Annotated in this window: 109 protein-coding genes, 6 pseudogenes and 1 riboswitch (2 of these 116 running past the window's edge); of the genes and pseudogenes, 50 read left to right on the plus strand and 65 right to left on the minus strand. The window is 46.9% G+C overall.

Annotated features, from left to right (window positions below; all coding sequences use genetic code 11):
- Both AYR61_RS03810 and AYR61_RS03815 read left to right on the plus strand, forming a co-directional pair.
- Window positions 1-1,105, plus strand: the 3' portion of a protein-coding gene (locus AYR61_RS03810; RefSeq protein WP_083215473.1) for an MDR family MFS transporter. The gene continues 359 nt to the left of window position 1, outside the view; 1,105 of the gene's 1,464 nt are visible here — the last part of the coding sequence; the start codon falls outside the window, past its left edge; it ends in the stop codon at window positions 1,103-1,105.
- A 53-nt stretch (window positions 1,106-1,158) separates the two neighbouring features.
- Entirely contained in the window at window positions 1,159-2,118 is a 960-nt protein-coding gene (locus tag AYR61_RS03815) for an alpha/beta hydrolase (protein WP_156770457.1), read from the plus strand.
- Between the two features lie 504 nt (window positions 2,119-2,622).
- Here the strand turns inward: AYR61_RS03815 and AYR61_RS03820 are convergent.
- Window positions 2,623-3,432 (minus strand): oxidoreductase, encoded by an 810-nt coding sequence (locus tag AYR61_RS03820; RefSeq protein ID WP_065901759.1) that lies wholly within the window; start codon window positions 3,430-3,432, stop codon window positions 2,623-2,625.
- 147 nt (window positions 3,433-3,579) lie between these two features.
- Between AYR61_RS03820 and AYR61_RS03825 the strand changes: the two genes are divergently transcribed.
- The 3 genes from AYR61_RS03825 (at window position 3,580) to AYR61_RS03835 (ending at window position 5,112) form a co-directional block, all read left to right on the plus strand.
- The gene (locus AYR61_RS03825) at window positions 3,580-4,158 is read left to right on the plus strand and encodes a TetR/AcrR family transcriptional regulator (RefSeq protein ID WP_083215472.1); all 579 of its coding nucleotides are present in this window, start codon (window positions 3,580-3,582) and stop codon (window positions 4,156-4,158) included.
- Between the two features lie 71 nt (window positions 4,159-4,229).
- Window positions 4,230-4,841: a TMEM175 family protein gene (locus tag AYR61_RS03830; protein WP_225353107.1), complete on the plus strand. Its 612-nt coding sequence runs from the start codon at window positions 4,230-4,232 to the stop codon at window positions 4,839-4,841.
- 76 nt (window positions 4,842-4,917) lie between these two features.
- A complete protein-coding gene (locus AYR61_RS03835; RefSeq protein ID WP_054708212.1) occupies window positions 4,918-5,112 on the plus strand; it encodes a hypothetical protein in 195 nt (64 codons plus the stop codon).
- A 55-nt stretch (window positions 5,113-5,167) separates the two neighbouring features.
- On the opposite strand, the gene AYR61_RS03840 is transcribed toward AYR61_RS03835, so the two are convergent.
- Window positions 5,168-5,560, minus strand: coding sequence for a tautomerase family protein (locus AYR61_RS03840; protein WP_054708215.1), 393 nt, complete (start codon window positions 5,558-5,560; stop codon window positions 5,168-5,170).
- A gap of 107 nt (window positions 5,561-5,667) precedes the next feature.
- Entirely contained in the window at window positions 5,668-5,826 is a 159-nt protein-coding gene (locus tag AYR61_RS15120; protein ID WP_156319240.1) for a hypothetical protein, read from the minus strand.
- Window positions 5,827-6,016: 190 nt separating this feature from the next.
- On the opposite strand from AYR61_RS15120, the gene AYR61_RS03845 reads away from it, so the two are divergent.
- Window positions 6,017-7,192 (plus strand): DNA/RNA non-specific endonuclease, encoded by a 1,176-nt coding sequence (locus AYR61_RS03845; protein WP_065901763.1) that lies wholly within the window; start codon window positions 6,017-6,019, stop codon window positions 7,190-7,192.
- Between the two features lie 58 nt (window positions 7,193-7,250).
- On the opposite strand, the gene AYR61_RS03850 is transcribed toward AYR61_RS03845, so the two are convergent.
- Window positions 7,251-7,850 carry a TetR/AcrR family transcriptional regulator gene (locus AYR61_RS03850; protein WP_054708218.1) on the minus strand — a complete coding sequence of 200 codons (600 nt, stop codon included), beginning with the start codon at window positions 7,848-7,850 and terminating at the stop codon, window positions 7,251-7,253.
- Between the two features lie 162 nt (window positions 7,851-8,012).
- Here AYR61_RS03850 and AYR61_RS03855 point away from each other — a divergent pair, with 162 nt between their 5' ends.
- Window positions 8,013-8,753: a DUF3658 domain-containing protein gene (locus tag AYR61_RS03855; RefSeq protein ID WP_065901765.1), complete on the plus strand. Its 741-nt coding sequence runs from the start codon at window positions 8,013-8,015 to the stop codon at window positions 8,751-8,753.
- Between the two features lie 37 nt (window positions 8,754-8,790).
- Here AYR61_RS03855 and AYR61_RS03860 read toward each other — a convergent pair whose 3' ends face one another.
- Window positions 8,791-10,122 (minus strand): FAD-dependent oxidoreductase, encoded by a 1,332-nt coding sequence (locus AYR61_RS03860; protein WP_065901767.1) that lies wholly within the window; start codon window positions 10,120-10,122, stop codon window positions 8,791-8,793.
- Window positions 10,123-10,224: 102 nt separating this feature from the next.
- On the opposite strand from AYR61_RS03860, the gene AYR61_RS03865 reads away from it, so the two are divergent.
- Complete coding sequence (locus AYR61_RS03865; RefSeq protein ID WP_054708227.1) at window positions 10,225-10,584, plus strand: winged helix-turn-helix transcriptional regulator; 360 nt, start codon at window positions 10,225-10,227, stop codon at window positions 10,582-10,584.
- Window positions 10,585-10,992 carry a MerR family transcriptional regulator gene (locus tag AYR61_RS03870; protein ID WP_054708230.1) on the plus strand — a complete coding sequence of 136 codons (408 nt, stop codon included), beginning with the start codon at window positions 10,585-10,587 and terminating at the stop codon, window positions 10,990-10,992. It begins immediately after the preceding gene.
- A 37-nt stretch (window positions 10,993-11,029) separates the two neighbouring features.
- Here the strand turns inward: AYR61_RS03870 and AYR61_RS03875 are convergent, their stop codons facing one another.
- Window positions 11,030-11,788: an SDR family oxidoreductase gene (locus tag AYR61_RS03875; RefSeq protein WP_056987019.1), complete on the minus strand. Its 759-nt coding sequence runs from the start codon at window positions 11,786-11,788 to the stop codon at window positions 11,030-11,032.
- Between the two features lie 199 nt (window positions 11,789-11,987).
- Between AYR61_RS03875 and AYR61_RS03880 the strand changes: the two genes are divergently transcribed.
- Window positions 11,988-13,076: a TOTE conflict system archaeo-eukaryotic primase domain-containing protein gene (locus AYR61_RS03880; RefSeq protein WP_065901769.1), complete on the plus strand. Its 1,089-nt coding sequence runs from the start codon at window positions 11,988-11,990 to the stop codon at window positions 13,074-13,076.
- 125 nt (window positions 13,077-13,201) lie between these two features.
- The gene (locus AYR61_RS03885) at window positions 13,202-14,791 is read left to right on the plus strand and encodes a DEAD/DEAH box helicase (RefSeq protein ID WP_225356530.1); all 1,590 of its coding nucleotides are present in this window, start codon (window positions 13,202-13,204) and stop codon (window positions 14,789-14,791) included.
- 113 nt (window positions 14,792-14,904) lie between these two features.
- Here the strand turns inward: AYR61_RS03885 and AYR61_RS03890 are convergent, their stop codons facing one another.
- Window positions 14,905-15,186, minus strand: coding sequence for a hypothetical protein (locus AYR61_RS03890; protein WP_191982276.1), 282 nt, complete (start codon window positions 15,184-15,186; stop codon window positions 14,905-14,907).
- Window positions 15,177-15,443 (minus strand): TetR/AcrR family transcriptional regulator, encoded by a 267-nt coding sequence (locus AYR61_RS03895; protein WP_065901774.1) that lies wholly within the window; start codon window positions 15,441-15,443, stop codon window positions 15,177-15,179. The genes AYR61_RS03890 and AYR61_RS03895 overlap by 10 nt, the downstream gene beginning before the upstream one ends.
- A 152-nt stretch (window positions 15,444-15,595) precedes the next feature.
- Between AYR61_RS03895 and AYR61_RS15475 the strand changes: the two are divergent.
- Window positions 15,596-16,966 (plus strand): annotated as a pseudogene (locus AYR61_RS15475) (FAD-dependent oxidoreductase).
- A gap of 101 nt (window positions 16,967-17,067) precedes the next feature.
- Here the strand turns inward: AYR61_RS15475 and AYR61_RS03910 are convergent.
- Together AYR61_RS03910 and AYR61_RS03915 are read right to left on the minus strand one after the other, a co-directional pair.
- Complete coding sequence (locus AYR61_RS03910; protein WP_065901776.1) at window positions 17,068-17,433, minus strand: hypothetical protein; 366 nt, start codon at window positions 17,431-17,433, stop codon at window positions 17,068-17,070.
- A 79-nt stretch (window positions 17,434-17,512) separates the two neighbouring features.
- The gene (locus AYR61_RS03915; protein ID WP_056987016.1) at window positions 17,513-18,970 is read right to left on the minus strand and encodes an MDR family MFS transporter; all 1,458 of its coding nucleotides are present in this window, start codon (window positions 18,968-18,970) and stop codon (window positions 17,513-17,515) included.
- Between the two features lie 158 nt (window positions 18,971-19,128).
- On the opposite strand from AYR61_RS03915, the gene AYR61_RS03920 reads away from it, so the two are divergent.
- From AYR61_RS03920 to AYR61_RS03935, 4 genes are all read left to right on the plus strand, one after another.
- Window positions 19,129-19,569 (plus strand): MarR family winged helix-turn-helix transcriptional regulator, encoded by a 441-nt coding sequence (locus tag AYR61_RS03920; protein WP_082615596.1) that lies wholly within the window; start codon window positions 19,129-19,131, stop codon window positions 19,567-19,569.
- A 1-nt stretch (window position 19,570) separates the two neighbouring features.
- Entirely contained in the window at window positions 19,571-20,185 is a 615-nt protein-coding gene (locus AYR61_RS03925; protein WP_054708257.1) for a flavin reductase family protein, read from the plus strand.
- Between the two features lie 675 nt (window positions 20,186-20,860).
- Window positions 20,861-22,198 carry a branched-chain amino acid transport system II carrier protein gene (brnQ, locus tag AYR61_RS03930; RefSeq protein WP_065901782.1) on the plus strand — a complete coding sequence of 446 codons (1,338 nt, stop codon included), beginning with the start codon at window positions 20,861-20,863 and terminating at the stop codon, window positions 22,196-22,198.
- 390 nt (window positions 22,199-22,588) lie between these two features.
- Window positions 22,589-25,123, plus strand: a complete 2,535-nt coding sequence (locus AYR61_RS03935) for a M1 family metallopeptidase (protein ID WP_065901788.1) — start codon at window positions 22,589-22,591, stop codon at window positions 25,121-25,123.
- A 99-nt stretch (window positions 25,124-25,222) separates the two neighbouring features.
- Here AYR61_RS03935 and AYR61_RS03940 read toward each other — a convergent pair whose 3' ends face one another.
- From AYR61_RS03940 to AYR61_RS03955, 4 genes are all read right to left on the minus strand, one after another.
- On the minus strand, window positions 25,223-25,858 hold the full coding sequence (locus AYR61_RS03940) for a nitroreductase family protein (protein ID WP_056987012.1): 636 nt from the start codon (window positions 25,856-25,858) through the stop codon (window positions 25,223-25,225).
- Window positions 25,842-26,684: an SDR family NAD(P)-dependent oxidoreductase gene (locus AYR61_RS03945; protein WP_056987011.1), complete on the minus strand. Its 843-nt coding sequence runs from the start codon at window positions 26,682-26,684 to the stop codon at window positions 25,842-25,844. Before AYR61_RS03945 ends, AYR61_RS03940 begins: the two co-directional genes overlap by 17 nt.
- A 104-nt stretch (window positions 26,685-26,788) precedes the next feature.
- Window positions 26,789-27,343, minus strand: coding sequence for a TetR/AcrR family transcriptional regulator (locus AYR61_RS03950; RefSeq protein WP_065901789.1), 555 nt, complete (start codon window positions 27,341-27,343; stop codon window positions 26,789-26,791).
- 84 nt (window positions 27,344-27,427) lie between these two features.
- A complete protein-coding gene (locus AYR61_RS03955; RefSeq protein ID WP_056987010.1) occupies window positions 27,428-27,826 on the minus strand; it encodes a hypothetical protein in 399 nt (132 codons plus the stop codon).
- Window positions 27,827-28,048: 222 nt separating this feature from the next.
- Between AYR61_RS03955 and AYR61_RS03960 the strand changes: the two genes are divergently transcribed.
- The 8 genes from AYR61_RS03960 (at window position 28,049) to AYR61_RS03990 (ending at window position 33,918) form a co-directional block, all read left to right on the plus strand.
- Window positions 28,049-28,942 carry an ABC transporter ATP-binding protein gene (locus AYR61_RS03960; RefSeq protein WP_065901790.1) on the plus strand — a complete coding sequence of 298 codons (894 nt, stop codon included), beginning with the start codon at window positions 28,049-28,051 and terminating at the stop codon, window positions 28,940-28,942.
- Window position 28,943: 1 nt separating this feature from the next.
- Window positions 28,944-29,810 (plus strand): ABC transporter permease, encoded by an 867-nt coding sequence (locus AYR61_RS03965; RefSeq protein WP_065901791.1) that lies wholly within the window; start codon window positions 28,944-28,946, stop codon window positions 29,808-29,810.
- Window positions 29,811-29,841: 31 nt separating this feature from the next.
- Window positions 29,842-30,501 (plus strand): YdeI/OmpD-associated family protein, encoded by a 660-nt coding sequence (locus AYR61_RS03970; RefSeq protein WP_065901792.1) that lies wholly within the window; start codon window positions 29,842-29,844, stop codon window positions 30,499-30,501.
- A gap of 34 nt (window positions 30,502-30,535) precedes the next feature.
- Complete coding sequence (locus AYR61_RS03975; RefSeq protein ID WP_054708281.1) at window positions 30,536-30,988, plus strand: LytTR family DNA-binding domain-containing protein; 453 nt, start codon at window positions 30,536-30,538, stop codon at window positions 30,986-30,988.
- A gap of 10 nt (window positions 30,989-30,998) precedes the next feature.
- Entirely contained in the window at window positions 30,999-31,412 is a 414-nt protein-coding gene (locus tag AYR61_RS03980) for a DUF3021 domain-containing protein (RefSeq protein WP_054708284.1), read from the plus strand.
- Between the two features lie 403 nt (window positions 31,413-31,815).
- The gene (locus AYR61_RS03985; RefSeq protein ID WP_065901794.1) at window positions 31,816-32,397 is read left to right on the plus strand and encodes a TetR/AcrR family transcriptional regulator; all 582 of its coding nucleotides are present in this window, start codon (window positions 31,816-31,818) and stop codon (window positions 32,395-32,397) included.
- Window positions 32,398-32,476: 79 nt separating this feature from the next.
- On the plus strand, window positions 32,477-32,896 hold the full coding sequence (locus AYR61_RS15680) for an aldehyde dehydrogenase family protein (RefSeq protein ID WP_263850101.1): 420 nt from the start codon (window positions 32,477-32,479) through the stop codon (window positions 32,894-32,896).
- Complete coding sequence (locus AYR61_RS03990) at window positions 32,896-33,918, plus strand: aldehyde dehydrogenase family protein (protein WP_263850102.1); 1,023 nt, start codon at window positions 32,896-32,898, stop codon at window positions 33,916-33,918. The genes AYR61_RS15680 and AYR61_RS03990 overlap by 1 nt, the downstream gene beginning before the upstream one ends.
- A gap of 52 nt (window positions 33,919-33,970) precedes the next feature.
- On the opposite strand, the gene AYR61_RS03995 is transcribed toward AYR61_RS03990, so the two are convergent.
- The 4 genes from AYR61_RS03995 to AYR61_RS04005 form a co-directional block, all read right to left on the minus strand.
- On the minus strand, window positions 33,971-35,290 hold the full coding sequence (locus AYR61_RS03995; protein WP_065901796.1) for an MFS transporter: 1,320 nt from the start codon (window positions 35,288-35,290) through the stop codon (window positions 33,971-33,973).
- Between the two features lie 641 nt (window positions 35,291-35,931).
- Window positions 35,932-36,327 (minus strand): VOC family protein, encoded by a 396-nt coding sequence (locus AYR61_RS04000; RefSeq protein ID WP_054708298.1) that lies wholly within the window; start codon window positions 36,325-36,327, stop codon window positions 35,932-35,934.
- Between the two features lie 89 nt (window positions 36,328-36,416).
- Window positions 36,417-36,743: a zinc-binding dehydrogenase gene (locus tag AYR61_RS15480; protein WP_225353110.1), complete on the minus strand. Its 327-nt coding sequence runs from the start codon at window positions 36,741-36,743 to the stop codon at window positions 36,417-36,419.
- Window positions 36,712-37,362, minus strand: coding sequence for an NADP-dependent oxidoreductase (locus tag AYR61_RS04005; protein ID WP_225356512.1), 651 nt, complete (start codon window positions 37,360-37,362; stop codon window positions 36,712-36,714). The genes AYR61_RS15480 and AYR61_RS04005 overlap by 32 nt, the downstream gene beginning before the upstream one ends.
- Window positions 37,363-37,510: 148 nt before the next feature.
- Here AYR61_RS04005 and AYR61_RS04010 point away from each other — a divergent pair, with 148 nt between their 5' ends.
- Entirely contained in the window at window positions 37,511-38,023 is a 513-nt protein-coding gene (locus AYR61_RS04010) for a TetR/AcrR family transcriptional regulator (RefSeq protein ID WP_065901798.1), read from the plus strand.
- Window positions 38,024-38,037: 14 nt separating this feature from the next.
- A complete protein-coding gene (locus AYR61_RS04015) occupies window positions 38,038-38,595 on the plus strand; it encodes an IS1096 element passenger TnpR family protein (RefSeq protein WP_065901799.1) in 558 nt (185 codons plus the stop codon).
- A 50-nt stretch (window positions 38,596-38,645) separates the two neighbouring features.
- On the opposite strand, the gene AYR61_RS04020 is transcribed toward AYR61_RS04015, so the two are convergent.
- Complete coding sequence (locus tag AYR61_RS04020; protein WP_225356513.1) at window positions 38,646-39,128, minus strand: MarR family transcriptional regulator; 483 nt, start codon at window positions 39,126-39,128, stop codon at window positions 38,646-38,648.
- Window positions 39,129-39,271: 143 nt separating this feature from the next.
- Here AYR61_RS04020 and AYR61_RS04025 point away from each other — a divergent pair, with 143 nt between their 5' ends.
- Together AYR61_RS04025 and AYR61_RS04030 are read left to right on the plus strand one after the other, a co-directional pair.
- On the plus strand, window positions 39,272-39,553 hold the full coding sequence (locus AYR61_RS04025; protein WP_156770458.1) for a TMEM175 family protein: 282 nt from the start codon (window positions 39,272-39,274) through the stop codon (window positions 39,551-39,553).
- Window positions 39,554-39,850, plus strand: a complete 297-nt coding sequence (locus tag AYR61_RS04030; protein WP_065901805.1) for a hypothetical protein — start codon at window positions 39,554-39,556, stop codon at window positions 39,848-39,850.
- A 44-nt stretch (window positions 39,851-39,894) separates the two neighbouring features.
- Here the strand turns inward: AYR61_RS04030 and AYR61_RS04035 are convergent, their stop codons facing one another.
- Window positions 39,895-40,512: an FMN-dependent NADH-azoreductase gene (locus tag AYR61_RS04035; RefSeq protein WP_065901807.1), complete on the minus strand. Its 618-nt coding sequence runs from the start codon at window positions 40,510-40,512 to the stop codon at window positions 39,895-39,897.
- A 160-nt stretch (window positions 40,513-40,672) separates the two neighbouring features.
- On the opposite strand from AYR61_RS04035, the gene AYR61_RS04040 reads away from it, so the two are divergent.
- The 3 genes and pseudogenes from AYR61_RS04040 to AYR61_RS04050 all read left to right on the plus strand — a co-directional run bounded on the left by AYR61_RS04040 (window position 40,673) and on the right by AYR61_RS04050 (window position 43,903).
- On the plus strand, window positions 40,673-41,173 hold the full coding sequence (locus AYR61_RS04040; protein ID WP_056987001.1) for a GNAT family N-acetyltransferase: 501 nt from the start codon (window positions 40,673-40,675) through the stop codon (window positions 41,171-41,173).
- Window positions 41,174-41,753: 580 nt separating this feature from the next.
- A pseudogene (locus AYR61_RS04045) lies at window positions 41,754-42,869 on the plus strand (thiamine pyrophosphate-dependent enzyme); the annotation flags it as partial.
- A 161-nt stretch (window positions 42,870-43,030) separates the two neighbouring features.
- On the plus strand, window positions 43,031-43,903 hold the full coding sequence (locus AYR61_RS04050) for an FAD synthetase family protein (RefSeq protein WP_065901809.1): 873 nt from the start codon (window positions 43,031-43,033) through the stop codon (window positions 43,901-43,903).
- Between the two features lie 63 nt (window positions 43,904-43,966).
- Here AYR61_RS04050 and AYR61_RS04055 read toward each other — a convergent pair whose 3' ends face one another.
- Window positions 43,967-44,407 carry a nuclear transport factor 2 family protein gene (locus AYR61_RS04055; RefSeq protein WP_054708316.1) on the minus strand — a complete coding sequence of 147 codons (441 nt, stop codon included), beginning with the start codon at window positions 44,405-44,407 and terminating at the stop codon, window positions 43,967-43,969.
- Window positions 44,408-44,528: 121 nt separating this feature from the next.
- Between AYR61_RS04055 and AYR61_RS04060 the strand changes: the two genes are divergently transcribed.
- Both AYR61_RS04060 and asnB read left to right on the plus strand, forming a co-directional pair.
- The gene (locus tag AYR61_RS04060; RefSeq protein ID WP_054708318.1) at window positions 44,529-45,194 is read left to right on the plus strand and encodes a TetR/AcrR family transcriptional regulator; all 666 of its coding nucleotides are present in this window, start codon (window positions 44,529-44,531) and stop codon (window positions 45,192-45,194) included.
- A 736-nt stretch (window positions 45,195-45,930) separates the two neighbouring features.
- A complete protein-coding gene (asnB, locus tag AYR61_RS04065) occupies window positions 45,931-47,892 on the plus strand; it encodes an asparagine synthase (glutamine-hydrolyzing) (RefSeq protein ID WP_056987000.1) in 1,962 nt (653 codons plus the stop codon).
- A 401-nt stretch (window positions 47,893-48,293) separates the two neighbouring features.
- Here asnB and AYR61_RS04070 read toward each other — a convergent pair whose 3' ends face one another.
- Together AYR61_RS04070 and AYR61_RS04075 are read right to left on the minus strand one after the other, a co-directional pair.
- Entirely contained in the window at window positions 48,294-49,397 is a 1,104-nt protein-coding gene (locus tag AYR61_RS04070) for a TcaA second domain-containing protein (protein ID WP_054708321.1), read from the minus strand.
- A gap of 23 nt (window positions 49,398-49,420) precedes the next feature.
- Window positions 49,421-50,401: an alpha/beta hydrolase gene (locus AYR61_RS04075; RefSeq protein WP_065901811.1), complete on the minus strand. Its 981-nt coding sequence runs from the start codon at window positions 50,399-50,401 to the stop codon at window positions 49,421-49,423.
- Between the two features lie 627 nt (window positions 50,402-51,028).
- Between AYR61_RS04075 and AYR61_RS04080 the strand changes: the two genes are divergently transcribed.
- Window positions 51,029-53,182: a KxYKxGKxW signal peptide domain-containing protein gene (locus AYR61_RS04080; RefSeq protein WP_065901813.1), complete on the plus strand. Its 2,154-nt coding sequence runs from the start codon at window positions 51,029-51,031 to the stop codon at window positions 53,180-53,182.
- A 106-nt stretch (window positions 53,183-53,288) separates the two neighbouring features.
- Here AYR61_RS04080 and AYR61_RS04085 read toward each other — a convergent pair whose 3' ends face one another.
- Complete coding sequence (locus AYR61_RS04085) at window positions 53,289-54,092, minus strand: putative ABC transporter permease (protein ID WP_065901815.1); 804 nt, start codon at window positions 54,090-54,092, stop codon at window positions 53,289-53,291.
- Window positions 54,093-54,140: 48 nt separating this feature from the next.
- Window positions 54,141-55,331, minus strand: a complete 1,191-nt coding sequence (locus tag AYR61_RS04090) for an MFS transporter (RefSeq protein ID WP_056986994.1) — start codon at window positions 55,329-55,331, stop codon at window positions 54,141-54,143.
- A 354-nt stretch (window positions 55,332-55,685) separates the two neighbouring features.
- On the opposite strand from AYR61_RS04090, the gene AYR61_RS04095 reads away from it, so the two are divergent.
- Both AYR61_RS04095 and murI read left to right on the plus strand, forming a co-directional pair.
- On the plus strand, window positions 55,686-56,810 hold the full coding sequence (locus tag AYR61_RS04095) for a GGDEF domain-containing protein (protein ID WP_054708345.1): 1,125 nt from the start codon (window positions 55,686-55,688) through the stop codon (window positions 56,808-56,810).
- Window positions 56,811-57,334: 524 nt separating this feature from the next.
- Window positions 57,335-58,117: a glutamate racemase gene (gene murI / locus AYR61_RS04100; protein ID WP_054708354.1), complete on the plus strand. Its 783-nt coding sequence runs from the start codon at window positions 57,335-57,337 to the stop codon at window positions 58,115-58,117.
- Window positions 58,118-58,174: 57 nt separating this feature from the next.
- Here murI and AYR61_RS04105 read toward each other — a convergent pair whose 3' ends face one another.
- The 15 genes and pseudogenes from AYR61_RS04105 to AYR61_RS04170 all read right to left on the minus strand — a co-directional run bounded on the left by AYR61_RS04105 (window position 58,175) and on the right by AYR61_RS04170 (window position 72,970).
- Window positions 58,175-60,106 (minus strand): copper-translocating P-type ATPase, encoded by a 1,932-nt coding sequence (locus tag AYR61_RS04105; RefSeq protein WP_054708359.1) that lies wholly within the window; start codon window positions 60,104-60,106, stop codon window positions 58,175-58,177.
- Window positions 60,103-60,378: a cupredoxin domain-containing protein gene (locus tag AYR61_RS04110; RefSeq protein WP_065901817.1), complete on the minus strand. Its 276-nt coding sequence runs from the start codon at window positions 60,376-60,378 to the stop codon at window positions 60,103-60,105. Before AYR61_RS04110 ends, AYR61_RS04105 begins: the two co-directional genes overlap by 4 nt.
- A 15-nt stretch (window positions 60,379-60,393) precedes the next feature.
- Window positions 60,394-60,765, minus strand: a complete 372-nt coding sequence (locus tag AYR61_RS04115) for a cupredoxin domain-containing protein (protein ID WP_054708365.1) — start codon at window positions 60,763-60,765, stop codon at window positions 60,394-60,396.
- Window positions 60,766-61,127: 362 nt separating this feature from the next.
- Window positions 61,128-62,270, minus strand: a pseudogene (gene phnW / locus AYR61_RS15485) (2-aminoethylphosphonate--pyruvate transaminase).
- 6 nt (window positions 62,271-62,276) lie between these two features.
- A pseudogene (gene phnX, locus AYR61_RS15490) lies at window positions 62,277-63,023 on the minus strand (phosphonoacetaldehyde hydrolase); the annotation flags it as partial.
- 26 nt (window positions 63,024-63,049) lie between these two features.
- Window positions 63,050-63,910 carry a PhnE/PtxC family ABC transporter permease gene (locus AYR61_RS04125; protein ID WP_065901818.1) on the minus strand — a complete coding sequence of 287 codons (861 nt, stop codon included), beginning with the start codon at window positions 63,908-63,910 and terminating at the stop codon, window positions 63,050-63,052.
- Window positions 63,907-64,707 (minus strand): ABC transporter permease subunit, encoded by an 801-nt coding sequence (locus tag AYR61_RS04130; protein WP_056986992.1) that lies wholly within the window; start codon window positions 64,705-64,707, stop codon window positions 63,907-63,909. Before AYR61_RS04130 ends, AYR61_RS04125 begins: the two co-directional genes overlap by 4 nt.
- Window positions 64,704-65,468: a phosphonate ABC transporter ATP-binding protein gene (phnC, locus tag AYR61_RS04135; RefSeq protein ID WP_082409162.1), complete on the minus strand. Its 765-nt coding sequence runs from the start codon at window positions 65,466-65,468 to the stop codon at window positions 64,704-64,706. The genes AYR61_RS04130 and phnC overlap by 4 nt, the downstream gene beginning before the upstream one ends.
- 27 nt (window positions 65,469-65,495) lie before the next feature.
- Entirely contained in the window at window positions 65,496-66,524 is a 1,029-nt protein-coding gene (locus AYR61_RS04140; protein ID WP_065901819.1) for a phosphate/phosphite/phosphonate ABC transporter substrate-binding protein, read from the minus strand.
- A 286-nt stretch (window positions 66,525-66,810) separates the two neighbouring features.
- Window positions 66,811-67,278, minus strand: coding sequence for a 6,7-dimethyl-8-ribityllumazine synthase (gene ribH, locus AYR61_RS04145; RefSeq protein WP_065901820.1), 468 nt, complete (start codon window positions 67,276-67,278; stop codon window positions 66,811-66,813).
- 2 nt (window positions 67,279-67,280) lie between these two features.
- Complete coding sequence (locus AYR61_RS04150; RefSeq protein ID WP_056986988.1) at window positions 67,281-68,504, minus strand: bifunctional 3,4-dihydroxy-2-butanone-4-phosphate synthase/GTP cyclohydrolase II; 1,224 nt, start codon at window positions 68,502-68,504, stop codon at window positions 67,281-67,283.
- On the minus strand, window positions 68,497-69,099 hold the full coding sequence (locus tag AYR61_RS04155; protein WP_054708374.1) for a riboflavin synthase: 603 nt from the start codon (window positions 69,097-69,099) through the stop codon (window positions 68,497-68,499). Before AYR61_RS04155 ends, AYR61_RS04150 begins: the two co-directional genes overlap by 8 nt.
- A gap of 1 nt (window position 69,100) precedes the next feature.
- Window positions 69,101-70,156 carry a bifunctional diaminohydroxyphosphoribosylaminopyrimidine deaminase/5-amino-6-(5-phosphoribosylamino)uracil reductase RibD gene (ribD, locus tag AYR61_RS04160; protein WP_318529593.1) on the minus strand — a complete coding sequence of 352 codons (1,056 nt, stop codon included), beginning with the start codon at window positions 70,154-70,156 and terminating at the stop codon, window positions 69,101-69,103.
- A gap of 92 nt (window positions 70,157-70,248) precedes the next feature.
- Window positions 70,249-71,631 (minus strand): group II intron reverse transcriptase/maturase, encoded by a 1,383-nt coding sequence (gene ltrA / locus AYR61_RS04165; RefSeq protein WP_065901823.1) that lies wholly within the window; start codon window positions 71,629-71,631, stop codon window positions 70,249-70,251.
- A 548-nt stretch (window positions 71,632-72,179) separates the two neighbouring features.
- A riboswitch (FMN riboswitch) is annotated at window positions 72,180-72,325 on the minus strand.
- Between the two features lie 270 nt (window positions 72,326-72,595).
- Window positions 72,596-72,970: a winged helix-turn-helix transcriptional regulator gene (locus tag AYR61_RS04170; protein WP_054708381.1), complete on the minus strand. Its 375-nt coding sequence runs from the start codon at window positions 72,968-72,970 to the stop codon at window positions 72,596-72,598.
- Window positions 72,971-73,097: 127 nt separating this feature from the next.
- On the opposite strand from AYR61_RS04170, the gene AYR61_RS04175 reads away from it, so the two are divergent.
- Window positions 73,098-73,673 carry an NAD(P)H-dependent oxidoreductase gene (locus tag AYR61_RS04175; RefSeq protein WP_054708384.1) on the plus strand — a complete coding sequence of 192 codons (576 nt, stop codon included), beginning with the start codon at window positions 73,098-73,100 and terminating at the stop codon, window positions 73,671-73,673.
- A gap of 135 nt (window positions 73,674-73,808) precedes the next feature.
- Window positions 73,809-74,615, plus strand: coding sequence for an HAD family hydrolase (locus tag AYR61_RS04180; RefSeq protein ID WP_054708387.1), 807 nt, complete (start codon window positions 73,809-73,811; stop codon window positions 74,613-74,615).
- A 108-nt stretch (window positions 74,616-74,723) separates the two neighbouring features.
- On the opposite strand, the gene AYR61_RS04185 is transcribed toward AYR61_RS04180, so the two are convergent.
- Window positions 74,724-76,346 carry an ABC-F family ATP-binding cassette domain-containing protein gene (locus AYR61_RS04185; RefSeq protein WP_056986986.1) on the minus strand — a complete coding sequence of 541 codons (1,623 nt, stop codon included), beginning with the start codon at window positions 76,344-76,346 and terminating at the stop codon, window positions 74,724-74,726.
- A gap of 803 nt (window positions 76,347-77,149) precedes the next feature.
- On the opposite strand from AYR61_RS04185, the pseudogene AYR61_RS04190 reads away from it, so the two are divergent.
- Window positions 77,150-78,546 (plus strand): annotated as a pseudogene (locus tag AYR61_RS04190) (sugar porter family MFS transporter).
- A 231-nt stretch (window positions 78,547-78,777) separates the two neighbouring features.
- Here AYR61_RS04190 and AYR61_RS04195 read toward each other — a convergent pair.
- On the minus strand, window positions 78,778-81,087 hold the full coding sequence (locus AYR61_RS04195; RefSeq protein WP_056987024.1) for a glycoside hydrolase family 31 protein: 2,310 nt from the start codon (window positions 81,085-81,087) through the stop codon (window positions 78,778-78,780).
- A 245-nt stretch (window positions 81,088-81,332) separates the two neighbouring features.
- Between AYR61_RS04195 and AYR61_RS04200 the strand changes: the two genes are divergently transcribed.
- Window positions 81,333-81,938: a helix-turn-helix domain-containing protein gene (locus tag AYR61_RS04200; RefSeq protein ID WP_065901825.1), complete on the plus strand. Its 606-nt coding sequence runs from the start codon at window positions 81,333-81,335 to the stop codon at window positions 81,936-81,938.
- A 17-nt stretch (window positions 81,939-81,955) separates the two neighbouring features.
- Window positions 81,956-82,837 (plus strand): hypothetical protein, encoded by an 882-nt coding sequence (locus tag AYR61_RS04205; RefSeq protein ID WP_191982277.1) that lies wholly within the window; start codon window positions 81,956-81,958, stop codon window positions 82,835-82,837.
- A gap of 66 nt (window positions 82,838-82,903) precedes the next feature.
- Here the strand turns inward: AYR61_RS04205 and AYR61_RS04210 are convergent, their stop codons facing one another.
- On the minus strand, window positions 82,904-83,680 hold the full coding sequence (locus AYR61_RS04210) for an acetoin reductase (protein ID WP_054708393.1): 777 nt from the start codon (window positions 83,678-83,680) through the stop codon (window positions 82,904-82,906).
- A gap of 226 nt (window positions 83,681-83,906) precedes the next feature.
- Here AYR61_RS04210 and AYR61_RS04215 point away from each other — a divergent pair, with 226 nt between their 5' ends.
- Entirely contained in the window at window positions 83,907-85,040 is a 1,134-nt protein-coding gene (locus AYR61_RS04215) for a glycoside hydrolase family 3 N-terminal domain-containing protein (RefSeq protein ID WP_056986984.1), read from the plus strand.
- A gap of 227 nt (window positions 85,041-85,267) precedes the next feature.
- Here AYR61_RS04215 and AYR61_RS04220 read toward each other — a convergent pair whose 3' ends face one another.
- The gene (locus AYR61_RS04220; RefSeq protein ID WP_065901827.1) at window positions 85,268-86,293 is read right to left on the minus strand and encodes an SDR family oxidoreductase; all 1,026 of its coding nucleotides are present in this window, start codon (window positions 86,291-86,293) and stop codon (window positions 85,268-85,270) included.
- A 114-nt stretch (window positions 86,294-86,407) separates the two neighbouring features.
- Between AYR61_RS04220 and AYR61_RS04225 the strand changes: the two genes are divergently transcribed.
- Complete coding sequence (locus AYR61_RS04225; protein WP_065903779.1) at window positions 86,408-86,860, plus strand: MerR family transcriptional regulator; 453 nt, start codon at window positions 86,408-86,410, stop codon at window positions 86,858-86,860.
- A gap of 195 nt (window positions 86,861-87,055) precedes the next feature.
- Here AYR61_RS04225 and AYR61_RS04230 read toward each other — a convergent pair whose 3' ends face one another.
- Entirely contained in the window at window positions 87,056-87,451 is a 396-nt protein-coding gene (locus AYR61_RS04230) for a winged helix-turn-helix transcriptional regulator (protein ID WP_056986982.1), read from the minus strand.
- Window positions 87,452-87,583: 132 nt separating this feature from the next.
- On the opposite strand from AYR61_RS04230, the gene AYR61_RS04235 reads away from it, so the two are divergent.
- The 3 genes from AYR61_RS04235 (at window position 87,584) to AYR61_RS04245 (ending at window position 90,753) form a co-directional block, all read left to right on the plus strand.
- The gene (locus AYR61_RS04235) at window positions 87,584-88,750 is read left to right on the plus strand and encodes an NADH-dependent flavin oxidoreductase (RefSeq protein ID WP_065901829.1); all 1,167 of its coding nucleotides are present in this window, start codon (window positions 87,584-87,586) and stop codon (window positions 88,748-88,750) included.
- A 212-nt stretch (window positions 88,751-88,962) separates the two neighbouring features.
- Window positions 88,963-90,291: an MFS transporter gene (locus AYR61_RS04240; RefSeq protein WP_225356514.1), complete on the plus strand. Its 1,329-nt coding sequence runs from the start codon at window positions 88,963-88,965 to the stop codon at window positions 90,289-90,291.
- A 15-nt stretch (window positions 90,292-90,306) separates the two neighbouring features.
- The gene (locus AYR61_RS04245) at window positions 90,307-90,753 is read left to right on the plus strand and encodes a MarR family winged helix-turn-helix transcriptional regulator (RefSeq protein ID WP_056986981.1); all 447 of its coding nucleotides are present in this window, start codon (window positions 90,307-90,309) and stop codon (window positions 90,751-90,753) included.
- Between the two features lie 79 nt (window positions 90,754-90,832).
- Here the strand turns inward: AYR61_RS04245 and AYR61_RS04250 are convergent, their stop codons facing one another.
- The 13 genes from AYR61_RS04250 to AYR61_RS04300 form a co-directional block, all read right to left on the minus strand.
- Window positions 90,833-92,959, minus strand: a complete 2,127-nt coding sequence (locus AYR61_RS04250; protein ID WP_065901833.1) for a DNA topoisomerase — start codon at window positions 92,957-92,959, stop codon at window positions 90,833-90,835.
- A 483-nt stretch (window positions 92,960-93,442) separates the two neighbouring features.
- Entirely contained in the window at window positions 93,443-94,747 is a 1,305-nt protein-coding gene (locus AYR61_RS04255) for an IS1380 family transposase (protein WP_065900857.1), read from the minus strand.
- Window positions 94,748-94,921: 174 nt separating this feature from the next.
- Window positions 94,922-96,304, minus strand: a complete 1,383-nt coding sequence (ltrA, locus tag AYR61_RS04260) for a group II intron reverse transcriptase/maturase (protein WP_065900954.1) — start codon at window positions 96,302-96,304, stop codon at window positions 94,922-94,924.
- Between the two features lie 525 nt (window positions 96,305-96,829).
- Entirely contained in the window at window positions 96,830-98,461 is a 1,632-nt protein-coding gene (locus AYR61_RS14810) for a DUF5776 domain-containing protein (protein WP_083220028.1), read from the minus strand.
- A 476-nt stretch (window positions 98,462-98,937) separates the two neighbouring features.
- The gene (locus AYR61_RS04270; protein WP_065901835.1) at window positions 98,938-100,566 is read right to left on the minus strand and encodes a DUF5776 domain-containing protein; all 1,629 of its coding nucleotides are present in this window, start codon (window positions 100,564-100,566) and stop codon (window positions 98,938-98,940) included.
- 223 nt (window positions 100,567-100,789) lie between these two features.
- Entirely contained in the window at window positions 100,790-101,260 is a 471-nt protein-coding gene (locus tag AYR61_RS04275) for a hypothetical protein (protein ID WP_054712113.1), read from the minus strand.
- A 156-nt stretch (window positions 101,261-101,416) separates the two neighbouring features.
- Window positions 101,417-102,142 carry a TatD family hydrolase gene (locus AYR61_RS04280; protein ID WP_054712111.1) on the minus strand — a complete coding sequence of 242 codons (726 nt, stop codon included), beginning with the start codon at window positions 102,140-102,142 and terminating at the stop codon, window positions 101,417-101,419.
- Window positions 102,143-103,090 carry a 2-hydroxyacid dehydrogenase gene (locus AYR61_RS04285; protein ID WP_065901838.1) on the minus strand — a complete coding sequence of 316 codons (948 nt, stop codon included), beginning with the start codon at window positions 103,088-103,090 and terminating at the stop codon, window positions 102,143-102,145.
- A gap of 11 nt (window positions 103,091-103,101) precedes the next feature.
- Window positions 103,102-103,266, minus strand: coding sequence for a UPF0158 family protein (locus AYR61_RS14815; RefSeq protein ID WP_082409389.1), 165 nt, complete (start codon window positions 103,264-103,266; stop codon window positions 103,102-103,104).
- Complete coding sequence (locus AYR61_RS15125) at window positions 103,263-103,424, minus strand: hypothetical protein (RefSeq protein WP_156319379.1); 162 nt, start codon at window positions 103,422-103,424, stop codon at window positions 103,263-103,265. The genes AYR61_RS14815 and AYR61_RS15125 overlap by 4 nt, the downstream gene beginning before the upstream one ends.
- Before the next feature lie 173 nt (window positions 103,425-103,597).
- Window positions 103,598-104,005, minus strand: a complete 408-nt coding sequence (locus AYR61_RS04290; RefSeq protein ID WP_054712109.1) for a UPF0158 family protein — start codon at window positions 104,003-104,005, stop codon at window positions 103,598-103,600.
- Between the two features lie 145 nt (window positions 104,006-104,150).
- Complete coding sequence (locus tag AYR61_RS04295; RefSeq protein ID WP_065901842.1) at window positions 104,151-105,509, minus strand: MATE family efflux transporter; 1,359 nt, start codon at window positions 105,507-105,509, stop codon at window positions 104,151-104,153.
- 62 nt (window positions 105,510-105,571) lie between these two features.
- On the minus strand, window positions 105,572-106,474 hold the full coding sequence (locus tag AYR61_RS04300; RefSeq protein WP_065901845.1) for a helix-turn-helix transcriptional regulator: 903 nt from the start codon (window positions 106,472-106,474) through the stop codon (window positions 105,572-105,574).
- A 177-nt stretch (window positions 106,475-106,651) separates the two neighbouring features.
- Here AYR61_RS04300 and AYR61_RS04305 point away from each other — a divergent pair, with 177 nt between their 5' ends.
- Window positions 106,652-107,107: a hypothetical protein gene (locus AYR61_RS04305; protein ID WP_054712107.1), complete on the plus strand. Its 456-nt coding sequence runs from the start codon at window positions 106,652-106,654 to the stop codon at window positions 107,105-107,107.
- 364 nt (window positions 107,108-107,471) lie between these two features.
- Window positions 107,472-107,912: an OsmC family protein gene (locus tag AYR61_RS04310; RefSeq protein ID WP_054711767.1), complete on the plus strand. Its 441-nt coding sequence runs from the start codon at window positions 107,472-107,474 to the stop codon at window positions 107,910-107,912.
- A 129-nt stretch (window positions 107,913-108,041) separates the two neighbouring features.
- Here the strand turns inward: AYR61_RS04310 and AYR61_RS04315 are convergent, their stop codons facing one another.
- Window positions 108,042-108,443 (minus strand): pyridoxamine 5'-phosphate oxidase family protein, encoded by a 402-nt coding sequence (locus tag AYR61_RS04315; protein WP_054711801.1) that lies wholly within the window; start codon window positions 108,441-108,443, stop codon window positions 108,042-108,044.
- A gap of 241 nt (window positions 108,444-108,684) precedes the next feature.
- Between AYR61_RS04315 and AYR61_RS04320 the strand changes: the two are divergent.
- Window positions 108,685-109,854 (plus strand): annotated as a pseudogene (locus tag AYR61_RS04320) (DUF2075 domain-containing protein).
- A gap of 84 nt (window positions 109,855-109,938) precedes the next feature.
- Here the strand turns inward: AYR61_RS04320 and AYR61_RS04325 are convergent.
- Window positions 109,939-110,196, minus strand: a complete 258-nt coding sequence (locus tag AYR61_RS04325; RefSeq protein ID WP_156319364.1) for an MDR/zinc-dependent alcohol dehydrogenase-like family protein — start codon at window positions 110,194-110,196, stop codon at window positions 109,939-109,941.
- A 21-nt stretch (window positions 110,197-110,217) separates the two neighbouring features.
- Here AYR61_RS04325 and AYR61_RS04330 point away from each other — a divergent pair, with 21 nt between their 5' ends.
- Window positions 110,218-110,400: a hypothetical protein gene (locus AYR61_RS04330; protein ID WP_056987345.1), complete on the plus strand. Its 183-nt coding sequence runs from the start codon at window positions 110,218-110,220 to the stop codon at window positions 110,398-110,400.
- Between the two features lie 81 nt (window positions 110,401-110,481).
- On the opposite strand, the gene AYR61_RS04335 is transcribed toward AYR61_RS04330, so the two are convergent.
- The 5 genes from AYR61_RS04335 to AYR61_RS04355 form a co-directional block, all read right to left on the minus strand.
- The gene (locus AYR61_RS04335) at window positions 110,482-111,078 is read right to left on the minus strand and encodes a hypothetical protein (RefSeq protein ID WP_054711773.1); all 597 of its coding nucleotides are present in this window, start codon (window positions 111,076-111,078) and stop codon (window positions 110,482-110,484) included.
- Between the two features lie 663 nt (window positions 111,079-111,741).
- A complete protein-coding gene (locus AYR61_RS04340) occupies window positions 111,742-112,062 on the minus strand; it encodes a thiamine-binding protein (RefSeq protein WP_054711775.1) in 321 nt (106 codons plus the stop codon).
- A 145-nt stretch (window positions 112,063-112,207) separates the two neighbouring features.
- Entirely contained in the window at window positions 112,208-112,687 is a 480-nt protein-coding gene (rlmH, locus tag AYR61_RS04345) for a 23S rRNA (pseudouridine(1915)-N(3))-methyltransferase RlmH (RefSeq protein WP_054711778.1), read from the minus strand.
- A 498-nt stretch (window positions 112,688-113,185) separates the two neighbouring features.
- Window positions 113,186-114,445, minus strand: a complete 1,260-nt coding sequence (locus tag AYR61_RS04350; protein WP_083215579.1) for a S1C family serine protease — start codon at window positions 114,443-114,445, stop codon at window positions 113,186-113,188.
- Between the two features lie 143 nt (window positions 114,446-114,588).
- Window positions 114,589-115,343: the 3' portion of an MBL fold metallo-hydrolase gene (locus tag AYR61_RS04355; protein ID WP_065901847.1), read on the minus strand. The gene runs 52 nt beyond the window's last position; 755 of the gene's 807 nt are visible here — the last part of the coding sequence; its start codon lies beyond the right edge, outside the window — the gene reads right to left on this strand; the stop codon is at window positions 114,589-114,591.

Consider the following 115,343-nt stretch of genomic DNA (forward strand, 5'->3'; position numbering starts at 1 on the left):
ATCGACGCTGCTGGTGCGCGCCACTGGTGGTAAGAATCTTGGCAGCACCATGGCAATGGTTGGTCTGCCGGTGGTGTTTGCCCCGATTCTTGGGCCGACGATCGGCGGGTTCATCATTGACCAGCTCAACTGGCACTGGATCTTTTACATTAACATTCCTATCGTAATTGCGGCGCTGATCTTGATCTGGGTCATGATGCCGACGTTTCCCGCAACGCAGAAAACGAAGCGGTTTGACTGGTTCAGCTTCATTGACCTTGGTGCCATGTTTAGCTTGCTGATCGTTGCTATCATCAACTTCAGTGAACACACCAACATTACCCACGCCAGTGTCATTTGGCCAATAGTTGCCGCAATTGTCCTGCTGATTGCCTACGTCATTTACGCCTGGAAACGGCCGAAGAATGCACTCGTTAGCTTGTCGTTATTTAAATCCAAGAATTTTTCCGGTTCAGTTGTCATCTTGTTGATGTCAGGGATCACCGTCAACGGCGCGCTGTTCCTGTTGCCGCTATACCTGCAAAATGTCCGCGGGTTCAGTGTCGTTTGGTCCGGGATTTACCTAATTGCGCAGGGGGTCGGCATGCTGCTGACCCGGACACAGGTCGGCAAACTCACTGACCAGTTTGGTGCGCGTCGGGTCGTCATCATTTCAGTTGCCATCACAATTGCCAGCACGCTGCCGTTTGTTTGGTTTGGTGCTTCGACCAGCAAGTATCTGGTCATGGCGATGCTATTCTTCCGCGGTATCGGCCAAGGTGGGCTGACCATTCCGGTGATGTCGGACTCCTTTGTTGGTCTGCCAAGTGACATGATTTCGCAGGCCACTACCGCTACCCGGATGATCCAAAATGTGGGCAGCGCGCTCGGGACTGCCGTGTTAGCAACCGTCATTTCAAAGCAAATGACCGGTGTCCTGCCAACGGTTGCCCACATGAGCAACGCCTACCACATGGCCTTCATCTGGTCGGTTGCGTTTACCGCCGTGGCAATCATCCCAGCTTGGTTCCTATCCCACCACGCAAAGGTGAGTGCAACTAAGGATGTTAAGTCTCAGGAAAACACCGATGATACCCATGTGATTGAAAAACCGAAAACGGTATAATAATGGCAACTTATTAAACCTATTCGCAAAGATGGGTAAAGGGAGTCGTCATTATGCCACACATTTCAAAACAAGATATTCATCCAGATCTGCGGGCAACCGCTAGTCTGGTCAAACACGTGATCCACTTTCGTAAGCCAAGTCAGTTTGCCCATGCCAATTGGGTCATGACTCACTTTACCAAGGGGCATTTTCCAAAGGATCTGGATATTACCGAAGCCTGGGCCGTCCGCGGTAACGGGACGAAATTACGGCTGCTAGTTGCACGCCCAAAGGACCAATTGCCAAACGCAACGGGTGTTCTCTGGCTGCATGGTGGCGGATATGCCACTGAGGTGCCGGAGGAGGACTTTGGGTACGTGCGCCACATTCAGGAGGTCGCCAACGCGGTGGTGGTCTTGCCAGACTACCGTTTATCAACGGAAGCGCCATATCCAGCTGCCCTGGATGAAGCTTACTTGGCGCTGAAATGGTTGCACGATAATGCCACTGATTTGGGCGTGAATACAAACCAACTCTTCGTTGCCGGCGAGAGTGCGGGCGGTGGCCTGACTGCAGCCTTGTCGCTGTACGCGCGGGATAAGGGCGCCATCAAGATTGCGTTTCAAATGCCGCTGTATCCAATGTTGGATGATCGGCCAACCGAAACGTCAGCGGATAACGATGCGCCGGTTTGGAATATGGAAGCAAACCGGGTAGCCTGGCAGATGTATTTGGGTGAACTGTCTGGGACGGATGACGTGCCGCCATACGCTGCTCCAGCGAGGGCAACCACTTACGATAAGATGCCGCCGACCTATACCTTTATTGGGACGATCGAACCGTTCTATGCTGAAACGATGGCGTACATTAAGCATCTGCAGGATGCGGGTGTGAACGCCCATGTCGATGTGTACGAAGGTGCCTTCCGCGGGTTTGATTTAATTGCGGCGAAGAAGCCGATCAGTAAGCGGGCGACGGAAGGTTGGCAGGCTGCGTTTAAGGATGCGAGCGAGCGGTATTTTACGGAGTAGAGTAGAGTGTGAAGCAAGGCGGTTTAGGGGCGGTGTGTAACGGACTCTGGCCGAAAAGTCCGGTCCTGACTTTTTGGCCAGAGTCCGTTACACACCGCCCCTAAACCGCCTTGCTGAACACGTTTCGGCACTGTTGCCAAGAAAGCCGTAAACAGGCATCACCCAGTAGCCAAAGTGAATAATTTCCGTGCCTGACTTTTAGACCAGAGACCGTTACACGTTAGCCCCGTGCCTTGCTGAACACGTTTCGGCACGGTTGCCAAGAAAAACGTAAACAGGCATCACCCAGTAGCCAAAGTGAATAATTTCCGTGCCTGACTTTTGGATCAGAGACCGTTACACGTTAGCCCCGTGCCTTGCTGAACACGTTTCGGCATGGTTTCCAAGAAAGCCATTAGTCTGCACTACCAAGTGATTTAAGTTAAAAAATGAATGCTCACAGAATCAGACAAGCAGAAAAAACGCGCATTATCGCCTAATAGTCAGGCAATAATGCGCGTTTTACTACACCTTCAACATCCGTTCCGCAACCTTATCCAACACCTTATAGGGCATCAACCGAGCTCCTTTCATGGCAATCTTATCCTGGCGGGTCACCTGATAACGTATCTTTGGCTTATCAGCAGTAGCGGCCTTAGCAATCACACTCGCCACCTGTGCCACAGTCTGCGTTGCCTGCGTGATCATGCTGGCCTGTTTCTCAGCAGCCTTCCGATAGGGTGAGGTCTTTGGCGTGACCTTTAGCATCTGTTCATTCGTTACGTTTGCCCAGTTGGTTTTTGTAATGCCAGGTTCCACAATAACGACATCAATGCCAAACGGTTTGAGCTCAAGTCGTAGCACATCACTCATTGTTTCCAGCGCGTGTTTTGAGATGTAGTACCAACCCGCTAATGCTGAGTAGCTTTGGCCAGCGAGGGAGGAGATGTTAATGATCCGGCCGCTGTGCTGGGTGCGCATAATGGGAGTGACTTGTTGAATTAGGTCAACGATGCCGAACAAATTGACGTCAAGTTGCCGCCGCGCTTCATCCAGCGGCACTTCTTCCAACGCCCCAAAAGATCCGTACCCAGCGGCGTTGACTAAAACGTCGACCCGGCCGTAAGTTGACTTAATAAATTGCACAAAGTCCTGAACGCTGTCGTGGTCGGTCACATCGAGCGGATGAAAAACGACCCCGGCTTTTACTAATTCGTCAGCGTTCTTGAGATGCCGGGCTCCGCCGACAACGGTGTAGCCCTGAGCCGCAAAATCGAGGGCGGTTTGGTAGCCAATTCCGGATGAAGCACCAGTGACCACTGCAATTTTTTTCATGATTAACACTCCTCTTAAACGATAATTCTATCGCTAATAATAAATGACGATAGTATAAACGATAGGACTATCTCTTGTCAATGGAATGGCGTATACTAAGTAAGATGATTTCATCAGCCAAACAACTAGTGCTGGTGGGGAGGTGCGATGATGAAACTAAAAAGTGAAGCGCTGCGGAAAAAAATTCTCGCTACGGCAACGACATTAATGATTGAAGACGGCATCGAAGGGACGTCAACGGTCAAAGTTGCGAAACAATTGGAGATGGCACAATCGAATGTGTATTCCTACTATAAAAGTCGTGAGGACTTGTTATTAGCTGTTTTTACCTACCATCAACAGCTAATGGTGGCCAGTCTCATGCCTTTACTGGATGAAAGCGCGGCACCGATTCAACAATTTGAGACTCTGTTTTCAGGCCTGATCCAGTTTGCGAAGGTCCACTATGATTCGATCCGCATCATTATGCTATTTCGTAATCAGCCGAACTGGCGACAAAAACTGCCAACCATCAATGACGATGCCTTCTTTATCAGAGCATTTAAGTTATTACGAGATTATCAAGCGGCAAAAATCGTAAAACCCGTGCCGGTCGACTTTTTAGTCGAGGGTGCGTTTTCTATCGTGGTGAACTATGTAACGGCATTGCATGCTGGTGAGTTAACGGAGGATAAGCTTACAGTGCAGGATGTCATTTCGTTGATTGAGGATCTGATGCTCGTTTAGTCAAAATTAGCGTCCAACTGTCTTCGCTTTACGCTGTTCGACCACCTGCCTATAATGATGGTATACCAGTAGTGGTTGTTCTTCAGAGGGGGGATTGGACGTCGAAAGAACGAATCATCGCCTTTACAGATGCGGTACTTGCGATTATTATGACGATTCTAGTGCTTGACCTTAAAAAGCCAAGTGCAATGACGTGGGCTGGATTATACGGACTGAGGGAGAGCTTTTTTGCCTACGCACTGTCCTTTTTTTGGGTTGGTTTGATGTGGTATTCTCACCACAATGCCTGGCAAAAAGTGAAGGTTATTGGTAATTCTACGGTTGTCTGGACACTGTTTATGCTGTTTTTCGCATCATTATTTCCTTACACAACGAGTTTAATGGCAACCCATTTCTATAATCCAACAGCACAGTCGCTGTATGGCATTGTTGTGATCTTAGTGTCGTTTTGTAACGTCGGAATATCCCATACTTTAAATACAGCTAACCGCCCTCTGCGCTTTGGGCTATTGTTCTATTTACCAAACTACTTGACAGTTCTTGACTTTGTCATCAAGTTTGTTGGGTTGGCGATTGCCGTGACAATCTATCCGCCAGCGATGGCGTATGCGGTTTTGATTAATATTGGCTTGTTGCTGATTCCTGTGAAAAATAATTTGGGGACGGTGACAAGGAATCATTGAGGTAGTGAAGTCAGATGTTGATATATAAGCATTGAATTGTTGTGATGAAAACTACCGAGGTTTATGAGGGCGACTAATGGTGATTATCGGGGATAAGCACGAACATAAACGACTATTAGCTAGGATGCGGGATTTAAATACTGATGTTGATCCGCAATCTGATCCATTTAACAGCGCCGCCAATCAGGCGGAACTTAAGCGTCGATTTGAAGAAATGAAGCGAAATGAAAACGAGATAGAACGTCATCGACTTATCGAAAATGACGATTAATCGACAAAAAAAGACTGACCCAGCGGCCAGCCTTTTTATTTGGCATAAATTCGCGTTACAGTTCCCCAGTAATAAATTGCGCCTTACCCGAAGTAAAGCTCCAATCTTCATCTTGATTCTCCACAAGGTTGATCATCAAATCGTGATCATCAAGTTCAAGCTTTTGCTGTAATTGATCGTGCAGCAAGCGGTAGAAGGTGATCTTTTCCTCCTGAGTCCGCGGGCGGGTTCGAATACTGAGCAGGATGCGTTTGTTTGTCCGAGTAAAGCCTAAGCCAGTGTCTTCCATGACCAGTTCTTCAGGTTCGTGATAGGAAACAATCTGGTAGCGGTCACCGGCTGGCGCATGGAATGCCTCACGGGTGACATCGTAGGCGGTGTCGAGGATGGTTTGGACCTGTTCTTTCGTCCAAGCGTGGCGCACGAGATGGAATTGTAAAAGTGGCATGTGATGGCCTTCTTTCATTGTGTTTGCCATTATTATAGTCGGTAAGCTGTTGCGAATTTTAAAAAATGCTTGTGATTTACGGGATATGTTTCACGTGAAACATCAACTCAATTCGTGAATAAATTTGTTAAATAGGCGACCAGCTGATTCAGATCATCAGTAGAAACGCTATCCCGGTCAGCCAATACTAGAATCACACCAAGCACCGCACTGCAAAAGGCGTCGATACAGAGGTCCGGCATGGGGGCGTTGACGATGGCGGTCAAAATGGGCCGTTTTCCTACACACTCTTGCTAAGTCAACCACCATATCATAAACTTATGGTAGCAGAAATTGTCTACATCGCCACTTACTGTGCTACGAACACGCGTTTCAAGAATTTAGGCCATTATCCGTAAGTGGTTGCCTAGATGTTTCGCAAATTTATTGAGGACGTTATGGAGGCAGATTATTTTGATGACCAAACAGCATCACCGATCCCTTGTCAAAACACTGACGGTGCTTGGTGCATTTTTACTGGTTGGGGGCGGTTTGACGGGGTGCGGCAGCAGTGCCGACAGCAAAACTTCCGAGCAAAACCAAGACCAGTCATCGTCAGTTATGCACAAAAATAAGACTGCAGCGCACAACTCAAGTGCGTCACAGTCGAGTTCGACCAATTCAAGTAGTGCTGCAACTCAGCAACGATCGACCACAACTGATGCATCGATCTTAAAGCGGCTTGTCAGCTATACCAATAAGGAGTCAGCGGGACCAACGCAGAACTATTACTGGGATAACGGCCGTGCGCACATCACCGGTTTTAGTGGTATGAAGGCTGGTAGCTACCATTTTTCAGCTGACAGTCAAGGACGTTCGGCAACGGCGAAAGCGGTGCTGACCTATTCTGAATATAAGGCTTCTCAAGGCTCACGCCAAGGGGATCCGTTAGAGCCGCCAGCATGGCCAAGTAGTAATCCAATCGTTGCCATTAACTTTAGTTTAACGGGTCGGACTTACCATGGATATCTGTACAACCGAAGCCATTCCATTGCGGATAGTTTGCTGGGCGCCAAGTCCTACACGTCAGCCTACAACTTCACGACGGGGACGCGACCGCAGAACGTTGGTGCTGACCAGGATGGCGGGATGCGTGCTGCTGAGGAAACTGCTGAAGGTTACTGGCAGGACCACCCGAACAGTTCACAAACGATTGATTACGAAACAACACCGCTATACCAGGGGAGTGAAACAATGCCCCGGGGGTCGATCGTTGATATCAAATCGTCCGATAACGTCATCAACAAAGAGTTTGTGGTGATCAACTCGGTTGAGGGCATCAAGGTCAACTACAACACGGGCAGTACCAATGCTAAGACAACTGGCACGACCAGCCACGGGTACGGGTATCATTCGAGCTATCGGTCATCAGCAGCTTCCAGTTCGTCAACGACCACAAGCCAAAGTACTGCTGGGGCAACGAAGTCCGGCAAGTGGACGGTGGCACCTGCTGGGAAAGTCTATGTTTCTGACAGCAAGAAGTACTACACGAAAGTGATCAACCCAGCTAATTACGATTGTGTGACTAAGTCGCAGGCTGCTGCGGAGGGTGCAACCCAAGCAATTCGGGGTAATCAGTACGCGCAACCGTAAAAAAAGAAACTAAAAAGGCCTAGAAATCATATAATTTCTCGGCCTTTTCTATTGCTTGTCAGACCCGCGGCAACATACTCTCGATCAAGTCAAATTGATGCGCGACTTGTTCCGACGTGACACCGCTTGTCAGTGCCAGCACGCTGAGCCCCTCGATGAGGAACATGATGTGCTCGGCAAGTGGTTCGAGGTCGGTATCTTGAAGCACGTGTTGCTGGACACCAAAGTCCAAAACGGTGGTAATGGTCTGCTTGATCATGGCAAACTGTTCGGCTTGGAAGGTTTGGTCTTCGGGCCGTTTGTGAGTGAAATAATACTCATAAACGGCACGCAACAGGCTGTCGTTGAGCCCGCTGAGCAGGCGGTCACGTTGCCCGTCAAAGTAATCTTGCAGGACCAGGTCAAAGTCGTTTTTTGAAACGATATCCTGCTGGAATTCCTCCAGGGAGTGGCTGTTACGTTTGTTGAGCACAGCGACAAAAACTTCATCCACGGAATGAAAATACAGGTAAATGCCGCCGCGACTGATGTTTGCTTCTTCGATGATGTCCTTCATGGTCACATCCAAAAAGCCTTTTTGCTGAAAAACGCGGCGACCGCTGGTGATGATCGTTTCGCGCTTTTGTTTTTTACGTTCGTCGTTGGTTAATGTGGCCATGAGGCACCTCCTTGTGCGCTATTAAGTCTAGTTTAGCACACTATTAGGCGCATTAAGGCCACCGTTCGGGATGATTGTTGGGAAAATAAAAAACAATGGTCCTATTGATTGCGTATATAGGGGTAGTTAGGAAACCCTATTTTTTAATTTGGAGGCAACACTATGATCGATCTCACATTTAACGATGACTTTGCTGACACCCTGCATCAGAAATTAAAAGTGCCGGTGATCAGCTTACAGCTTGATCTGCAAATTGGCAATCTCCATCGACTGCGCAGCCCGCTGGACCCGTTTTGGCAGTTGAAAGCAAAATACGAAACCAACGCAACTTCGGCACAATTGGTGGCAACAATTCACCAGCAGTTGGCACGATTACGGAAGACCACCGATGCCGGTGAGGCGTTACGGGTGTGGTGGAGCGACACGGCGGACGATGTTTTAGGCCTAATGTGGCTGTGCAATCGTTTGGCCGACACGCAGTTGCCCGTAGTCCAGGTCAAAGTCCCGCTGACGGAGCCCAACTATCAAAACCGCGATGTACTGATGCAGTTTGCAACGTTAGGCGAGATTGACCCGAGTATGTTGTCAGGCTATTTAGAAGGTGCGCTACCGCTATCGCACAGCATCCAGCAGACGTACAGTTACCGTTGGCGGGCATTAGCTAGCGATAACGCCCCGTTGCGGGTTAATCTGAACGGTCATGTGGTAAGCGTACCGGAGACGTTTTACGATGGCGCTCTGCAGCAGGTGATGCTAAAGACACGGTTAACGCCAGTGTCGTTTGCAAAACGTCGCCGAATCGTTGGTGAAACGCTCAGCACTTATCCGATTGGCGTGCCAGGATGGTGGTATGCGTATCGATTGGATTTTTTGAATGACTATTCTAAAATAAAAAGGCACTAGCATGCAATTGCATTTCCAGTCCCTTAGTTAATATTATTTAGAAATTGAACAAGTCATTCAACGCTTCCGTCATCGTCGGGTGCGTATAGATCTGATCTCGCAACACTTCAGCCGGCAAGTGATTCTGCATGGCGACCGCAATCACGTTGATGGTCTCATAGGCTTCCTCAGCGTAAATGGTGACACCAAGGATTTGGTGCGTCTCTGGGTCAATCAGGGCCTTGTAGCTGCCACGAGGGTTACCGATCACTTGGGCCTTTGGAACGCCTGCAGTGGCCATTTTAAGCACTTGATAAGGTGTCCCTGCAGCCTTGAGCTGAACTTCCGTTTGACCGACACTGCTGATTGCCGGATTTAAGAAAATGGTGTTGGCGAAGATGGGTCGGTTGGTGCGCGTCCGGGTCTTATCGCCGAAGAGTTGGTTGGCCATAATGCGCCAGTCATCCAGAGAGACGTAAGTAAACTGCGGACTGCCGGCGACATCGCCGAGGGCGTAAACGTTGGCAACACTGGTTTCCAGCGTGTCATTCACAGCGATTTCGCCGCGGCTACCCGTTTCGATATGCGTCCGTTCCAAATGCAGATCATCCGTGTTCGCACGCCGACCGGTTGCGACCAACAGCGCGTCCGCGTCAATGGTTTGGCTGCCAGTCTCAGTGGTCACGGTCAGGGAAAGACCCGTGGCGGTATCGGCGACTTTTGTTAACTGGGCGTTTAATAGGAACGACACACCATCTGTTTCCAAATCAGCCTTAGCTGCAGTCGCAATTTCCGGTTCGTACCGCTCCAAAATTGCCGGTGTTTGGCCAATGACTGTGACGTCACTGCCAAATTGCGCGTACATTGACGCAAATTCCAAGCCGATGGGGCCGCTGCCAAGAATCGCTAAGCGTTTCGTTTGCTGGGATTGGTCCAACAGTGTCTTGGAGGTGAACACCCGCTGACTGTCGTTTAGCCCTGCGATGTTTGGTAAGATCGGCGTTGACCCAGTATTGATGAAGATGCGGTCCGCCGTGAGCGTTTCAGTGCCAGAATCATCAGTGACTTGGAGGGTGTGGTCGTCCAAAAATTCAGCGTCCGCGTTTAATACGGTGGCGGTTTCCTGGTCAGCAACTTTATGATAGTTCTTGTTCCGCAACATTGAAGTGAGCTTATTTTTAGCCGCAAAGGCGTCTGCGTAGTCCTCACCGTTATGCGAGTTGATGATCATGTTCTTTGTGGGGAGGCACGCCACGTTAATGCAGGTGCCACCGTACATCATGGCATCCTTTTCAATGACTAAAACGTCCTGTCCGTGTTGGACTAAGGTGCCAGCAAGTGTTTTGCCAGCCTTACCAAAGCCGATAATGATGTTTGTAAAGTGCCGCATGTAAACCGCCATCCTTTCAGTTTGTAAATCTCGTTGTCTATAGTATAGTGGGGATAAATTAACGATGCAATTAGGTACTTTTTGGTAACCAGGAGGGATACGATGGCAGCGACATACATGGCGGATGGTGATCTGTTCACCTGTCCGGTGGAAGCAACAACGAGTTTGATCGGTAAAAAATGGGTGCCGACGATCATGATGACGTTGGCGGACCAGCCGTACCGGTTTGAAGCCCTGCACAGTACCATGGCGGCGAGCAAGAAAGTGCTGAAACAACAACTTGATGTGTTGATTGCAAACGGCCTTGTGCATAATGACAAGCAACAGCGCGATAATCAGGTCATTTCCAGCTATTCATTGACGGCACAGGGGACAGCGCTGATGCCGGTCATTTTTGCAATGAAGGAATGGGGTACACAGCATTTGGTGTGCGATGCTTCTGGCAGTCGGAGCGAGGTTTAATTGAGTTTTGAGGTGATCGGTGACGTGACAAGTATTAAGAATGCAGCGGCTGAGGCGGGTGTGACGCCTAACGCACTGCGCTACTACGAAAAAGTCGGGCTTCTGACCATAGCCCGCGATAAGAACGGTATCCGCCAGTACTCAGGCCACGATCTGGACCGGGTGCGCATCATCTGCATTTTACGGCGGATGAATATGCCAATCAAAGATATCCGCGTGAGTCTGGACATTGGCGATGATCCAACCGTATCGGAACAGGAACGGTTTAAACAACAATTGGCCGATCTAGCCGATAGCCTGGATCAAAAAATGGTCGAGATCCAACAAGAAAAACAACTGGTACTGCGGAAAATGCGGGCCGTTGATGCGCATATTAACCGAACAAAGACCGATGAATCAGCTGTTTAGGCTGACACATCGGTCTTTTTAAATGACTAACGACTTGTTACCAAGCTACCGTGCCATCCGTATTCGTAAACGTTGCGTTACTGTCATCATCAGGGCTGGTGGCTAATTCAACGGTCCGGGCAACGCCTTCGTCAACCGGTTTAGCGCCCATTTTTGCGACCTGTTTAGGATCAGCACCGCCAAATTCAGTGGCAACCATCCCTGGATCAATGGCGTTAACGGTAATTGGCAACCCGTCACGCGTCATTTCCTTGGCCAGTTGCACGGTGTACATATTAACAGCGGCTTTCGCAGACTGATAGCCAACGGCGACAGCCCGAAAAACACTGGCTTGTGGGTTCAGGGCGTTAGTCATGGACCCCATCATGCTGGAAACATTGATGATCTTGGCCTTGGGTGCCTTTTTCAATAGGGGCAAAAAGGCCTGGCACATGTAAACGACGCCAAAGTAATTCAGGTCGAAATCCTGACGCATTTGGTCGGTGTTGACGACGGAAGGTTGTTGACGCCCGTCGAACACGGCACCGGCATTGTTGATTAAGATATCCAAACTGCCATAGTCGGTTGCAATACGGTCTGCAGCTGCTTGAACGGATTGTTTATCGGTAACATCGAGCGGAATCAGGGTGGCGTCGATACCAGATTGTTTGAGCTGTTCGACAGCCTGGGTCCCTTTTTCAGCGTTTCGGGCACCGAGTAGAATACGTTGCCCCTTTGCGCCGAGTTCTTTAGCAATTTCAAAGCCCATTCCCCGATTGGCACCGGTGATGAGTGTGAGTGGTTGTGCAGTTGTCATGGTGATGACCTCTTTTTTATTTTTGTAGGTTGAGGCTACTTTAGCACGTTAGCGTTAGGCTAAGGCAAGGAAAAGCATGTCTTTTTGTAAAAAAACGTAAAGTCGGGGATAAAACGGGCGGAATATAGCGACATACCTAGTATTCAAGCGAATAACTCGATAGAATGGGGATAACAATGATGAGAGGTGGGGTGCGCACATGGCTAAACAATTTTATATCGATGAGCGGGGGCGGCAATTTTGTTTAACAAGTATTGCCGTTGACCGGAATACTAAGAGCAAGTTAGCTGTTTACACGGTTGACGACGATTCCCAGGTTTGGGCGGAACCGCTCGATCAATTTAGAGCCCGCTTTCATGCGAAAAAGTCTGCAAAAATTACCGTGCAAACAGAACCAAATACTAAATTGCAAACGAACACGCACCTCACAACAACGCAGAAAATCGCCCTTTATCGTCAGCGGTTCAATGCACGACAAGATGTTTATGCTGACCGTTATTTTAATAAGAAATTGCAAAAGAATGTTTATAGTCCAAAGACTGGTTTTTACAGTAACGGGCAAAAGGATTATAAGCATCCGTGGCCACTGACGGATGCCGTTATCAAGGCACATCTAAAGGGTGAGGCCTTTATTGGTCTCTACCCAATGCTAAAGGATGATACGACGAACTTTCTGGTTATCGATATTGATAAGCATAACTGGCAATCAATTTCCCAATCGATCCTTAAAGTGTGCCACAAGTATGATTTACCGGTTGCAATGGAACGCTCCCAGTCAGGGAATGGCAGCCATTTATGGTTCTTCTTTAGTGAACCGATTTTAGCTGAAACTGCACGTAAACTTGGCATGTATGTACTGCGCGAAGCGATGACGACCGACCCAGATATCTCGTTTGAAGCGTTTGATCGTCTTTTTCCCAGCCAAGATGTTTTGTCACGGAAGGGATTTGGTAATTTAATCGCGGCGCCGCTACAATACAAAGCCATGAAAGACAACGATGGCAGCCTGTTTATTGACGAGAAGTTTAACGCCTATGCGGATCAATGGCAATTTTTAGCACAGATCGGCACTTTAACTGGCGAACAGGTGAGTGCAACTCTGGGTAAACTGACACACCTGAATTATTGCATAACGATTTATCGACGATTAAAAAAGGACTCAGCATTATTCGCAGTGACCAACTGTACATTGATAAAACGCAACTCACCACTAAGCAGATCAATGCCCTTAAGTGGACGGCCACCTTTGCTAATCCCGATTTCTTTCAAAAACAAAAGAATCGGCTAAGCACCTACAATACACCGCGCTACATTTCACTCGCTTCTGGTAACGACCACTTCTTAGTTTTGCCTAGAGGGATCGAAGACCACCTTGAATAAAGTCTGGATGAGCCAAAGATTACTGATAAAACGATTCGAGGCAAAACGTTACACGCGACCTTTAATGGTCAGCTTCGGCCTGAACAGCAAGCGGCGCAAACAGCGCTATTGAAAACGCACATGGGCATCCTATCGGCTCGGACAGGGTTTGGTAAGACTGTCATTGCTGCGAGTGTGATTGCAAAGTTGAAGGTTAAAACCCTAGTTATCGTAAACAACAGGGAGTTAGCCGAACAATGGCAAAACCGACTCACAGAATTTTTAAAAATTGACGATGAACCGTTTGTTGAACTGACAAAAACTGGCCGAAAAAAACATAAAACCGTTATTGGCACCTATTTTGGGTCCAAAAAACGACGGAGTAAGTTAGTGGATATTGCCACTTTCCAGACGCTGGATCGCGTCGATAATCTTGCAGAGTTCTTTAAGGATTACGAAGCGGTTATCATTGACGAAGTGCATCATTTAGCAGCAGTTACGTTTGACAATGTGATCAAAAAATTAGCGGCCCGCTACATTTATGGGCTTTCTGCAACGCCATATCGGCGGGATGGCTGGGATCCAATCATATTTTTACGGGCTGGGCAGATTGCGTATAAGACCGCTAAAGTTGACGAACAACAGTTGATGACAACTGAAAGAACACTCATTACGCGAGTTACAAATTTAGGTGAGATCAATGGCGCGTTGCTGGAGAGTAACAGTTTAGCTGAAAACTACGAGGCGATGACGCAGTCTGTTGATCGCAATGACCTGATTTTAAACGATATTCGAGAAAACTATCAAAACGGGCGCCATCAATTAGTGTTAACACAACGGAAAGCCCATATCGAACTCTTGAAAACAACGCTTGAAAAGGAGCATTTACCGGTTTTTGAACTCTCTGGTCGACAAAAGCCTAAGGAAAACCAAGCCGTTGTGGCAGAAATTGAAAAACAGACGGCACCATACATCATTATTGCCACTGGGTCGTACATTGGTGAAGGTTTCGATGTGAAATCAATCGATGCGCTGCTGATTACGATGCCGGTATCATGGAAAGGCACCGTTGAACAGTATGTTGGTCGGTTGAATCGGGACTTAGACAATAAGTCGGACTTGCTGGTGTACGATTATGTTGATCTGTTCATACCGATGCTGGCACGGATGTATCAAAAACGTTTGAAAGCCTATCGTGACCTTCACTATCGCGTACTGTCTGATGAGGACCGTGATCAAGGTATTCAAATCCTTAATAGTCAGCATGCTAAGAATGCATTTTTGGCTGATTTAGAATCGGTCAATAAGGATAACCAAAGCGTGATTATTGGCAGCCAGCAAATTGATGAAACGACCACGGCCATTCTTAAACGCGTGAATACAACGAACTTGCAAGTGGTTTCCGCACCACAACAACGCCAACCTAATCAGCAGGCGTATAAGCAAATTACTAACCAGGTACCCAAGTTTGTGACTTGTGAGGAGACGCCTGAAGTGGTCATTATTAGTGAGTGCGTGGTTTGGTATCGCTACAAGGATATCATGCGCCCTGGAAATCATAATCTTACGCTTCGGCTGAGTAGTAGCGCGATTGCTGAGCAGTTTATGAAACAGTTTTCTGGGGATATTTCGCTACTGGATTAAACCAACAAGAGTGTGACAGAAGGCGTTTTATTTCAGAGTTAAGAGGTCCCAACTGAAATCCCTGATTTGGGGGTTGAGTTGGGACCTCTTATATTTTGAATCGACCTTCGGCACTAAACATCAGGCAGTTTAATCATCCGCCGAAACAGCGCATTCAACTCCCGTTCAGAAATCGTCACATTCAGATCAGCCTGCCATTCCAGAAAACTAAACGCATTGTTAACGAGGGTGTACGCGACAAGTTCTTTTGGAATCGTTGATGACCAATTGGCGCGGTTCAGTGCCTCCATGTAGTAGTTTAAAAAGTATTGCCAGTAAGTCCAATGAAATTCTGGGTCGCTATTTTGTTTGCTAATGATGTCTGGCAAGGGGGCCTTCACGATTTCTACAAACATGGAAACATGGTAAAGGGTTCATTCATGAGCCTGTGCAACGCTAAGTTGTGATTATCGATGGTGAGCCCCTCAAACATATCGTATAGCAGGTCCGATTTATCATGATAATGCTGGTAAAAAGTGGTGCGATTGATGAGGGTGGTATCACAGATCTGTTTCACAGTGATTTTTGAAAAGGTCGTGGTTTGCAACAGCTGAATCAAAACGCGCTGTAGTTGCTGTTTGGTTTTTCTGACACGTAGATCATTGTCATTCATGGCTTCTCAACTCCTAGTGAACTGTTCACAAATAGTATACCGTTATCTGGACACCTGTTGGGTATTGTTGACTATTTTATTTTGTGAAAATGATAGCATGGTGTTGAAAGCGAATACAATATAAGTTAATCAATATCAGGGAGGTCTTTGAGATGACCAAAACTTTAACGACGGATGTGTTGATTGTTGGTGGCGGTGGGGCAGGTATTTCAGCAGCCTTATCAGCAAGCCAAAGTGACGCGAGTGTTATTATTTTGGAGAAACTAGCACAGTTAGGCGGATCAACAGGTATGTCAGGTGGTGGTATTTCAGCAACTAATACGCGTTTTCAACGTGAGCGGGGAATCCACGACAAAAAGCAGGATTGGATGAATCTTTGGCACGAACGCGAAGCCACTTCTAATCCTGATGGACCGTATCCAGACTATGATTTTGTGGATTATTACATGGATGAGGCAGTAAAAACGACAGAATGGTTAGTGGATCATGCCGGCCATCACTATGGTGACATTACGGGATTTGGTTTGGATCCCGCTAAGCGCATCCACTTTCCTGGAAAGGGCGGCGAGTTGGGTGGTCCGCTGTTGATTCAAAATTTATCAGCTACGTTGGCTAAAACGCCGGTCAAAGTGATGTTGAATACTGCAGCTAAATCATTATTAACAGATGCGGAGGGGGCCGTTACAGGGTTAACGGCAACTACCCCAGATGGTGACATTGAAATTACGGCTAAAAAGATAATTCTGTCATCCGGCGGTTTTTCTAAGAGCAAAGCATTGATGGAAAAATTCGTGCCAGCCGCCAAGTCAGCGTATGAGCATAGTTTCTCTGGTGCTGGTAATCAGGGAGATGGTATTGTAATGGCGCATCAAATTGGTGCAGCTCTCTACGAAGACCCCTGGGTTATTGGCGAGGGAATTACCACCAATGTTCGTCACACATTTCCATTAATGATGGATTGATCAAAGGTTTACGTCGATGGTGATGGTAAACGATTTATGAATGAACAGACGCACTACGCAGTCGTGACTAATGACGTCATTGCAGCAAAAACACCGTGGCTGATTCTGGACACTACTAAGGAAAATGCTGATATCATTGAAGCGCTAAAGACTGGATTGGCCTCTGGAGAAGTGGTGGTTGCTGACAATTTCCATGATCTGGCAAAACAGATGCAGGTACCAGCTGACGTACTTAGTGAGACCATGACTTCATACAATCAAGGTGCGCATGAGGGACACGATACAATGGGGAAAGATCCGGAGTATACGGTTCCAGTTGAAAGAGTACCCTACTATGCAATTAAAATTTACCCGGTCATCATGGGAACCTTTGGCGGTGTGAAAACGACAAAGCAATTTGAGGTCTTAACAGATGGTGGGCAAGTCATCAAAAACCTCTTTGCAACTGGTGAAACGGCTAATAAAGTCATCTATAACCACGTGTACATGTCTGGTAGTTCGGTCCAATTTGCACTGACGAGCGGGCGGATTGCTGGTGAAGTAGCTGCTAAACAGCTTTAGTAGGATAGTTTAACTCACGGATAATTGTCATGATCTATAATAAAACGACCTCGAACTAATCCATGCAGGATCAGGCTCGAGGTCGTTTTATAGTGCCGAAATTACTTATTCTGAACGGCGTCAATCAACGCTCTGACTTCCGCAATCTTCTCCGGATAATCAGCGCTATCTTGTGCTGGCAGTGCCTTGATCAATTCAATGATCTTCCGTCCGGTGACAGCAACCTTTTCGTTAGTGGCACCGGTCGAATTGAGAAATGAGATGATGAGGACCATATCGAGTGTGCGTAAGGCAACCTTGTCGCCAGCGATGGCTTCCTCGCCCATGTTTTTGATTGAGATACGTAAATTTCGCAGCTTGCGCTTTTGCTCGCGCCGTTCGTTCATGTACGGTAAAAATAAGGCGACACAGACGGCTAGAAATTCTGAAATTGCTGCGACCCACTCTGAAATTGTTCCCCATTCCATAATCGTTTCCCCCAAAGACTGTTTAGTTAAATCGAATTATAGGAGTCTTGCGGCCGAAATGCCAGCATTGGGTTGACGGCTAGTCTTTTGCAGGTTCAGCAACTGGTGCTTGCTTTGGTTTGGCCTCAGTCTTTAAGAAAAGGCCAGCGATGATGCCGACCACACCGATACCCGCCGCCACCAGCAGCGCGGCGTGCGTTCCGGTCATGAAGGCTTGGTGTACTTGAGTCACATAAGCGTGCGGATTCGTTCGCAACAGAGCCGTGCTTGGCGCAGCGTTATCAGAAACGTTTTGCATAACGGAAACAAGCAAAGCTGTCCCAATCGATGCACCGATTTGACGGACCATGTTGTTGCCGGCGCTCCCGTGGCTGATCAGGTCAGGCGTCAGTGACTGCATACCCAAGGTTCCTGAAGGCATCATGGCGAGGGCCAGGCCAACATTTCGCAGAGCATACAGGGCAACGATGATCCAGGTTGCGGTGCTGACGGTGATGAAGGAAAGAGCTAGGGTACTTAGCGTCATGGTTGCAACGCCGAGAATGATGATCTGTTTGCCGCGCCCTTTGCCCAACAGATAACCGGCCACTGGACTCATCACAAACATGACAATGGCCCCTGGCAGCAGTGTTAATCCTGATTGCAACGCGGTTAACCCGCGAATATTTTGCAGGTAGATCGGTAAAATGAATTCGACAGCGACCATGCTAATTTGCGCAATGGCACTGATTACGGAAGCGAGCGCAAAGTTGCCCTTCGCGAAGACTTTGATTTGAAGGATGGGGTTGGCAATTCGTGATTGCCGGAAAAGAAAGGCGACCATGATAAGAACGCCAAGGACCATCGGCCAAAATGAGATGGCGGCTAACCACCCGTGATCGCCGATATTTGACGCCCCGTAGAGGATGCCGCCAAAGCCGACCATGGATAAAATGACGGATAGCCAATCGAGCGGCACGATTCGGTGTGGCACAACGTCGGCCATGAAGATCAGAATCATGATGAGGGTGATGACGGTGACTGGAATCATTACGTAGAAGATGGATTGCCAGCCCCAACCGTCAACGAGCCAGCCGCCAAGGGTCGGACCGATGGCGGGTGCCAGACCGAAGACTAGGCCCATCAACGTTGTGGGCACACTGCGTTCTTCGGGGCCGTAAACGGAGAAGAGGATGGTCATGCTCATGCCGGACAGCACGCCGGCACCGATGGCCTGGATCAACCGGGCAATCAACAGAACTGGAAAACTGCCAGCTACTGCGGCGACCACCGTCCCGACAAGGAAAATGGTTTCGAAAGACAGCATGAGCCACTTGGTATTAAAGCGGTCGGCCAACCACGCTGTGACGGGAATGAGGATGCCGCTCACAAGCGAATACCCAGTGGATAGCCACTGAACGGTCGAGGTGCTGATGTTAAACGTGTTCATGAGATGCGGTTGCGCGACTGAGAGGATCGTTTGGTTGATCATCATGGTAAACGCACTGAGGATGACTGCGGCGACCAGAAGCCACCGGATGTATGATTTGGATTGCATGTGTAGGACCTTCTTTGAAATAGTTAGATACTTAACGGTAGCTAAGATTAATGCATAGGTATCTAACTGTCAAGTACCTAATCATAAAACATCTATCTTTTTTGAAAATCCTCGGTTATACTGGTGTCAAAAGACCATCTACTTAAAACAAAGAAGGCATGAAAATGGTATCAAATGGTGAATTGATCAACGACCTCATGCGCGCGATCTCTATTAATCAGCGCCGAATGGTTGAGTCAAAACTGCGCGAAGTCAGTCCGATGACGCCCGAACAATCCCGCGCGTTGCAGATGATTGGCGAACGACCGGGCATTATTCAACGGGAACTCGCGGACCTCTTTCATCGCCGGAGTGCCAGTGTCTCCAATTTATTACAGAACTTAGAGCGTGACGGGTACATTGTGCGCAAACGGCCCAGCAATAATGGCCGTAATAAACAGATTTTTCTCACGCAAAAGGGAACTGATGAGTTGGCAACCATTACGGCGGCGTTTAATCGCGGCACCCAAAATGTGGAGATGCCGTTGACGACGGATGAACAAGTGCAGCTGATTGGGTTGCTCCAAAAAATAGCTCGGAGCCAAGGAGGGGATGAGTGAGATGTATCATTTTAGAAGCGATGATTTAACACCAGTGGAACGCTATAAATTGCTCTCGGGCAGCGTGATTCCGCGGCCAATTGCCTGGGTGATGACAAAGGATATTGAAACGTTAAACCTGGCACCCATTAGCTTCTTTCAGGTTGCATCGGGACTGATGCCTTGGCTGACGCTGTCGGTTGGGTACCGAAACGGTAAGCGCAAGGATACCGCGGACAATATTTTGACGCACGAAGAGGCCGTGGTTCACCTCGTTGACGAAGATCTCGTGAAACAAATGAACGCGACGGCGGCCTCGCTCCCGCATGATCAAAGTGAACTGGATTTGATCAACCTGCCGCTGGTGCCGAGCCAAACGGTGGAGGTGCCGGGACTTAAGGCGGCAAAAATCCGTTTTGAAACAAAATTGTACGACTATAAACTGCTGAAGGATCCAACAGGCCAGCCGATGAGCGACTTCTTCTTTTTGGAAGTGACAGATATGTACTTTGATGAGTCGGTGTTGGATCCGGATAAGAAGTATGTGGACTACCATGCGTTTAATCCAGTTGCAAGATTGGCTGGGCCGAATTATGCGATGTTGGGGAATGAGTTTGAGTTGAGGAGACCGTTGTAGAGCGTGAAGCAAGGCGGTTAAGGGGCGGAGTGTAACGGACTCTGGCAGAAAAGTCCGGGTCTGACTTTTTTGCCAGAGTTCGTTACACAGTAGCCCCTTGCCTTGCTGAACGCGTTTCCGCTAGATAAAAGTAAAGCACGTCGCAAGTCACTCTCTAATAACAAGCACAATAAACCTGACTTTTTTTGCCAGAGTCCGTTACACGTTAGCCCCGTGCCTTGCGGAACACGTTTCCGCTAGATAAAAGTAAAGCGCGTCGTAAGTAACGCTCCAATAACAAGTACAACAAACCTGGTATTTTTGTCAGAGTCACTTACGCAGTAGCCCTCAGTTTCCCGGAACGCGTTCCCGCTAGATAAAAGTAAAGCACGTCGCAAGTAACGCTCTAATAACTAGCACGACAAACTTGGATTTTTGCCAGAGTTGGCTGATGCAGTAGCCCTCAGCCTTGCGGAACACGTTTCTGCTATGTGGCATAGAAAGATGTCCGAAAAGTAATCAGATTAGTGATTATGCATCAACAAAACAAACCTCGCTGCCCATCTCTAACCGCTTTTTGTCGCGCTCTTTGTTAGAACCTCATGAGATCAAAGACCAAAGCCTACCTTGTCAATCAAATCCTTGATAAAATACAGGTAAGACTGTCGCGTATGCGACCTGAAAGAGGCCATTTTGATGACTAAAAAATTAACAAGCCGCGACATGCTGTTCATTGGCATGATGTTATTTGGCATGTTCTTTGGCGCAGGGAACCTTATTTTCCCTGTTTTTGTGGGGCAACAAGCGGGGACAAGCTACTGGCCAGCCCTGATTGGATTTCTGATCTCAGGCGTTGGACTGCCCTTGTTAGGGGTGGCTGCCATCGGCATTACAAAGACGGACGGTGTCTTTACGCTGGCTCAAAAGGTGAATCGGCTGTACGCCTATGTGTTTACGATTTTGTTGTACATGTGTATTGGACCCTTATTCGCGTTGCCGCGGTTGGCATCCATTTCGTTTTCCGTTGGGTTAACACCATTTGTGGCAAAGACCCATCAGAGCGGTGGTTTATTAGTGTACTCGATTCTCTTTTTCGCGGTTGCGTGGTTCTTTGCTCGCAAGCCCTCGAAAATTATGGTTTACGTAGGCAAGGTGTTGACGCCGGCGTTTCTGGTACTGCTCGCAATTTTGTTAATTATGGTTCTGATTAAACCGATGGGGCATGGACAGGCCCCGGTTGGTGATTTTGCCAAGGTACCACTAGTTGCCGGCTTTACCGCTGGCTATTCCACGATGGATGCCTTGGCAGCGTTGGCGTTCGGGATAATTGTGGTGAACGCCATCAAAGGGTTGGGCGTCACGCAGCCCACCCAGATTGCGAAGGACACCATTCGCGCCGGTGGCTTAGCAGTTGCGCTGATGGCCGTTATTTACGGGTTACTGGCACTTCTAGGGCGAAACGCGCTTGGTCGTTTTGGCCGCGCAGAAAATGGCGGTCCGATTCTTGCAAACGTTGCCCACGCGTACTTCGGTGATTTAGGTAACGCACTGTTGGCAGTCATTGTGATCATTGCCTGTTTAAAGACTGCGATTGGTTTGATTACCGCATTTGGGGACACCTTTAAAGAGCTATTTCCGAAGGTGCCGTACCAACTCTTGATTGGTCTGGCGAGTGTGTTGCCGCTGATTTTTGCCAACGTTGGTTTGGAACGACTACTAGTGATTTCGACGCCAATCCTATACTTTATCTATCCACTTGCCATTACGTTAATTTTGCTGGGGTTATTGACACCATTCTTGGGGGAATCGCGATGGCTATTTGGTACGGTAACGGTGTTCACAGTGATTCCGGCCATCCTTGACGGACTGAATGCGATGCCCACAAGCCTGCATCATGGCTGGGTGGCGCAAGTCCTCAGTTGGGGCCAGTGGCTGCCCGGATTCAGTCTGGGACTTGGCTGGACAGTGCCGGCATTGATTGGCTTGGTTGTTGGACTGATTCTTGCGAAGTGGCGGACACCGGCCAGCAACTAAGCAGAGGTTGAATTGATGCTAAATACTATTTATTGGCCGATTACGAAAGTAGTTAATGACTTCTGATGGCAACCATTGTAGTAGTGTTTCCTATTGAGTTAGTCATTAATTACGACTAGACGAATCAGAGTATGAAGCATTGCTGTCAGTGCCCTTACTAGCAGTCGAGGGCGGATTCTCCGCAAACTCGGTTTAACGCCATTGTGATATTTATCTGTTGGTCAAAACGATGCTCAACGTGAGTGGAATGTAACGGCCTTCTCACCTGAATCAGAATGATGACGAATAAAGCCCCGCTTCGTTGAAAAGCGGGGCTTTTTGTAGTCGTCATGAATCATTTGTTAAACACTCTGTTGTATAATAAAGCCAATACTCTCAAGGGGGTCCATTATGACAGCGTTAAAACACTTTTATGAAACATTTCAACCATCGCATTACAATCTTTACATTGATGTGAACCGAGCAACCAAGCTGATTTCTGGGACGTCCACCATTACTGGTGACGCTAAAGAAGCCAATGTGCTGATTCACCAAAAATTCATGACCATTAACAGTGTGACTGCTGATGGTAAGCCTGTTACCTTTACCACCGATAATGAAAATGAGGCCATCCACATTACGCTGGCGCAACCAGGCGAAACGACACTGGCCATCGATTACACAGCGCCATTGACCGATTCCATGATGGGCATTTACCCGTCATACTATGAAGTGAATGGTGAAAAGAAGCAGATCATCGGGACCCAATTTGAAACGACCTTTGTGCGTCAGGCCTTTCCATCCGTGGATGAACCGGAGGCCAAGGCCACGTTCGACCTCGCGATTAAGTTTGACGAGCAGCCTGGTGAAACGATTATCGCCAACATGCCGGAAGACCACGAAGAAAACGGTGTGCACTACTTTGAGACGACGGTTCGGATGTCGACTTACCTGATCGCCTTTGCGTTTGGTGACCTGCAATCCAAGATCACGAAGACGAAATCCGGTGTTGAAGTCGGCGTGTTTGCCACCAAGGCGCACCAACCAAAAGAGTTGGATTTCGCACTCGATATCGCAAAACGGTCAATTGAGTTTTACGAAGACTTTTATCAAACACCATATCCGCTACCGCATTCCTGGCAACTTGCACTGCCTGATTTCTCAGCCGGTGCCATGGAAAACTGGGGGTTAGTGACCTACCGTGAAGCCTATCTGACGCTTGATCCGGATAACACCTCGCTTGAAATGAAGCAATTGGTTGCGACCGTGATTGCTCACGAACTTGCCCACCAGTGGTTCGGTGACCTTGTGACGATGAAGTGGTGGGACGACCTGTGGCTTAATGAATCCTTCGCTAACATGATGGAATACGTTGCCGTGGATGCCATCGAACCTGACTGGCACATCTGGGAACTGTTCCAAACTTCCGAAGCCCCAATGGCGTTGAACCGGGATGCAACGGATGGCGTGCAGTCCGTGCATGTGCAGGTCGAGGACCCAGCGGAAATCGACTCCTTGTTTGACGGTGCCATTGTGTACGCCAAGGGCGCGCGGATGCTGGTCATGGTTCGGGCACTGCTTGGCGACGATGCGCTGCGTAAGGGCTTAAAGGCTTACTTTGCTGCGCACCAATACGGCAACGCAACGGGGGCTGACCTCTGGGCTGCCCTAGGCGATGCGTCCGGGTTAGACGTTGGGGCGATCATGAACTCCTGGCTGGAACAACCGGGTTATCCCGTAGTCACCGCAGCTGTTAAGAATGGCCAGCTGACCTTGTCTCAGCAACAATTCTTTGTGGGTGATGGTCAGGATAAGGGCCGGCTATGGCAGATTCCGTTAAACAGTAACTATGACGCTGCGCCGGAGATCTTTAAAGACCAAACTGTGACGGTTGGCGATTACGCTGAGTTGCGTAGGACTAATGGCAAGCCATTCCGAGTTAACGTTGGCAACGACTCACACTTTATCGTGAAGTATGATGAGACCCTGTTAAACGACATTTTGAAGGATGCTGGGGCGCTGGATGCCATTTCGCAGCTGCAGATTCTTCAAGATCAGCGGCTATTAGCTGAGGGCCGTCAAATTTCCTACGCCGATGTGGTACCATTACTGCCTCAGTTTGCGGCGAGTGAACGTGCCGTTGTAACGACGGCGCTCTATCAAGTCGCAAGCAATCTGAGGAAGTTCGTTTCACCAGAATCTGCCGAGGAAAAACAACTGCAGGCATTCTTCAATAAACTGAGTGCTGATCAGGTGGCGCGGTTAGGCTGGACGGCGAAGGCGGGCGAGTCAAACGATGACCAGTTAACGCGGCCATATGTGTTGAGCGCAGCCTTGTACGCGCAGAATCAGACCGCCATTGCGGACGCGCACGCGCTGTTTACGGCAAATGCGGACAAGCTAGCTGAACTGCCGGCTGACACCCGGGGCTTTATTTTGGCAAACGAGATCAAGCACTTCGGCAACGAAGCGTTGTTTGACAAGCTGTTGGCTGCGTACCGGGCAACGGCGGATGCCAGCTATAAGAGCGACATTCGTGGGGCCTTGACGGGGACGCCGGATGCTGCGCTGATCACGAAACTGATCGGCCAGTTTGAAGATGCCGACACCATTAAGCCACAAGATCTGCGTGGCTGGTTCCGTGGCGTTCTCACCAACGAAAAGGGCGAACAGGCTGCCTGGGACTGGATCCGTAACGAGTGGCAGTGGCTGGAAAAGACGGTTGGCGGTGACATGGAGTTCACGACCTACATTACCGTTATTACCGGTATTTTCCGGACACCGGAACGGTTGGCTGAATTTAAGACGTTCTTTGAACCGAAGCTGCCAACCCCAGGGCTGACGCGTGAGATCACCATGGATATTAAGGTGATCACGAGCCGGGTTTCATTGATTCAGGCGGAAGAGACTGCTGTTAATAAGGCAATCGCTGCTGAAAATAACTAGATTAATTCACTAAAAAGAAACTGGAAATCTTATGATTTCCAGTTTCTTTTTGTCGTTATAACTATTTCGAGATTAACAAACTGTCTCGTCTGAGTTTAATCACCGAAAGCTCAAAATCTTTGTAACTGGTAACCGAACGGATTCAGTCGGGGCGCTGGCCGCCTTTCCAACGGCTAACATGATGATTGGCACATATCTTTCGGGGGCCATCCCCAGCACTGAACCGATTTTCTCATGGTCAAAGCCGGTCATTGGTCCGGTTTCAAACCCGTGGGCGCGGGCGACCAGCATGAATTGCATGGCTGGCAGGGCGGTGTCCAAGGTGAATGAATTGCGCAGATCTGCTGCTGACATCTGCTGGTAGATCGTCTGAATCATGGTGACGTAGCGTTCGTCGACACCAGCGGGCAGGAGACCCGCAGCCTTTGTTTGATCAAAAATGAATTGGGCGTTGTCAGCGGCCTGGAGGTCAGCGAAGAAGACAATTAGTGCCGAGGCAGTCTCGTTTTGGTGCACATCGTTTGGCATGAGGGGCTTGATCTTAGCCTTCATCGCGGGCGAATCAATCACCACGATGCGCCACGGCTGCACATTAAGGGCAGAGGGTGCAAGTGTTGCCTCAGTAATCATTTGCGTGAGTTCTTGACGATCGATTTTGACGGTTGGGTCAAAATCGTGAATGGCGTGACGGCCGGTAAGGATTTTTTGGAAACTTGGCTCACTGGTTGAGGACATTAGCGGCACCTCCTTTTACAGCCTTTGATGATTTAAAACCTCCCAACGCAATCTTCGTTAAGAGTCGTTTCGGCAACAACCGGTTAGCAATGACGGCCACTCGAGCACCGTAGCCAACGGGGTAGTAATATTGCGGCTTACGCGTCGTGGCGACCTGGTAAATTAGTGTGGCTACTTGTTCTGGCGTGAGGTTCTTCGTCGCCGTAGTCGTCATTGCTTGGTGCACTTTGGCGGCTAATCTGGCGTAGGCGTGGGTGCCATATTTTAAGAAGGCGTCACTCTGCGAGGCCATCGGCGTTTCAATACCGCCTGGCTGCAACACGCTGACTTGGATGCCAAATTGTTGCACTTCGGCTCGTAGATCATCTGATAAAACGTCAAGCGCTGCCTTAGTCGCAGCGTACCAGCCGAAAAACGGCTGGACGACTTGGTTGACCATTGAAGATACCGTGATGATCCGTCCGTGGCCCTGACGGCGCATAGTGGGCAATGTCTGCTGAATGAGGGTGAGTGTGCCGAAGACATTCACGTCGAAAGTTTGTTTTGCTTCGGTAATGGGCACCTGTTCGATAGCACCATTAACGGCTGTTCCAGCAATATTTGCTAAAACGTCGATGTGGTCCGTCAGCGTTAAAATTTGTGCAACCGCTGATTTGACTTGTTCAGCATCGGTGAGATCGACGTCGATCATGTGGACATTGGGTAATTGCGGTTGCTGCGTTGCGTGGCGGGCCAGACCAAAGACGTTGAAGCCCTGTCGGCTAAACTGTGTGACTGCTGCTTGACCAACGCCGGATGAAGCGCCGGTTACGATTATTGTTTTCATTGTGCCACTCCTTTTTCAGCTACTGTACTGAAAATGACAGCGTGTCACAATCGCAAGAAATGCGAATCTTTCCCAAAATCGGCCATTTTAACGAATCTTGCGGATTAAAACGTTTGAAGCAGGGCGGTCATATCGTGTTTGAAGCTCCCACTAAAGGTTTCAAGCGTTGTGGTTTGCGGATCCTCATTCCATTTTTGGATAATGCCTACCAGCATTCCAGCGTAAGCATAGGCGAGAAATTCAGGTTGGCTGGCGCGGCGTAATTGGGTGATCAACGGGTGAGTTGTGTCGCTGATGATTGCCGTTTTAAGGTTGTCTGCTAGAATTTTGGTGAGGTCGGTGTATACGGTGGTACTTTTATTTTGGCTGGTCATGTTCCGTAATTGCGCTTGGTTGGCGGTCATGACGCGACTGATTGCTGTCATAAAATCCACCCCCTGGTTGAGGTCGGCCTGAACCGGCTTGCAGATCAGCATAAGCACCTCACCAAGCAAGGCGTATTTATCGTCGAAGTAGCGGTAAAAGGTTGAGTGATGGATCATTGCGGTCTTACAAATGGTGCCAATGGTAATTTGGTCGAAGGGGGTCGTTTTCAACAGGGTGTTCATGGTTGTCACGATATCCAGCTTTGTGCGCTGTTGTTTGAGTGTTTGCGTCATGGTGGTCTCCTTATAGGGTCATTATCGATACTGTAGCACAGAACGCGTATTGACAGTGTGAAATACACATCATTGCCCGGGTTATCATTGCCGGTATTTAAAGTAGTCGGCGGCGGAAAACGGCACAGCTGGTAAGTTCTCTGTGAGGCCTTCAAATAGGGCTTTTTCCTCGACGGCAGAGAGGGTCTCATCGTTCTTGAGCGTGTCAAACAGGTAGACATAAATGATAGCGTCAATATCAGCATGTTGGTCACACCAGCGATGGACACGCTGTTTGAGTTTCTTGTTGGCGCGAATCTTGTCAGGGTGGCGGGTGTAGTGGTAGCCCACGTGGGCGTTTCGAGCCGATTTGTAGCCGTAACCCTGGGCATCGTCGACCATGTTGCCGTCGAGGTCAAAAACGCGGTAGCGGGTCTCAGTGAGTGATTCGGTGTTTGCGTTTCTGGTGGTCTGGTAGGCTTTAACGATGTAGTCTTTTGACATATGAGCGCTCCTTAAAACAGTGATTTGTGCAGCTACTCATACATACGTTTCTGGCTAGCGCATTGTTTTAAAAAAAGGTCAAATTTCCCGGGTAATAATTAATTAATTGCCATCATCCGACCACTTAGCCCCCAATTTCAACCACTCGTTGGTTCAACTGAGACAATTTAGGCCGAAAGCACTATGCTTAGGTCATCAAGTATGAATCGGGGGATGAACACTATGTCAGAATTAAGCATTCAGGATCTGACCAAGACGTTTAAAACGAAGGTTGCGGTCAACCATTTGGATATGCAGATTCCATCTGGGAAATTCATTGCATTTTTGGGGCCAAATGGCGCCGGTAAGTCAACCACAGTTGGGATGTTGACGGGGCTGACGCAGCCCACGAGCGGCCAAATCAAATTGGGCACATTGACGCCCGCAGATATTGCGTATCGGCAACAGATCGGGGTCGTTTTTCAGTACGGGGTACTGGATGATAATCTCACGGTCCACCAGAACTTAAAACTACGAGCGGCAATGTATCCCAATGTGGATAAGGCGTGGTTGGACCGTTTGGAAAACGACCTTGGTCTAACGCCGTTATTGAATCAGCGCTATGGCACATTGTCGGGTGGTCAGCGCCGGCGGGTAGATATTTCCCGGGCAATGATTCATCGACCAAAGATTTTAATTTTGGATGAACCGTCAACGGGATTGGACATCCAGACTCGAACGGTGATCTGGCAAGTGATTCATCAGCTGCGCAAAGAATTGCAGATGACGGTGATCTTAACGACCCACTACCTGGAGGAAGCCGAGGCGGCTGATTTTGTTTACGTCATCGACCACGGTGAGGTCATTGCTGCAGATTCAGTGAGCCATCTGAAACACGAGTATGCGCAAGTCGAAATGACACTGATTTCTGACCAGCCTGAAACGTTGCTGGCTAATCTGCAGCAGGACGGTTATCAGGCCAAACAGGCGCAAGAAAAGGTGACCTTAACGGTGGCTGACGCTCAGACGAGTATCGATGTCCTGGTTAAGAATCGGCAGTACATTCAACAGTTTGACAGCCACGAAGGTGATATGAACACAATCTTTTTGGCACTAACAGGAAAGGAGATCCGTTAAGATGACAGCCTTTATTAAGCGGAATTTACAGCTCTTTTTCACCAACGGCAGCAACTTATTCTTTTCACTGCTAGGGGCACTGATCTCATTTGTGCTCTACATTGTTTTCCTAAAGCAGAACATGGCGAGTGCCTTACCGTTTACTGGTAAATCGGCGGTGCTTGATCCCTGGGTCATTGGTGGGACGCTCACGGTGACAGCCGTGACAACAACGCTAAGTGCGCTCAGCCAAATGATTCAAGACCGGGAACGGGGCACACTCGCTGACTTTTTGATGACGAAACTCGCCTATTGGCAACTACAAACTGCCTACCTTGTCAGTGCGTTTATCGTTGGCTGGATCATGCAGATCATCATGGCGGGTGTGATGTACGCTTATTTTGCAGCCGTGGATGGAATTACGATCCCCTGGAAGCTAACACCGCAATTAATTGGCATCGCCGGTTTCAGCAGTTTGATCTGGACGGCGTTTAGTCTGCTATGTTTGAGCTTTGTCAAAAAGGTGGATACACTGGGCAAACTGGGTACCATCATTGGCACAGCTTCAGGGTTCTTTGCGGGAGTTTACATTCCAATTGAATCGGTACCAAAAGCTGCGCAAACGTTGATGAAGATCACGCCAGCACCATACAATGCCGCACTGTACAGACAACTATTAATGAAGACGGCACTTAACGATAAGTTTAGTGGCGCCCGAGCAGGCCAAAAAGCCGCCTTTGAGACGGCGTTTGGGGTTCGACTTAAGTTGGGTTCAGTATTATCATTAACTTCAGTATATGGCGTTATGCTGGCATTCTTAGTCGGCTTCGTCATTGTCGCCTTGCTATTGATGCGTCGGAGTCGTAAACAAGTCATGGTGCGCATATAGTCAACTCATTGGGTGAAACGAGGGTCAGCTCATGGAAAATTTAGAAAAACTTGGGTTCACAAAATATCGGCATATTAGTCTTGATCACGTTCCAGCGTCACTTAGTGTATTGGTCGATGGCCTGATTGTAGAACCGCTCTCGACGGCGACTGATCTGCGGGTAGTCTTTGCGTTAAGTTTGCCTGAGATGAAGGCCCACATTAACCAGGTGGCCGCCGATAAACAGCTGGCGGCGGATGGCGTCGTCTACCTGCTGTATCCTAAACTTGCCAGTAAACAGTACCAGGGGATTCATCGGGATGCACTCTTTTCATTTTTGGCCATTAATCACACGACTGGGGAAATTGGGGCCACGGGTTTGAAATTTTCTCGCATGCGCAGTTTTAATGCTGACTTTACGATGATTGACCTGCGCTGGCTATCAGCGGCGCCGCGACGCCAAACGACCAGTCAACGCGTCGGTGACTACGCAGATCGGGTGCAAGACCTCGCACAACGACTGAGTGGTGAACCTGCAGCTGCCAGTTGTTTTTCTGAGCTGACGCCGGGTTATCAACGCGGGTGGGCGCGCTACGTTTACTCACCAAAACAGGCGGCAACCCAGCAGACGCATTTTGATCAGGCGGTCGCTGCGTTAACCGCTCATCAGCCGACCTGGGCTGCGTACCGGGCTGCTCAGAAGCATAACTGAGCGATTATCAAACCGAAAAGAGGCGCCACCACTGATGAAAGTCACCTTTGAAATAACTGCCGCAGTGCCACAAGATGAGATCGAAGTGGTCGTGCGTGCTGCAACGTTATCGCCAGATGTTACCCAGCTGCTCAATCGCCTGAACCAGTTAGGCGTCCGCCCCGCGGTACTCCCGATCACAGTCGCTGACCAGGTCATTATTTTAGCAACGGCTGACATCATCGCGCTGGAAGTAACCGGTGAGCGATTGACCGTGCAAACCGTCAATAAGATCTATCAGATTAACGGTCAGCTGAAAACGATGCTTGCGCGACTGCAAAATCCCGTTTTTGTTCAAGTTGGGCGAAGTGTCGTCCTCAATATTGATTATTTAACAGCATTAGAAGCTGAATTTTCTGGCAACATGACGGCAAAAATGACGAACGGTCTAAAACTCACGGTCAGCCGTAAGTTTTTACCCGATCTGAAACGCAGCATTGGCATGTGAGGTGGCTAAAATGAAAGCAATAAAAACGTTAATTGTCTACGCGATGTACGGCATTATGGTTGGGGCGACGATGTATCTATTAGTCATGATGACCGGGGTCCACGTGTTTTCGGTGACGCCCGTTAATATCGTTGCGCTCTTCGTTTTGTCAGGATTGATCGGGTTGTTATCGCGGTTATTTGATGGCGACCGGCTGTCATTTATTCAGCAACTCAGTATTCACTTTGTGGCCACATTTGTCCTGGTAGTGGCAGTAAATGCAGTGATGCACTGGCACTTCTTGTCGACCGGCACTTGGTTGCGATTTGGTCTCATTTTTCTGGCTGTATACTTCATTGTTTGGCTCGGCTGGTACGTTCAGACGCGACTGACTGCGGATAGTATGAACGCGCAGCTGCAGGCGCGACAGCGTGATGGTAAATAGTAGTGCAAAGGTCAGTACTCAAGACTGGCCCTTTGGAATTGTTTGAGAGGATATAGAATAGAGATATGGATAAAATTTTTGAAATATTATGTATATGCATAATTGCCGGCGCAGGTTTACTTTTGATCGTTAATTTCGTAACTGCTTTTAAAACCACGTTATTAGTGACGCTTCTCTTTTTGGGAAGTTGGTTTATTAAAGACCGTTTTTTTAGTAGATAGATGATATTGAGGTCATGACCGTCGTTTGCGGGGGTGGCTTTTTCACTTGAATCTAAGGAGAGAGCAGTATTTAACTGCCAACGGAATCATTCTTGGTGGGGTTAAGTTTTTCCTGTTGACAAAAAAAGCGGAATCGATTATTATCTTAATCGAACGTTCGATTTATTAAAAGGAGCTTAGCAATGCGAGAAAAAGATACAGCCAAGGCAACAACAATTATTGATCAGGTCGGCCATATTATTTTGGAAGAGGGCATTTCAAACGTGTCGATGTCGCGAATTGCAAAAGCGAGCGGCATCTCATCATCGACCATCTATGTGTACTTTGCGGATAAGGAAGATGTTTTAAAACAGGTTTACTTAGCAAACAAGCAGGGCCTTGCAGATTATTTGGCCGAGCATGTTGACCAGAACATCTCTGATGCGGTTGCGTACGTGCGTGCTTTTATGACCGCAGTTTATGATTTTGGTCAAACGCACTATGACGCTTTGATGATCATTGACCAGTTTAACCACTCACCACTCCTAGCACATTTGGCGGTTAGTGAAGCAGAGTCGTTTGCGGGCTTTGAACCGTTATTTGCACGCGTTAAACAAGCGCCGTCGGGGACGTTTCAGGCGGTTGACCCGTTAGTCCTGTTATCATTTGGTTATGCCCCAGTTGTGATGTATCTTCAAGCGATAAAGCGGCGACAATTAGATGCTGATGCAACGACGATCGACCAAGTCGTGACCATGTGTCTGAATGCCATGCAACAACACTAATGCACTATAAAATATCTGAACAGATATTTTTTTAAACTTAAAATAATCGAACATTCGATTAAAAAGGAGACTTTTAAAAATGACAACTTTAACAGAATTGAACCAATCATTTAAACGTCAACGTGAAAGTTATTCACGCGCCCAACCGATGGCATACGAGGAGCGCATCGCCTCCCTAGATAAAATTGATCGCATGATTAAAGAAAACGTCAATGAATTAGTTGCAGCCTTACAAACTGATTTTGGTCAACGAGATCCAATGCAGATCCTAGGCGCAGATATTAGCGGCCCAATTGGTACCATTGCTTATGTGAAAAAACATCTGCAACGGTGGATGAAGCCAGATAAGAAACCAATTGGGATGATGGCGTTAACGGGCACTCGCCAATTTATTTTAAATGAACCGCTGGGTGTTGTTGGGATTATGTCACCCTTCAATGCGCCAATTGATCTACATTGGACCCAGCTGTGGAGGCAATTGCGGCTGGTAACCGAGTGATGCTGAAAATTTCAGAGTTTACGTCTGAGGCGGCGACAGTGTTGCAGCGATTAGTCGCACAGTATTTAGACCCCAGCGTGTTAACCGTGGTCACTGGTGAAGCCGATGTTTCCGCAGCGTTTTCCGCCTTACCATGGGATAAATTTGTGTTTACGGGCGGTTCAGAAACGGGAAAGAAGATCTTGGCCTCAGCAGCCCCCAATTTGACGCCGGTCATTCTTGAGCTTGGCGGTAAAAATCCAGCCATCGTCTTGCCAGACGCTGATAAAGCATTAGCGGCTAAGAAAATTGCTCGGAGCCGCAGCGGTAACTCTGGTCAGATCTGTTTAGACACTGATTATGCGCTGGTGCCAAAGAATCAGCTAAACGATTATATTGACCGAATCACGCAAGAGCTGACGACGGCCTTTCCAACGTACCATAACAACCCAGAATTCTCAGCACTGATCAATGATGGCGCGTTTAAACGAATCAGTGCGGTTCTAGATGAGGCAAAACGGGCAGGGACGACGCTGATTACCATCAATCCTAATCGTGAAGAGATGCCGGATGCACAAGCTCGATTGATGCCCTTTACGTTAGCTATTAATCCGGATCCCAAACTTCGCGTTGCCCAAGAAGAAATGTTTGGCCCTGTTTTGTCGATTTTTTCATACGAGACGCTCGATGAAGCCATCTCGTTGATTAATACGCATGAAAAATCACTGGCCTTGTACATTTTCGGTCAGAATCAGCGGCAAATCGACCAGATTCTCAGTCAAACGTCATCTGGCGGTGTGGATATCAATGAGTTATTCTTTCACGCTGGGTCACATGAAATGGGCTTTGGTGGTGTCGGTTACTCAGGTATGGGCCGATACAAAGGCGGTAAATTAGGTTTTGAAGCGTTCAGCAATCCGAAGTCTGTGTATAAACAGGGACGACTCGCAAAATTCACCAGCCGGTTCATGGTGCCGATTCACAATCCAAGGGATGTTGACCAATACCAACGTCTTATGGGGATTCATTTGAATAACCACTAAAAAAGCACTCATGGCCGATTGCACGGCTGTGAGTGCTTTTTGGATGTCATGGTTACTTCGTATAATCGATCTCCTTAGTTTCCTTAGTCGTTAACAAGGCTAAGAATGCCACGATGGCCATGATTGCCAGGTAGAAGCCAACGGCGTGGATGCCCCATTGATCAACTAACCAGGATGCTAACGTTGGCGCAAAGGCTGCGCCAACAATGGCTGAAGCGTTGTAGGCGATGCCGGCACCAGAGTACCGGGTGCTGGTTGGGAATAGTTCAGGCAACAGTGCGGCAACGGGGCCGTAAACGACACCCATTGCGAGGAAGCCGACAATCAAGAAGAACAACCCGCCAGCAACGTTGTGGTTGCCGTTTAAGAAAAATGGGAAGATCATCGCAAAGGCGGCAATCAAGATGGTGCCGAGTAACAGGACCTTCTTCCGGCCAAATTTATCTGCCATCAAAGAAAAATAGAGGATCATTGCAGCGAAGGCCACGATCGACCCCATCAGCATCAACAGCCACTCCTTATTGGCGAAGCCTAACGCGGTGGTGGCGTAACTGAGTGACCAGGTTGAAAGCAGGAAGAAAAATGTGTAAGAAACGGACATCGTCAAAGTGCCTTGCAGAACTTGACGCCAGTTTTCTTTGAAGACCTTAGCAAGTGGTGCTTTTGTCACGTTATCTTGTTCTTGAGCCATCCGGTATAGCGGGGTTTCTGACATCCGTCGCCGGATCCACAGCCCCACGATAACGAGTACAGCTGAGGCTAGGAATGGAATCCGCCAGCCAAAGGCTTGCATCTGAGACGCAGTCAGATTGGATTCGAGGATGTAGTAGAGGCCGTTACAAAGGAAGAAGCCGATTGGTGCGCCGAGTTCAGGAAAGGCACCAAACAGCGCCCGCTTGTTCTTGGGGGCGTTTTCGGTGGCCACCAGAACGGCGCCAGACCACTCGCCGCCAAGGCCGATTCCTTGGATGAACCGGCAGAGGCAGAGGAGGGCGATCGACGCCATTCCAAGTTTTGCGAATCCTGGTAATACCCCAATTAGAACGGTTGACACACCCATGATAAGTAATGAAACAACCAATGTGCGTTTCCGGCCTAACTTGTCACCAAAGTGGCCGAAAATCAGTGACCCCAGTGGGCGAGCAACGAAGGCCACCCCGAAGGTCAATAGACTCAGAATCATAGCGATGGTGGGGGTCACTTCTGGGAAGAACACCTTTGGAAAATATGTAGCGGCTGCGGTGCCGTAAGCGTAAAAGTCGAAAAATTCAATGGCGGTTCCAATCATTGAGGCTAAAATAACAGTCTTCACCGGGTCCCGTTCGATCGTTTTCGTGGGTGTTGCTGATAGTGCGTTTGGTTGAGTTTCCATTGCGTCACTTCCGTTTCTTAGAATTTGATGTGAAAAATTGCAATATGTGTGATGAGACTATGTGGGTGTTGCCAAATCCTGGGACTATGTGTCACTGACGATGAGCGTCACCTCCGTTTTGACTAAAAAAGGCCAGGGGCTGAATTAACAGCTCCTGGCCTAAACCATCGCTGCCCGTTGCTTGCGGGCATCATCAAATGACCCGCAGACTAAATGACAATAATGTCTCGGGCAATGACGACTACATTCACGTTGATGATAGCGGTAGTTTTTCGCATGGTGTTTGACCTCGAATTTTTAGAATAGGTTGACTATACCAGATGAAAAATGAAAAGTAAATGGCAAATTGATTAAAATATTTATTTTTCTCTTAGAATGTTGTCTGGGTTCGGTGCGGGATGGGGTGCGGGGGTTGGGTTGGTGTTGGGGATTTGGGGATGGAAAAACTCAGGTTGCCGAGGCTTTGTGCTTCGGTTGCCTGAGCTTTTTGGTTGGTTTTGAGTTCCTTCTTGGCAACGTAGTGGAAACGCGATACACAAAACAAGGGGCGGCCATGTAAGGGACTTCGGCAAAAAATCCAAGCCCGGGATTTTCCACCAAAGTCCCTTACATTCTGCCCCTTACCGTTTTGTTCCACGCTCTTACTCTAACCAATCCACCGACACCACATTCCCATCCAGATCCTTCACTTCCAGCTCATACATCTGGTCTTCCGGAATGCCCATATCAACGTGGTAGTAACTGCCACCGTTTTTCTTTGCCGTTTCCGCAAAGCGTTTCACGTCTGTTACACTATCCAGACTCAACGCAATCATTGCGCCGCTTGTTGTTTGCGTGTCCGCAATCGTTTGGTTCTGCAAGAATTGGGCGTAGAAGTCGTGGGTCAGCAACATGAACCAGATGTCGTCGCTCCAAATCATCGCGGCGGATTTTTCGTTTGAGAATGCTTCATTTTGCTTGAACCCGAGGGCGGTGTAAAATGCGATTGCGTTTGGCAGGTTGGTTACTGGTAGGTTGATAAACACCATTTTTGTCATCGTTTGGCCTCCTTAGGCAGGACATGTGTCTTATTTGAGGCCATTATACGAAAAACTAGCGTCGTGCGTCCACGACTATTACTCAGCAGTTAGTCAGCAACGTGAATCACGAGTTTCTCAGTTGTGTGATGGCCCTCAATCTTTTGATGCGCTTTGATCACGCTAGCGGCAGTGAACGGCATCGTCTGCAGTTCAATATCTAATTGACCCTTGGTAAAGAGGTCGCTTAACCCAGCCATCAAAGCGGTATCTGTATGCGAAAATTGGAAACTGACGCTCTTGTCGGGCAGTGCAAGCTGTTCCGGGGTGGGTTGACCAGCGACGGTGACAAGTTTTCCGCCTGATTTAAGCACGGCCAGGCCGCCCGCAATGTCGCCAGCAGTATCAAAACACAGCGTCCACAGTTGAAACGACATCCGCCACCGCTGTCGTGTGGTAGTCGATGATCTGATCGATGCCAAGTTTCTGTAACAGTTCAGTATGCGCTGGACTGGCAGTGGTGATGACTTTTGCACCCAACGCCTTCGCAATCTGCACCGCAAACAGACCAACACCCCCAGCACCGCCCTGAACGAGTACCGTGTCGTTTGATTGAACCTTTAAATTCTGGACGATGGCCTGGTAGGCAGTCCCCGCGGCAATTGGCAGTGCGGCCGCCTGGTCAAATGACATCCCGGCAGGAATCTTGGTAATGGCAGCTGGATCCACGACCGTTGCCTCGGCGTAACTGCCCGCGTTACCGGGATGGTCACTCGCCAAGGTGCCAAAAACGTGGTCACCTGCGTGATATTGGGTCACATTCTGGCCAACCTCAGTAATGATGCCGGAAAAGTCCCAGCCTAAGACTAACGGAAATGACCAGTTATCAGAAAATGGCGACTGGAGGTAGCCAGCTCGAGCAGCGATATCCATGGGGTTGATACTAAAGGCGTGGATGGCGACAGCAACGGTGTCCGCCGTGAGTGCTGGTTGGTCAAGATTGATTTCGTGGAATTCGTCGGCAGTGCCGAATTGATTAATGGCGATTGTTTTCAAGTTAAGTCCTTCTTTCAAGTTTAAATCCTAAACTCTGTTAGAATGAAGCTAGTTTAACACCGTCGTAAAAATAGACAATCTATACGTTATCAACAATGTCGAAAATACCGACACTTTAAACAAAATGTCTTCGAAAGGACGATTTAGGATGGCAACTCGGCAACAAGAACGAACCGAAAAACTCATTTTTACAGCATTCCAGGAACTCATGACGCAAAAACTATTCAGTAAGATCACCGTCAATGATATTGCCGATCAGGCGCTGATGCACCGCTCAACGTTTTACACGCACTTTACCGATAAATATGACCTGCTGGAACGCTATTTACAAGCAAAACACCAGGACCTCAATGAGGATGCACAGGCGGTGTATGACCATCCGTTTACCGCATTTTCGCTGAAAAACGAGGCGCTGTTGCCAATGCTTCAGTACCAGAGCCGCGATGAAACGTTTCGCAACGGGCTCATTGAATTCATGATGCACATGATTCTGCAACTGCCATCAGACAAAACGGAAATTGAGAAATTTTTCATTATTGGCCGGATCAAGGGCATCACACTATGGATCTCTGAAACGCACCAACCATACGATATTTTAACGGATTTTGCCTATTTGGATGAAATTTACCAAACCGGCAAAATCCCCGTCACTCACCAATAAGGAGGCCCTTATCTATGGCAACCACCGCGGCGATTCTAATTCATGCCAAACTCAAAGATACGGCGACTTGGCGCCAATTATTGGTGCCGGTAGCGATCCGCTATGATCAACTGCACGTGCTGTTGCAGCTAGCTTTTGGCTGGCAAAACGCTTATTTACATGTCTTTTATCCATTAGCTCAGGATAACAAGCAGTACGTTCCCGCATCCTATGATGAAATGGGGGTGACGGACGGCGTCATTGCCAGTTATCCAACCGAGAAAAACTATCTGTATCCAGACATCAGTGAGGGGCCAGTGGTATATGATTATGCCATTGATGCCGGTTATTCGATTGAACTGACGCTGAAAGAAGAGGTAAGCTTTGCCGGGTTAAAGGCACGGAATTTACCCTCCTGCACGGCGGGTCGAGGCTCAAATCCGCCTAACGAGCTGACAAACACGGTTGATGATCCTGTATTTCATCGCGCAGACCTTAATCGGGCTCTTGCACTTTGGGCGCAGGCTGGCAATCAGATGATCTTAGCGGATGATGATGGGCTGACTGAGACTGATCTGGATGATGACTACTAATTTGTAAGAAAAAACGTGTCGAACACCGAGGTGGTAGTCGACACGTTTTTTTACTTTTTTTGATTGATAATATCATCTAAATGCTGATTATAAGCCGCTAGAAAGGCCAGTGTATCATCAACGAGTGATTGGTCGGTTTCCGTAAACAACGCGGCGTCACGGGCCTCAAATTGGCGATTAAGGGCGGCGTGCGTGTTGTACACGTCCTTGCCCTTAGCAGTGAGTCTGAAATAAATTTCTTTCTTATTATCCGGCTTTTGGTAACGTTCAATGAGGGCGTTTTTCATCAACCGCCGTGTCATTTTACTGACGGCGCCACGTGTGACGTACATGGCATTAGCAATGATGGTTACGTTCGCGTCCGGATGATTACCGATGAATTCGATCGTGTGCACCTCAGCTGGCTTGTAACCGGCGAGCTGCTCGTCTAGTTGCGTGTGTTCCAGCAGGGTTGTCTTATCGATCAGCGAACTCATGCTGGCCATAAATTGCGCTTGTTTGTTCAATACGCTGTCTTCCTTTCGATGAGTCATTATAGGTAGCATATCAAATAAATGTTTCCTATTCAACAAAGCGAAATGTTTCATGTGAAACATTTTTGCGGTGTTCAATTATTATGACTGCCCTTAAGCACTATTCTTAGGTATGATGGAGGTAACATTTGGAGGTGGTCAACGTGAATAAGGGGCGACTTGAAGCGTTCACGGATGCGATTTTAGCAATTATTATGACGATTATGGTGTTGGAACTCCATACACCGGAAGGCTTTACGCTGGCGGCAATTCAAAATGAACTCATTCCATTGTTAGCCTACGTGATCTCGTTTGTCGGGATTACGAATCTCTGGGCAACACATCATTTTATTTTTGAACCCATGCATAAAGTGAGCTATGGGGTGTTTATTGTGAATATGGCACTGCTGCTGTGGGTATCGTTGGTGCCCATCACAACGGCCTGAGTGGCAACGTACCCTACGAAATTTATTCCGCAATTGGCGTACATCGTGGTTATTTTTGGCTGGGCGATCTTCCTTTTGCTGTTGGGACATGAGGCACATCGAGCGGATGAAGATTATCCGACCAACATTATGGCGGGCCGCGAAATGAGCGGCATGCTGGTTATTATGGTGATCGGCGCGATTGCGTCGTTCTTCTTGCCGTATGCGGCACTGACGACTGGGGTGATCGTCATCGGGATGTACCTCGTGATTCCACACCAAAACTTTGTGCGGCATCACAAACGTAAGGGTAACTAATTAAAACGACCAGTCAGGCAATGACTGGTCGTTTTTTTGCGGGACTAAAAAACTGTTGCGATTTCGTCCGCAGTCCGAAAGGCTTCGGCCATAATGCTGTCAGCGCGCTTGGGATAGCGGTCCATGCCTTCAACGGGAAGGGCGGTGACGTCAGCGCCCAAGAAGGTCATGACATCCTTGACGTAGCGGCTTGCTAAATTTTGGCCGTTCGTGATGCCGCCAGCTGCTTGAATGTGCAGCACTTGCTTGCCCGGCGCGAGTGGCCGTTCACCCACCGCAACCGTTTCAAAGGTCTGGCCTTCAACACAAACGGTGTCAAACCAGGCCTTTAACTTCCCAGGAATCATTAAATTCCACAGGGGATTCGCGATAATGACCTTATCCGCATCGATGAACTGCTGGGTCGTTTGGCGAAACTGCGTCAATTGTGTTTGCTGCGCGTCTGGCAGGTCAGCGAAAGTCTTTCCAGCTGACAAGGCCCGCTGCGCCGTGACCAGATCTCGGTCGAAATCTGGGAATTTTTCAGCGTACAGATCGCGGACCACAACGGTGTCGTTGGTGTGAAGCTGAAGGTAACTTGTCAAGAAGTGTTCAAGGACAGTTAGGGAATGTGATGCTGAAGTTGGTTTAGGATTTGCTTTGATTACCAGTACAGTCGTCATTTGAATCGCCTTCCTTTATGTAAACTCTATGGTTATCATAACGGGTCTGATCGGGTTTGACAACGACTGCGGTTCGCAAGTTCTCACCGCGGTGTGACGTTGCGCGACCTCAGCAAGTATCGTAAAATGAGCAGGACATTAAAACTGGAGGCTCGCCATTTTGACAGTGACATTTGAGTACGCAACACACGCTGATTTACCGACCATCGTTCATATTTATAATGAAATTATTCCCAGCCGTTTAGCGACGGCTGATCTCGAGCCGATTTCGGTTGCGTCCCGAGAGGACTGGTTTACTGAATTTGATCCCAATTCTCGCCCACTTTGGGTAATGAAGGATGGTGACCAAATTGCCGGTTGGGTCAGTCTGGAATCCTTTTACGGGCGTCCTGCCTACCACCAAACGGCTGAAATCAGCATCTACATTGATGAAGCATTTCGCCATCAGGGACTGGGGCAACAGGCGTTAGATTACGTATTCTCGCACCTATCAGCGTTGGGCTTGCAAAATATCGTGGCCTTTATCTTCAGTCATAACGGGCCAAGTCAGGGACTATTTAAGAAAAACGGCTTCGAGGTTTGGGGTCATCTGCCTGAAGTTGCCGAAATGGATGGGCAGTTACGAAGTCTGGATATTCTCGGGAAACATTTTGAAGCATAGATTATTAAAATTGGCGCCATCACTGAAAAGTGGTGGCTTTTTTTATGCTAAAAAAGGAAACTGCTAATTTATTAAACAACTTTGACTTTGCTTGCTAGTCATTCACAAATCAAGGCCTGCTGATTCGATTTAATAATTTGATAATAATTATAAAATAATTCAATGGTCTTTCATTAAAACAGTTGATGTTTCAACTATTTTTACCGGCATAAACACTTTCAAATAGTAACCGAGTTATGAAAAAGAATTAGAAAATAAACAGTACGAACAGAAAATCCTGATTTGCTTGTGAATTCCATAACAGTATCCTGTTTTTAAACACATCACGGCATGTGTTGCTGTAATGACAGCTATTCCGAAATCGTCATACCTGTAATCCAAAAACAGAATGTCATCGAAATTTTCTTGAATTTCACTAACTTATAGTGAAAATATCTATCGAAAAACTGAAAATCCAAAAAAAGTTTAATTAATTTTTCAGCGAATGTAAATGCTTCCAAATCATTACAGACACACGGGATTGACCGCTTAACGATTTTTCAAAAATGGGACCGACGGGTTAAAAAATATAAATTTAAGCGTTTACATTGGTGTTGGTGCCAAGGGCGCTGCTGAAGAATTGAAAGCTGCTTCTGAAAAGTTCAAGATGCCACTTGTTTCTTCCGTATTAGGGAAGGGTATCCTTGAAGATAACTATCCTGCCTACCTTGGCTCAACTGGCCGAGTTGCGCCAAAGCCAGGTGCTGAAATTGGGTTTAGCACTGATTTAATTATTTGGGTCGGCAACAACGTGCCATTTAGTATCTTCCTGTTCAACAAGAAGGCTAAGGTTATCCAGATCGATGTGAACTCAGAGAAATTTGGGAAGCGTCACCACACCGATGTTGCGATGTTAGCTGACGCAAAGAAGGCCTTGGCTGCCTTAGTTGATGCCGGTGAAGCACGCGACGCATCAGCCTTCTACAACGCTGCTTTAGCAGACAAGAAGAACTGGGACGACTGGCAAGCCAGCTTCAAGGACAGCACTGAATCACCAGTTCGTCCAGAACCGATCTTTGACGTGTTGAACCAAGAAGCCGCAGACAATGCCGTCTTTGCCATTGATGTTGGTAACGTCAACATTGACTTCGAACGTCTTTTGAAGATGCACGGCGACCAAAAGTGGTGCACTTCAGGAATTTACGCAACCATGGGCTGGGCTGTTCCTGCATCATTGTCAGCTAAGACCAACTTCCCAGACCGTGAAGTTTACAGTCTGAGTGGTGATGGTGGTTTCGCCATGTTATCAGAAGAATTGTTGACCCAAGTGAAGTACAACATGCACGTTGTCAACATTGTCTTCAGTAACGAAACGTTAGGCTTTATTGAAGCTGAACAACGTGATGATAGTCACCAACCACAATCAGGGACTGATTTAATTGCCACTGACTGGGCTAAGGTCGGCGAAGGATACGGTGCCGTTACCTTTACTGTTAAGACTAAGGCTGAATTCAAGCAGGCTTTGGAAGATGCTAAGAAGACCGATAAGCCAGTTCTGATCGACGTCAAGTACACCCACAAGATGCCATTCACGACTGAACACATGTTTATTGACCCATCATGGCAGGACCAAGGTCAAATCGATGAATTCGTCAAGACTTACGATGCTCAAGATCTGAAGCCATTCAGTTATTTTTTAAAGCAAGCGCAAGCCTAGATCATCCCGGATTCATTGACTAAGGTACTGCGATTTTAAGAAAAACACTTTCCGTAAAAATGAGCGAGCATGACTGTTTACTCAGCGAGAAAAGGTGCCGCACTGTCAGGTGCCGCACCTTTTTTTATACATATTGTCACACCATTCAGGAGGTACCAGACATGCAGGTGATTTCGCTAAACGCCCAAAAATTGAATACGTTATCGCAACAGGCACCGGTTGTCCTGGCACTCGGGTTCTTTGACGGGGTCCATCAGGGTCACCAGCAGGTCATTCAAACGGCGAAACGACTGGCGGATGAGCGCCATCTACCGCTCGCTGTGATGACGTTTAACCGCCACGCGTCACGATTATTTCAACCGGACGCCCCATTTCGGTACCTGAATACACTCGATCAAAAGACGGCCCACATGGCAGAAAATAAGGTGAATTTGCTCTACGTTGCGGATTTTAACCGCCAATTAGCCGGTCTGATGCCAACCGCATTTATCGATCAGTACCTATTAAAATTAAACGCTCAGGTCGTCGTCGCAGGGTTCGATTACACGTTTGGTCGTGGCGGCAGTCACGGGATGGCGGATCTCGATCATCTGAGTGCTGGCCGGTTTGAAGTGGTGACGGTCAACCAACTGACCGAACGGCGCGAAAAGGTGAGTTCGACACGGATTCGTCACCTGATTGGGCACGGTGAGATCAAGGCCGCCAACGCGCTTTTAGGTTATGACTATGAAATTGCTGGTCAGCTCATGGTGACCGGCAATCGCTTAGTTGTGACGCCTGACAGTCCGTTGCAGCAGTTACCGGCAGCTGGACGTTACTTCTGCGTGGTTCGTGATGCCCAATTGCGGGAACCGGCAGTGGTGACGGTTGAGGAAAATGGCCGGCTCGCCGTGATGTTATCCGGCATTGAGCCACAGCAAAACGCGCCAGTTGCAGTGACCATCACTTGGACGCAGCAACTTAGCGTGGATACTGCTGAGTTGGTATTACCTGGTCAGTCTTTTAAAAACGAATCATTGTCCTCATGTTTATAATAAAAATGACATCACGCGCAGTCCTAAACTTGCGCGTGATGTCATTTTATATATAGTAGAAAATTAGGCAATTGTTGCTAAATTAAGCGTTAAACCAGCAATCTTCCAGCCATCCTCAGTTCGTTGGTAACTGACATCTTCACTTTGGTAGACAACGTTGGTATTGTCGTCGGATTTTACGAGCACCCAAAGCAGCCATTCACCAGTTGCTGTATCACCGTCGATCTTGAATTGGGGACTCGTGAAATTATGCATGTTAATGGTGTCCGGCGTCCCCATTTGTGATTGCAGCATGTTGACGATGTTGTCCCGGCCAGTCATGTCAACGTTCATCATGGCGCTCTTCCAGTAGGCGTCCGCCGTGAAAACGTCGCTGAACTGGTCAAGGTCGGTTTGCTTACCGTTCCAGCCGGTATTCACTAAGTCAGCGTAGTGGGCTTGCAGGGCGCGTAGGGCTTCTAAATCTTCGAGGTGTTGTAACCGTGCTTCGATTGTTTGTGTCATTTGTTAAGCTCCTCCAGTTATATTTACTTTTTTGCTGTTAAAAGTTAATATAAAAGAAGATAGCACAGTTAAATTAACTTTTCAACTAAAAATAGTTAACTTTTAGAAAGAAGGAGCTTAAATGCCAATTGCAAAGAGTAAGGCGTATCATCGCGAACAGATGGTCCACCGGCTATTGCCAGTCATTCGCGTGACCGGCTTTCACGACATGACGTTACAAAAAATCGTAACCCGCGCGCACGTCAGCAAGGTGACCTTCTATAAATACTTTGAGTCTTTTGATGACCTCGTCGCGCAAATTGTGTCTGATTTGGTCGACTATTTACAGGAAGAGGAATTTCCAACTCAGGTCACTCAGGAGAATTATTTGAGCGCGTTTCAACATATCAGTCTCAAGACGTTTGAACTATCAGCGTTTATCTCATTGCGGTTTCAAACCGACCTGGCTGCGGACTATCCTGAACTAGCCAACCAACTGGAGCGGGCAATTTTGACGCGTGAACAGGCGCTGACGGCGTTCTATGAGCAGGGTCGCACATTAGGTATTGTTGCCGATGTCGATATTGCGATGGTTGTTTACCGTGACCGACAAATGGTACCTGCGCTTGTAGACCGGCATATTGGCGATACTGCGGATCAGGTTGCAGAAATGATGCGAGATTATATGGTTTTGACGGCACGGGAATTGTTGGCAACTAAATATTTGGAGCAGTTTCCGTTGACAGATTTTGAAACGCAGGTGGCGGCATTGAGTGAGAAGATTCAAGATAGTTATCAAGCGCTTTAGATGGTCAAGTCCGTTGCATTCCGCAATTTGGCACGGCATCGAAGTGGCTCACGATGAAGCTAATTCGATTTCTGCTGCGCAGCTCTCGAATGGATCTTCATCGACTCGCACATCAGTAACCGACCCAAGAACGGTCGCTAACTGATGTCGACACCACGATGCCGTGCCAAATTGCTGCATTCCACTGACATTGAGCTTACTTTTACCACTGGTTAAGCTTCACAATGGCATTAAATCGAGTTCGCAGAGAATCCGCCCTCGACTGCCAGTAAGCCTATTGACAGCAATGCTTCTTAAAATGTACGAATCATTGGTAACGTTCAATTAGCAGGTTTCATTGCACCGCTTATGCAGTCTTTCCATCTATGATGACGACTACAAGTATCGTAACGAAGCGGCATGTCAGTGCTATTTTACTCAATCAACAATGAAAAGACACATACATGGTCGTACTGAACACCGTGTTTCACGCTCTTTCTTAAGGAACTCTTACGCCAAAGTAAGTTACTGGACTTTCAGTGATGAAATCGAGTACAGTATCACTGTTTAGAAACGTTCGGCCATTAATGAGGGGAACGTTGGGTTAAGACCTGTCTAAATGGTGTGATTTAGAGTATAATGGAGTCTTAATTTGATTGATACGAAGCGTTGGCTGTAGGAAGTAGCGAGTACCGGAAGAGAGTTTCCAGAACTCGCATTGCGCAACGCAAGATAAGTTACAGGGAGGAACAACAGTATGTGTGGCATTATTGCCTTTAGTGATCCGCAAGTAGAAGACAAACCAGCCGTTCTTGATTCGATGCTTAAGATGATTCAACATCGTGGCCCCAACGTGAGCGGTGGGGGGAAGTATACGAATGATAAGGTGGCCATGGGCTTTGTTCGCCTGAGTATTATTGACCTGAAGTCTGGGGCGCAACCCATCTATAATGAAGATGGCTCGATTCTTGTGACCTTTAATGGTGAAATTTACAACTACCAGTCACTGCGTAAGGAACTGATCGAAAAGGGGCATACCTTTAAGACAAAGTCCGATACAGAAGTGTTACTGCATGGTTACGAAGAATGGGGCATGGCGGGCACACTTAAACGTGTTCGCGGGATGTTTGCCTACCTGATCTATGATATGAATAAGAAGACCATGTACGGTGCCCGTGACTTCTTTGGTATCAAGCCGCTGTACTACTATCAAAACGGCGATACATTCATTGTGGGCTCAGAAATTAAGTCCTTCATGAAGCACCCGAACTTCAAGCTGGAACTCAACAAGAAGGCTGTGAAGCCATACTTGATGAACCAGTATAACGATTTGAAGGAAACCTTCTTCAAGGGTGTCTATCGTTTTCCAGCTGGTCACTGGTTTGAATATTCAGACGACGGCCAGTTAGACATTCATGAATACTGGGATGCCAAGTACAACATTGAAAACGATCGCAGCGTTGACCAAGTTGTTGACGAGATCGATGACGTGGTCACTGATTCGATCGACCGTCACGATAACGCTGATGTGCCGGTTGGGAGCTTTCTTTCCGAAGGGGTCGATTCCTCATACGTGACGACGGTGTTGAAGCCGCAGGAAGTTTTCAGTGTGAACTTCAACGATGGCCCATTTGATGAAGCCAGCGTTGCCAAGGAGTTAGCCGACGAAAATGGATTTAACTTCAACGTTGAAACGGTGAACCCACGTGAAGCCTTTGAGGACTTCCCAGAGATGCAGTATCATTTGGACGAACCAGACGCTAACCCTTCTGTAATGCCGTTGTGGTACCTCTGTCGGTTAGCTCGGCGGAAGGTTACCGTTGCGTTGTCAGGTGAAGGTGCCGATGAGCTGTTTGCCGGCTATGTCAACTACGGCGAGCATTCAACCAATGGCACGGTCAAGGCAGTGGCGAACGGTATTCGTCATTTACCAAAGGGCCTGCGCTACCGGATCGGTCACAGCATCAAGAAGATGAAGAACTTTCCAGGCAAAACGCAATTGTACACCTGGGCCGCTAAGCCAGCTGACTACTACGTTGGTGAGTCGCTCATCTATGACCCAGACCAACCAACGATCTTCACTGCAAACCAAGCCAACGGGGTCTTAACCGATGACTACAAGAATGATTTGACGGTCAACGGCATCTACCAAGAGGACTTTGCGAAGGTTAAGGATACCGAAGAGATCAAGCAGATGCAGTACATCGACCTGCATCACTTCATGCTAAACGATATCCTGCAAAAAGCCGATAAGATCTCAATGGCGCACTCTCTTGAATTGCGGGTGCCATTCTTGGATAAGGACGTTGCAGAATTTGCTAACAACGTGCCATCTAAGATGCTCTTGAACAGTAAGGACTCCAAGTGGGCCTTCCGGAAAGCCGCAGGTAAGCATTTGCCAGCCGACTTTGCCAACCGGCCAAAGCTTGGGTTCCCAGTGCCAATCAAGACCTGGTTACGTGAAGAGGACTACTGTGATGTTGTTCGCAGCCTCTTCAAGGAAGATTGGGTATCTGACATCTTCGACCAGGACAAGATCTTGCAATTGCTGCAGGATAACTTCGATGGTAAGACGGATGCCCGGCGCCAGATCTGGACGGTTTACACGTTCTTGGTATGGTACAAGATGTTCTTTATCGACTTTGATGGCACCGTTAAGAAATACGGCCACGTTCAGCCTGAGGTTAAGGCGTTGATGGATAGTGGGAAGCTAGTGTAGAGTGTGGAAGAAGGCGGTTAGAGGGCGGAGCGTAAGCAACTCTGGCAGAAATGCCTGAACTTGGCATTTTTGCCAGAGTTGCTTACGCAGGAGCCCTCTGCCTTCTGGAACACGTTTCGGCAATGAGGCCCGACCCCACGTCACCCAATCCAACATAAAAAAATCAAAAATCGAAAAAAAGCGAGTCCAAACCGGACCCGCTTTTTTTGATGTCTCCAATCTGCAAAAACTAAAGCAACGCAATGTTACATCACCCATTCAGCACTTAACCAACAAATAAAACGAATATGACGTTATATTAACGGCCAAACAAATATAACGTCATAAAAGAGCGAAATCCCGCAATACAACAGGACCTCGCTCTTTTACGATAGCTAATACTAAAACGTTAAATATACCCACTAATCACCAGTTTCGAACTTTCCAGTATCTTCATCTAATTCACTGGCAATATCATGAATTTGGTCGTACCGATAAGTGCCGTCATAATCGTGTGAATCCTTATCGTAGGCTTCGACCTGCAACACATCGGTGTGCGGCCAGCTGAGTTTGTAAGTATAGTCATCGTAATCAAACCCGTACTGGAAAGAAACAGCATCGATGCCGGCTTGTTCGTCACCCTTGTACTCTTCTTCAAATAAACCGTAATCGCTGGTGTCACCACTATTGTTATGATTGCCATCGTTTGGTTCCGGAGCAGTTGTTGTGTCGGATGAGTCGGAGGTATTTGCTGTAGCGGTAGTGCCGTCATCGGTAGTCGCATCGTCTTCTACTGAAAGATCGACCTTCGCGTTTTTAACCTGCGTCGAAACAAGGTTTGCGACAACGGAGCGTTTGTTTTCGTCGTCCTTCATTTTAAAGGTGTAACGACCTGGAAAGAGCGGGCCAGCCTTATAGGTGTAATCGTCATTTTTAGCAGTCGCAACGTTAACGCCGTTCAGACTGATCGAGGCACCATCCTCATTGGTTGAAACAGTGGGGTACATGGCGGTGACTTCTAGCTTGTAGCGTGGGAAGAACAGCAGGTGATGGCCGTCCTTTACCAGTTTGAAAGTACCATCATTCGTTTGGTCGTTTTTATTGAGCGCCGATTTCATTTGAGCTAAATAGGACTTGTTCTGGGTAATATAAGTTATAAACGGCTTAAGCGCTGAGGCATTAATGTCCAGACTCGGATCCTTGGTCGTCATGAATTTAGCGGCTGACCCGCCATTATGTGATTCTAGCGTTGAGACCATGCTGTCGACTTGTTTGGTTTTGCTATAGGCTGAGGTGCCGTAGAAGTAAAAGACCGCAACCGCCGCAAGGACGATGATAGCGCTGATCCATCGCAGTTTTCGGTGCGGATGTCTTTTGCGAACGGTGCGCGTTGCTGCACTTGTAGTCGTTGGTGTAACTGGTTGTGGCTGTGTAGACGTTGTTGCCTGGGTTAATTTGTAGCCGCAGTTTTGACAGAAGGTGTCAGATGGCTTAACGGCGGCACCGCAATTTGGACAAGTGTTCATGAAAATCCCCCCAATAAATGAACTTAGTTTTTGAGATGTTGAAAGATGAAACGATAAGCAAGCGGTAATGCGTGGTTCCAGTACGTCCAGTTGTGATTGCCAAAATGGTCGATCTGGTATGTAACTGGGATGTGTTGGCGCTTTAAAGCGTTGGTAAACTGGTTGACGGCGGCGATTGGCACAGTGGTGTCCTGCGATGTTGATTCAATATAGAAGGCAGCGGGTTGGCGGCCCTTTTTGAGATAGGTGCCAAGATACCGCGTCGGCTGATTTTGATCGTACAGTGCTTGAGAGAACGCACCGTTGTGCTTGAAGGCCGATATCTGGGTGTTCGCCTGCACCGTTTGCGGGACTTGTTGCCAGACAGTTGGTGAAATGAGTGCCGCGGTATGAAAGGCGTTGGGGTGCCGAAACGTTAAATTAGCAGCGCCGTAACCACCCATGGAGATGCCACCAACGGCGCGATGTTTTGCCCCGGCTAACTGGTAGGTCGTTGTCATTTTTGGAATGAGTTCCGTCATGATAGCGGATGCCATTTTCTGCGTTTCTGTATCAAGGTAAAACGAGTTGCTGCCGTCAGGAAAAATCACTACAACTGGCAAGTGTTGGCTGTTAACGAGTTGATCTAAAACCTGTTTAGAGTGCGCTTGGGTCGTTAGGTTTGTTTCATCACCGTACAGGCCGTGAAGCATGTAGATTGAGGCGAAGTGCTGGCCGTCAGTCTTTAAGCGCGCGTAGTTTTTAGGCAGATACACTCGGTAGTGCCAATTCTGTTGTAACGCTTTTGAATATATGACGTGTGACGTGACAGAACTTGGTGTTGTCGGTATTTTTGATGCGTGATGCGGTTTTAAAACGACCTGATGTGCTTGTGCTCGGCGGCTAGTGCCTGATACTGGCTGTTTTTGTGCAACCGGTTTTGCGATGAGCCGGATAATGCCCGCACTACCCGCTACTAGGCAAATCAGCAAAATTAGCATAGCCGTGATGACACGTTTAGACATAAATGAGCAGTCCTCCCCTTAGAAAGCTAACTATCTATTAATAATAATATTATCTTTAAGTTAAGAGTACCATATGATGTTTAACAAAATAATTGGCATAAGTTATGGCTGTTCTAAGTGATTATAAGCATTTATTTACCAGCAATAATTATTTATAGTGTATTTTTTCACTCGAAATCAGTTTAAAAATTGCACAACTGTGCATTTTTTAACCAAGAGAATGAGAAAGTAGCACGTCCGAGAAGTGTTGCGTAAAATGCAATTATTCTTGCATGTAACGAAAATGTAATATATAAAAATAAGTTTTTAAGATAAGCATTTTCAAATAGTTTACTCGTCAACTGACGCTGAAATCCCCCGTGTCTCGCAACTTGTGATTCCTTGAATTAGCAATTAATTATTAGTTGATAGTTAAAACAGTTTATTCGATATGTAAAAATAACAACAGAATCAAAAAAATGTGTATAAACCAACACAAAAGTGATAATATGTATCTGAAAGCGGTATCGGGACCGCTTATACTTATTAGTCATTCAGGGAGGAAGGACTATTAAGGTGATGGGGTTGTTTGTCTTGCCAATAGGGTGGCAGGCAACCGTCAGATATTATTTTAGGGGGATACACATCATGACGAAGAACAATCATCAACAACTGATGCAAGCAACAACGGAACGTAAGCACCACGTTAAACTATATAAGGCAGGTAAGCTTTGGCTTGCTGCCGGCATCACGACAGCTGCAATGGGAATTGCGGCTATTTCTGGTGGCGTTGTGGCGAACGCTGATAGTACTGGGGAGCCAGCTAGTGGTGAGACAACTTCGGTGACCAACGACAGCGATTTGACTGTTACAAAGTCACTTACCTTGAATTCAGCGTCATCACCCGAGGATTCTCAGGCTGATCCTGTTTCTAACGGAAATGAGACTCCTGATCCAGATGGTAATGCTGCGCAAGAAGGCACCGGTAGCGAACAGTCTCAGTCTGAACAGCTAGAACAAGGAAATACTGACACCGGCCAGTCCGATCCGGACGAACCGGGGACGCCGGGACAAGGCGATAAAGGGCAGAATCAACAAGAAAGCAATGAGGGTTCATCTGTATCATCGTCATTCACGTCGACAACGCCAGCGGATAATCCTAACGAGTCTAAAACAATCGTCAGTGTCACAATAGATCAATCTAATGGTGCAAGGGTTAATACGTATTCAGACGGAAGCACTAAAGAAATAATGGGTGTTGCTGACAACGTGCCTGATGAAGGACAAATTGCAGATACCAGCGTTGACCTCACAAATGACGATCCGGCAAGTATTAGTCCAGTCACGGAAGAAGATCAGGACCTTGATGCAACACCAACAACTATTCACTTTACGCTTGTGGATCCAGATAATCCGAATGACACACAAGTAGTAGATTTAAATACTGGCGAAAATATTGATGATATTACGGGTCGTTTTAACAGTGCCGAGGTTAGTGATGAACTTGCATCGGAACTGACTACTCTCGAAGGAGAGGGTTATATACTTGCGGATAATGGTTACGAAGATGCTTTGAAAAAGGCAGGGCTGACCGAAACAACTCCTAATATAACGCTGGGAGAGGCTGTAAATACGGTAACTGCATTGGTGCAAAAATCAATTGATGATTATAACGCTGCTAATCCGGGTGCGAATTTAAAGCTCATTGGGGTTGTTGATGGTAAAACAGAAGGTCTCTATACTGATGAGGGTGATGGGTACATTCCAGCAAAATTAATATATGAGGTTTATTCACCTCAATTGCTCACAGATGATAGTACGCCATCTTTATGCGATGTTTCAAGAACTGTTACGGATGGTGCAACACTTGCGCCGACATTTGGAGCAGTTAATTATGTGCTCAATGCATATAATTACATGACTTTTGTTTCTATAGGGAGTAATGATACAACGACTTATACGCCAGCTGATGGGAGTGGCGCAATTCTGGTCGGAACTTTTTCAAAATTGCATGAATATGCTGGTGATAAATCGATTTCGGGGCAGTTTAACTATGAGCCTTCTACTTATAACATTACGTTGTCAATTCAAAGAGAAATACCTGAGGATCCAGCAGGTACACCAGATGACCCGTCCGCAATGCAGGTATTTACTAAAGTTCTCGTTCCGGCACCAGTAACTGCAACTGGGAAAACACCGGAAGATAGTGATGATGGTGTACCAGGGACAACCCCATTGCACGTCTACACAAAGGCGAACGTACCGGGTTCAGTAACTGCTAAAGGTAAAACACCAAAGGATGAAGACGGCGTTCCAGGTATTGGCACCCCACTACACGTCTACACCAAGACGGACGTGCCAACGCCAACTACGCCAAACGACACCACGCCATCAACTCCTACGCCGGACACAGTCACCAACGTGCCAACTGCACCAACAACACCAAGTGACGTGGTCCCATCAACGCCAGAAGGTGATACGCTAACTGAAACACCAACGACACCTGACAACAACGATGTGACACCGGCTGGACCGTCTGCTGACACGCTCACACCAACAGCTGCCAACGGTAACCAAACGACCACCACAACTGCCGGCGACACGACACCAACAATCTTAACCACCAGCAGTAACGTCCAGGTTGAAACACCAAACAGTGCTGCAACACCAACCAAGACTGCAGCCAAAGCTGAATCGTTGCCGCAAACGAGCGAACAACATACCAATAGCCTTGCGATTCTTGGGCTCGCACTGCTTGGCGGGTTACTGAGACTCGTTGCGCCAAGACGTCGTCATAACTAATGTGTCTGATCAATTAAATAGACAACTCAATGTTTCACATGAAACATTTTTAGACTAAAATAACGTGTTCAGGGTCAATCGGCCTTGAACACGTTATTTTTATGACTTATTTGTCGTTCTGTTTGCGACGGCGTTTCATCACGTCGGCCAGGGCAGTAATTTCTTTAGCAGACGTATCAGTTCCGTGAACTTGCAGGTTCGGGAGCCCGTGAAGAAGACGGCGTTGCACGTAATTCAACCGTGGCACCTTATCGCCAGTATCCTGACCAGAACGGTAAGTGTCCAACCAGTTTTTGGCATTCTCCAAGGTGGCATCGCTTCGGTCACGCAACTCTTTCTTCTTATCTTCAATGACGTCACCGATCCGTTTGGTAGCTGCGCCAAAGGCAAGAACGTTCGCAAGGGTGAAGCCAAAGTCGAAGGCGAATAGAATTAATAACACGATAGCACCAAAAATTCCATGGATCGCAGCCAGATGAAGCACCGCCTTAGCGACCAGCGGGTGGATCACCTTGACGATAACCACCACACCGAGTCCCCAAAAGGCAGAGATGGGGAGTGCGACTCGGCCGTTTAGATTTAACGGCACTTTACTGTAATCCCACCACCGCGCGTGAAAGAGGACTTCCATCAGCCAGCTGGTGATGTATCCGATAACCGTGATGAGAATGGCGCTGACGAAATAGACGGCGATGAGGTTGTGCTCGAACGGATGAATGGCGGCCAGAACCGCAATCATGCTGAAACCGTAGACGGGAATTGCTGGGCCGTTTAGGAAACCTGAGTTCGTCCATTTTTTCTTGCGGACACTGACGTAGCCACTTTCCCAGACCCAGCCGACGAAGGCGTAGGCGAAGAAGTAGAGTACCCAGATCGTGAAATTGTATTCCAGTGTTAAGTTGTAGGCCATGTTGTTTCCCCCAATGGACAGCGTTTTCTTAAGTATACCAAACCAACACTAGGCACGTTTGAAATGATTGCGATTTAGGACAAAACCGATGGTAATGTTGATGACCGCGAGAATCATGAGGACGATCACAATGTCGGACCAGGAATGCGTGTGACTTTGCAGAACGCCTAACAATACGGGGCTGATGCTGGCAATGAGGTAGCCGCCTGATTGGGCAGTACCGCCAATTTGACCCGCTTCATCAGGGGTGTTGGCCAGAATTGTAATGAAACTCATTGCTAGCGAAAAGATGGCCGCGGTGGTGGCACCGAGAATCATTGTGGCAATCGTCAAAACGACGGTGCCGCTGTTGAAGAGAAACGGTGTCAGGCCGATGAGGTAGCCTAGCAGGATCAGTGTGAGGCCAATGCGAAGCTGTTTATAGCCGGTGAGAAAGCGCGGTGCCCAGTAGGAAAAGGGCACGCCGATAATTTGGAAAACACCGAAAATGAGGTTGCTGGTGGTGGCAGAAAGGCCGTGACTCGTCAGCAGACTGGGAAGCCAGGCAACCGCGGCATAGTAAATCGCAGATTGGACGCCCATGAAGACCATGAGAAGCCACACAGCACTGTTTTGGTAAACGGAATGGTGGGGTGTCGCTGCTGTCTCAGTGGTTGCAGCAGATGAGGGTGCCGGCTGCGCAACTTGTTTGGGCGTGCGTAATAGGAAAATGCCCAGATAGATAACGGCGAGGAGTGCGGGGATGGAAATGAGCTGAACAGTATGCTGCCAGCCAAGGTGTTGCGCGGTAGTGGCGGTTCCACCGGCAACAATGGCCGCAAAGAGGTTCAACGATGCAGTATATAAGCCGTTCAATCGAATCTGATCCCCGGGGAACCAGGAGAGGACGAGAATCGGAATCCCAATATTCAATACGGCGATGGCGAGACCCACAAATAGCGTTCCGATAAAAAGTAGCGTTGGCGAATAGACCCGGACAAAGTTTGCGATCGTCAGGACAATCAATCCCGTTATCAGTGTGGTGTGCAGGCCGACTTTCTTAATAATGAGACTGCCGATGGCAGAAAAAAGCCCAAAGCACAGCAGGGGAATCGATGTCAGTGAGCCAATCTGGGATGTTGAAAGTCCCAGACTGTGTTGCAACATCGTGGTCAACGGCGGAATGACAATAATGGCGATCCGCATGTTGGCGGCAATTAAAATAAGAAGCAGGGCGAAGCTGGTAAATCGTTTATGCATCGTAAAACCTCCAAAAAGGGCGCAGTTCAGTAGGCGATTCTCGCCTAGCAAACTGCGCCAGTATCATGACGGGATGTGATTCCCGCTATCAGAACTTGTTTTGTATCGTTGTTCAATTTTAAAAAAGTGTAGCATAGTTTAGTGGGTCAATCAAGGTGATGAGAGACGTCTAGTGTATTTTATGCTGATTAGTGATAGTGAAATAGCCCATTTCTATATCTAATAATATGAAAACAGACAGTTTATTAATAATTGTTCGGTTATCACGTGACAAAGTGCTACTATTGACTTAACAAGCATGTCTAGGCGATGGTTCTAGACATCAGCAAACGCGTAGGTAGGGTGGTGATCACCATGTTTTGGCGAAATCTATTTAGCAGCATGGCCTTTTTAACGTTTGGATTGGTTGGCTTTGCGGCGATATTTGGCAATATTGAGACGGTCAGCGAACGACTGGCGACTAAGCGACATTGGTTAAGCGTGTTTCGGCAGGAACTCGCGCTTGTAGGCTATGTGTGCGTTGCGCTCGTTGGCCTCTATTTTCTGGCACAATCATGGTGGCATCAGTCAAACGATGGAACGCTGTACTGGATCTTTATTAACGCTCAATTTTTAGTGTTGATCTACAGTAATCTCATGTTGAAATCCGTGTGGAGTTTTTTGATCGTTCAGTCGATGGGCGCCGTCATTCTTGGCGGAACCGGGTCGATGTCAGTATATACTTGGGCGGTATTCATGATTGCGGGTGCCATCATCTTTACTGAACGCCTGTATAACAGCTTTTTTGATCGGCGGCCGGTATTATACGCGATACCGCCACTACTGGTTGGCATGGGGTCGTGGTATGCCGTTTCGGTGAGCTACTATATTACCCACGCGCAGTTGCTAGTCCAGATTGTGGCTTTTCTGGTCAGCGGTTTTGGCGTGTACACCTTTAATCGACAGTTGCATAATGATCAGCGCGTTTTAGTCAAGCTGACGCAGGAAGTGCAGTACGATGCCCTGACTGGCGCTAGAAATTGGATGATGTTTCGAGATGACCTGGAACGAGCCTTTAGTAAGGTGCACCATAATCGGCAAACGTCCCTGATCGTGTTTGACGTGGATCACTTTAAAAGTGTGAATGACACGTTTGGCCATTTAGCGGGTAATCAGGTGCTGATGGCAACGTGCAGCACCGTTCAACAGGTACTGAGTGAAGTTGGCGCTGCTGATACCTTGTATCGAACGGGTGGCGAGGAATTCGCCATTGTGCTGGTGGACAGGACACCGGAAATGGCTAGACAAATTACTGAACTGTGTCAAATAAGGTTGCGAAGACTGATCGTCCGTGACCAGGGCGAGCAAATTCGCATCACAGCCTCGTTTGGTGTGACAACAATGACCCGCCATGACCGTAACGCGACAGAAGCCTTTCGAAGAGCGGATAAGAATTTGTATCAATCGAAGAGAATGGGGCGGGATAGGATTACGGTGTAGAGAGTGGAAGCAAGCGGTTAAGGGGCGGTGTATAAGGCACTCTGGCCTAAAAGTCCGGTTCTGACTTTTAGGCCAGAGTGCCTTATACATTAGCCCCTTGCTTGCTGGAACTCGTTTCGGCACAGCTGCCTAGAAAGGAGTCCGGGCCTGACTTTTTGGTCAGAGTCCGTTACACGTTAGCCCCGTGCCTTGTGGAACTCGTTTCGGCACAGCTGCCGAGAAAGGCTTGCAAGCCCTAACGTTTAGACCAGAGTGCCACATACGGTCCTCCTCGCCTACCAACGAACTTGTTCCAACACGACGCTCAAGAAAGCAACTCACCAAACACCACAAACCCACAACAAAGCGAACCCAGCCAACCAAAAAATCAACACCCAAATGCCATTTAACAGCCTTTAACCCCGCGACTTTGTATTGCGCCAAAAGGTGTACTATACTAGAGTTTCAGCATCATTACGTTTAAAAGCTAGAACAACTTACGGATGGTTATCCTAGACTCTATTTCTCAAAAAGAGGTTTATATCATGGTCAATCAACAATCACCAATTGGCGTTTTAGACTCTGGTGTGGGTGGTATCAGTACGTTACAGACGCTGACAAAACTACTGCCGGACGAAGATTTTATTTTTTATGGCGATTCCGCGAACGCACCATATGGCGAAAAGGATGCGACGACGGTACAGACATTGGCGAATAATGTCATCGAGACGTTACGCAATCAGGGTGTTAAGGCAATCGTGATTGCTTGCAATACGGCAACGAGCGCTGCTAAGCCGCAACTGATGACGGCCTATCCAGATATGCCCATTCTTGGTATTGAACCAGCGTTAAAAGAGGCAGTTGATGCTGGCAAACAGCATATTTTGGTGATGGGGACGCCGCTCACGATCAGTTTACCAAAGTATCGCGCTCAGGTGGCACGGTTTGCGGATCAGGCCGATATCCATTCGTTACCGTGTCCAGGATTAGCCGACCGCATTGAGCAGGGACATGCTGGACTTCTAGAAATCACCGCCCATTTAACTGAGTTAATGGCGCCGGTGGTCAACGAACCCATTGATGGCGTTGTGTTGGGGTGCACACATTATCCGTTTATCGGAAAACTCATTCAGGCCCAGTTTGACCACCACGTTGACCTTTATACAGGGTACGAGGGGTTGACCAATTATTTGAAACGACAACTGGCTGACCATGATCTATTACGGTCGGGGCATACCAAACAGTCGGTGACCTTTATGAGCAGTCGTGACACACCAGCTGAACTGGCATTGTACCAGCAATTGTTTGCAAATGGGATTGGCCTTTAACTATCAAAAAAGACGTTTTCGCAGTGTTAAATCGCGAAAACGCCTTTTTTTGTTGGCTTAATCAAGCTGGACGTGATGCTTTGGCTTGATTTTAGCTTTGTTTAGTAGGACTGAACTGGTAACAACGGAAAGTGAGCTGAATGCCATAGCCAACCCAGCAAGTTCGGGGCTCAGACTGATACCGATGAAGTAGAAGAGACCGGCAGCAACCGGAATGCCAAGCACGTTATAAACGAATGCCCAAAAGAGATTGAGTTTGATCCGGTTAAACGTTTTTTTACTCAGTGCCAAAGCCCGGTCGACATCACGCAGATCGTTTTTAACAAGAACGATGCCGCCTGAATCAATGGCAATATCAGTTCCGGAACCCATGACGATCCCAACATCGGCAGTTGTCAGCGCGGGGGCGTCGTTGATGCCATCCCCTACGAAGGCGACTTTGCCGCTCTTTTGCAGTTCGGCGATGTGGTCGGCCTTATCGCCAGGAAGCACATCGGCGATAACGTCATCAATACCAACTTCATTAGCAACTGCTTGTGCGACCCGCTGATTATCGCCGGTGAGCATCACAGTTTTAAGTCCCCGTGCCTTGAGGTCGGCAACGGCTTCTTGTGACGTTGCCTTTGGGACATCCTGAATGGCAATCAAGCCGATCACTGTTTGATCAAGGCCAACCAGAACCACTGTCTTGGCCTCATTTTGTAAGGTGACCATTTGCGCTCTCAAGTCATCGCTAAAGGTGAGGTCCTGTGCGAGTTTATCGTTACCAACAACGCCGCTTTGACCGTTGAGTTGCGCTTCAACACCCTTACCTTCGATGGCTTTAAAATTGTTGGTGGCGCTGAGGGTGATGTTATCCGCCTTAGCACGATCCAGGATAGCGGCAGCAAGCGGATGTTCGGAGTCTTCTTCCAAACTTGCGGCGATGCTCAGCACTTGTTTGGTGTCGCCAACGATGTCAGTCACTTGAGGTTTGCCAACTGTGATGGTTCCTGTTTTATCAAACACGACAGTTTGAATATCATTGACGGCTTCCAAAACGGTGCCGTCTTTAATGAGGATCCCCATTTTAGCACCGCGACCGGTGCCAACCATGAGTGCGGTGGGGGTTGCTAACCCAAGCGCACATGGGCAGGCGATGACAACCACAGAAACAGCGAAGATCAACGCATTCGCAACACTTGCACCTAAGAAGACGTACCAAACGAGAAACGTTAGAATTGCCAGAATCAAGACAATCGGAACAAAAATATCGGAGACTTTATCCGTTAAATTTTGAATGGGTGCGTGGCTATTTTGTGCTTTTTTGACCAGTTCAACGATTTGTGACAGCATGGTGTCTTCACCGATTTTGCTGGCTTTGAAGGTGAACGTCCCGTTACCGTTGATGGTGGCACCGATAACGGCGTCGTCCGTCTTCTTTTCAACGGGCATACTTTCACCAGTGACCATTGATTCATCCACACTTGACACACCTTCAGTGATCACACCATCAACGGGAATCTTTTGTCCTGGCTTAACCCGAATAAAGTCGCCGACCACAACCTCAGAAAGCGGGATCTTGGTAAATTGACCGTTACGCAGGACTTCGGCATCCTTAGCTTGAAGGTTGGCAAGTTTTTCAACAGCGTTCGAGGCATTGTTTCGCATGCGCTCTTCAAAGACTTGTCCCAGTAAAACGAAAGTTGTGACGAAGGCGGCACTTTCAAAGAACACGTCTTGATGGGTAATCATGGCATAAATGCTGTAGACGTAGGCCGTTACTGTCCCAATCGCAACGAGCGTATCCATGTTGGAGTGGTGTTTTGTAAAAGAGGCCCAAGCACTTTCCCAAAACGGTCGAGCGGAAATTAACATAATCAACGTTGTGAGCACCAACTCGGTCCATGCACCACCCGGTAAATTCCAGCCAAATGGCATTAGGATCATGTTGGCCAACATTGGTAGTGAGAGGATCAGTGAGATCCAAAAACGTTGGCTGATACTCATGGTTCAATGACCACCTTTCCGTGAAACATGTCCATGCCGCAACTAAAGTCAAATTCGCCAGTTTTACTGGTATCGATAGTGACCGTTTTGGTTTCATTGAGTGGCAATTCTTCTTCAAAGTTCAACGCCTTAGAATGGACAACGTCTAAACAGCCCTGATCATTCGTCCGGGTAAAGCTGAGTTCTGCAGGAATCCCTTGGTGCAGGGTAATCGTTTCTGGTTTGTAGCCGCCTGCGACTTCGACTGTTGCTTGTTGTTTGTTTTCGCTCATCATAATGTCCTCCAATTATTTAATGATCAATTTGCCATGAAACATATCCATGCCGCAAGCCCACTGGTATTCACCCGGCTTGGTAGTGTCGATGGTGATGGCTTCTTTTTGGTTCCGCGGCAGTTCCTGGTTGATGCCAAAGTCGCTGAAGACAACTCGGTCTAAACAACTTGATGCATCTTTTCTGGTGAAGTTCAGGATGGCCGGCACGCCTTGTTTTAAGACGACCGTTTCCGGTGAGTAGCCACCGTTGACTTCAATATCAATTTCTTGTTGCTGATCTTGAACATCAGCAGCGACCTCTTCAGTGGTATGTTTACCGAAAAACCACCAGACGATAAAGCCGATAACTGCTAGACCAACGATTAAAACACTTATTTTAAGCATGGTGTTTCCTCCTTTTTACATGGACTACATATGTAAACTATGAACATAGCATAATCCCGAAGTTTACAAATGTCAACAGTAAAGATATAAACAACTGTCATTATTGTTCCGACGGGGACTTGTTCTAAATTAACTTCCATTATCGCGTCATTGTGGTGACCTGCCAATTGGGGAATTGCCCAATTTATTTAAAGGTGGCAAGTAACGGAATAGGATTGTGGCTGCTAGCACGTCTCTGTGCGGATAAAGTAAAGCACCCACTTGGACTGAGGGGGATGCTCAGTCCAAGTGGGTGCTGGGAGGGTTATAGGGGTGGTGATCATCCTTAATACAGTGGGGGACTGTGGATGAGGGGATGGGTACTATTGTGCGACAGTGAGGTGTAATTCTTGTGTCGTATAGTCAGTGATAATTTGTAGAAGTCGGGTCACATCGGCTTTACTAATGTCACCAATGTTGCCGATTCGGAAACTGTCTGCCTTAGAGACCTTACCTGGGTAGATAAGGAAGCCGCGGTCTTTAAGGTAGTTGTAAAAGGCCCGAAAATCGAAGTCGTCTGTAGGATAGAGGAATGAGGTAATGATTGGTGATTGAACGGCCTCGGCAATCACGACCTGATAGCCCAGAGCAAGGAGTCCCTCACGGATGAGTTGTTCATTTTTTTGGTAGCGCCGGAAACGAACGGTGATGCCACCTTCGTCGGCCAATTCGCGCAGGGCTTGAGCAAAGGCATAAACCACGTGGGTTGGTGACGTACAGCGCCACTTACCGTCATGTTCTTCAAACGTCTTGTACTGATCATAGAGGTCCAGTGAGAGTGACCGTGCTTGGTATTGCGTCGTTTCTAAAGTTGCTCGTTTAGCAAGGACGATACTAAAGCCTGGGACACCCTGAATACACTTGTTAGAACTCGTAATGAGGTAATCTGCTTGTAGCGCAGTGAGATCGATTGGCACGCCACCAAAGCTCGACATAGCATCCACGATGGTCACAATGTGCCGCTCTTGCAATTCTGGAAGAATGGTCTCGATCGGGTTTAAGATGCCAGTCGTTGTCTCGCAATGCACCATTGCAAAATGGGTGATTTCTGGGTGGGCATCTAACATCGTTGCAACCAAGTCATGGGTAATCGGTTCAGTTTCAGACACCTTCAGATCAACATGTGCGATGTTCAGGTAATCGGCCATTTGCATCATTCGTTCGCCGTATGCACCATTTGCAGCAATCAGTAGGGTGGCATTTTGTTTCGGAATGGCGGTTCCCAGAGTGGCCTCAACGCCAAACGATCAGCTTCCTTGCATCAGAACGGCTGTGTAGTCTTTTTGGCGGGCGTTTGCGATGGCGACCAATTCATGACGAACCCATTGTGTGAGTTCTTTGTAATCGTCATCCCAGGTGCCGTGGTCGGCTTGCATACTAGCCTTCACCGTTGCTGTTGTTGTGAGCGGACCTGGTGTCAGGAGCAACGGGGTTGCTTGTTGATGATCGTTGAGGGATTCAATCATTGGAATCAGGTCGGCAATGTTGTTGATCACAGCATCGGCACCTGCTTCTTTGAGAATGGCAGCTGCTTGCATCCGGCGCATATCCTGGTCCTGAATTGGTAGTTGGGTAAATTGTGTTTCAGACAGGCCGATGAGACTGCTGCCTTCAGTTACGCCAACAGAAATGGCGCCAGCATTCTTTCCTTCTAAAATATCGCTAACAGAGTCGCCGATCTTGATGATCTTTGATGGATCAGATAAGCCTAATTTAGTCATGGCGAGTTGCAACATATCGGGAGCTGGACGGCCGACATGGTCGGTCTGTTCAGATGTGATGTTGTAAGCCGGACGGTAGCCTTGACGCGCTGCTTCAGGTAAGACTTGATCCAGCATTGCCTGCGTGTATCCCGTAGTGGTCGCAAGCTTGATGTTGTGGTCTTCCGCAAAGGCAATTAAGTCGTTCATCCCAGGCTTTAACGTTGCCGTTTCTGCCAGAACAGCCTTGACTTCAGTTTGAAACTGACTGTAAATGCGTTTGCCTGCCTCGGTTAAGGGGACATCAGCTTGATGCTCCTGCCAACTTGCCTGAATGTCAGGGTCGTTCAGCATTTTTTGAATATGAGTCTGCTTATCAAGGCCCATGTCCTGTCGGATGAGCGGTTCACTGATCGTGATACCAAAGTGCGCAAACGCCTTTTTAAAGGATGATACGGGTGCCAGACAACCATAGTCGATGGTGGTGCCGGCCCAGTCTAAAACAAGTGCTTCGATCATGAGAGATCCTCCTATTGGTGAGTGAGTTATTGGTTGCCCATTACGCGCTTACGCAGTTGGTAAGAGGCAATTTCAAGCAGGATGGCGAAGACGAGAATCAGGTAGACAATAACGCCCACTTCGTGAAAATTAAAGTAGAAGCTGCTGGACATGAAGAGCTGGTAGCCAATGCCGCCAGCACCGGCGGCTGCCCCTACAGCGACCGCGTCCGCAAAGTTAATTTCAAAGCGGATAAACGTCCAACTTAGAAAACTTGGGATGAAGTTAGGAATCAACGCTTGGCGAATAATCGGCCCATTTTTGAGCCCCATTGCGCGCATGGTCTCAATGGCGTCTGGTGCGAGTTCGTCCATACTGTCGGTGTAGACCTTAGTGAGATAGGCAACACTGTGAAATGTGAGGCCGATAACTGCGGCGTTGGCACCAAGACCAAAAACGACACTGTAGATCAGTACCCACAAAACGTTAGGAATCGCCCGGATCAACGCCATAAAACTTTGAATGCCTAATCCGATCCAAGCTGGAACAAATTGGCGAAAGCTGATCACAGCCAAGCCAAAAGCGATAATCGCACCAAGCATTGTTGTTAAAAGGGCGAGCAGCACACTTTCTAACAGTGCTTGTAACAACTGGACAAACGTTGTGTTACTTAGCGCGGGATGGAAAAACATAATCTGAATGTTTTGAAGGAACGTTTGACTTGCTGCAAGCAGGTCAAGCTGTTCGGGTACCATGGTGGGTAAGGTTGTTAGTGTGAGGTACGCGAGTGCGAGAAGGGTGAGGTAAATGGTCACGCGGCGGCGATCTCTAAACCGTAATGGCACTTTAAATTGCGGTCCCTGAGCCATTGGGGTGGGCATTGTGAGTTGCTTTTCTGGTTTGATCATGCAATTAACCTCCCGATGAGATTAGAAATAACTTCAACAGCGACAACGAGAATGATAACGGCTAGGACAACCAGACCGGCTGCACCATAACGCATGCCCTTGAAATAGAGGTCAAAGATGAACCCAATTCCCGTACCTGTCAGCAGACCAACGAGGGTGGCGTCGCGAATGTTATTTTCAATCATGTAGAGTACCCATGAGAGTAAGGCAGCCGCAATTTCAGGGAGCAGTCCCTGGAAAATGACCTGAAGATAGTTGGCACCCGTTGCTTGCAGTGCTTCGATCTTATCAGTGCCAAAGTCCTCAATCGTTTCCATGAATGCCCGTGTTAGAAACCCCATGGTCATAAAAAATAACGCTAAGAAGCCAGTGAGGTCATTTTGCTTGAACGAAAACAGCAGGATCATTGCCCAAGCAACAATGGGAATGTTACGCATTAGTGAAGAAAAGCTACGGATGACCCAAGTGACAGCATTGTTGATACTAAGGGTGTTAGCACCGAGAGCCGCTAGGAACAGCGAGATGATTGCTGCGCAGGTCGTTGACGATACAGCGATCAGGAAGGTTCGAATCAGCTGGTGAAGGATGTCCTGCCAATACTGGGTTGATTCCGCATTCGGGATGAAGTTGTGAATTAACCAGATCACGCCATCTTGAGCATGGAATAGCGCACTTGTTTGAAATCCAAGACCAACGGATGCCACGCCGTAAGCAAGTCCAAAAATTAGGACTAGCATGGTTAGGTGAAGGCGTTTTTTGAAGAAAAAACGGCTGATTGTCAAAGCCTTTGGTGTCATGCGAGTGCCTCCTCACTAGGAACCAGATCCTTGCGATAGATCTGAGCGGCAGCTGTATCCGTTAGTGCCTCAGCGGTATCGTCAAAGACCACTTGACCACTATTGATTCCGATAATGTGATCAGTGTAATCCCGTGCGATATCGACCTGATGCAAGTTGACTAAGACTGAAATATGATCATCTATGGCCAACTGACGTAACGTTTCCATAACAAGAATTGAGGACTTTGGGTCCAGTGACGCAATTGGTTCATCACACAGAATCATTTTTGGATGTTGCATGAGTGCCCGCGCAATGCCAACCCGTTGCTTCTGACCACCACTTAGATGACGACATTGTTGATAGGCAAAGTTGCCAAGACCAACCTTATTTAAGAGCTGAAGGGCCTCTTCTTTTTCAGATTGACGATAGAGTGAAAAAATACCGGCAAGGGTTGATTTACTGCCTAAACAGCCGTGAAGAACATTTTCAATTGCGGTCAACGGTTCGATCAAATTATAGTTTTGAAAGATCATCCCGATATTGCGCCGTGCTTGCCGTAATTGTGACCGGTTGAGTTGTCTGAGATCCAAGTCGTTTAGCAGGACCTGACCCTCATCATCGGTGATCAACTGGTTAATACTGCGTAAAATGGTGGTTTTACCAGCACCAGAGGGACCGATAATAGCTGCCACCTCTCCCGTTGCAACGCTGAATGAGACGTCGGTGAGCGACCGTTTTTGACCATCGTAGCTTTTCATCAAATGTTTGACTTCTAACACGGGAATTCCTTCCTTCTCAGTTAATCTTTATTCCCCTAAGATCTTGTGGGTTGGGGCATACCACTTATCGCTGATTGCAATAAAACGGGTGTCGCCGTCCTTCGTGAACATACCTCGAACCTTGGCGTCTGCGGGTGCGAAGAACTTCTTGTCGTTAGTGACTTGTTTACTGGTAAAGACCTTGACGATCTTATTGATTTCTTTTTGCGTCACACCCTTTTTGTTCACGACCACTGGTTCGTTTTGAACGGGGTAAACTGCAAGCGCAATGCTTTCTTTTCCACGAACAGCGTCAAACGGAGCGGCAGCGTCCTTGTTGATCTTAAAGTCAGCACCAACCTTTGAGGCGTCATTGGTGAACTTACCGTATTGAACCAAGTCGGTATCATCAAAGGCAGCCACGTCAGCGTCACCCTTTAATAGATTGACCGCTGATCCTTGGTGAGACCCGCCAAACAGCACCTTTGAGAAGAACTTGCCGTTTTGAGACAGGTCGTCCTTACTCTTTAGCTTAAAGGTTTGTTGCAGGGCACCAGCTGGAATGGCGAAACCAGAAGTCGAGGTGTTAGAGACAAATGACATTCGCTTGCCCTTGATCTTATGAATATCGTACTTACCGTTTACCTTGTAGGAAGCGGCTTTGTCCTTTGGCACCATAATGTAGCTTCGGTATTGCGCGTCAGAGAGGGTCCCCGACTTGCCGGAGTGGGTCATGATCGGCACCACGTCCTTGCTTTGTTTGTGGGCTTGGATGTAGCCTTCAGCGCCCATCATCGCAATCTGTGCTTTACCGGAAGCGATGGCTTGCACGGCGACGTTATAGTCGGTCGTCGTCTTGACGGTCACTTTCTTGCCGGTTGCCTTGCTTAGCGCTTTTGCGACGGATGTTCGCGCTGCAGTTGCCTCCTTAGCAGAATCACTTGGCAAGAAAACAACTGAGAGGGACTTGTTGCTTGCAGATTCACCGGTTGAATCTGCTGATTGGCACCCTGCGGCAGAGAGGGCAACACCGACCATGCCGGCAGCGAGTAACGAACGTTTGAAAATTTTCATCATGTAAGCTCCTTGTGGGGTTAGTTTTGGATATGAGTACAGCTTACATGAGCTATGTAAAGATAGAGTTAGTCTTATGTAAAGGTTTTGACACCCAGTGTAAAGGTTTGGTAAAGACCAATTTCAAAATGAATTTGATTAGCCGTGTACTGGGATTTAACGTGCGACAGGCTGCGGATTTAACCCTTTTTAAATCAGACGATCATCCAGATAGTGTTGGCTAGATGGATCGCTGGCCAACAAAAAAGAGTCGGCGGTCGCCAACTCTTCTGTGCAACGGGCAGTGCAATTATTGTGCGATCCAGTCCCCTAGGTGGATCATTTCGAGGACACCACTCGCACACTCGCTACCCTTATTACCGGCTTTACCACCAGCTCGATTCATGGCCTGGTCCATGGTGTCAGTTGTAAGCACGCCGAACATGACCGGCACGCTACCGTTTAACGAGACGTCTGCTAATCCTGAAGCTGTGTTGGCACAGACATAGTCATAGTGGGAGGTTTCACCCCGGACGACTGCACCAAGGGCAATGATGCCATTGACCTTGCCGGATGCGGCCATCAGTTTTGCGGCTCTTGGCAGTTCCAAAGCACCCGGAACCCAGGTGACTGTGATATCGGTATCGGCAACGCCAAACTGTTTGAGGGCGGTTAAAGCGCCGTTTAAAAGGCGAGTTGTGACGAGATCATTGAACTGGACGACCACAATACCGATGCGTTGATGTGCGCCGCTAATTTTTCCTGTATACGTGTTCATGATTACTGAACCTCCTTAAGTAGGTGGTGCATTTTGTGTTTTTTCGTTTCAAGATAATGGCGGCTTTCCGGTTGAACGGGCGTTTCAATCGGTAAACGGTCATCTAATGTGATGCCCAGCGCTTCAAGTTGGGTCATCTTATCCGGATTATTCGTCATGAGTGTGACGTCGTGAACCTGCTTTTTGTGCAGCAGAGCAGCGACTAATCCGTAGTCGCGCTCATCTGGTTCAAAGCCTAAATGAACGTTTGCTTCGACGGTATCAAGGCCTTCTTCCTGCAACTTATAGGCGCGTAGTTTATTGGCTAAGCCGATGCCGCGGCCTTCTTGCCGCAGATAAATGACAGCGCCATGGCCAGCTTTTTCAATGGCTCTTAACGCAGTCGCAAGCTGTTCGCCGCAGTCGCAGCGCTTGGAACCAAGAATGTCGCCAGTCAGGCATTCGGAATGCAGCCTGAGGAGCAGTGGCTCGTTTGGCTGAATCTGACCCTTTGAAATGAGCAGCGTTGGTTCGTGCCCATCTTGTGTATCGTAGGCTTCTAGCTGAAAATCGCCGTACTTTGTGGGCAGTTTAACACTGGTGATCAATTCGGCAATGCCGCGGTCTTTCATGTACCGGTATTGCTTGATGTCTTGAATTGAAATCAGAGGCATTTGAATACCCTCTGCAAATGGTTTTAGCTCACGGCGTCGCGCCATGTGGCCATCTTTTTGCAGGATCTCACAGATGTAGGCAACCGGGGTGGCGCCTGCTAGTTTGGCCAGGTCGACAGCTGCTTCGGTGTGCCCACCGCGGGCCATGACGCCCCGCTCTTTAGCAATCAACGGGAAAATGTGCCCGGGATGGTAGAAGGCGCCAGGTTGTGATGCTGGGTCGGCGAGTTGGCGGATGGTGTCGGCACGATCAAACGCTGAAATGCCAGTCGATGTCGTTTTGGCATCGGTACTGATCGTAAAGGCGGTGCCATATGCATCTGATGCATTAGCGACCATCGGCGTCAGACCAAGGCGTTCGCCAATTTCTTGGGTCATCGGTACGCACAACAGCCCGCGTGCATTAGTCACCATGGTTCGTACGGTGTCACCGGACGCATACTGCGCTAAGCCCACCATGTCGCCTTCAGCTTCACGATGGTCGTCGTCGGTAACGATGATCAACTGACCATTTTTTAAAGTTTCAAGGGCGGTTTCCACCCGGTTAATAATCGATTCTGAAGTACTACTCATGAGCAAGGACCTCCTGTTGGTTGATCAGATATTTACCAAGAATATCGGTTTCGAGATTGATGAAGTCGCCGGTCTCAAGATCGCCTAGCATGGTCTCTGCCATGGTATGGGGAATAAGACTGACGCTGAACTGTTGTTTTGAAACAGCCGTAATGGTTAAACTGACGCCGTTGATAGCGACTGATCCCTTTTCAATCAAGTATGTTTGGTAGCGTGCGGGAAATTCAAATGAGAGCGTGACGGCAGTCTGATCTTGCACTTTTTGGACGAGTTTTGCTGTTGTATCTACGTGTCCGAGAACGAAATGTCCGTCGAGGCGATCTGTGACGAGTAGCGCCGGTTCAAGGTTGACGTGGCCACCGACCGTGAGCGTGGCCAAGTTTGTCCGGCGTACAGTCTCTGGCATGACGTCCGCGCTAAACTGACTGGGCGTCAGGTCGGTAATGGTCAAGCAGATACCGTCAACGGCAATACTGTCACCAATTTTGCTGTGAATTTTTTCCGTCAGTGGTGTTTCAATCGTGAGTTGTGCATGCTCTGCCTGCCAGTGCAGGCTTGTGATGGTGCCTACGTCTTGAATAATGCCTGTAAACATGTCATTGCCTCCTGAGGTCAAACCGAGTGTCGTTACCAAGTTGCGTCGTTGCTGTAAGGTCGAAGGGGAGTGGTTGTTTGCAACCTGTGCCCCAAATGGCTGGCAGGCCAGAACCACCCAGAATTAGCGGTGCCACGTAAACGACAAGGCGGTCCACTAATCCGGCAGTGCTAAAGGCAGCCTGAGTGTGTGCGCCACCTTCGATCAGCAGGGATTGAACGCCCTGTTCGTACAATAATTGCATGATCGTTTGCGGTGCCCAGGTAGGATCTGTGAAAACTGAAACGAAATCGGGCCATTTCTGCTGCTCAGTTGATTGGCGACACAAAATCCAAAGTGGGGCATCTGATTGAAACACTGTAGCATTGCGGTTTAAATCAGCGGCATTATTAACCAGAATGATACGAATCGGCGGAAAGTCGGGTGTTGTGTCACGCACGGTTAGTTGCGGATCATCAACAGTCAGTGTTGTCTCGCCAATGAGAATGGCTTGCTGATGTAACCGTAATGTTTGGCTGTCATGGTACGCGGGTTTTCCAGTCAACAGCGTGCGCGTCTTAGACCCATCGTTGAGTTTGCCGTCCATACTCGTGGCATACTTGAGCGTGACCAGCGGCCGGTGATGCTGATAAAAAAAGGTATAGGCGACGTTCAGGTCAGCCGTTTTGTTTAGAACTGTTACGGCGATACCGGCAGCCTTGAGAATCGCGATGCCGTGACCGCTGACTAGCGGATTGGGGTCTTGCTGGCCGATAACGACGCGTTTAATACCAACTTCGATGAGTCGTTTTGCACATGGTGGTGTTTTACCGTAGTGACTACAAGGCTCGAGGGTAACGTACATGGTGGCACCACGAGCATCGTTGATATCTTGAAGATGGCTGAGCGCATTGATCTCCGCGTGCATGTCACCGAAGCGATGATGATAACCAGTTGCCAGGAGCTGATTATTTTTCACTATAACGGCGCCAACAACGGGATTCGTCCATGTATGGGTAATACCGTTACGTGCTGCTGCAATGGCTTTTGCCATTAATTGTTGATCGTTGATCTTGATTCACCTCAATCGAGTAGGAGGTAATTGATTAATTCAATTACCGACCTCTCACACCACCGTACGTACGGTTCCGTATACGGCGGTTCAATAATTTAAGCACTTTGTATTGACTGGAGTGTCTTGCTCATATTGATGAGTCCAAGGCGTTCCAGTCTTTTGTTTGTCAGAGTATAGGTCAATGTCTTGCTATGCGCAGTTCGCCAATAACCCTTACGGGTATTGGCCATTGTATAAGCACTGGTGCCAGAAAGCCCCAGTTTTACAAGATGATTGACCTTTGTTTTGAGCTTCTTCCACTGTTTCCAAATATACTGGCGAATCCTTGCTCGCAACCATTCGTCTAAGTGACGGATAAAATTGGTCATTTTCCCGACCGAATAGTACTGTAACCACCCACGCATCTTTTGATGAATCTCGTTAAACGCCAGGTTTAACGAAACGCCCCGATTGCGCTTGGTCATTTTCCTGAGTGCAGACTTGATGCGTTGCTTGGCCTGCCAAGCAGGTCGCGCATACGCACCTCCTCGACCAACCCCCAAGGAAAATCCCAGGAACTTGGCCCGCAGAGGCGAACTTACTGATGTCTTGTCCTCATTGAAGGTGACCTTTAGGTCGCCTTCAAGAAAGCGAGTAACATTAGTCAGAACCCGTTCTCCAGCACGTTTGCTTCGGACATAAATATTACAATCGTCCGCATAGCGGACAAACTTATGACCTCTGGAAGTTAACAGCTTATCCAGTTCGTTGAGATAAATGTTAGCCAAAAGTGGCGATAAGGGGCCACCTTGAGGGGTGCCTTTATCACTTCGTTCAAATAGACCACCATTCATGACACCGCTGGTTAGGAAGCGACGAATGAGATGCAGTATCCATGGATCCGTAATATACTGCTCAATAAATTTAATAAGCAGATCGTGGTTGACCGTATCGAAGTATGCTTTTAAATCGAGATCCACGACATAGTGATAGCCCTGATTGTAGAACTGAACCACTCTATCAATGGCATCTTTAGCACTTCGATTCGGTCGGAACCCAAAACTATTATCTGAGAAGACACGCTCAAATGTTGGCACCATGACTTGCGCCATGGCTTGTTGAACAAGTCGGTCAATCACAGTTGGTATTCCGAGCTTGCGTTTACCACCATTAGGTTTTGGAATTTCAACCCGCTTAACGGGACGAGGCCGATAGGTCTCGTTTTGTAAAGCTTGCAGTAATTCCTGTTTATGTTTCCTCAAGTAGGGCAACAGTTCGTCAACGGTCATTCCGTCTAGTCCTGCTGCACCTTTGTTTCTGCAGACGCGAAGATAAGCCTCGTTCAGGTTATTTCGGTCTAAGACTAACTCTTGAAACTTAGTGCCGTTCATCATCGTATTTTCACCAGAGTCAGTGCTACGCACCCCGACTTGTTCTTGGGCTTCCAGTCCTACTGTCCGCCGGCGGTCAGCTTTTTCTGTATTCTGCGGTTGTTGCACTGTCTCCACCTCCAATATCAATGATGACCTATTATTGTTCAGCCCTTCGTGGCAGATACCACTACTATGGCCTCGGCTGACTCCTGTATCGTTCTGCACCACATCACTGCGATGTTTGTTCCTGTGGCGCTTAGCGCGCCTCTTGTCGGGAACGTACGATACAGGCCTCCCCGGGTAAGAACGCCCACTTTCGTACCATGTCATTGCCAGCTTTACTGCGATGGCCTCGAGTAGTATTGGACTTTGGTTTGTTTGGCAACCTCGTCCGACCAACACAGCCTTATAGCTGATTCTTGTACATCAATGCGGTACTTTGTCGCCGACTTCCTTCAGATTCCACCTCACGATGGACACCCTTGTCATTGACTTGCGGTTCCGACTACTACGGCCCGCAACGGACTTTCACCGTCTAGTTGGCGCCCATGCCGGGCGCACCAAAAAAAGGCCCCGCAGTTAAGCGAGGCCGAAGTTTGAAAGCTAAATGAGATCTCATCCGAGTTAGTGCGTGCACAAAATAAGCACGTCAAAAACGATGCGAAATTAAATCCATTTTTCTTCTCCCATCCAGACTATCACTGTCGGTCCCAGACTTGCACTGGGTCCACCGCTAAAACGCGGGTCACGGACTTCAACTCGAGAGGTACACTCGGTTGTTACCGTCGGTCGGGAATTTCACCCTGCCCCGAAGAAATCTATTCAGTTGTCACAGGTCATGTTACAGCATGCACTTTCAAATTTCAACTGGAAGCTATTGCTGCTTTAGAAATTGAGCACTGGTCGAAAAACCACGCTGAAGCGCATTAAACCAATGGATGGCGTGTTTAAGATGAAGTTTGTTGGAATGGCTTTCAAAGAGGCGAGTAACAGTTGATAGGTCGCTGGTTCAGCGTGCTTTTTTAATAAAACAAAAAAATTGTGAAAATAGTGCGAAACATGGAGCTGATAAAAGATAACGCTCTGTTACCTAATCAATCTTGCACTTGACACCGTTTACTTGTGAAGAATCATGGGTTTCACCCCAAACACAGAGGGCATCCATGACTGGAATCAAAGACGTTCCCAGTCCAGTTAACTGATATTCAACTTTAGGCGGGACTTGATCAAAAATTTCCCGGGAAATAAGACCATCACGTTCTAATTCACGCAAGGAATTTGTTAGACTCTTAAACGATACGGTACCTAACGTGCGCTTAATAGCATTGTAGCGCATAGGACCGTTGTTTAAGGAAAGACAGTAAAGAATCGGCATCTTGAATTTACCGCCGATGAGTCCCAGAGTGTATCCAAAGCCAGTTTCGGGGATGTTAATGTTGCGTACGTACTCGAGTTGATCTGCCATAAAATAATCCTTTCTAAAATCAGATGAAATGGGCAATCTGCCACACTCTCCTTCATTACCGTACTTGTTTAATCCGTACACCCACCATACAATTTGGGTATTCGATAAGCAAGCAGGAGGGACTAACATGAAGACAATTATCTACGCACATCCATGGGAGAAAAGTTTCAACCACGCAATTTTAACGACACTAACTCAGAAGTTTCAACAAAACGGTGATGCCTATCAGGTTATTGACCTGTACGCGGATCACTTTGATCCTGTATACAGTCAAGCAGAACTAAAGGCTTTCAGTAAGGGTGATACCCCTTATCAACTGGTGAAAGACTATCAGCAACAGTTGCAGAACACCGATGATCTGTATTTGATTGCCCCAATCTGGTGGTCGAATTTACCTGGTATCGTCAAGGGATTCTTTGACAAGGTCATGCTTAAAGGCTTTGCGTATTCCAGTGAGAATGAGGACTGGCACGGATTAATGACGTGGTTGGATCACGTCACTGTTATCACGACTTCTGAAGTGAGTCAGCAGGCGCTGGAACAGGACTACGGTGACCCCATTCGGCAGTCATTGATCAACACCGTCTTTCGTGATTTAGGAATTTCATCTCAAAAAATCAGCTGGCATCATTTGGGAAATATTAACACAATAACGCCTGAGGACCGGCAGCAATTTCTGAAGAATATCGCATTACAAAATTGATTCTTATTTTCACAAGACCATGGTTTTAGAAAATAACGTTGCGTTGTTTTTAACCAAGGTGTACCGCCCAGTCAAAATTTGCTACAATTGTGAAGACTGACAAGAGAGATTACGAGAATTGAGAGGATCTACTTCATGATTAAGCATATATTTTCTGATATGGATGGGACCTTGTTAAACGACAAGGGCGATTTATCGGCCACAAACCAGGCGCTGATTCAGGACGCTAACATTCCCATTACACTGGTTTCCGCTCGCTCGCCCAGACAGATGGCAGCAGCGATTGACGCTCTGCAGTTAACCGCACCACAGGTGGGTTTCAATGGTGGACTAATCTACCGAATGGTTGACGGTCAGCCAGAGGTCATTGAAGACCGCCCGATTGCCGACGATGTCGTTCGTAAGATATTGACGCTTGTGACAGCACAGTTTCCGCAAGTCGGCATTAGTCTGTACGACCTCAATAATTGGTATGTTACGCAGGTAGACGATGGCGTTGAACACCTTGGCAAGATCATGCCACACGCCCCAATCGTCAGACCGACAGCCGAACTGATTGCGGATACACCAACGATTTATAAAATCACATTCACAATTTTAGATTATCGTGTCATGCAGGGCGTTATGACGTTGTTAAACGAAGCTGACCTCCCGGGTGCAGCGGTTCAAGCATCTAGTCACGTCTTCTTAGATATTACAAATGAGACCGCAAAAAAATCACGTGGTGTCCTATTTATTGCGAAGCACGAACAGCTGGATCTGAAGGACACGGCAGCGTTTGGCGATGGCCCAAATGATTTGCCAATGCTGAAATTAGTGGGCATGCCGATCGTTATGGGTAACGGTCTTGATGAAGTTAAGGCTGGGGCTGAGCGCATTACCGATGATAACGAACATGACGGGGTCGGAAATGGGATTCATAGGTTTATCCTCGATAACTAAAGTGTTCAACTATGGTGCAGGGAAAGATAGTAACGTCATTGCAAGAATCAAAAAAGGAACCCGACTAACTTGCCGGATTCCTTTTTCTTTTTTAGCATAGTCAAACGATTAGTAAATCGCTTCAACCTGTTTTTGGGCAACTTCATGGTTAATAAAATCATCGTAGGTCGTGTCAGCCTTATCGACAACGCCCTTTGGTCCCACTTCAATAATGTGGTTAGCAATCGTTTCAATAAACTGGTGGTCATGACTGGTGAAGACCATTGAGCCTGGAAAACCGATCAGCGCGTCGTTTAGACTGGTGATACTTTCAAGATCCAAATGGTTAGTCGGGTCATCCAGTAATAGGACGTTCGCCTTAGTTAACATAAGTTTAGAGAGGTAACTGCGGACTTTTTCGCCCCCAGAAAGGACCGTGACCTGCTTCAAAACATCATCGCCACGGAACAGCATTTGCCCTAAGAAACCGCGTAAGAAGGTGTTGTCACTTTCTTCCTTGCTGGCATACTGTCGCAGCCATTCTAAAATGTTGAGGCTTTCGTCGCTGAATTCGGGATTCAGATCCTTAGGCATTGATGCACGTTCAGTCGTGACACCCCAAGTCACAGTACCGGTGTCGGGTGCCATGGTACCAGCAATGATCTGCATGAGCGTGCTGGTTGCAACGTCCGAGCGTGAAATAATCGCCGCTTTATCACCGGGACGCAGGATGAAACTGACGTTGGATAGGACCTGTACGCCGTCGATTGTTTTACTGATATTTTCAACGCGCACGAAGTCGTTTCCTAATTCGCGTTCTGGTGTGAATTTAATGAACGGGTATTTCCGTGAACTTGGCTTAATATCATCCAGCGTGATCTTGTCGAGTTGTTTCTTTCGAGAAGTGGCCTGCTTGGACTTTGAAGCGTTCGCAGAGAATCGTGCGATAAATTCTTGCAGTTGCTTGATCTGTTCTTCTTTTTTCGCGTTTGCTTGTGACTTCAACTTTAGAGCCAATTGAGAAGACTGCAGCCAGAAGTCGTAGTTGCCGACGAAGAGTTCGATCTTACCGAAATCAACGTCACACATGTGCGTGCAGACGGCGTTCAAGAAATGACGGTCATGGGAAACGACTAAGACGGTGTTATCGTAATCAGCTAGGAAATTTTCCAGCCAGTTAATGGTCAGCGGATCCAACCCGTTTGTTGGTTCGTCTAACAGTAAAACGTCAGGCTTGCCAAATAGCGCCTGGGCTAATAAGACCTTGATCTTGTCGTTTTCGGAGAGATCCTTCATCAAACTTTGGTGTCGATCTTCAAGAATACCCATGGATTGCAACAGCTGGCTGGCATCGCTTTCAGCGTTCCAACCGTCCATCTCGGCAAATTCGCCTTCCAGTTCGGCGGCTTTAATCCCGTCTGCATCTGAGAAATCGGGTTTCGCGTAGAGCGCATCCTTTTCTGTCATCACTTCGTAGAGGTGTTCATGTCCCTGCAATACGGTGTTCATGACAGTTTGATCATCAAAGGCAAAATGGTCTTGTTTGAGACTGCTCATCCGCTCATTAGGCCCCATTGAAACGGTCCCAGTGGTGGGCGTCAATTGCCCCTCTAAAATATGCAGAAAGGTTGATTTACCGGCACCATTGGCACCGATAATGCCATAACAGTTGCCTGGCGTGAATTTTAAGTTAACGTCATCGTACAATTTATGGTCGGAAAAGGTCATGGACACATTATTTACAGTTAGCAATGATATACCTCACTTTTTGGTGTTTTTTAAACGTCACATTTAGTATTTGTTTTTGACAATTCTTACATATTATCAGATAAGCTTCTGTGTCACAAGTCAGGCGAAAGGAAAAACGAACTTTTTTAGAATAAAAAGGGGTACTGTTCAGAAACTGTAAACAGTACTCCTTTTTGAAATAAGGTTTTATTAGTAGCGCAAAGATTGGCAGGGTAAACGATCCTCGTTTTTTGACGTCCGTCGAGGTGTCCGGATAAGTATAGTGTTAAACATTAAAATCAGGCCAGTATTAGAATTATCTTCATTGTCGTCCACGTTGTAGACACCACTATGCGCAGAATGTGTTGATTGGGACCAATTTATTGAACAAGTGTGCATTAAGCTGAAAAATAATTCAAAAAAGATTGAGGTATGGACCAATTAATTATGTTACAAAGTAGTGACAATCCATAATCATTGATGGACGTTTTAATAATTATTGACAAATTATTTTCAAATTATGAAAGCGGATACATAAATTTTATTTTTAATCATGGCGGAAATGGTGTCCGCCTAAACCTAAGCTATACTTTGTGAATGGTTAATGTATTACTGGCATGCCGGAGTTTGGCACTATAAAATTTAAAACGATTTACGATATTGTGAAATAGCACACTTTTTATAAGCAAAAATTATTAGGTATCCCAAAACCAACATTTCTGCCTTTTAGCTAATTTAGTAAATGAAATCGCTTGCAAATTACATGTAAGGGATTACAATTGGAAACGTTGAAAGCTATCATTTACTTTTGGTTAGGAGAGATTTTTATGCGAGCTAGACACTTAAGCACATTTTTCATTTTTGTTTTCGGTGCTCTAGGCGGCCTGTTATTTGGGTTTGATACTGGTATTATTTCTGGGGCGTCTTCGCTTATCGAAAGCAACTTCCATTTGAACATTGAGCAAACGGGGTTCATTACCTCGTCAGTGTTGATTGGATCTTCAATTGGGGCCCTATCGATTGGGTCCTTATCCGATCGCTTTGGTCGGAAACGGTTATTGTTATTATCTTCTATTCTGTTCTTGATTGGTTCAGGTCTATCAATGGTATCTGTTGGATTCATTTCAATGATTACCGCCCGGATCATCTTGGGTTTCGCCGTTGGGTCCGCTTCAGCTTTAACACCCGCATACCTTGCAGAATTAGCTGATGCGCCGCACCGTGGTTCCCTTGGGACAATGTTCCAACTGATGATTACGTTAGGGATTCTGTTAGCTTACGTTTCAAACTTAGGCTTCTTGGGTCATAACCTGTTAGGCATCCGTGATTGGCGTTGGATGCTCGGGTCAGCTTTGATTCCTGCCGCCTTACTCTTTATCGGGTCGTTGATCTTGCCTGAATCACCACGTTACTTAGTTGAAAAGGGTCAGATCGATGAAGCACGCGACGTGTTGCACGATCTGCGTAAAAACACCGATGAAGATCCAGACAAGGAATTGTCTGACATTCAAAAAGTTGCTAACCAGCCAAAGGGTGGGATTCATGAACTCTTCACGTTTGCCCGTCCAGCCGTTATTGTTGCGATTGGTTTAATGCTTCTGCAACAATTAGTTGGGATTAACTCTGTCATTTACTTCTTGCCACAAGTGTTCATTAAAGGATTCGGCTTTGCTGAGGGCAGCGCCATCTGGATCTCTGTTGGGATCGGGATCGTGAACTTCGTCTGCACGTTGTTGGCTTACCAGATCATGGACAAGTTCAATCGTCGGACCATCCTGTTATTTGGATCGATCGTTATGACGATTTCAATCGGATCTTAGCTGTTTTGAACTTCACGTTAAGTGTTAAAGCAGCGGCCGTTCCAACCATGATTCTGATTGCCTTTTACATCTTCGGTTTCGCCGTTTCATGGGGTCCAATTTGCTGGTTAATGATTGGTGAAATCTTCCCATTGAACGTTCGTGGGATCGGGAACTCAATCGGGTCAGCTGCTAACTGGATCGGGAACTTTATCGTTTCTCAATTCTTCTTGGTATTGTTGAGCATGTTCCATAACAACGTTGGTGGCCCATTCGCCGTCTTCGGTTTCTTCTCAATCGTTTCAATCTTCTTTGTCATCTACATGGTGCCAGAAACCCGTGGGAAGACGCTTGAAGAAATTGAAATGGAAATGCGTCGTAAGGATGCTTCCAAGCAAGAAGCTACTGTGAATTCTGCTAAATAACTGTTAGAGTGCGGAATGGGGCGGTTAAGGGGCAGAATGTAAGGGACTCTGGCAGAAAATCCTGGGCCTGGATTTTTTGCCAGAGTCCCTTACATGGCCGCCCCTTGCCCCATGGAGCACGTTTCGGCTATGTAAAAGAGAAATAAGTAAAAAGAGAAATTAGTAGCCAAAAAAATAGTAAAAGGCGCCGATACTCTATTCAAGAGCATCGGCGCCTTTTGCTATCCAAAATCACGCAACAACATAACCGTCATTGCCATCAAAAGAAAACGCAACAACGCGGTCAGCCAACGCAACATAAACATGTTGATAAACAGCATTAAACCCATGATGCACTAGCGTCACAGCAGGCACACCATCCGTCACCGAAACAGCATACTGGTTAAATTCACCATCCTGGTACTTAAAGTCAGTCCCGTTATCTTGATAGTGGGTGTATGTCCCAGAATCGCCAAATAGGTTAAACGTCATTTCTGTATCGGATGCGTCGCTGATATGGGTAACGACTTTTCCCCAAGGTAATAACGTATTCTTCTTAATGAACAGGGGAAGTGTGTCCAACGGTGCATCAGCCACGATCTCCTGGTTTCCGGCGTATTCACGATTGTTCCAAAAGTTGATCCAGTTACCGGCAGGCAGGTAGACCAGCCGCTTATCCTTAGCCTTTTCAACAATTGGGGCAACTAAGACGCTGTCACCGACCATGTATTCATCGTCTAGATTTCGCACTTTGGCGTCATTTGGGTACTCGAGCACTAGTGGCCGCATGATTGGCAACCCATTTTGCGCTTCCTGAGCGAACAAATCGTACAGATACGGAATGAAATGGTAACGTAATTGCAAATATTTCCGATAAATTGACAGGGTCGGTTCCCCGAAGATCCAAGGCTCTTGATGGCGCGTTCCCATTGCACTATGGTTCCGCAATAGTGGGCTGAAAATGGCGGCTTCGATCCAGCGGGTCAATAGTTCTGGCTGGGCGTCAGACCCAAAGCCGCCGATGTCTGTACCAGCAAACGAGAAGCCGCTAAGCCCTAAATTGCAAAGCTGCGGGATCATGAGCTGCAGGTGCGGCCAGATACTGTGGTTGTCGCCGGTCCAAACGGTAGCGTACTTTTGTGTTCCGGCATAAGCAGCCCGGGTAATGACGTACGGTCGTTTGCCCTGCAGTTGTTTTAACCCAGTATAGGTTGCTTGATCCATGTTATGACCATAAACGTTATGCATCTTCTTGTGCGTTGACGGTTCATCATGGTCGCTAAACACAACATCTTCAGGAATTTCACCGGCAAACGACGCCGGTTCGTTCATATCGTTCCAGACACCGGCTGCACCTAGTTTAACTAAGAAGTGCTGATTATTCGCCCACCAGTCACGGACAGCTTGACGACCAAAGTCGGGGAAAACGGCATCGCCGGGCCAGACTTTATTCACGTAGACGTCGCCTTCAGGTGTTTTAACGAAGTAGTTATGTTTGATACCGTCATCGTATATGGTGTAGCCAGGATCCTTTTTTACGCCGGGATCGATAATTGGAACGACCTTAATGCCTCGTTTCCGCAAGCTAGCAACGAAATTCTGCGGTCCTGAGGGGTATTTTGCCTGATCCCAGGTAAATACCCGGTAGCCTTCCATGTAGTCGACATCGAAGTGTATGGCGTCACAGGGAAGGTCGTATTTTTCAAAATTATCGGCCAGCTCTTGAACTTCAGCTTCGGATTCACTATAGCCCCAGCGCGATTGCTGATACCCAAGTGTCCATTTCTGTGGTAACGGGACGCGTCCAGTGAGGTAGGTGTAATTGGTGACAACTTGTTTCAACGAGTGACCGCCAATGATGTAGTAGTCTAAATTGCCATCGACTGCAGAGTAGAAGTAGTAGTTAGGATCTTCCTTGCCAAGGTCGAAATGGCTGCGGTAGGGGTTGTCAAAGAACAGGCCAAACGGATGTCCTGCGTTTAATCCATAAAGGATTGGAATGGACTTATAGAGTCGGGTAAAGTTCTCCAGGTGTGGTTCGGGATTGTCCGTATTCCAGTTATCGTATTCGAATCCGCGTTTGTTCAGATAGCCGGTCTTATCGCCTAAACCGTAAAACTGTTCATCAGCATTTAGCGTTTTAACAACTTCGTAATAGGCAGTATTGCTCGTTGCAGTTGCGTCAGTAACGTTATGTCCTTCAGCTTCAACCAATTTTTGATGGACCTTATCGATACCTTTATCAAGCAGGTGACGGTCGCCGCGATAATCGAGAACGAGCGGGTTGTCATGGGCATCGTAGGCGTCTAAATGGCCGGCAGTATCAATTTTTAGCGTTAGTGCTGCTGTTTTGAGAATGTACTGATTATTCACTGTGTTAAACGTGAAGTCAGTTGGCTGTTGCTTTTCACCTTCAATCGCATAGGACGAAGACTTATCGCCACGGAATTCAAAAACGCGAATTATTTCCTGGGTAATAATAGTGAGTTGTAATTTTTGGTCAAGGAAGGACAGAGTTATTGTTTGACCGTCCTGATCATAGTTGGGTAATGGTTGCGTCATCATAATCGTCTCGCTTTTACATTAGATTTGTGAGTTGGTGGACCTTTCATGGTTCATCGTAGCATTTAATGCAAACGGTTGCAATGACCGATAAGGCGCCGATTCCAAGTTTATTTTGAGGACTTGAAGTTGAAAATAATGCTTCCAAACGTTGATATACCGGCATGCTTAGAATCTTGGCTAGGTAAATGGTATCCTAGGGAGTATATTAAGCTCATCCATATGGGGAAAGGCAGATTTTAATCATGCAAGTTGGCGAACAATTAAAGCGTGCACGCACAGAAAAACAATTAACACAGCAGACCGTTGCAGAGACACTGAGTGTTTCACGGCAAACGATATCCAGTTGGGAAACGGGGCATAGTTATCCCGATATCGATAGTCTGGTCGCATTAAGCGACTACTACGGGATTTCACTGGATACCCTTATCAAGGAGGATAATGATATGAAAGCTTATTTAAAAAAAGAAGACGTTTTAAAGCGATTGAGTCCTGTTACGACACTATTGCTGGTAATTGATGTTTTGTTCTTGATTGCGCTGATGTTTAATATCAGTGCACTGTATGACCGCGGTATCATGCTTCTGATGGGATTTATTAACATTGGGGCATTGCTCAGACTAGAATCATTTATTTCAGATGTGAAGACGCCGGAAGAGCGGTGGACACGGTGGACTAAACGGCGTCCTGTACTCTACGGACTCAGTGTCGTTGCAATTGCCCTAGGTGGCGTTTCGCTTTGGCTGCACTGGATGGCTTTAGATAGTGCATTAATTCTGATGATCCTGCCAATTGCAATCGTCATCTATCGCGAAATTCGCTATGCGCGGTACAATCGTCAAAATTCATAAACACCCGACTGGTTATTTTGTCACGCATCAACTATGCTGGAGTCGAACCATTTTTGACAAAAGAGGGCGATGACGTGAAAATAATCGAACAGTTTCTACGTGGTAAAATCAATGATACGTTATGCGAAGACACCATTGTTGCTAATGATAACTTCGTGGCTATCGTTGACGGAGTCACATCTAAGTCAGATTTTAGCTACCAACGAAAAACAACGGGGAAGTGGGCGTCAACACTTGTTGCTCAGGTGTTAGCCGAATGTCCGGAAGAAACAACATTACCGGAAATTATTTCCCGGGTTAACCAGAAGTTTGCCGATTTCTATGAGGACGTCACGTTTACTGATGACATTGTTAGTCAGGGGCTTCAAGCCGTCAGTGTGATTTACTCAAACCACTTCAACGAACTGTGGTTTATTGGAGATTGCCAGGCATATGTTAACGGGCAAGTGCTTGTAACGCCCAAAAAGAGCGATGTTGTTTTGTCGCAAATGCGCAGTCTCATCCTCACGACAAACTTTCAGACAACTAAAGCGATACCACAAGATTACATGACGGGGGAGGACCCAAGCAGAACTGAGATTCTGCCTTGGATCCTAAAGGCAACAAACTTTGCAAATGAAGCTGGCACCGACTTTGGGTATGCCATTTTTAACGGGACACCGATTCCAGATAGTTTGATTCAGGTCGTCAAGCTTGAAGATAACCCTCAGGAAATTGCACTGGCCAGTGATGGGTACCCACAAATTCAAAAGGATCTGGATACGACTGAAGTTGGACTGGCAGACGTGATTCAAAATGATCCGCTGTGTTACCAACAATTCCCCTCCACCAAGGGATTGCGAGCTGGAAACAACTCATTTGATGATCGCAGTTACATCCGGTTTACCACAGAAAACTAGCACAAAAAAAGCGATGTCACATGGCATCGCTTTTTTATGCTAGTTTGATTATCGGTTGAAGCGTGTTTACAGGATACCGCCACCATCCACAGCGTACGTTTGCCCCGTAATAAATTCAGAAGTAGGGCCAGCCAAGAATGACACCATGTTTGCAATATCATTTGGTTCAACGGTCCGGCCTAGTGGGATAGTACCGACATAGTCCTTCTTATTTTGACCCAGTGGTTTGCCGTTGATCTCAGACATCTTCTTGTCAATGTCATCCCACATACCAGTGGTGCCAACAACACCTGGTGCATAGGCGTTGACGTTAATGTGGTCAGCCGCAAATTCTAAGGCAGCGGCTTGGGTAATACTAATGACAGCGGCCTTCGTTGAGGAGTAGGTTGCCCAAACAGGAAAAGCGCGCATGCCCGCAATGGATGAAGCGTTGATGATACGGCCGGCAACGCCCAGTTCCTTGAACTTCTTGGCAGCAGCTTGGATGCCGTAGATAACACCAAACACGTTGATCTTGTAACTGAATTCCAAGTCAGCAGGTTTGATATCTTCAAGCTTATCCACTTTTGCAACCCCGGCATTGTTGACCATAACGTCAAAGCCACCCAGTTTATCAGCAGCTTCGTTGACAGCATCAGCAACCGCTTGCTGGTCAGTCACGTCAACGGGCACGAAAATCGCCTTTTGACCGGCTGCCTCGACGCCAGCAATCACCGTTTTGGCTTTTTCAGCTTGGGCGGGCAGATCAGCTAACGCAATGTCATAACCGTCTTTTGCCAAATGACGACTCACTTCAGCACCAATTCCCTGTGCACTCCCTGTAACCATTGCAACCTTTGTCATTACTCCTTACCTCCAGTAAGTGAAATATTTATTATGGGGTTAACTTTACACTTTTTGTAAGCGCTTTACAAGTCAAAATATCCTGACGAGAAAATAAACTGGCGAATGACACACTATTCCTGTATTGACACGTGTTTGCTGATTTTTTGAAACTAGTGATTGATTTGTCTAACAATTTGATATAATTAAAACGTTAATTATAGATTAGTAAAAGAAGGGCTTCTTTATGATTAAACGTTCTAATAGTAGAAGGATAGTTGATGTTTGCCTAGCAACGATTGCAGAGGTGGCTTTTCTAATTGGTTCGACAGTGCCGAATGCAATGGCTAAAACCACAGCTGAGCAGAAGATTGCCAGTAGAGTTGCCCACATGACCACGAAGCAAAAAGTGGGGCAATTATTTGTGACGGGTGTCTCGAATGATGCTAGTGCGACCAAACATGCAATCAAACAGTATGATCTTGGTGGCATCATTTTGATGGGGAATAATTTTGTCGGTAGTCGCAGCAGTTTTAAGAACCGACTGAAAGGCTATCAAAGAAGTGCTAAGATTCCGCTCACCATCGCAACTGATCAGGAGGGCGGCACAGTTTCTCGGTTAAGTTCTAATAGCGCAATCTCTGGGCATAGTGCGTATCTGTCCCCACGACAAGCATACGCAAAGGGTGGTATGAAGCAAGTACTGAAAGAATATAAGAGTGAAGCCAAAACGCTGCATACCCTTGGCATCAATTGGAACTATGCCCCTGATGCAGATGTTTCTGAAAGAACCGGCAGCTTTATTTATCCGCGCGCGTTTTCCAAATCTTATGCGAAGACAGCCATCTATATTAAAGACGTTGTGCCCGCGATTCAACAGTACAATGTTGCCGCAACCTTAAAACATTTTCCGGGATACGGGGCCGCAGCGGACACGCACACCGGAGCGGCGGCGGTCAATCGTTCCTTGAAGAGCTTTGAGAGTAAGGATTTTTTGCCATTTAAAGCAGGCATTAAAGCTGGCGTGGATTCTATTATGGTGACCCATATCATTTTAAGCAAGATTGATCCGGGGAGGCCGGCATCGCTCTCAAGAAAGGATATTACCCTTCTTCGAAAGACCCTTGGCTTTAAGGGCGTCATCGTTTCCGACAGTCTCCAAATGGGGGCCGTTACAGCTTATGCGAATAAGCACCATGTGTACCGTGATGTCGCGGCCATCAAAGCTGGCAATGACGTGATTCTCAGCAGTGATTATCGAACAGGCATTCCGAAGGTTGAACATGCACTTGCTAAGAAACAGATTTCGACTAAGCAGTTAAATGCTTCGGTTGCGCGTATTCTGTTGATGAAACACAAGCTTGGGTTGAAGGTCTATTAAACGCAAACGGCGTCAACTGTATCCCCCAATTTGGGAATTAGTTGGCGCCGTTTTTGTTATGGACATTAAAACGTTGGGGTGATCTTTCGCCTCAACGGAATTTTTTCAGTCTTTCTAGGCATCGCGGCCGAAACGCGTTTCGGAAAACAGAAAACTGCATGTAAGCCAACTCTGGCAAAAATGCCAAGTTCAGGCATTTTCGCCAGAGTTGGCTTACATTTCGCTTCCTACCGTTTTCCTTCACGCTCTATGGCATCCACCGTATCCAAAATCGTCTGCTCATTATCACTGATCGGCGTCCACCCTAACACATCGCGTGCTTTTTGGTTGCTGACGTTTCGGTTAACGGCCATCATCAGCTTGCCCTCAGTGGCAGACTTATTAAACGGCGCTCCCAGCGTGATGATCCAGCTTGGTAACTTCTTATCGGCAACCTGACTGGCTAATTCTGGCCGTTTCGCCTTGATCAACTGTGCGATTTCCAGTAGTGAGATCTGGCCGTCTTCCGTCGCAATAAAGCGCTCCCCGTTAGCTTCTGGCGTAACCATAGCGCGAATATGCAGGTCGGCAACGTCGCGAACATCCACAACGTTCAGGGGCAAGTCCGGGACGCGTTTCGTAGACCCATCCAACAAGCCCTTAACTAGGCTGAAACTGCCAGACAGGTGATTATCCAGTGCCTTGCCAAGAATTGCGACTGGATTAATTGTCGCAAATTCTAGATGTACGTCTGGTTGTTTAATATAATCCCAAGCTGCCATTTCAGCTAACAGCTTTGATTTTTCGTATAAAGAAATGCCTTTTTCGCTGGGATCAGTCCAGTTCTTTTCAGTTGTCACGCTGTTCATATCATGGTTACTGAAACCTACGGCCCCAAAATTAGCCGTCATGACCACTCGCTTAACTTTAGCTCGGTTAGCAGCCTTTAAGATTCGTAAAATGCCGACTTTAGCTGCTCGACTGACTTCTTCTGGATCATCGGGAGTCGTCATGAAGACAGGGGAGGCAACACTTAACACAAAATCGATACCCGCCATTGCTTCCGACCATCCAGCATCCTGACTTAAATCGGCCTGAACAAAACCAAGCTGATCTGTGTTCTCACCATGCGCCTGCAACGTTGCAATCACTTGGCCTTGCTTATTCAAAGTGCGCAGTGTTGTCCGAACCTGATACCCCTGATCGAGGAGCTGTAAAATAATGTGTTGGCCTAAGAAACCATTCCCACCAGTAACGAGCACGTGTTGTGTCATATAAAGATCTCCTTTTTAGTTGCGTTTAACGTAACGATTGTTTATGATATGGCTATCCTAAACCCTAGAGGGCACTCTATGGCAACTCTAATGAAAAAAATCGAGGTCTATTTGATGACGTACACAATTAAAGAAGTTTCAGAGAAGGTCGGTTTATCCATTTACACACTGCGTTACTACGATAAGGAAGGGTTATTACCATTTGTCGCTCGAAACGATGCTGGCTATCGTGAATTTACGGATGGCGATCTCAATATCATCCACACGATCTGTTGTTTGAAGAATACGGGGATGAAAATTAGCGCGATCCGGCAGTACATTGCGGACGTGATGGCTGGCCCAGCAAGTATTGACGACCGAAAACGCCTATTTCACGACCATCGAGAAAAGATCTTGGAGCAGCAACGCATCATTGCGGAAAACTTGAAAGAGATCGACTACAAGCTTGATATTTATGATGCGCCCAACGCCGAAGACATTGTCAGTCGCGAACTTCAATTTGCGGAAGCTGAAAAGACGGCTAATGCACTTGAGAATCCTTACGTTAAAACACTTATTAGCCACTGATTGTTTTGTTTTAAAATGACTAACTATTTCATGGATAAGTACTTCTCTTTATTATCAACTTACGCACAATCAATTTGAGCCAAATTTTAAACATTGATAACTTTGCGGAATAACAAATTAGGAAGCGAAATAACGCGAACTGGACAGAAATAATAGTTAATTAGTTTTAGACGAGAACTGTTGTCACAATAACAATTAATTGGTTGTATGAATTTCTCTTAGCATGTCTTGGGCGGAATAATCTAACTCAATATCGTCATCAGAAGATTCAGCTAATTGTTCACCAAATTTCGACATGGATACTAAAATTTTTTTAAGTTTTGCGCCTTCAGGAGTCAGAGAATATACTACTTTAGGAGGAATGGTTGGAAAACTATCTCGATGAACAATTTGATCATGAACCAATTGATTTAACTGTTCTGATAGCACCTTATCAGTTACATCGTGGCTATAGATGGCTTCGATGTATTTTTTTAATTGACCATATCTTTTTTCTTCTAGTCCGAGGGAGCAAATTATTGAAGGCTTCCACTTTCCACTAATTATACTTAAGACGTAATTACAGCCTAGATGATATTTTTTAATTGCCAAAATCACAACTCCCTTCAATAAAACTAACTTGCTGGTAAGTAACTTACAATTAAGTCAGTACTTAAAACTTTCTTTTCTGACAACTATACTACACTTGTAAGTTAATTCACTAACTAAGTTGGAGGTCTAACTATGAGTGACTACAAGTTTTTACAACCATATACTTTTAAAAATGGCGTTAAAGTCAAGAATCGAGTTGTTATTCCACCTATGACTATTGCTTCAAGTCTAGAGGAAGGCTCTGTATCTCGCGACGATCTGTTCTATGCTGGTTTACGTTCTGGCGGTGTTGGCATGTTTATTTCTCCGGTAGCGAATGTTACTAATGATGGAAAAGGGTTCGAAGGCGAGCTTTCAGTTGCAGATGATAAGTATATTCCGGGCTTATCAAAATTAGCAGATGCCATGAAGAAAGGTGGCACGAAAGCAATTCTACAGATTTTTCATGCTGGCCGAATGAGCGACAGTACCATCCTTAGGGGGATTCAACCGGTTAGCGCTAGCGCCGTTGCAGCTCCTCGAGATGGGATGGAAACTCCTCGCGAACTTTCTTCGAATGAGGTAGAAGCGATTGTTCAGGCCTTCGCCGATGCTACTCGTAGAGCGATTGTTGCTGGCTTTGATGGGGTTGAAATTTATGGGGCCAATACTTACCTGATTCAGCAGTTTTTCTCTCCCCACTCCAATAAACGAACAGATAAGTGGGGTGGCGACGTCGAAAAGAGAATGACATTTGCATTAGAAATAATTAGAGCTGTACACGACGCTATTGAAGAGTATGGAAATGATGACTTTATTCTGGGTTATCGGATATCTCCAGAAGAAATTGAGTCACCAGGCATCCGAATAGACGATACTCTAAAGTTCATCGATAAATTATCTGGCCAGCCACTGAACTATCTGCATATTTCAATGGGGAATGCCTGGCGTAAGTCATTGAATAATCCAGATGATGATCGGTATACGATTCAACGTATTAAGGATCAAGTTAAAGGACGGTTACCCTTGATCTCAGTTGGCTCTATTGAAACACCTGAAGATGCTGAAAAAATAATGGACGCGGGAATTGACTTTGTAGCAATTGGACGTGAATATCTACGCGAACCTAAATGGATTGATAAAGTGATTAGTGGTCATGAAGAAACAATCAGATATAGCATTAATCGGGATGCACTTGATGAAATAGGTCTTAATCCATCCATTATAGAGTTCCTCAAGGGACTTGGAACCGAATTAGGATATGAAGGTGAACAAAAGGGTGATGGAAAATCTGAGTATGGTGTTGTACTTGACTCATAGAATTCTAGCGATAAATAAGTCTAATTAATTTATCTTGGTACATGTAAGGCGCTCTGAAGCCTTACATGTTTTTTTATACTGTGCTTAACATAGCTACTTTTTAGTATAAGGTATCGAGGAAGTTAGGATTTTAAGCAATAAATCTTGATTTTACATTCGAATGAATGTATTATACAAAACATTCATTTGAATGTAAATATGGAGGTATATTTTTGGTCACTAAAAATCGAACTTTAATAGCAACAATTCTGTTAGTTACAGCCTTTGTAATGCTTTTAAATCAGACTGTAATGATAACGGCTTTACCAGTTATTTCAAAAGATTTTCATCTTTCGTTGAACGTTGCTCAATGGTTGACATCGGGCTATGTACTCATGCTTGGATTAGCAACTCCAATTTCGGCTAATTTAATTGACAAATATACTAGTCGACAAGTATTTATCGGCGTTGTTACCGTCTTTTTGGTCGGGACAATATTAGGACCCATGACAAGTAATTTTTATGTGCTATTATTAGCTCGATTGCTGCAAGCAGTTGCAGGTGGAATTATGATTACTTACGTTCAAATTAGCCTGATAGCATTATATCCCGCTGATAGACGGGGAACCATCATGGGACTAATATCGTTGGTAGTTTCAGCGGGGCCTGCGGTTGGTCCAAGCTTTTCAGGACTGATGTTGGAATTTTTCTCATGGAAGTCTTTATTTTATGTCATCATGCCTATAATAGTAATTGTTTTGATAATTGCTATTTTTATGTTGCCTAACTTTTCAAAGTCTCGAAAAGTGGTAATAGACATTAAGTCTGTCACAAGTTCAATGGTTGGTTTAGGAAGCGTTTTGGCAAGCATTAGCTTGTTCTCAAGTGATTTTATGTTAGCTGTGGTCATGCTAGTTGCCGGAAGCTTGATTACATGGTATTTTGTGCATCGTCAGGGTAAGTTAGAAACACCATTATTGAACATGTCCGTCTTTAAGAAGCATAGTTTTACGACCATGTTAATTGTAACTATGCTGGTGTTCGGCATAATGATGGGAACTGAGGCAATCTTACCTATCTTCTTTGAAGATACAAGAGGAATGTCTAGCTTGTCAGCAGGTCTTATTTTACTTCCTGGAGCAATTGCAAGTGCACTTACATCGCCGATTATCGGAAGATATTATGACAGTCATGGCGCGAGACTTCCTATCTATTTGGGGAGCCTAATTGTACTAGTTGCTAGTATCTCTCTAGTAATGATGACAACAACGACAAGCGTATGGGTAACAATCCTGGCTTATATGTTACGCATGATTGGAATTTCAATGATTATGTCAGTTGCTATTACCGAAGGGTTAAAAGACCTGAAAGCAGATGAAATTTCACACGGAACCACACTAAATAATGCGTTGCGGCAGATTTCAGGTTCTGCATTTAATACCATAATGGTTTTAATTGCTACGATACCTTCAAATCTTGTTGTTGGAACTCATCTTGCAATTTGGATGTCCATTTTATGCACAGGACTGTTATTATTGGTTAGTAGAGCATATTTAAATTAAAGGAGAGACATCGCGATGACACTTCAGATGGAAAAACTCATTTCGATGTATAACCGAGCAATTCGGGAGTACCTCAACACACGGCTGAAGGGTTGGTCATTAAATGAAAGTAATTTTTATTATGTTTTGATTATATGTGAGCAGCCTGGCATAGCACAAAAGGATCTGATGAGCGGAATTTATCGGCAACAAAGTATTGTCACTAAAGTAGTTAACACTTTAGTTGCTAACGGATGGGCAGACATGCGTGTTGATCTGGATGATAAACGACGCCGTAATGTCTTTCCTACTGAAAAGGCCACGGAGGCTTATAAAGAACTAAAGAAGATCCAAATGGACACGAATTCTTTCGCCTTGACGAGCTTAACTAAAAACGAAGAAAAACAACTGGGAACTTTACTGACTAAAGTCATACAACAGATAGTTCCGGATGTGTATCTGGATAAGGACGACAACGCATAAAAGCACCGACTTCTCAATGGGTGAGAAGTCGGTGCTTTTATAACGTCATATTTAAATGTGACGTCTTTTAATTTCCCTATTATTTGGATTTGTTTTTAATGCTTTTTTTCTTAGTCTTCGTAAACACATCATCAGCGGCCTTAAAGCCCCAGAACTTGTGGCCACGATAGGTCTGCTGTGCCAGCGTCCCGTGCACGTCCATGTCCTTGCCGCGTTTGGTTTTAATGCTAAACGAAATATCCTTACCGGCCAGCAAATCAGCCACTTCGCTATCCGTGAAGTGGTGGCCGCCCCAGACCTGGTTGAATTTGACTTCTTTGCCAGCGCTGGTGGTGCCAGACGACTTTGGTTTTTGTGGATACTTCTTGACTAACTTTTCTGGATCGCCCAAACGGTCGTGCAGTTTGCCAGCATTTTCGACCATGATCGGCATGTCGTGGGTGACTGTCTGCGTAGCGGTTGTTAGAAGCTGGTCAGGTGGCAGCTCAAATTTGCCAACCTGGTCCATGAGGTCAAATAACCGTTTCGTGGCATTTGTACTACTGATAATGGTCCCTTCAGTCAGAACAGCTGAGACGATTCCGGTGTTCGTCATGGAAAATGTTCCGCGGCGTTCGTGCAGCAGGGCGGTTCGGCCAGCTGTGATCTGCGAGACCGTGGATACTCGCGTTGCCCCAGTCCCGATGTTGTGTTTTTGCAGGTAGTTCATGAGCCACTTCATGGTTGGCTTAACCGGCTTCGGGTTAGCCCCTTCAAAGACAAACGGGTCGGCGGTTGGACCGACAACGCTTGATTGATTGCCTTCCGTGCTGTCATCATCTTTGATCTGACGCGCGCTGTCAAAAATAAGTTTATAGTTCAGTGCAACGGGCACGTTAAAGGCCGTCTTAAAGTCTGGGTAGTCCGCTAACTCGGCAGTGGTGTGGTCAAACACGTAATCCTCACCAAACATAGCCAGAAAGTTCTTTGCCACAACTTCGTAGATGGCCGGACCCGATTTACCGAAGCGAGAAAGGGCACCCAGCGATGCTGGCACCTTATTCCCAGGACGGTTGGCCCCATGGTCCACGCTGCCCTTAGTGACGTGCGTAAATCGAGGTGCTGTGTGCGTCAAAAGTTTCTGGTCCACATCAACCACCTTGGCGATTGACGGTACCAGTGGATAGAGCTGCTTAAACTGTTCCAGCGAAATCTTGGAATCATCCGTCCGTGGGTAGCTGACGATCTTTGCTTCGTACATTTTTTGATACGTGCCCAAAACTTCCTTAGCGTTGTAGCCCTTAGGCGCCAAAATTGACGCGAGGTTAGAAAGGTCCAACAGTTTTGGTGGTCCCGAGTGCCGGCGTGTTGTTTTAATATTGGCTACCGCACTTGGATGATAGGCGGCTGCGTCCTTTTCGCCAGCAGTCTTCGATGCAAAACGGAATTTAGCAGCAGCCTCATCATCCTTAAATTTCCGTGCGAAAACGTGGTCCTGCGGGTCCTTGAATTTGACCTCATAGAACGGCTTACGTTTGTAATTGCGCAGGGCTTCCAGTTGTTCATAGACGTGGCGGACGATCAGTGATTTTAGCCGACCTTCACGCACGACCATGACGGGATAGCCAGCCTGTTTAGACACAGTTGTGGCGATTCGGGTCAGCTGCATCGACAGGAAATCCCATTTGCTGCGGGCGTCGGACTTGAGAAAGTCGCCGTCTTCTTGTTGACTCGGAATGTCCTTGATCTCACGAAAACCAGTCTGAACCGACCGCTTTTCTTCATCGGCAAAGTACAACCGCTTGACGGGTCCCTGCCACTTGATCGCGTTAATAATTTCCCAGGCTAACAGCTCGCCTTCTCCAGACGGGTCAACATCGGTTGCGATAACGATGGCATCGCAACCTTTGACTGCGGTCTTAAGTTCTGTGAGTGATTTGCGGGCCGTCGTTTGGTGACTGCCACGTCGGGGTGCAGCTGCGATGGGCTTCTTTTCCCAACTAAAATCGTTGACGTTCCATGGCAAGTGTTCCAGCTTCCAGGAACGATACTGGGTCACTTTGTCGTCTGGTACCTGATCCTTTGGGTCGACCAGCTCTAACAGGTGACCGTGCGAGTGGACGATGGTGTATGACTTGCCAGCAAAACTGCCGCTGGTGCCGCCCAGGGCGCTGGCAAAGTTTTTCGCCGCACTAGCTTTTTCACATAAAATGGCATAATCAGTCATAATGGTTTCCTCTTTACAAACAAAATCTGGTTAAGTGATGGATATTATTTTGAACGATAAAACGCTACCCCACTAGTTTACTAAACTCTTCGCGAAAAAGAAACGAAAATATGTTCGCGTGGGTGGACTGCTAAAGGATTTCCTAAGACGTGGGCGGATAGCTCGCATTCCACACCCGAGGCATGGTAGGGTGGTTGAAAAGATAAGGAGATCAAACAGATGTTAACGACAGAATTAGTTTCTCGCAACTCACAGGTCCTACCGGAAATTAAACAGTTATTTAAAACCCTGAATTATTCATAGTTCATAAAAATCCCGTCAGTTTTCGTATTTTTTCGAAAACTGACGGGTATGTCTTTATCTTTTGCTGAAATACGATGTTTATCAGTTCTAGCTAGTGAGATCTTTCAACTAACTCAGAATTGCTTTGAACTTTTGGATACACTTGTCCCTTGGTTGTACAGATTTTTTTAATTTTGCCGGTTATTCAATAGCCTGGATACGCTGTAGAGCTTGGTAGAACAGCCGATGGTAAACATGATACGAGCTCAGCCGCAACTGAATGCGTCGGCCAGTATGCACAACACGTGCCGCAACTTTGAATAAACGGATCCGCAATGTGCTAACGCACAAGCCGGAATCATGTTTTGTCAGTGCTAGCTGCTTTAAAAAGTTGACAATATTGTAAGCCAGTACACTAACCATCATCCGGGCAGCATTGGCATTAAACGTTGAACTATCAGTCTTATCGAAAAAGAAACCTGTTTTAGCTTCTTTGATGTAATTTTCCATTTGGCTGCGTTTGTGATACAGTTCGAAGGCAGTTTCAGCCGTTAAATTAGTCAGATTAGTGACGATAAATTCATGTGAAAAGATCAGTTCACCAGCTACTCGAGTTGATTTAATATAAATCTGCCGTGGCTTAGGCCACGATGCTGATTGATAGATTTCAGAGTAGTAATGAGTCTCTTCCTCTTGCCACTGGGTTTGATCACTGATCTTGACGAACTTTTCAGCTAGATTCTGTAATTTTCGATTGCATTTGAGTCGAATAATGTAAAACACATCGTTGGCTTCACAGACATCGTAAACTTCTGGCGTGGCGAAGCCACTATCACCACGAACCAGAATGTCAGTCGTGGGCAGCTGAGTTTGATAATGCTTTAATAGTGGTGTTAAAAAAGCTTTTACATCTTTGCTGGTGTAGGCATTTCCAGGACGCAAGACAGCTTTCAATAAGTTACCATCTTGATCAGTTGCCAGTAATGGATGATATCCTTCAGTACCATAATGTGCGTTGTAGTTAGTGGCTTCCTGTTTGCCATAAGTGTCTGAGTGAGTCGAATCGATATCAATAATCGTGGCTGTCTGGTTGGTTAATAGTCGAACACGGTCGATCAAAGCCTCATTTAAAGTCTGTAATGTGCTAACACTATCTTTATCAAAGCGTTGCCAAAAACGTGATATTGTTGCTTGTGAAGCCAAAGACGGTTTATCCAATAATAATTTAAAAAGCGGTTCTTTTTCTAAAGAAGTTGCCGCAGAATCTGCGCTATAACCAGCAATAATCTGAAGAATTAACTGTTTTAAGATACTAGAATTACTGTGTTGACAATATCGTCGCTGGTCATTGAACCTCAATAGTTTGTCGGCCAAGATGGTGAACTGGAATTTTGCCATCAGCTCTACACACAATGTTAGCCCGCCATCGGAAGATAATTGACCACCCGTATGCGATACTAAAATGTTTTTGTTGAAATTTAATGCCATTTCCTGTAAAGTTTTCAATATAGAGTCCTCTTCTCTCATGTGGTTTTGTTTAGCAATTTAACTATACCAGAGCTGGGGCTCTTTTTGTGTACTTAAAAGGTGAAAATAATCGAGTAGGAGGTAATTGATTAATTCAATTACCGACCTCTCACACCACCGTACGTACGGTTCCGTATACGGCGGTTCAATAATTTAAGCACTTTGTATTGACTGGAGTGTCTTGCTCATATTGATGAGTCCAAGGCGTTCCAGTCTTTTGTTTGTCAGAGTATAGGTCAATGTCTTGCTATGCGCAGTTCGCCAATAACCCTTACGGGTATTGGCCATTGTATAAGCACTGGTGCCAGAAAGCCCCAGTTTTACAAGATGATTGACCTTTGTTTTGAGCTTCTTCCACTGTTTCCAAATATACTGGCGAATCCTTGCTCGCAACCATTCGTCTAAGTGACGGATAAAATTGGTCATTTTCCCGACCGAATAGTACTGTAACCACCCACGCATCTTTTGATGAATCTCGTTAAACACCAGGTTTAACGAAACGCCCCGATTGCGCTTGGTCATTTTCCTGAGTGCAGACTTGATGCGTTGCTTGGCCTGCCAAGCAGGTCGCGCATACGCACCTCCTCGACCAACCCCCAAGGAAAATCCCAGGAACTTGGCCCGCAGAGGCGAACTTACTGATGTCTTGTCCTCATTGACGGTGACCTTTAGGTCGCCTTCAAGAAAGCGAGTAACATTAGTCAGAACCCGTTCTCCAGCACGTTTGCTTCGGACATAAATATTACAATCGTCCGCATAGCGGACAAACTTATGACCTCTGGAAGTTAACAGCTTATCCAGTTCGTTGAGATAAATGTTAGCCAAAAGTGGCGATAAGGGGCCACCTTGAGGGGTGCCTTTATCACTTCGTTCAAATAGACCACCATTCATGACACCGCTGGTTAGGAAGCGACGAATGAGATGCAGTATCCATGGATCCGTAATATACTGCTCAATAAATTTAATAAGCAGATCGTGGTTGACCGTATCGAAGTATGCTTTTAAATCGAGATCCACGACATAGTGATAGCCCTGATTGTAGAACTGAACCACTCTATCAATGGCATCTTTAGCACTTCGATTCGGTCGGAACCCAAAACTATTATCTGAGAAGACACGCTCAAATGTTGGCACCATGACTTGCGCCATGGCTTGTTGAACAAGTCGGTCAATCACAGTTGGTATTCCGAGCTTGCGTTTACCACCATTAGGTTTTGGAATTTCAACCCGCTTAACGGGACGAGGCCGATAGGTCTCGTTTTGTAAAGCTTGCAGTAATTCCTGTTTATGTTTCCTCAAGTAGGGCAACAGTTCGTCAACGGTCATTCCGTCTAGTCCTGCTGCACCTTTGTTTCTGCAGACGCGAAGATAAGCCTCGTTCAGGTTATTTCGGTCTAAGACTAACTCTTGAAACTTAGTGCCGTTCATCATCGTATTTTCACCAGAGTCAGTGCTACGCACCCCGACTTGTTCTTGGGCTTCCAGTCCTACTGTCCGCCGGCGGTCAGCTTTTTCTGTATTCTGCGGTTGTTGCACTGTCTCCACCTCCAATATCAATGATGACCTATTATTGTTCAGCCCTTCGTGGCAGATACCACTACTATGGCCTCGGCTGACTCCTGTATCGTTCTGCACCACATCACTGCGATGTTTGTTCCTGTGGCGCTTAGCGCGCCTCTTGTCGGGAACGTACGATACAGGCCTCCCCGGGTAAGAACGCCCACTTTCGTACCATGTCATTGCCAGCTTTACTGCGATGGCCTCGAGTAGTATTGGACTTTGGTTTGTTTGGCAACCTCGTCCGACCAACACAGCCTTATAGCTGATTCTTGTACATCAATGCGGTACTTTGTCGCCGACTTCCTTCAGATTCCACCTCACGATGGACACCCTTGTCATTGACTTGCGGTTCCGACTACTACGGCCCGCAACGGACTTTCACCGTCTAGTTGGCGCCCATGCCGGGCGCACCAAAAAAAGAAGCCCAGGCAATGCCCCCAGGCTTCTCAGTTCGTATGCAATAAAATTAGTCTTACATATCCACTCCCCGATGGAATGGCACTATTTCATAATCACGTAAGTCTTGTTACCGCTGATATAACGGCCGTTGGTCAGTTGGAAACGTGAAGCTAACTTGTACTTCACAACCTTCTTGACCTTCAAAACAGTACCCTTCTTGTAATGCGTCAATTTCTTACCAGAAAGACTGCTGTTGCCGTAACTGTTGATACCAGTGCTAGTAATCACGCGAACGGCTTTCGACTTTGGCACACTGAAGTAGTAAGCCAAGGCCGTGTAACCTGATTTTGCGGTGATGTAACCCTTACGACTCTTGTGGTAGTAATCGTGAACCCGGTAACGCAATGCACCGTTTGATGACTTTGTGTAGCCGTCAACGATGAAGATTGGACGCTTTGTCCGAATCTGTTTTGCATAGTGGTAAGTCCGAGCAGACTTAGTAAAGGTGGTCTTGTTGTACATGTACAGACCCTTAAGCGCATAAATGGCGCGACCCTTCTTAGCCACCGTTTGGCCATCGATCACAGTGTTAGGAGAAGTTGATGTATCAACATCAGACCCAGTTGATGAGTTGCCGGAACCATTGTTGGTCCCAGTAGATGACCCGCCGTTACCGTTGTTGTCGCTAGGACGTTGGGTAACAGTCAAAGTAACTGTCTTAGGCAGGTAGCCGTCACGAGTCAACTCAACGGTGTAAGTCCCTGGTTGCGCCGTTGGGTTGGTAACCGTGTTGCCGTTAGCATCCGTTACCTTACCGATTTTAGCATCGGTTGGGTCGGCGCCAAAGGTTGCGGCGTTTACCGTATCACCATTTTGAACAGTAGCGGTATCCTTAGTCGTTGTGATGGCCGTGATGTCGTAAGTCGTCAACAGCAGGTTGTGGTTCATGTCACCTGTTGTTGGAACACCGGTAAATGTGCCTTCCTTGTAACTGTACATTGCACCGAAGATGATCGTAAAGTCGCTGTCAGGTGCGGTTGCCACTTGGTTAGCCTTGATCGAATTGTCACCCTTTGACGCAACAACTGGCAAGTTAAACGTTGCCGTAGCGCCGGCCTTGATGGTGAAATCAAGTTGCAACCGAACGATGTTAGCTTGATCTGCTGCTGAAAAGTCAGACAATTGATGACCGTAGTCAATACCGCCATCCGTCGTCAGCCCATATTGAGCTGAAACGTTTGAGACAGCATCATTCGCTGTCATATAGTGGTCGATCGATTGAACACTGCCGATCGTTGAGCCATACCGCAGTTTAGCGCCGTTATACCCGGTAATGTCCTTGTCGCAAAATGACGTAAAGTAGCGTCCTGATAACGTTTGATCCGTCGTGTTCGTGATTTGAACAACGTAGGTCAAGTTCTTCTCGCCGCCATTGACGTTAACGGCTGAACGGTTCTTCGTATTCCCCTGTAACACGTTTTGTCCTACTAGACTGACGTCACTTGTGTCGGTAGGATCCTCGAAGAACCCTTTCCAAGTTAAGCCGCCAGTTTGTGGATCCTTGTCATTTGACCCAGAATTCACAAAATTTGCTTGTGTCGCTGCATCAGTCGAGTCAGCTTTAACGGATCCCCCGATACCATTTAAGCTAAACCCAAATGTAATGGCCGCCAAACCAATCACAAGCCCTGTTTTCAGCTTGGATCGATGACGCGTCATTGTGTTGGTCCCCATAGTAATACCTCCAAAAATATAATCTTTTAATAAGATTGCCTATAACCTTATTACCCTTATTGTATCATTTTGCGACATATTTTCCTAATTTTGTAGCAAAAATAAGCAGTAATGGCTTGATTCGTCTGCTACACAACAGTTACCATTATGTGTTGCTTATTGTATAACTCAATATGAGTAATGGCATCGCTTCAAACCCAGGTAAATGTGGGTTAAATGTGGCACAATTTTAAACATAATCGCGTCAATATTTATTGTGAGATTAAAAAACGAGGCTGAGAAATGATATTATTTCTCAGTCTCGTTTTTAGTTTGTGTGGTTAGTGTACGATTGGCGTTGCCTTCTTGGCTACCGTGCCGTAACGAGTTCCGCAAGGCAAGGGGCGGCCATGTAAGGGACTCTGGCAAAAATGCCAAGTTCAGGCATTTCTGCCAGAGTCCCTTACATTCTGCCCCTTAAACGCCTTGCTCCACTCTCATTTAAACATCACAAACCGCTTATTCCCGCTCACATAACGACCGTTCGTCAATTCAAAGCGTGATGCTAACTTGTACTTCACAACCTTCTTCACCTTCAGCACTGTCCCCTTCTTGTAGTGCTTAACGGTCTTACCAGAGAGGCTACTATTCTTGTAACTGTTCACACCACCAGCAGTGATCACGCTGACAGCCTTAGACTTCGGAATACTGAAGTAGTAAGCCAATCTTGTGTAACTGCTGTTTGCGGTGATGTAACCCTTACGACTCTTCTTATAGTAGTCGTGGACCCGGTAACGCAGTGTCCCGTTTGAAGACTTCGCATACCCATCAACAATGAACATTGGGCGCTTTGTCCGAACTTGTTTTGCGTAATGGTATTCACGACCTGAAGTTGTAAAGGTTGCCTTCTTGTACATGTAAAGACCCTTCATGGCATAAATGGCACGGCCCTTGTTGGCAACGGTCTGGCCGCTCACAACTGTATCTGGAGAAGTCGACGTTGTCACATCAGATGTGCCCGTCGTTGTCCCAGTTGAGGTACTCGTACCAGTCGTGGTGCTTGATGAGCCGCCACCGTTGTTTGCTGGTGCGTTATTAACCGTCAACGTAACGGTCGTTGGCAGATAACCCGCACGTGTCAATTGAACCTTGTAAGTCCCTGCTTGAGCAGTTGGGTTCGTGACCGTGTTGCCATTCGCATCCGTCACAGTTCCGATCTTAGCATCAGTTGGATCAGCCCCAAAGGTTGCGGCGTTGATGGTGTCGCCAACTTGCACCGTTGCATTATTTTGCTTAGTGGTGATGGCTGTGATGTTGTATGCTGCTAAGGATAAATCATGGTTAAAACTATTATCATTAGCCATTGGCGTTGACGTGCCAGCTTGATTATTCGTCATAGAACCGATAATAGTGGTAAAGTCCTCGATTGGTGCTGTAGCGACTTCATCGGCCTGAATCAAGTTAGCGCCAGCCGTCGCGTTCACTGGGAACGAGATATCCAATGTTGCGCCTGGTTGAGCGGTGAATTTCAATTGCGTTCTGGCAACATCTTCTTTATCTGCAGCCGTCAGAGAATCTAATGTCCGCGCGTAACCAACCGTTGGGTAGTCGGTAAGTGAATCCGACGGTAACCCAAATGTTTGTGTTAAGTCTGAGATGCCAGTAGAAGACGTGACATAGTTGCTGATGCCATCAAACCCCTTTGTATGATCAGCTGACCCATAGCGAACGATAGCCCCTTTATAGCCATTGCTATCATCGGCTTCGTTCATATCCAGCTGGAACACACCGGATACAGCCACCGAAGCAGTGTTCTTAATGCTCAAGTCATACATGAGGTTAGTCGGACCATTTTTAACATTCACTGCCGACCGGTTCTGATAATCATAACCACCATTTAAACTAACGTCACTCGAATTCGTGGCATCTGCCAAATGACTCGTCCACTGTAAATTGTTTGCCGTGTCAGTAAAAGTTGACCCTGAATTCACGAAATTTGCCTGCGTTGATTGATCTGCTTTTGCGGATCCCCCGATACCGCTGAAGACAAACCCAAAAGTAATGGCTGCCAGCCCGAGCACAAGTTGTTTCTTGTGCTTGATCGGCGTCATTGTTTCTTTCCCCATAATAAAGCCTCCAAATAAATTTCATTTGATAGAATTGCCTAACATCCTATCTGCCTTCATTGTAGCATTTTGCGACAATTCTTCACTAAAATGTGGCAAAATCAATCATCTGGTTAGTAAATCGTCTACTACACAACGGGTAATAATTGGGTAATCTTATAAGCAAACGGTTTATTTTTAATATCGGCGGCCTAATGAAAATGCTGCTGTTACAGGTTTACCACTAGTTGCCAGGCTTAGTTTTATGCTGGTCACGCCACGTTTCAAAAACAATGCCTACCGCACAGACACAATAGACGATCACGTTTAACCAAAGCACCCAGATACCAGTTGTTAATAGTAAAAAGCCGCTCACAAAAACAAAGCCAAACGCCAGCCACTGCAAAATCAGCGTAATCGGATGATGCAACTGACTATTCTGGTGAATCGTCATGACCAGGGTCGTGACGCCAAGGCCCCAACTGATCAACGGCATCGTCAGAACCGGAATAAAGAAAATGAACCCGCCAAAGATCAAGAACCAGCCTGCAGCATCCCCCTGCATGTACGCTTGGGTTTGTTTAAGTGCCCAAAAACCAGCAAACCAGGTTAGGACAAATGCGCCGGCTGTACTTAAATTAAAGATCATCAGGTCTCTTGTTGGCTGCCCGATTTGATTCATGAACTGATTGTAGTGTCGATATCGTTTCCCCATGGTTCTCCTCCAAGTGATTTCTTCACTCATTATTACTTGGTTGAAACGGACATGCAATCGCAACTTTCCCCTAGCACAGGCAATTCTGCGACACTTTAGTGGACATAAAAAAGCGCCTCGACTTATCAAGGCACTGTTGTTAGTCACGCACTGTTGTTAGTCACGATTTAAAAATTCAGTCAAATTCATCCCAATTTGTGTTTCAATCGAAGTCATCGTCATCCCGTGGCTAACGGCTAACTGGCGATAACTCTCTCGTAGTAGTGTTTCATAGTCATTCAGACTGACTGTTTCTTGATGCCTTGCCCACGCAATACTTGCGATGCCATCCGATTCCACAAAAAGACGGTCAACCGGCACTTTCAGCGCAAGGGCCATCACCGCGGGATCAGTGTCGAAGTCCGGGCCAATTGAAAAATAGACATTCGGTAGTGCCAGATAGGCCTCTTGATAATCCGGTGACGAATACCAGTGCACCAAGATATGCAAATCTGGGTACTGCTGGATAATTTTCAGCACCTCAGCCTCACATCCCTTGGTATGAATAATCACTGGTTTATGCATGCTCTGTGCTAGCGACAGCTGCTTCAAAAATACCGGTCGCTGAACCCCCAACGGCACCGTTGTCCATACCCGATCCAACCCGATTTCGCCAATCACTGGTGCTGACGATAAAAACTGGTAGAGCGCCTCATCCGTTATCGATTGATCCGCATGCCAAGGATGAATGCCGCAGCTCAACCGTTGTCCGTCTCCAGCATATTGCTGATTAAACGCAAATTCTTCAGGGCTATCGCAGTTCAGGATCGAATGAATGTGGTGTGCGTGTTGAAACCTGATAAACGCAGCGTTATGTTCAGCATGACAGTGGACATCGATCATTTAAATCACCCGGTTGATTGGTTTGCCATCAAGAAATGCCGTCACGTTATCGTTGATGATCTGCAGCAATCGTTGCCGTGTCTCCAGCCCGCGCCAGCCAATGTGCGGTGTCACGATCACGTTTGGCAGCTGAAATAGCGGGCTGTCATCCGGCAACGGTTCAACCTCCTGGACATCTAGCCCAGCACCAGCAATTTCGTGTTGCTGCAGCGCGGTGATCAGCACATCCTGGTCGATCAATCCGCCACGAGCGGTGTTGATGAGGAACGCAGTCGGCTTCATTGTCTTAAGTAACCGTTCGTTCACCATATGATGGGTCGCCTCAGTTAGCGGCAAGTTCAGTGAAACGACATCACTCGTCGCAAATAACTCAGCTTGCGTTGTAAAGTGGATGCCGTCCCGATCATCACGAGGCGTCCGCGTTGCCACCAAGATCTTCATCTGCATGGCCTGCGCCACTTTAATAATCGCCTGACCAATATGGCCGAAGCCAACCACCCCGAGCGTTTTCCCGTTGAGTTCCACGTGGTTGACCATCAAGTGTTTATCGAAATTATCATGGTTGCCGGTCGCCAGCATGCGGATCTGTTCCTGCATCGTGCTGGCGAGGTTCAACATCAACATGATGGCCGTCTGGGCGACGCGTTGCGTACTGTAGGCCGGAATGTTGGTCAGCATGATGCCCTTTTCCTGCAACGCCTCAGCATCGTAGTTGTTATAGCCAGTTCCAGCCTCACAGACCATCTTCACGCTCGTCGGAAACTGGCGCAGAATATCGCCCGGCATCGGCATTTCTTTGGTCACCACGACCGTTGCGCCAGTAACCCAGTCCAGAATCTTATCCTCAGGTGTTGTGTCATACACCACAATGTCACCTGGTAACATCTGCCGGTTGATCTGGTTATCGTAATTGACAACGGCGCCGTTTAGAATCACTATTTTTGGCATGTGTTCACGTCCTATTCTTTCGACTCGTCGTATGGAATGTCGTAAAAGCGAAGCCAGTCGATTGCCTGTTCCGTCAACGCATCCCAACGATAGTCATACCATTTTTGTTCGAGGCCAAAGCGCGCAATTGTTTCTCTGAAGGACCGAAACGCACCGCGACCGTGAATGGCTATCACGAGTTGATCTTTCTGGTCACCCGTTGCAGACTATCAACGAACATCTCCATAATATGATAATCATTAATCTCAAAGCGGTCGGGTAACGCCAGGTAGTCTTCAAAATGCTTATAAATCTCATCTACGCCATTCTCATCAAAGTCATCATCGGAAAGCATCCCATCACTTGAGTCAATGCGTTCTTTTAGTTCACCAGTCTTCTTATTGTAAAAGTCGTCACATCATCCGTGGCATCAAATGCATTCACCACATCGTTTAATTTTAGCGTCATTTTTAAAATCCCCTTTTACTGGCAATTATAATCCAGTTAAAGGGGATTTGTGAGCAGAACCTATTCTTCATATTCAATGTGGTTATCATTGCACCAATCTATGGCAATTTGGCGGTAAGCGTCATCTTTAAACGTATACCATTTATCTGTGATGCCAAATCGGTCAAGTGTGGCACGAAAACTTCGAAAAGCACCTCGGCCGCGAATACTGTTTGCAAGATCGGTCTGTTGGTCGCCAGCCGGTAAACTATTAATGAAATCACGCATGATGCTGTAATCATCAATATCAAATGGTCCCGGAAGCTCAATGTATTGATCGGGGTTCTCGTCAAGCTCCTCGTATTCAAGGTCGCCATCGAATTCTGAGCTGGCGTACTGAATTTCGCCCGTTTTGGTATTGTAATAGTAGCTGCCATCGTCACTGGCAAATGTAAGTGCTTCAAGAACTGCGTCAAGTTTAACTTTCATCGCACTAATACTCCTTTTTGAGATAAGTATATCGCACCGTAAATTAAATGGGAACGTCGAGGCTTGGTGTCTCTGAATTTCAGGTCCGAAATAAACCCATAGATGCCCGCCATTATTAGCAATTGCTAGCAGTTTAGCCTTGACGTTACACGCCTACCCGTTTTTGCTGAAGTAAAGGCGGAATCACTCGGAAAAATGCCCCGATTGAAATAACCGACGCAACGACGTCACAAATGGGTTGTGCTGCAAAGGCCGCTGCCGGATAAAACAGAATCGGTAAGACTAACACACCCACCAAATATAACCCCTTGCGAATCAACGAACAAATGAGTGCCATCCGCATCTGTTCCATTGCGATACCCATGTCTGTCACGGTCCACTGGGCAGCCATACATAAAACACCCGCGGCATATAGTCGGATATACGGTACAGCATGCCGCACGAGTGTCGCATCAGCAGTAAACAAATGGACAAAGTAAGGTGTGGCAAAGAAACTCACCAAAAACATCACGCTACAAAATCCTAGGCAGACAAAATAGACCGACCACAACGCCGATTTAACGCGCTGATAGTGTTTGGCACCCAAGTTAAAACTGACGATGCCCTGGCTGCCCATTGTGATCCCGCTCAGCGGCGACGTGATCAATAACATGTAACTTTGAATAATGGTCGCACACGAAATGAGCAGATCACCCTCGTCAGGGCCGCCAGTTCGTTGCAATGTCGCATTCAGCACAATCAGTAAGCCACTATCCAGCGCATACGTTAGAAATGGTGCCAGGCCCAGCATCATGATCTTTTTACACAATGTCGGATCAAAGCGTCCCCAGCGTAGTTGGACAGTGAGCTTCATGTGTCTTAAACAACTAAGGGCAAACACCGTCGACACGGCCTGTGATATCACAGTTGCGAGTGCCGCCCCTTCTACGCCTAGCTGTAGTTTAAAGATAAGTATCGGGTCCAATAAAATATTTAAAAGCGTGCCGGTTAAAACAGTCCCAACGCCTAGCCCAGAACGCCCTTGCGCGATCAAAAAGCTGTTCATCCCACCAGATAGCAGTGCAAATAGCGTCCCACAAAGATAGATCGTTAAAAACCGATCCGCATATGGATAGGTGGCCGAACTAGCCCCAAACCACCACAGTAGTTGTTTTCTAATCAGTAAAAAGATGACCGTTAACCCGATTCCCAGACCAATCAATAGTCGAAAACAATTTGCCATCACCGCTGCGGCCTGCCGCTGTTCATTAGCGCCTAACGCCATCGCCATAAGCGGTGTGCCACCCTGACCTATCAGATAGCAAAAAGCATATAAAACTGCAATAATTGGGCCACAGACACCCACGCCAGCAAGCGCATCATTACCGATCTCTGGAATGTGCCCAATAAACATCCGGTCAACAATGCTATATAGCACATTCACAAATTGTGCGAGCATCGTCGGAATGGCTAATCGGAGCACTAATGGTAAAACGGGGGCCCGGCCCAAATCATTTTTTCTCAAAACGCGTTATCCTCCTGATTTTAAAATCAGAAGTACAGATAAAAATCAATCCAACTCAGTCGTTAGTCGTAACGGCTTAGCAGATCTTTGGCGGTCTCGATAAGGTGTTGCTTTGCTTCATCAGGTGCCAATACTTTAACCTGATCACCAAACGTCAACAACCATCGCACCAAGCTGTCCAAGTCACTATACTCACCGGTTAATAGCAATTGACCATCCGACTGCTCAGTAATTTGGTCAGCCCCAAATTCATCAAGCAGTCGCCACTTGACCTCGGGCTGAAAAAGCGCCCTCACAAAAACCTTGGTAGCAAACTGATCCGTTGAAATCTGCGGAACGCTCACTTGCCGTGGATTAAATTGTTGTTGGCTCAGTTCGAGTTGGGCCATTCGGTTCAGCTTGTACAATCGAAAAGCGCTGCGAGTCTCATTCCACGCCCACAGGTACCAATTTGACCACTTGAATATCAGATAGTAAGGCTCAACGGTGTTAACTGAGGAACCGGACTGAGACACGTACTGAAATTGCAGCTGATGGTGCGTCTCAATTGCCGATTGAATGCGTTCAATTGTAGGCGCCAATCGTTTTTTATACCAAGAAGAAAGATCAATCAGCATGTAGTCGCGACCACTCACAAAATCCGACGCACCGGCCTGGATCTTTTCCATCAGTTGCCGATAATAATGATTGCCACTAACGCTATCAAGGCTGCGCAGACCAGACAAAATTCCTTGCATATCACGCGACGTTAACAACGTGCGGTCCATGCGATACCCGTCGGCAATTGCGATGCCACCGCCCGTACCCTGCATTGTGTAAAGGGGAATACCTGCTTGAGATAGTGCCATCACATCGCGATTGATCGTTCGCCGTGATACTTCGAACTTTTCAGCTAATTCGGGTGCCGTCACTTTTTTCTCCTGCAACAGCACTGACAATATACCAATGAGTCGATCGATTTTCATATGAACTCCTTACTAGAATCAGGATAACAAGCGTAACATGACAACTGCCTGTCATGTTACGCTTAAAACGTGCTTAATCATAGAAAACATCATAAATACCCATCCTATTTCAACATCATTAGAAGGATAATCGAATCATACAATTACTAAAGTCAATTTTTTAGGGGGTATTTTCATATGTACCATCATCGAAATTTGCTAGTGATGCTTGCCAGTTTTGCTATCTTATTTGCTGGACTGGGCAGCATGGCTACCACGGCACACGCTGCAACTTGGCATAAGGGGACGCCGACTGCAATTAGGGGTACTTGGCGGACTAAGACATCTAAATCACTTAGGACATACATCCATGTCACTAGTACTAAATATAACTGTGACCAAATGTATGACACTAAAGAGCACGCCTACATTACCGATCCCTACCGCGTAACCAACGTTTATTACCACCATAAATCAGGTAGTCAGTACTATTACATCAAAGGTGCACATAATACCGAACCTGGAACGAAGCAGGTATATTACGTCATTCATAAAGTGGGTAATAAGCTACGCGAACATGAATATGGACAATCCGTTAAGGGCCATTATACAAAATTTAACGCTAAGTACGGGGCATGGTTCTACAAAATCTAATGAACGGCAGTTAAATACTAATATTGAAAGAGGCAGAAAATTTTAAATTCTGCCTCTTTTTTTAATCCCGATCAATTAATGTTTCACATGAAACACCGAGTAACACTATCCTCAATCCATATCTTCCACCCTTTTAGCTAACGGTATCATCTCCCATTTTCGCTATTCTACGTCATTTAGGGTTAAATGACGTAGAATAGCGAAAATGGGGCATTAAATTGACGGTGAAAACCTCTCAGATTTACCCAATACCGTCACATTCCTAGCCACCTGTTCGACACTTACTAAAACCAAGTGTCCATTCCAGACTTTTTCGGCTGAGCCTGCTACACTGTGCGTAATTAAAGGAGTAGGAGGCATCATCATGACTGAAAAATCACTGTATCATACGTATGTTCAGAACCATAACGGCTTAACTGGCACGAGTTTTGTTGAAGGTGACGAAGCGTTAGCACTTGGTGTATCGAGTTCACTGATCGACGCACCGGGGACTAATCCGGAACAGTTCATCGCCTTTGCGTTATCAACTTGTTTTAACGCCACTATTCGCATCGTTGAAAATCGGGAACACACCGCAGCAGATTCACAATTGCGGACCCGGGTCGATATTGAAAAAGATGATATCGGCTACAAGTTCATTGTTGAGGCCCAGATTCGCATGCCTGAACACACCGACACCGAGGCCCAGGCCATCATTGACCAAGCCTTAAACGAATGTCCAGTAGCTAAGTTATTAAAGGAAAACGAGAACGTTTCCTTCAAGCTCGTGGACGACTTTAATGACGAGCCAACTTATGGCGAATAGCCTCATGAAAAAACGCATCTGATTCAAACCTCGTTAGTGAAACGAAGCTTGAATCAGGTGCGTTTTTTAAATCAACAGGTCGTTTAAAACCGGCGTACAGTCAGCCTGTAAACGACCTGTCTGTTGTTTTTATTCTTGATACAGTTCCCCAGCCTTAGGACCGGGATCCAGTGTCCAAATAGTGTCAATATCGATCACACCAGCAGCTTTCGGTGCCGGATGATGCCCCTCTTCCGCCCATTTTTGGGCATTCTCAAAGTACTCGCCCTCGCGATACAGAATAGCTTTGCCGCCAAAACGGTAGCCGCGCATCTCTTTTAGATTGGCGAAAGCCACCAGTACTTTTCCGTTGGCATCAATGTCCTTCATGATCGTTTTACCTGTCATTTCGTTGTAGATCAGTCGGTGATCGTCCAAAACGCGCAAACTCATTTTTGGTCCCAGATCCGGTTCGCCGTTTTCATCAACTGTCGCGATAAAGCCTAAATTGTGGGCAATGTATGCCTTCATATCATCCGTTAATGTTGCCATCATATCGTCTCCTCCAAAGTAGATATTGTGCTTCTGCCCGTATTATAAGACTGTTTCTCAAATTCAGTGCCCACAACGCTCCCGATTCGCACATCCCGAACACACGTGGCCAACCTGCTGTAAATCGCGGTGCCGACGAAAGAAATTTCAGCACGATTGTGTTTAACTGATATAATGGAAAAGGCTTTTTACCAGACATTAAGAGCGACATACAGATTAGGAGCATACCATGACTAAACCAATGAACAAGGTATTAAAGGCACAATTTTTCGTCGATGATCTATCCGACGACCAAAAAACTGTCATCACCGACATTAACGATTACATCGGCCAAGGTCTTCACGGCAAGGACCACTCGATCGCCATCATCGAAGGCGCCGCTGGGACCGGGAAATCCGTCGTTTTGATGGAACTCGTCCGCCAGTACATGACCAATAAGCGCTACAAAACAGCGCTGGTCGTAAATCACCCGGAACTTTATAAAGCCTATCGTGAAATGGGCACCGCGATTCCTGGCATGGACGTCAGCACCATTCGCCGGCCAACCTCGCTGATCAACGATGCGCAAAAGAACCACAAAAAGTACGACATTATCTTCGTCGATGAAGCACACTTGTTGTACTCAAAATCAGAACCCTACGCACACTATCGCGGGCAAAACCAGCTGACTGATTTAATGGATCTGGCCCAGGTCGTCGTGGCCGTTTACGATTTTGAACAGGTATTTCAATCTAAGATGTATTGGGACAAGGACCTCCTGTTTAAAACCATCGGTCGCCACCCTTATAAGCAGTTCGACATGAACTTTCAGTATCGGATGGTCGCCAGCAACGAACAAGTTGCGTGGATGGACGATCTGACGGCCGAAAAACCAATGAAACCCTTCCCCGACAACAGCACCTTCGAATACAAGGTCTTCGATACTGCGGGCGCCCTGTTTGAAAAAATCAAGGCCCGTAACAAGGAAGTCGGCATGAGCCGAGTCGTGGCCACATCTGGCTTTCCGCGGATCGACGGGCGTCACAACGTTGAAATGGACTCGTTCAGCCTGCCGTGGGACGAATGAGATCCGCAACGCACGCCGTGGGCAAAGCGGGAAGGCTCAATCACCCAAGTCGGAACCATTTACACGCTGCAGAGATTCGACCTCAACTACGTCGGCATGATCATTGGCCCATCTTTTGGCTACGATGCCAAAACGGACACGATGACCGTGATTCCTGAAAAGTACTCCCACAAGGAAGTCTTCAAGAAGCGCAAGGATATGACCTTTAGCCGCGATGAATACAAGGCGTTTATTGCGAATGTGCTGAACGTTTTGATCAAGCGCGGAAAGTACGGGTTATATTTGACCGCCTACGATGATGCATTACGAGCACGATTACTGGAATTAGCTGAAACCGGAAAATAGTCTGTCATTTAAAAGCACGTTAGCTACCCTGAATGAGGTTAGCTAACGTGCTTTTTTATGTTTAAATACTATCCAGATTGCTACTCAGGGCTTTAAGACAATTTTCCTAGCACTCTGACCACTTTCCATCAGTTCATGTGCTTGCCTGCCGTCTGCTAAAGCAAAAACCGTTGGCTTTCGCACGAGCAAATTACCGACAACGTGGTACGCAAATAATTTTTCAAAGCGAGCTTGACGGCTCATCTGATCAGTCAGATAATCCCACAGGTCACCCGTCATCAAGCTTTTTGAAGCGCTCATCATTGTGACCGGATCGACCACGCTTGGTTGGCCCTGCATCATCTGACCAGCAAGGCAGCCTTGATGAACGATTTAGTTGATCCAGCAAAGGCAAAACTAATCCCTAGTGGGTTGGTCGCAACCTTGCGCAACGTTCTGTTTAATAGTATTCACGCGATTTTTATCGCAGCCCTGGTATTGCTGGTCTTGTCAGTTGTGACGTTGCCGCTGATTAGGAACTCGCAAGGTAGCGAATCAAACAACTAGGCAACCTAGCTGACTTCATAACAGTAAAAAACACCCCACAGTCGCATCAGCGACCATCGGGTGTTTTATTGGTTTGTGTGATTAAGCCTTTGGCAGCGGTGCTTTCAACTGCGGGCCCTGACCACGATGGGCCAAGATCCAATCATCACCGTACCACATTTCCGTCTTTTGCCGACCAGCAGGGTAATCCCAAATGTTCAACCGCTCGAATTCGACGATCTCACTAGTTGGTCCTAGACCGATCCATTCATAACTGCCATAATCAATTGTGTTTGCGTACTTTGCCCAGAGTAATGGGAACGATACCGTTTCGCCAGCTGCGTTCACATATGACCGCGTTTGCCCGTCCAAGATGCGCAACTGTTCGAGCCGTTTGCGGTAGTCAGGATCAACGTCCTGCCACACGTGTTCAGCGATTCCGTACGCTTCTTTCTCGTCAGGCATTGGCCCGGAAAGCGGATGCGTCAACGCATTGTACGAGTACAGAAACCCATCGTCGTCATACATGACGGTCACATGTTCACGATTGAGTGCTTCCTCCGGCAAGTCAGCTGGCTGATACCGACGAAGATGCACCTGTTTGCCATTCCGAGAGACCAGTTGATCATAAACGACCTGGTACCCTTCTGGAATCTGAAAGTCACGGTAACTTCGGTTGTTAATTTTAAGTGCTGTCATTGCGTTCTTCCTCTCAACGCTATGGTATCCGCAGTCCTCATCGATTAAGAGTGATGAGGGCTTTTAATAGCCATAATGGCAGTATTATATGCTTAGTTAGTTGCGAGCGCAAGTATAAAGTTTCATGTGGAACATTTTGCTGATGTTTAATCACTTAAACTGGTGAGCCGCTACTGTGGCTGCCGTCAGATTAGACCATCCGCGTCATCGATATCAATGAACAAGCACTGATAACAACGGCTGAGAGTATGGTAACCTGTAAAAAAATGGAGGTGTCGTAAATGAATAACAAAATCATCAAAGACATAGCCGTTTCAACTCGAGTCAGTCCAGTTATCCATTAACAGGCAAAAGCGAACTTAGCCCAACAGGGGTAATTATTCCTGAATATCTTCGCTTGTCTTTACTGAAGGCGGCAAATAACGAAGGCCGTATCGTTTATTTTTTAGAATCACCAATAGCTAATGAAGCAAAAAAGATGTAGAAATGAATCAATTTGAAACAATTGGCTCCCTATCCGACTTTGAATTTTGGATTGACAGCTTAGAAAAAAATTAAATCAACTATCAAACCAATCTGCCGCGAATTAAGCATAGCAACATAAACAGCCCTTAGCCAAAGTGCTGAGGGCTGTTTATGTATCAATACCTTACCTACAGACGACTAACCTTGTTGCTCTTCATTATGTGCCCGATATTTAGCCAACTTTTCATCAGTGGTCAAAATATGTTCTTCGGGTGCGTAGGACAACTTAATGTAGTTGCTGATCTTTGCTGCGCCGCTTTCGGTAACAGAGACTTGAATTTTATTGATCAACTTAATGAGCGCCTCTAAATCGCCTTCAACTGTGGTTTCAAAAGCACCGACCTCGTAAGAAAGGCCGCTAGCATCGATCTCTGCGATTGCGACATCCACCAGCCTTAACATCTCTTTTGTTGACGCTGCTTCTGGTAATACTTGAATTGCCATAACTGCATTTGCCATATGACTCGCTCCTCTGGAATTGACTTGTATTTTGATGATTAGCTTTATTGTACGTTCATTTCTCTAACTGAACAATCAATTATTCTAATGTGGCCGCCAGTTTGCCATTTTTCGTTTAATTCTACTTTAGAAACTAAAACCCGCATCACTTATGATACGGACTCCCCTCATTAATCATAAACGCCCGGTAGATCTGCTCAGTCAGCACTAACCGCATCAACTGGTGCGGTAACGTGAATTTCCCAAACGAGATCTGCGTGTCTGCCCGTTTCAAAACAGACGGATCCAGACCCAGCGACCCGCCGATCACAAAGGTAATATCTGAATGGCCGTAGGTGGTGAGGTCCTTGATCTCCTTAGCAAACGCCTCGGAGGTGCGCTCCTTACCAAGAATCGCCAGCGCGAAGACATACTCGCGGTCCTTGATCTTATCCAGGATCCGCTCGCCCTCCTTTGCCATGACCTGGGCCATTTCAGCATCGCTTAATGACTCCGGCGCTTTTTCGTCTGGCACCTCGATAATTTGAAACCTACAGAAGCGTGACAGGCGTTTCGCGTATTCCTGAATCCCCTGTTTAAAGTACTTCTCCTTTAATTTACCAACAACGACTAACTTAATGTTCATAACTTTTCCCTTCTCATCTTACTTATCCACAAAGTTATCCACAGGCTAATTCACATGATAGCCCTTTCGTTTCTCAGTTCGTTTTAATACCAATTCAGGTATACCAATTTAGGTTTCAAGCTGTTTTCAGTCTCCATTTTACCGAACAAACGCCGTAATAGCAACGTCTTCATCAAATTCGATAAATTTGACGTTTAGTTATCCACAGGCTGTTAATAAATTAAAACGAAAACTTGGCTCAGCCTGTTAATAACAGGTTTCTGCTCACTATTTGAGTTATCCCCAAAGTTATCCACAGGTTCTGGTGGACAAGTCCGGATTTCGAAATTTATCTGCGGAATCCGCTTACTACATTCGCGTTTATGACGAAAAACAGTCGACTTTTCCCAATCTTTCCCGTTGTAAATAACCCGAATATTCGACTTTCTCAAAACACGTCAAAAACGCCGCAACCGGTTGGTCCGATTGCGGCGTTTTCAAGTTATTTTTCTTTAATGATTAGTTGTTTAACTGACTCGTCGTTTCAGTCAACTTCACGCTGACCGTCTTTTCCTTACCATTACGGTAGTACGTCAACTTGATCGTATCGTTGACCTTGTGCTCGTACAATAGGTCGCGGACGCTGGTCGTTGAAGTGACCTTCTTACCGTCAATGGCGGTAATGACGTCATACTTCTTCAAACCAGCTTTACCGGCAGGTGTCGATGACCCTGGCGTCGTCATCACAACGGCCCCGTTTGAAACGCTTGATGGCAGCTTCAAGACAGACTTTTGTTGTGCCGATGAGATCTCGGACAAATCAACATACTTGATGCCCAATGCTGGTCGAACGATCTTCCCATTCTTGATCAACTGGTTGATAATGTTGACCACTTCGTTACTTGGAATGGCAAAGCCCATCCCTTCAACGCTGGTCCCTTCACTGTCAGTTGCCAGTTTCATCGAGTTGATCCCGATCACTTGGCCTTCAAGGTTCAGCAGCGGCCCACCGGAGTTCCCAGGGTTGATGGCCGTATCCGTTTGAATAACCGTGGCTGTCCCGTTCGATGTCGTCACGGACCGTTTCTTAGCTGAAATGATTCCTTCAGTCAGCGATGAGGCGTAATCGGTGCCCAGTGGCGAGCCGATTGCCAGTGAAGTTTCACCGACTTCAATGTTGTCGGAGTTCCCAAACGAGGCAACACTCTTCACATCCGTGCCGTTGATCTTCAACACAGCCAGGTCGGTTACGGAATCCTTACCCACTAACTTAGCAGTCAATTTCTTACCATTGCTCAAAACGACTTCCAGCGCGTTTGACCCGCTAACCACGTGATTGTTCGTCACAATGTAGGCGGCGTTGCCGGACTTCTTGTAGATGACGCCAGAGCCCTCAGAACTCGTTTGTAACGTACTGTCAGAGCTTGAACTGGAGGAACTGCTGCTGTTGCCGAACAAGCCGCTCAGGCCATCAGACGATGAACTTTCCTTTTGCAGATTGATCACGGAAACAACGGCTGGTTTTACCGCTTTATACACCTTTGACGCCTGAGAATTGACCTTCACGTTAAGGGTGCTGGTTTTCGCCGTTCCACCACTATTTGAACCGGTTGGTACAGCCGATGAGTTGTGATTACTAATGTAGTTGGCCCCGCCGTACACGGCACCACCGCCGACTGCCCCAGCAACGAGTGCCGTAACAGCAACTTTTGTTAACAACCCACGATTGTTTGAACGTTTTGGTTCTTCTGGTTCGTTTGAATTCGGTTGATTATCCATAAGATCGCGCAAAAATGCGCTTCCCTCCCTTAACTTCTCAATTTATACCTAACTGCGGTATGTGATAACTCTATTTTAAATTCAAAATATGAAAAATGTTTGAATAATGACGCTACAAATACGTAAGTTTTTTATAAGTAACCCTAAAGCGTCACTAATCCGCTAGCCTTTTCCGGATCTGTATCAAGGATCTTGAAGTCGTGATCAACGCCAAAATCGTGGTCTTCCATGATGGAGGCAACGGTCAAATGGGCCAGCGATTTCATGTTGTTTTCCCGACTTAAATGGCCGAGGAAAATACGCTTCGTCCGGTTGCCTAAAACGTCCATCATGACATCCGCGCCATCCTCGTTTGACAAGTGACCCGTGTCACTGAGGATCCGTTGCTTCAGGGGCCAAGAATAGCCGCCCATCCGCAGCATTTCCACGTCATGGTTACATTCCATCAGGTACCCATCCGCGTTGCTGATAACGCCTTCTACGTGGTCTGAGACGTACCCAGTATCCGTTAAAATGACAAAGCTCTTATCGCCACTATGGAACGCATAAAACTGCGGTTCCGCGGCATCATGCGACACCGTAAAACTTTCAACGTCCAGGTCGCCCATACTGAGTGTCGTGTCCGGCGCAAACAGGTTCTTCTGGTCGGTGGCCACGTTCCCAATTTTGGGTGCCATGGCATCCCAGGTGCCTTCGTTCGCATAGACGTTCAGCCCAGGATAACGACGTGCAAGGATGCCCACACTCTTGCGATGATCACTATGTTCGTGCGTGACAAACAGCGAGTCAACGTCGTTCATATCCTTCCCAATGGAGGCCATGAGGTTGGCAATCTTTTTGCCGCTCAACCCAGCATCAACTAGGACTTTGTGCTCGTTTGTTTCGATATAGGTGCAGT

It is taken from the genome of Secundilactobacillus paracollinoides (assembly GCF_001702155.1).
In the GTDB taxonomy this organism is placed as follows: domain Bacteria; phylum Bacillota; class Bacilli; order Lactobacillales; family Lactobacillaceae; genus Secundilactobacillus; species Secundilactobacillus paracollinoides.

Excerpts from the sequence above, each read along its gene's own strand:
- AYR61_RS04350 (WP_083215579.1), bottom strand. The coding sequence starts at position 114,445 with ATGGATAATCAACCGAATTCAAACGAACCAGAAGAACCAAAACGTTCA.
- AYR61_RS03910 (WP_065901776.1), bottom strand. The coding sequence starts at position 17,433 with ATGGAATGGGGAACAATTTCAGAGTGGGTCGCAGCAATTTCAGAATTT.
- AYR61_RS04175 (WP_054708384.1), top strand. The coding sequence starts at position 73,098 with ATGAAGACAATTATCTACGCACATCCATGGGAGAAAAGTTTCAACCAC.
- AYR61_RS04225 (WP_065903779.1), top strand. The coding sequence starts at position 86,408 with ATGACGTACACAATTAAAGAAGTTTCAGAGAAGGTCGGTTTATCCATT.
- AYR61_RS03835 (WP_054708212.1), top strand. The coding sequence starts at position 4,918 with ATGGTGATTATCGGGGATAAGCACGAACATAAACGACTATTAGCTAGG.
- AYR61_RS04315 (WP_054711801.1), bottom strand. The coding sequence starts at position 108,443 with ATGGCAACATTAACGGATGATATGAAGGCATACATTGCCCACAATTTA.
- AYR61_RS03850 (WP_054708218.1), bottom strand. The coding sequence starts at position 7,850 with ATGGCCACATTAACCAACGACGAACGTAAAAAACAAAAGCGCGAAACG.
- AYR61_RS03865 (WP_054708227.1), top strand. The coding sequence starts at position 10,225 with ATGGCAGCGACATACATGGCGGATGGTGATCTGTTCACCTGTCCGGTG.
- AYR61_RS04010 (WP_065901798.1), top strand. The coding sequence starts at position 37,511 with ATGGCAACTCGGCAACAAGAACGAACCGAAAAACTCATTTTTACAGCA.
- AYR61_RS03970 (WP_065901792.1), top strand. The coding sequence starts at position 29,842 with ATGGAAAATTTAGAAAAACTTGGGTTCACAAAATATCGGCATATTAGT.
- AYR61_RS04210 (WP_054708393.1), bottom strand. The coding sequence starts at position 83,680 with ATGACAAAGGTTGCAATGGTTACAGGGAGTGCACAGGGAATTGGTGCT.
- AYR61_RS15125 (WP_156319379.1), bottom strand. The coding sequence starts at position 103,424 with ATGCTTTCCGATGATGACTTTGATGAGAATGGCGTAGATGAGATTTAT.
- AYR61_RS04250 (WP_065901833.1), bottom strand. The coding sequence starts at position 92,959 with ATGACTGATTATGCCATTTTATGTGAAAAAGCTAGTGCGGCGAAAAAC.
- AYR61_RS03820 (WP_065901759.1), bottom strand. The coding sequence starts at position 3,432 with ATGAAAAAAATTGCAGTGGTCACTGGTGCTTCATCCGGAATTGGCTAC.
- AYR61_RS03990 (WP_263850102.1), top strand. The coding sequence starts at position 32,896 with ATGCTGAAAATTTCAGAGTTTACGTCTGAGGCGGCGACAGTGTTGCAG.
- AYR61_RS04105 (WP_054708359.1), bottom strand. The coding sequence starts at position 60,106 with ATGAGTATCAGCCAACGTTTTTGGATCTCACTGATCCTCTCACTACCA.
- AYR61_RS04300 (WP_065901845.1), bottom strand. The coding sequence starts at position 106,474 with ATGAAAATCGATCGACTCATTGGTATATTGTCAGTGCTGTTGCAGGAG.
- asnB (WP_056987000.1), top strand. The coding sequence starts at position 45,931 with ATGTGTGGCATTATTGCCTTTAGTGATCCGCAAGTAGAAGACAAACCA.
- AYR61_RS04085 (WP_065901815.1), bottom strand. The coding sequence starts at position 54,092 with ATGGCCTACAACTTAACACTGGAATACAATTTCACGATCTGGGTACTC.
- AYR61_RS04290 (WP_054712109.1), bottom strand. The coding sequence starts at position 104,005 with ATGAAAGTTAAACTTGACGCAGTTCTTGAAGCACTTACATTTGCCAGT.
- AYR61_RS03980 (WP_054708284.1), top strand. The coding sequence starts at position 30,999 with ATGAAAGCAATAAAAACGTTAATTGTCTACGCGATGTACGGCATTATG.
- AYR61_RS03840 (WP_054708215.1), bottom strand. The coding sequence starts at position 5,560 with ATGCCACTTTTACAATTCCATCTCGTGCGCCACGCTTGGACGAAAGAA.
- AYR61_RS04340 (WP_054711775.1), bottom strand. The coding sequence starts at position 112,062 with ATGGCAAATGCAGTTATGGCAATTCAAGTATTACCAGAAGCAGCGTCA.
- AYR61_RS04110 (WP_065901817.1), bottom strand. The coding sequence starts at position 60,378 with ATGAGCGAAAACAAACAACAAGCAACAGTCGAAGTCGCAGGCGGCTAC.
- AYR61_RS04075 (WP_065901811.1), bottom strand. The coding sequence starts at position 50,401 with ATGTCTAAACGTGTCATCACGGCTATGCTAATTTTGCTGATTTGCCTA.
- AYR61_RS03940 (WP_056987012.1), bottom strand. The coding sequence starts at position 25,858 with ATGTCCTCAACCAGTGAGCCAAGTTTCCAAAAAATCCTTACCGGCCGT.
- AYR61_RS04170 (WP_054708381.1), bottom strand. The coding sequence starts at position 72,970 with ATGGCAGATCAACTCGAGTACGTACGCAACATTAACATCCCCGAAACT.
- AYR61_RS04330 (WP_056987345.1), top strand. The coding sequence starts at position 110,218 with ATGAACGATTTAGTTGATCCAGCAAAGGCAAAACTAATCCCTAGTGGG.
- AYR61_RS04235 (WP_065901829.1), top strand. The coding sequence starts at position 87,584 with ATGAGTGACTACAAGTTTTTACAACCATATACTTTTAAAAATGGCGTT.
- AYR61_RS03915 (WP_056987016.1), bottom strand. The coding sequence starts at position 18,970 with ATGCAATCCAAATCATACATCCGGTGGCTTCTGGTCGCCGCAGTCATC.
- AYR61_RS03975 (WP_054708281.1), top strand. The coding sequence starts at position 30,536 with ATGAAAGTCACCTTTGAAATAACTGCCGCAGTGCCACAAGATGAGATC.
- murI (WP_054708354.1), top strand. The coding sequence starts at position 57,335 with ATGGTCAATCAACAATCACCAATTGGCGTTTTAGACTCTGGTGTGGGT.
- AYR61_RS03985 (WP_065901794.1), top strand. The coding sequence starts at position 31,816 with ATGCGAGAAAAAGATACAGCCAAGGCAACAACAATTATTGATCAGGTC.
- AYR61_RS04000 (WP_054708298.1), bottom strand. The coding sequence starts at position 36,327 with ATGACAAAAATGGTGTTTATCAACCTACCAGTAACCAACCTGCCAAAC.
- AYR61_RS04245 (WP_056986981.1), top strand. The coding sequence starts at position 90,307 with ATGACACTTCAGATGGAAAAACTCATTTCGATGTATAACCGAGCAATT.
- AYR61_RS03920 (WP_082615596.1), top strand. The coding sequence starts at position 19,129 with ATGAAAATGGTATCAAATGGTGAATTGATCAACGACCTCATGCGCGCG.
- AYR61_RS04275 (WP_054712113.1), bottom strand. The coding sequence starts at position 101,260 with ATGGGGAAACGATATCGACACTACAATCAGTTCATGAATCAAATCGGG.
- AYR61_RS04200 (WP_065901825.1), top strand. The coding sequence starts at position 81,333 with ATGCAAGTTGGCGAACAATTAAAGCGTGCACGCACAGAAAAACAATTA.
- AYR61_RS15680 (WP_263850101.1), top strand. The coding sequence starts at position 32,477 with ATGACAACTTTAACAGAATTGAACCAATCATTTAAACGTCAACGTGAA.
- AYR61_RS04220 (WP_065901827.1), bottom strand. The coding sequence starts at position 86,293 with ATGACACAACACGTGCTCGTTACTGGTGGGAATGGTTTCTTAGGCCAA.
- AYR61_RS04055 (WP_054708316.1), bottom strand. The coding sequence starts at position 44,407 with ATGACACAAACAATCGAAGCACGGTTACAACACCTCGAAGATTTAGAA.
- AYR61_RS03875 (WP_056987019.1), bottom strand. The coding sequence starts at position 11,788 with ATGACAACTGCACAACCACTCACACTCATCACCGGTGCCAATCGGGGA.
- AYR61_RS04035 (WP_065901807.1), bottom strand. The coding sequence starts at position 40,512 with ATGACGACTGTACTGGTAATCAAAGCAAATCCTAAACCAACTTCAGCA.
- brnQ (WP_065901782.1), top strand. The coding sequence starts at position 20,861 with ATGACTAAAAAATTAACAAGCCGCGACATGCTGTTCATTGGCATGATG.
- AYR61_RS03890 (WP_191982276.1), bottom strand. The coding sequence starts at position 15,186 with ATGTTTGTAGAAATCGTGAAGGCCCCCTTGCCAGACATCATTAGCAAA.
- AYR61_RS04125 (WP_065901818.1), bottom strand. The coding sequence starts at position 63,910 with ATGATCAAACCAGAAAAGCAACTCACAATGCCCACCCCAATGGCTCAG.
- rlmH (WP_054711778.1), bottom strand. The coding sequence starts at position 112,687 with ATGAACATTAAGTTAGTCGTTGTTGGTAAATTAAAGGAGAAGTACTTT.
- AYR61_RS04060 (WP_054708318.1), top strand. The coding sequence starts at position 44,529 with ATGCCAATTGCAAAGAGTAAGGCGTATCATCGCGAACAGATGGTCCAC.
- AYR61_RS03925 (WP_054708257.1), top strand. The coding sequence starts at position 19,571 with ATGTATCATTTTAGAAGCGATGATTTAACACCAGTGGAACGCTATAAA.
- AYR61_RS04335 (WP_054711773.1), bottom strand. The coding sequence starts at position 111,078 with ATGACAGCACTTAAAATTAACAACCGAAGTTACCGTGACTTTCAGATT.
- AYR61_RS15480 (WP_225353110.1), bottom strand. The coding sequence starts at position 36,743 with ATGTCGTTTCAACTGTGGACGCTGTGTTTTGATACTGCTGGCGACATT.
- AYR61_RS04115 (WP_054708365.1), bottom strand. The coding sequence starts at position 60,765 with ATGCTTAAAATAAGTGTTTTAATCGTTGGTCTAGCAGTTATCGGCTTT.
- AYR61_RS03955 (WP_056987010.1), bottom strand. The coding sequence starts at position 27,826 with ATGTCAAAAGACTACATCGTTAAAGCCTACCAGACCACCAGAAACGCA.
- AYR61_RS03995 (WP_065901796.1), bottom strand. The coding sequence starts at position 35,290 with ATGGAAACTCAACCAAACGCACTATCAGCAACACCCACGAAAACGATC.
- AYR61_RS04020 (WP_225356513.1), bottom strand. The coding sequence starts at position 39,128 with ATGACTCATCGAAAGGAAGACAGCGTATTGAACAAACAAGCGCAATTT.
- AYR61_RS04215 (WP_056986984.1), top strand. The coding sequence starts at position 83,907 with ATGATTAAACGTTCTAATAGTAGAAGGATAGTTGATGTTTGCCTAGCA.
- AYR61_RS03960 (WP_065901790.1), top strand. The coding sequence starts at position 28,049 with ATGTCAGAATTAAGCATTCAGGATCTGACCAAGACGTTTAAAACGAAG.
- AYR61_RS04155 (WP_054708374.1), bottom strand. The coding sequence starts at position 69,099 with ATGTTTACAGGCATTATTCAAGACGTAGGCACCATCACAAGCCTGCAC.
- AYR61_RS04070 (WP_054708321.1), bottom strand. The coding sequence starts at position 49,397 with ATGAACACTTGTCCAAATTGCGGTGCCGCCGTTAAGCCATCTGACACC.
- AYR61_RS04305 (WP_054712107.1), top strand. The coding sequence starts at position 106,652 with ATGTACCATCATCGAAATTTGCTAGTGATGCTTGCCAGTTTTGCTATC.
- AYR61_RS04080 (WP_065901813.1), top strand. The coding sequence starts at position 51,029 with ATGACGAAGAACAATCATCAACAACTGATGCAAGCAACAACGGAACGT.
- AYR61_RS04050 (WP_065901809.1), top strand. The coding sequence starts at position 43,031 with ATGCAGGTGATTTCGCTAAACGCCCAAAAATTGAATACGTTATCGCAA.
- AYR61_RS03895 (WP_065901774.1), bottom strand. The coding sequence starts at position 15,443 with ATGAATGACAATGATCTACGTGTCAGAAAAACCAAACAGCAACTACAG.
- AYR61_RS03860 (WP_065901767.1), bottom strand. The coding sequence starts at position 10,122 with ATGCGGCACTTTACAAACATCATTATCGGCTTTGGTAAGGCTGGCAAA.
- AYR61_RS04130 (WP_056986992.1), bottom strand. The coding sequence starts at position 64,707 with ATGACACCAAAGGCTTTGACAATCAGCCGTTTTTTCTTCAAAAAACGC.
- AYR61_RS04140 (WP_065901819.1), bottom strand. The coding sequence starts at position 66,524 with ATGATGAAAATTTTCAAACGTTCGTTACTCGCTGCCGGCATGGTCGGT.
- AYR61_RS03855 (WP_065901765.1), top strand. The coding sequence starts at position 8,013 with ATGATCGATCTCACATTTAACGATGACTTTGCTGACACCCTGCATCAG.
- AYR61_RS04270 (WP_065901835.1), bottom strand. The coding sequence starts at position 100,566 with ATGGGGAAAGAAACAATGACGCCGATCAAGCACAAGAAACAACTTGTG.
- AYR61_RS03935 (WP_065901788.1), top strand. The coding sequence starts at position 22,589 with ATGACAGCGTTAAAACACTTTTATGAAACATTTCAACCATCGCATTAC.
- AYR61_RS03825 (WP_083215472.1), top strand. The coding sequence starts at position 3,580 with ATGATGAAACTAAAAAGTGAAGCGCTGCGGAAAAAAATTCTCGCTACG.
- AYR61_RS04280 (WP_054712111.1), bottom strand. The coding sequence starts at position 102,142 with ATGATCGATGTCCACTGTCATGCTGAACATAACGCTGCGTTTATCAGG.
- AYR61_RS04285 (WP_065901838.1), bottom strand. The coding sequence starts at position 103,090 with ATGCCAAAAATAGTGATTCTAAACGGCGCCGTTGTCAATTACGATAAC.
- AYR61_RS04015 (WP_065901799.1), top strand. The coding sequence starts at position 38,038 with ATGGCAACCACCGCGGCGATTCTAATTCATGCCAAACTCAAAGATACG.
- AYR61_RS04310 (WP_054711767.1), top strand. The coding sequence starts at position 107,472 with ATGACTGAAAAATCACTGTATCATACGTATGTTCAGAACCATAACGGC.
- AYR61_RS03815 (WP_156770457.1), top strand. The coding sequence starts at position 1,159 with ATGCCACACATTTCAAAACAAGATATTCATCCAGATCTGCGGGCAACC.
- AYR61_RS03945 (WP_056987011.1), bottom strand. The coding sequence starts at position 26,684 with ATGAAAACAATAATCGTAACCGGCGCTTCATCCGGCGTTGGTCAAGCA.
- AYR61_RS03845 (WP_065901763.1), top strand. The coding sequence starts at position 6,017 with ATGACCAAACAGCATCACCGATCCCTTGTCAAAACACTGACGGTGCTT.
- AYR61_RS03965 (WP_065901791.1), top strand. The coding sequence starts at position 28,944 with ATGACAGCCTTTATTAAGCGGAATTTACAGCTCTTTTTCACCAACGGC.
- AYR61_RS14810 (WP_083220028.1), bottom strand. The coding sequence starts at position 98,461 with ATGGGGACCAACACAATGACGCGTCATCGATCCAAGCTGAAAACAGGG.
- AYR61_RS04150 (WP_056986988.1), bottom strand. The coding sequence starts at position 68,504 with ATGAGTAGTACTTCAGAATCGATTATTAACCGGGTGGAAACCGCCCTT.
- AYR61_RS03880 (WP_065901769.1), top strand. The coding sequence starts at position 11,988 with ATGGCTAAACAATTTTATATCGATGAGCGGGGGCGGCAATTTTGTTTA.
- AYR61_RS04195 (WP_056987024.1), bottom strand. The coding sequence starts at position 81,087 with ATGACGCAACCATTACCCAACTATGATCAGGACGGTCAAACAATAACT.
- AYR61_RS04090 (WP_056986994.1), bottom strand. The coding sequence starts at position 55,331 with ATGCATAAACGATTTACCAGCTTCGCCCTGCTTCTTATTTTAATTGCC.
- AYR61_RS03950 (WP_065901789.1), bottom strand. The coding sequence starts at position 27,343 with ATGACGCAAACACTCAAACAACAGCGCACAAAGCTGGATATCGTGACA.
- AYR61_RS04095 (WP_054708345.1), top strand. The coding sequence starts at position 55,686 with ATGTTTTGGCGAAATCTATTTAGCAGCATGGCCTTTTTAACGTTTGGA.
- ribH (WP_065901820.1), bottom strand. The coding sequence starts at position 67,278 with ATGAACACGTATACAGGAAAAATTAGCGGCGCACATCAACGCATCGGT.
- AYR61_RS04180 (WP_054708387.1), top strand. The coding sequence starts at position 73,809 with ATGATTAAGCATATATTTTCTGATATGGATGGGACCTTGTTAAACGAC.
- AYR61_RS04325 (WP_156319364.1), bottom strand. The coding sequence starts at position 110,196 with ATGATGCAGGGCCAACCAAGCGTGGTCGATCCGGTCACAATGATGAGC.